Raw genomic sequence first — 115,343 nt, 5'->3', positions numbered from 1 at the left:
GACACCATTACATACCATGTCGTAAGCATCAGCAAGAACTTCTGCTGGATTGGTGTCCAATTTGTCGATATCTGATGGTTTGGGTGAGGTAAATGGGTGGTGCATAGCCATCAAGCGGTCTTCCTCTTCGCTGTATTCGAACATGGGGAAGTCTACAACCCACAAGAGAGCAAACTTGTTTTTGTCTCTCAAGCCCAAGCGTTCTCCCATCAATAGGCGAAGTTCGCAAAGTTGCTTGCGCGTCTTATTAGCATCTTCACCACTAAGGATAAGAAGGAGGTCACTTGGTTTGGCGCCCATTGCATCACGGAGTTGTTGAAGAACATCTTGTGAATAGAACTTATCAACAGAACTCTTTACACTTCCATCTTCTGCAACACGAGCATAAACTAAGCCCTTTGCACCTACTTGTTGAGATTTTACGAAATTGGTCAATTCGTCAATCTGTTTGCGTGTGTAGGATGCACATCCTTCTGCACAAATACCTCCGATATAGGCTGCATCATTAAAGACCGCAAAGTCGCTTTTTCCTTGGAAAACGTCCTTGAGTTCGACAAATTCCATACCAAAGCGCATATCGGGCTTATCACTACCGAAGCGACGCATAGCCTCATGCCATGAGAGACGAAGGAAAGGAGTATCACCAAGGTCGTAGTTGCGAACCTTCTTGAAGAGGTATTTGGTAAGACCTTCGAAAGTATTGATGATATCATCTTGCTCTACGTAGGACATTTCGCAGTCAATCTGAGTGAACTCAGGCTGTCTGTCAGCGCGGAGGTCTTCATCACGGAAACACTTCACAATTTGGAAATAACGATCCATGCCAGCAACCATCAAAAGTTGCTTCAAAGTCTGGGGACTTTGAGGAAGTGCATAGAACTGACCTGGATTCATACGAGAAGGTACGATGAAGTCTCTTGCACCCTCTGGAGTAGAACCGACAAGAATAGGAGTTTCAATCTCAAGAAAATCTAGATTGTCGAGATATTCGCGAACGGCAAGACAAAACTTATGACGGAGTTCTAGGTTGGCACGCACATTACTACGACGCAAATCTAGATAGCGATACTTCATACGAAGGTCGTCGCCACCGTCTGTGTTTTCTTCAATTGTGAATGGAGGTACCTCACTTGCATTTAGCACATTAAGGGAAGAGACTATGATTTCAATGTCGCCTGTCGCCATCTTGTCGTTTTTAGCGTAGCGCTCATTGACAGTTCCTTCGACTTGTATCACAAATTCACGACCTAGTTTGTTGGCACGTGCGCAGAGATCTGCGTCGGTTTCTTCATTGAATACGAGCTGAGTGATGCCGTAACGATCACGAAGGTCAACGAACGTCATACCTCCCATTTTACGTGTGCGTTGTACCCAACCAGCTAGGGTTACAGTTTGACCAACTTCGCTAATGCGTAGCTCGCCACAGTTGTGAGTTCTATACATATTGTAGAGTATGTTATGTTGCAATTAATGAAGACAGACGGACTACAACGGGCTGTGTGGGACTATATCCTACTTTTCGTTTTTAGTTACATCTGAGTAAATGGTAATGCAAAAGTATCAATTTCTTATTTAAAGACAAAGACGACTCAAAGGAATTCTTTGTAACTTAATGAGGATTACTTAATCTTCTTTGGGGTTTGAGGCTTTCCAAATAGCTTTTAATAAGGAAACAGTTGATTTACCCAGGTTGATAAATAAGTTTACAATGAGTTGTCCTAAAGCAATCGTACCTTTGTAGATGAGCAGTCCTAAGAGAACAAAAAGACGGAGCCAATCTCTGGGGTTTGTCACGTTAAATTGGTGCTGATTGGTTATTTTTTTCCAAATCCAAATAGGTAGAAGTGGAAGTAATACACCCATGAAAGTATAGAGCAACCAAAAGCCATCTCCCAGTTCATGTTGAACTACTGGATGACCTCCAACCATCTCCCAGTCTAGTTGATACACACTAACCTTAATCATACTAGCAACCTTAAACGCCAAGAGATGAAAAACGAAGATATACAGGCTGTTTTCTCCTGTGAGTTGGAGCCATTGAGTGTATTTTTCAGGAAGCTGTATAATATAGTGCGAAAGACTTCGTAGCCAAATGAAAGCAGCTGTGCCAGCGATGGTGAGTATAGGGACGGAAAGCACACTTCCAGGCTTGGCTGCCATCGAAACGGGATAGACAAACGTGAGAATTGCTAAAACCACAGAACTGGCAACTAGCATAATAAGAGGGTTGCGCCAAATCGCTGTAACCGGAGCTTCATCAGCACGATGTAAGAGGAAGCCTATTCCAATGAGTACAATGCCCATTAGTTCTCTGTAGCCACCTTGCGCCACACCTGTTATATGAAGTCCCATAGAGGCTTGCCATAGTGCAAGAAGAAAAGCAAGAATTATAACAGAAACTACTTGTAATGTGGACGTCTTAAGTTTTCCTAGCCGTCTAGTTGCTTTGAAAAGAAAGATAAATGCGATATTTGCCAAGAAGAGAGCGCGGAAAAACCAAAAAGCTCCAGCCATAAAGGGATCATAACCTGACATGTTAAAGACCATGCTCCAAAGATGTTGAGCAGCTTGTGTCCAATTGTAGGGATGTGTTACTCCACCTTGGGCATTTCCATAGCTTTCAGATAGAAATCCAACTTCAAAGAATAGGTTGTGCAGTATAAGAAAGAATACCCCCCATTTGATAAAAGGAAGGTATAGCGTCTTAGTTCGGCGAATTAGGAAATCAGAAGTATTGTCCAGATTATCTAGTTTGAAGAAGTAACCAGAAAGTACAAAAAAAGCAGGCACACCAACCAAATAGGCAAAGTTAGACAAATAGGCGGGTGCTGCAGAGTGAGCTATAACCACTAGAATAATGGCTATGGCTTTGAGTATCGTAAAGGAAGGATTGCGCATGCAGTAAGAAGTGTAAGGAAGGCGAGTAGTTTGTTTTACTCGTTGTGAAGATAGGTCGTTAAAGCATTGTGCAGAAGGAGTCGACGATGCCCAGAAGATTGCCTTGTTCATTAACAACAAGAACAGAGTGAATCTTGTGTTGCTTCATCATTTCGTCAATCTTTACTACTTTAGTATCTGGGCTTACGCTCTTGGGATGTGGAGTCATGACCTCTGCTACTGTATGCTGGAAGAAATTGTCTCCAAATTTTTCCATGGCTCGGCGGATATCTCCGTCAGTAACGATGCCGACGATATTATTCTTTTCCACGGCTACACACAAGCCCAAGCGTCCACTGGTCATGTGCATCAAAGCATCGCCCATAAGTGTCATAGGGGCTATGGTCGGAAGGTTATCCGTGTGCATCACATCTTTAGCGCAAGTGAGTAAACGTCTGCCTAGTGCACCACCTGGGTGGAATTGTGCAAAGTCGCTAGCCTTGAAATCGCGAGCAACAATGAGAGCACAAGCTAAAGCATCTCCCATGGCTAGTGTAACCGTGGTACTAGTGGTAGGAGCTAATCCCATGGGGCATGCTTCGCGTTCCACACTTATATTGAGGTGGACCGAACTGTATTGGGCTAAGAGAGATTTGGGATTACCACTCATGCCAATGACAGGAATTTTTCTTGCTATAAGATAAGGAAAAAAACGAAGTAGTTCGTCTGTTTCTCCAGAGTTTGAAATGGCAAGTACTAAGTCTTCGGTACCAATAACACCTAGATCCCCATGAAAAGCATCAAGGGGATTGATAAAGAAGCTAGGAGTACCAGTAGAAGATAGTGTTGCCGCGATTTTAGCACCGATGTGCCCACTTTTACCTACGCCAGAAACAATGACTTTACCGCGGCATTGCAAAATTAATTCCACGGCACGTTCAAATTCTGTGCCGATAGTGGGAATTAAATCAATAAGTGCTTGTGCTTCATCGCGTAAGCATTGTATAGCTGTATCTATGATGCGAGACATAATCAATGAGAGGTAAAGCGTGGAATAGGGATGAAATGTAGTGCAGACTCAGAGTTGACTTAGAGTAATTCTGAAACTAGCGTCTCTAAGTCGTCAAGAAAGAGCATATTAGGACCATCTGAGAGAGCAATCTCTGGATTGGGGTGCGTTTCTATAAAGTATCCTTGAGCGCCAAAAGCTTTTGCTGCCTTTGCCATAGCAGGGACAAATTGACGATCTCCAGAAGTTGTGCCATTACCACCACCAGGACGTTGCACAGAATGTGTGCAATCCATGATCACTCTATCCGCCCATTGTGACATGATAGGGAGGTTTCTGAAATCTACAATAAGGTTGTTGTAACCAAATGTTGTTCCTCTTTCTGTCAGCCAAACCTCTTTAGCACCAGCTTCGCGGCATTTTTCTACAGGGTAGCGCATGTCTTCCCCAGAAAGAAATTGTGCCTTCTTTACGTTTACCACACGACCAGTTTGTGATGCAGCAACAAGGAGATCTGTTTGTCTACACAAAAAGGCGGGAATCTGAAGCACATCAATCACTTCTCCCGCTGCAGCAGCTTGATAACTCTCATGAATATCTGTGGTCAAGGGAAGATTGTAGCGTGCTTTAATATCTGCCAGCATTTGCAGACCTTTTTCTAGACCTGGACCTCGGAAGGAACGGAGAGAGGTGCGGTTTGCTTTATCAAAAGATGCTTTGAAAAACACTTCTACTTGGAGTTTTTCGCGGATTTCGACCAATCGCTGTGCTACAACATCGAGAAGTTCGGCATTTTCAATAACGCAGGGTCCTGTAAGAAAGATGGGAGACATAATAGACTTAGCTTAATTGTGGAGAATAATGTACTGCAAAAGTACAAAAAATCTTGGGATAAAGGAGGTTTATTCGTCAAAGAATACCTTTTCTATACCGGAGTTCTTGCTTCTCTCAGCATTTTTTTGGATATTTGCAGCAAAGTACATACAATCTCAATTTGTTGTTTCTACATCACTTTTATAGATAGTCCATGAATAACTTCCAAAAATATCTTTTTTTTGACACCGAAACTACGGGAATTCCCAAAGATTACAAGGCCCCTTGCACCAATACAGACAACTGGCCTCGGCTCATTCAACTTGGATGGCTTTTGACTGATGCAGAAGGTCGCATTTTGTCAGAGGGAAACCATATTGTTCGTCCAGATGGTTTTGAAATTCCTAAAGCTGCTTCAGACGTGCATGGCATAACCACTGAGTTTGCCCTTGAGAATGGTAAGCCATTGCTTGATGTTATCTTTGCCTTCGGTGCAGATCTTAACCAAGCAGAATGTGTGATTGGTCACAATCTAGATTATGATTTGCACATCGTTGGAGCAGAATATGTGCGTTTAGGTTATGACTCTCGTATCATGTTTGCTCGTCCTACGCTTTGTACCATGCAAGCTACGATTCAATATTGTAATATTCCCGGACGTTTTGGTCCCAAATGGCCCAAATTGATGGAACTATACACCAAGCTTTTCGGTCAAGAATTTGATGGTGCACACGATGCAATGGCGGATATTGTTGCTACCAAAGAATGCTTTTTCGAGTTGATTCGTAGAGGTGTTGTCAGGTTGTAGGACCACAAACTGTTGACAAGTACAATATACTCTATGATAGATGGATACATCCGATGATAATACCCTTTGAGATGACAACAACAACTCTTGTTCTTACTTCTATTTTAGGAGTAAGTCCACTTGCTCTTGCTGCTCACCAGGAAACTAATGTAGCTGCTAGTATCGAATATGCTAAGCATTGTTATGTAGAAGACGAGGCGAGTGCATTGCCCCAGGCTGCTAGTCTCTTGGATAAAAAGCTCAAGAATAAGTCTCAAGTCTCAAGTGTTTCTCTGTTATCTGCTGATAGTTTGCAAGTGCTTTCTCTTGGAGATAAGATTCATACATGGAGAAAGCAGTTACAAACTAAGATTTCAGATGAACAACTCAACAGAGGGCTTTTAAATAGTTCGATTGGGGCTATCTCTGGTCAAATAGCAGGTGTGAATGTTGGTAGCGGAGGTGCAGAGCGATTGGCAATGCTTAGTAGTGTTCGCGTTCGCGGTAATTCCTCTATCATGGGTGGCAATAATCCTTTGGTGATTATTGATGACATATCTTCAGACCTTTCTACACTTAGTACGATTTATCCTTCTGATATCGAGAAGTTTGAAGTGCTAAAAAACGCATCTGAAACAGCACAGTTTGGTTCTCGTGGTGCAGCGGGGGTGATTATTGTGACTACGAAGAAAGGACGCGATGGAAAGTTCCAGATTACGTATGATGGAAATTGGGGATGGGAGAGTGTTTATAAGAATATTGAGATGCTTTCTGCGTCTGAATATGTCAGGACAGCCCAACAACTTGGATTATCCTATATCAATGGTGGACAAAACGTAGACTATACTGCATTGCCAACCCGGGTGGGAAGTGTAAGCAACCATCACGTTTCGTTTTCTGGTGGAACTGCCGAGTCGAATTATCGTGCCTCTGTGGCATATACTGGCCGTGAGACGGTAATTCGTAATATTGGCTACAATAACTATGTGGCAAAGCTTGATCTCACTCAATTAGCTATTGATAAATTTTTGACTATAGATTTTGGCATCTTTGGTTCTTCTCAAAGTAACCGTAATATAGCAGATCTACAAGCCTTGTTTTACGCGGCTGCTACGCAGAATCCCACATTATCTTCGGAGTGGAATGGTAATGGTTGGGCTATAAATCCTACTGCTAACCAAATTGCGCCGCCACAAGCAAGACTTCGTGTTAAGGATGAGGTATTTAATCAGAATTTTAATACCCATCTTTCGCTTAGAGCTCAACTCTGGCCAGAGCTTACGATGAGACTTTTTGGGGCTTATACTTTTACATCCGTTGAAAATGCGGGGTTTTATCCAACTTGGACTGCAGCTCAAGGCATGGCAGTCAGAAAAGAAGAAAAGCATAAAGACTGGTTACTGAACGCTTCTATAGATTTTGATAAAACCATTGGCTTCCACCACATCAAAGCTCAATTCCTTAGCGAATATCAAGAGAAAAATCTAAGTTCCTTTGGAACGACAGTTCGAGGTTTCAATTATAATGTTGTGGGGTATGATAACTTAGCGTTTGCCGCTTTAAGACCGTATGGTGGTACGTTGAGTTATGATGAAAGCCCTCGCCTAGCTTCTTTCCTATTCAATGTGCGCTATAGTTTATATAATAAGTATACGGTTGCATTAAGTAGTCGATGGGATGGCAGCTCACTCGTAGGAGTAAACAACACTTGGGGCATGTTCCCCTCGGTGTCAGGAGAATGGAATGTCAAAGCAGAACCTTTTTTCCGTGATTACACTCCGTTGTCTCAACTTATAGTGCGCGCTGGTTATGGTCTGTCTGGTAATCTCGGAGGTATCAGTGCCTATAGTACTTTTCAGCGATTAGAGCCTCAAGGGATAGTATCTTATAATGGTACACCGACTGTGGCATTAAGTATGGCAAAGAATGCAAATCCTGATTTGACTTGGGAGAAGCGTAGTACTTACAATGTTGGATTTTCGATGGGGTGGTGGACCAATCGCTTATTGTTTACGGCTGAGTACTATCGTGCTCACATATATGATATGCTTTATCAATATGATGTTCCTATACCTCCCTTTACAACAAATAAACTTTTAGCAAATAATGGTAGTATGCGCAACGAAGGTTTTGAAGTGGGGTTGGGCATAACACCTCTTCAAAATCGAGATTGGGAATTAAATCTCAATCTAAATCTCTCATGGTCAAGAAATAAGTTGCTTTCTCTCGATGGTGATTATCGTGGATTCCCTTTGACTGCTCCTCAAATCACCAGTGTTGGGGGACTAAACGGAGCTGGATTTCATGGAGGTAACAATAATGTACTATACCAAATAGTAGGTCAACCATTAGGCGTCTTTTATTTACCTCACAGCACAGGCTTATTAACAGATGCTAAAGGTAAGCGCCATTATGAAATTGCCGATTTGAACAATGATGATAACATTGATCTCTCAGATAGTGGCGACCGTTACATAGCAGGACAAGCAATGCCAAAGTTTATGGTAGGCTCCAATGTCTCTCTTCGTTATCGTAACTTTGATATAGCTGTGCAAGTGAACGGTGCATTTGGCCATAAGATTTTCAATGGTACTGCTTTGTCTTACATGAACATGTCTAGTTTTCCGGACTACAACGTTATGAAATCTGCGCCTTCTGGACAGATAGAAGACCAAGTTGCGACTGATTATTGGTTAGAATCAGGAGATTACGTGATTATAGACTATGTCACATTGGGTTGGAACGTGCCTGTTCATAGTCGTTATGTGCATGGATTGCGTTTTTCTCTGAGTGTAAATAACCTTGCGACAATTACTTCTTATAGTGGCTTGAGTCCAATGATCAATAGTCATGTACTGAACGCGACAATGGGTATAGATGACAAACGTTCTATCCCTGTATATCGCACATATTCTGTTGGACTCAGCGTTCATTTCTAACGTCTTAGTGTCATGAAGTTACGATATCTTTCCCTACTGTTTGGCGCAGTCTTGCTAAGCAGTTGTTTAACTACAGAATCAAATGGGCAGCTCGATGAAAAAAGAGCTGTGAACAATGCTACTAATCTCTATCTTACTGCTGTAGCTTCTCTATATGTAAACATTGGTGGTGCGCAAGATGGAGAAGGCTTGCAAGGTACTTATCGTGGAGTGTATGATTACAACACCTTTACTACCGACGAAGCAATGATTCCTATTCGAGGAGGTGATTGGTATGATGGAGGGTTTTGGCAGAATCTATATTTGCACAAGTGGACAGCTGCTGACCCAGAATTGTATAGCATGTGGAATTATCTCTTTCGCTCTGTGATGCTTTGCAATCACTCCCTTGAGATTTTAGAAAGATATAAGTATCTACTGACGAGCCAACAAAAGAAAGCGTATAGCTCTGAAGTTAGAGCTATTCGTGCGCTCTTTTATTATCAGTTGATGGACTTGTTTGGACGAGTTCCTATCGTGACTGATACTGGTACGAAATTAGATCAGATGAAGCAACGCTCTCGTAGTGAAGTTTTTCGCTTTGTCGTAGATGAGTTGCTATCATCTTTACCCAATTTGTCGTCTTCTCGTAGCAACTTATTGGGTAACTACTATGGACGTATCACAAAGCCCGTCGTGCATTTCCTTCTAGCTCGTTTAGCGCTAAATTCAGAGGTGTATATGGACGATAATTGGACTGATCAGCAACGCCCCGATGGTGCAACTATTCAGTTTCAAGTGGGAGAAAAGTCGCTCAATGCTTGGCAAACGACTGTGGCTTATTGTGATTCTCTTGCTATTGCTGGGTATATTCTAGAGCGCAATTACTCAGACAACTTTGCAGTTGCCAACGAGCATTCTCAAGAGAACATATATACTATACCCATGGATAAGACGCTTTATGCCACCTTATTCAAAAATCTCTTCCGCACGTTGCACTATATTCATGGTAGTGCCTTAGGCAGAGGAGCAGAAAATGGAAGTAGTGCTACTCTCACCACACTTTCAGCTTTTGGCTATGGAACTTCCGAGCAAGACCCTCGCTTTACATTGAATTTCTTTGCAGATACAGTGAAAGTGGATGGGAAATATATAAAGCAATCTAATGGTGAAAGTCTAGTCTATTGTCCCAAAGAAATTCGTATGCAACTCACAGGTTCTGATTATGAGAAAACAGCAGGTGCGAGAATGTATAAGTATGAGATAGACCGTACCGCCTTTGATGATGGTAAACTGCAGAACAATGACATCGTGCTTTATCGATATTCTGATGCCTTACTAATGCGATCTGAGGCGCTCATTCGTCAAGGCCTCAATGGAGACGAGGCGCTCAACACTGTGAGAAATCGTGTAGGTTTGTCTGGACTTTCAAATGCCACTTTAGAGGATGTGTTGAAGGAGCGCATGCTGGAACTTGTGTGGGAAGGAACACACCGATATGACCTTATACGCTTCGGACGTTTTCATTTGACTTACGAAGAACGCCCCCAATTGGAAAAAGAATCTAATGGTTATACCACCGTTTTCCCTATTCCAGCTCGTATTTTGCAAATGAATCACTTGTGGAACCAGAATCCAGGATATTGAGCAATGTGTGTAGTTTACATGGTGTTATACTAATGCATTGCACAGAAGCTCTATTTGTACTTGATAAAAACTGGAGAAAACATTTGGTCATTACAGCATAAATGAGTATTTTTGCGTTGCAAAACCGAGGTGCGTTAGTTCAGTTGGTTAGAATACATGCCTGTCACGCATGGGGTCACGGGTTCGAGTCCCGTACGCACCGCCTTTATTTGCAAGCATTGCTCATTCAAGAGCTGCTAATGTATTAGAAATTCCCTTTGAATCGTTGTAGATGTGGTATCTGCAACGATTCTTTTTTATACTTTGTGATTGTAGAGGGGCCAGTGTTCAGCTCACTTTATTTGATGTGCAACATGTTCAAGTTTCATCTTGCTATCGTAAGAAATACCATAAACAGCTAAGCCAGCATTAAATAAACAAATATATCGCAAGCAGGTTCGTCTGTTTCAATAAGAAATCGTATATTTGTCAGAAAAATAAACCGCCATATGAAAAAGATACTTTTCCTTGTTTGTGCTCTATTCTTGGGTGGATCTCTCAATAATTGGGCGCAATCCACTGATAAAGCCTCTATCGTAACTACAGACAACTACCTAAATGGGGCTGTTACAGAGAAAAATGGGGTAGTGGTTTTTGAAGAAACATTTGTTGTACCCGGAAAATCAAAGGCTGATATCTTCGAGGCACTAAAAAAATATACGGAATCCATTGTGACTGGTGAGAATCATCTTCCACAATCTCGTATTATGGAGCTTTCTCCTCAAGAAGGTGTTATAGCAGCTTCAATCGAAGAAACCATTTGGTTCAAGCGTACAGCGCTTGTCTCTGACTTTGCACGTTTTTTCTACCATTTGGTCTTTGAAGTTTCAGAGGGACAGTTCAAAGTAACGTTGCTTCGCTTACGTTATATTTATGAACCTATGACAACTCCTGGACAAGACAATGTGATGCTAGCAGAAGAGTGGATTACAGATAAAGAAGCTTTGAAGAAGAATGGAACTCAATTGCGCCGTGGTACTAGTAAAAAGTTCAGAGTAGCCACGATTGATCGTAAGAACGAACTCTTTCGCGGAGCAGGAAGAGCATGTGGACTCAAGTTTGTCCGCGTCGTTGAAGAGTAACAATCAATTATATCTCTTTTCTATTTAGAGTAATACATTCTATATCCTTTGATTTACAGAAGTCAGATGCTTCAGATTTTCAATATTTTCAGCGCAACAAATGGGTATCACCAGTTGTTGCGCTGTCTTCTTCTATAGATAGGTTCAGGTGGTGCTTGTAGATTTTGGGGATTCTTATAGTATGATAATTCGATTAGTTAGTATGAGTGATGACAGAAATCTGCAAAGCTGTTTGTTGTTTTATATGAATGATTGGTTTTTGGAATGCTGTTTCTTGCTATGTCTTACGTTGACTACAGATAACCAATTAGCATTGTCCCTTGGGATTTGGGCTATGTCTAGTACAGCACACATTTTCTCCGTAGATTCGAGAAAAACGTCGGACATCTTCAAAATTTCTTCCACGTTTTCCGAAAAAACTCTGAGATTTTTCGGAAACTTACGACTGTTTATCTGGTACTAGGCTGCTTTTTGCGATTTCGTCGCAAATGAATCATCTCAATACCGTTCTTTACTGAAATTCGCGCTGCGGTTGCCAAGTTGCCTTCTACTTTTCTAGCTGTTGGGGTAGCGTATCTTCACAACTTTGGTTGTGGGGCGTAATAAATATAATCCCCGCTTGCTCGTGAAAGCTAGCGGGGTTAACTTAACGTACTAGGACACGGTCACCGAGTACTTTGGCAAACTGTTTCTCAAGTTCATTGATTTCAATGAGCTGCTTGAGCAATTCATTCATTTTTTCTGGCTGTTGCTGCAGTTCTGGTTGTCGAAGAGCTAGGAGGACTTCCTCTTTTTGTACCCCAAGAATAGCATGCTTGTAATCATTTATTACTCGCGGAACAATATCTACTAGTCGTTTCTCCTCGGGCACATAAGCTTTTTGTTGCTCTATGGAGAGCGGATAGCGATCGTCTGCCAATTCTGCTGCTAAGCGATTGATTTCTTGATCAGGATGCGTGATAAAGTAGTCGCGTGAATTGAAGTTGTCTGGATTTTCGAGGGTCTGTTGTACTGCTTCCTCCAAAATCTGCTGATGTTTATCCAGTTGAAGATGAATGTCGTCAGTTGTCAATTCCTCTAAAATGAAAGGCGCTACTAAAGGACTATCTGCAACAACTTCCGTTGCTTGGGCTTTTTGTGCTGCACTCCACGGAGTTTCAACTTCTGTTTGCGGAGCTAGCGTAGGCAATTGTCCATAGCGTATAACTAATTGTATTAGCTGCAGCTCACAAGCTATGAGATGTTGTTGAGCTTTACTTTTTCCTAAATTTATAGTTGAACCTGATACGCTTCCTTTATGATCTGAAGTAGCGGGTGATAAAGAAGAGGTTGCTCGTTGTGCGTCGTAAGAGCCTGAAATAGCTTCTGGGGGAGGCATCATCTGCTCGTAAGCTTCCAATGGGATATCGCAACTTGACGCAGAACCTATGGGAGCTGCCGCCTGCTGGCTTAGACCTTGCGTGGATGCTTGAGAAAAAGTTGACGGGGGAGTGTGGTTAGTACGTGAATGCGCTTCTTCCTTTCGTTTACGAATTTCTTTTGCTACTTCATTGACAATGGCAGATTCATCAATATTAAGTCGCCCAGCTAAATCGTGAATATAGACTTGTCGTACGATATCACTTGGAATAACAGAGATGCTACGAGTGAGATCGGTAATCACACTTGCACGCTTCATAGGATCGCGACTAGCATCTTTGAGTAGCAAGTTTGCCTTGAACTGAATGAAGTCTTCTTCGTTCGCTTCTAAATCTTTGCGGAACTCTTCGGGCGTTCTGGCTTGTGCATAGCTGTCTGGGTCCTCACCCTCGGGGAGAAGCATAACTTTGATGTTCAAGCCTTCTGAGAGCAGTATGTCAATACCGCGAAGCGAGGCGTGAATACCAGCTGCGTCGCCATCGTAGAGCACCGTAACATTGTTCGTAAATCGGTGGATTAGACGCACTTGCTCTGGAGTTAGTGCAGTACCACTAGATGCTACTACGTTTTCAACACCGCTTTGGTGCATGGAGATTACGTCAAGATAACCTTCCACCAAGTAGCAACGATCTTGTTTCACGATGGCTTGCTTGGCTAAATAGAGTCCGTAGAGTTCGCGTTTCTTAGAATATATCTCAGACTCAGGTGAATTGACGTATTTTCCTACGTTTTTTTGTTCTTGATTTAGGATACGCCCACCAAAAGCTACGACACGCCCTGAAACAGAATGAATAGGAAAGATAACACGTCCGTGGTATCTGTCTAGAAGTCTTCCGTCTTCAGTACGATAACACAAGCCTGTACTTTCAATGTATTTCTCTTCAAAGCCTTTTGCGTGTGCTTTTTGCGCTAATGCATCTCGCTGTTCCAGAGAATAACCCAGTTGGAATTTGCGGATGATATCGTCGCGAAGACCACGGCGGCGGAAGTAACTCATACCAATGGCTAGACCATCCACGTTATTGTGGAGAGTTTCAACAAAGTAGTCCCTAGCCCACTCATTGACGACAAACATCGCTTCACGAGCGGTGGCAGCGGCTTTTTGTTCTGCTGTTTGCTCTCGCTCTTTTACTTCAATACCATAGCGTCTTCCCAGCCACTTAAGGGCCTCAGGGTAGGTCATTTGTTCGTGTTGCATCACGAACTTTACCACGTTCCCACCATTTCCACAACTAAAACATTTACACAGTTGCTTAGAAGGTGATACCATGAACGAAGGTGTCTTCTCATCATGGAAGGGGCAAAGCCCTTTATAGTTGGCACCTGAACGGCGTAGCGTGACAAATTCGCCCACAACATCTACGATGTCGGCGGCAGCCATGATGCGGTCTATGGTACTTCTATCTATCATTAGGGATATTTGTGCTTTATCCTTGGAGGGAGGGAACAGTAATGAACTACAAAGATACAACTTTTCGGCAATGTGTGCCAGAAAAATCCCCTTCTCATTTGCTGAGCAGGGGACAAATTTAAAGTTTGATGGTAGGTTAGTAGTGTATAGTTTTTCTATATTTCGCTAGGCTCCTTTACAAAGCTAAATGACACCAATGATTTCGTGAATGTCTTTCACCCCATGGCTATCGCACCAAGCATTGATGCCGTCAATAACTTTGATGGTGACAGCTGGATCAATGAAATTAGCAGTACCAATCTGAATAGCAGTAGCACCGCACATCATAAATTCTATGGCATCAGTGGCATTCATGATACCCCCAAGACCAATTACGGGTATCTTTACAGCCTTTGCCACTTGATGTACCATGCGGAGCGCTACTGGTTTAACGCATGGACCGGAAAGACCACCTGTACCTATGCTTAAGTTGCTGCGTCGGCGTTCAATATCGACGCTCATCCCCATAAGCGTATTGATGAGAGATACAGAATCAGCTCCTTCTGCTTCTACAGCACGTGCTATCTCTGCAATGTCGGTGACATTAGGCGATAGTTTAACGATTAGAGTTTTGGGGTAAGCTGCGCGCACGGCTTTTACTACTGAAGCTGCGCCAGAGCAAGTGACTCCAAAAGCCATTCCGCCATCGTGGACATTTGGGCAAGATATATTAAGCTCAATGGCAGGAATATTGTCTAGAGCTGCTACTCGTGCTGCGCATTCTGCATAGTCTTCTGGGGAAGAGCCACTAACGTTGACAATCGCTGCAGAATTGTAGTCTTTGATTTGAGGATATATGTGTTCTGCAAAATAATCTACGCCTTTATTTTGAAGCCCAACGCAGTTGAGCATTCCTTGAGGGGTTTCTGCCATACGAGGATAGTCGTTGCCTTGTCGGGGGAGCAGGGTAGTTCCTTTCACAATGTAACCACCTAGTCGATTGAGGTCGATGAAGTCGGCAAACTCAAGGCCGTAACCAAAGGTGCCTGATGCTGTAAGAACCGGATTTTTAAGGGCAAGGTTGCCTATATTTACATTAAGATGAGCCATGAAGAAGACGTTAGAAGTGAGATGTTGGTCGTAAGATTCTAAAGGGCTTGTTGTATAAACGTATGTGGAGAGAGAACTTTAGAGGCAGAAGTGGTAAGCATGTTAAATCGAGCTTCGATATCTAATTTAAGTGTTCCTTATTCCCAAGTGAGTTGGTTGGTAGAGAACACCGGTCCTTCCGTGCAAACGCAAATGTTTCCCTTTACTGTCTTTTCAATGCAGCAGAGACAGGCACCTATTCCGCAGGCCATGAGGTTTTCAAGTGACACAAAGCATGGGGTATCATATTGACGTGCCATTTTGGCTACAGCCTGCATCATGGGTTTGGGACCGCATGCTGCAACACAGTCGAATTGTTCATTCTTCCAAATGGAGTGATGAGTTACAAAGCCTTTCTCTCCCATTGTTGCATCCTCAGTGGTTGTAAATACACGACCAAAAGCCGCAAAACGATCTAGTTCTAGAAGATCACGTTGTGAACGTCCGCCTAACAAGAACACAGGCTCATGACCGGCTTCAAGAAGCTGACGACCATAGAGCAACATTGGCGCTGTTCCTACACCACCTCCTACAAGAAGGTACTTTTTCTTTCCTTCTGAGATGGGAGGGACATCAAACCCATTTCCTAAAGGATAGATGCAATTGAGACTTTGTCCTGTGCTGAGTTTACTAAGAGCTCGTGTTCCATCACCTACCATGTGTATGAGTAAGTCGAAGCTGTGACGTTCAACATCAACATCGTTGATAGAAATTGGACGACGAAGGAATGTTGTTGGAGAATTTTCTACCGCAACTTGAACAAACTGTCCGGGTTGCATAGGAGGTAGGTCTTGGTCTGGATCGAATAATCGCAGTAGAATATAGTCTTCTCTTAAGAAATCAATAGATTCCACGCGTAGGTCTTTTACAAATTTCTTCATTAGAAAGCGAGAAAAGGGTTAGCTTGTTGACAAAGATACGATTTTTTGAGTTAATAGGCGGTGAGTATGGTGGGATTTCTGTATCTTTGTAGAATAAAAGTCCTAAGCTAGGGTTATATAATGCCAGTTATTTTTTGAGTATTGGACTATAGTAGGATGAAACTTCAATTAGTCAATAAGGAATCATGAAGATAAAAGTAAAAGATGCAGCTCTTCGTCAGGCAGCCGAGGCTGGAATGGATGACTTTCTTCAAGTTGTCGTAAATGCTTTCCAAGAAGAGGTAGGACATGAACTAACAGCAGAAGCTATGACGAAGTTGTCTGGTGAACAGATAACATTATGGGCATATATTTTGCTTAGAGATGAACTGTGTGATGGTGGCTTCATTCAGCTTATTCATAATGGTTATGGTGACTTCTTCTTCTTGAATCCTTTTGCTAAGGCTATGCGATTGTGGGGCTTGAAGGATTTGTCTAAGTTGATTTACAAGGGACGCGAACTCTACGAACTACATGGCAAGGAGATTAAAAAAACATGTTCTGACGAAGAATTTATGGGACTCTATGAACGCTTCCCTGAATTCGATGATTTAGATGATGAGTTCATGGAACATGAAGAGGAGTATACCACACGTGTAGCACAGTATTTGGATGAGCATCTCCTTGATTTTATTGAGATAGATAATTATGAGTAAACAAAAAGGTGGTAAGGTCAAGCTGCAACGCATAAGAATTAAGAATAAGCGCGCTACGTTTGACTATGAAATTATAGATAAGTATACTGCCGGCATTGTATTGACGGGTACAGAAATCAAGAGTATTCGTGAAGGTAAAGCCTCTTTGGTAGATACTTTCTGCTTTATTCACGATGATGAGTTGTGGGTGAAGAATATGTATGTAGCGGAATATAGCTACGGCACTTACAATAATCACGCAACACGTCGAGATCGAAAGTTGTTGCTTAACAAGAAAGAAATCCACAATCTTAGAAATGACACCTTGTCTCCAGGGTATACCATTGTACCTCTGGTCTTGTTTATCAATGATAAGGGATTAGCGAAATTGGATATCGCTCTTTGTCGTGGTAAAAAAGAATTTGATAAGCGTGCTTCAATCCGTGAACGTGATGATAAACGCGAGCTTGATCGATTTATCAAACGATTCTAAGGAGTAAGATTGCTTGAAACATGAAAAAACGTCTCTGATTGCTAGAATCAGAGACGTTTTTTCATTTGTGTGAATGGTCAAATCTGTAAATAAACAGAGATTAACGGAGCGTAATGGAAGAAAATGCAATGTTGGCTACTTTTCGTGCCTTAATCATGTTAGGATTTGTCTAGAATTTCTATTGCAGATTTCTTACAAATGTTCTTAGATTCGTCAAAAATCAATGACCGCAACCGCCACCATGGCTAGTGTTGAGGGTGAAACCACCTTCAACCTCTACAAACTTGCCCTTACTCTTCAAGAATGCAAGGAGTTGTTCGGCAGTCATGTCGCTTTGACTGCAACTATAGTATGTAGCGTCATCGCCAAAAGTGTTGCGCATTGCAGCAAGAAGAGACTCTTCTGTGAAGGTTTGTCCTAGCATCATGCCAAGAACCTCGTGTGCGTGGTATTCCATGTTGTTAAGTTTGTTGAGTTGTGTATGTTGAGTTGAATGTTTGAGTTCAATGAAGATGATTGCTTATATCCTTGTGATTTGGATTTCCTTTCTGAAAACTAGTAGATAAGTCTCCATGGAGTTGCAAGAATACAAAGGGTTAGTATGAAGACCATAGGGATGTGCTTTAGTTGCTTGCGTGTATAGGGAAAAGAAGTGGCATCTTTAAAGTAATAACAATACACTCTAAAGGCAAGATAGGCAACCAAACTGCCAAAAATAGCCCCAGTTAGCAGGTCTCCAAAGTAATGAACACCGAGATATATTCTAGTCCAGCAATTAAGAACTGCCCATGCAAAGAGAGAAAGGCTGACATTTCGATGGCGAAACACTAGAGACAGAAAGGTCGCAATGGAGAATGTGTTAGCTGCGTGAGAGGAGAAAAAGCCAAAGTAACCACCGCGATACCCCCCTACGACATCGGTTAAGTGCATAATCTGAGGATTATGGGTGGGGCGCCAGCGAGCTATTAGCGGTTTGAAGATAGAAGAGGCTACTTGATCGGAGATAACCACACAGAAAATAGCAGCTCCAAGAATAAAGAAGAAGTGGGCGAAGTCGTGTTCCTTGAAAAGGACATATATTATCACCAATAAAAAGGGTATCCATACCTGGATGTGAGTGGCACTCCAAGCAAAGACGTCAAGATAGAGTGAATGACTGCCATTGAAATAAAGAGTGATAGCTTGATCCATGCTGAGTGTTTGCGTTTTCCTTTATGTTGAATAAATCGCTTCTTCAATAGGGTGGAGTGCTGTGGCATCTAAAGTCGGAAATGCATTGTCGCTATAATGCAATATGTGTGACGACAACCTCCCGTAGGTAAGATTGTAGTTCTTTACAATCTAATCCCTTTTCTAAAAGCACAATCAAGCTAATGTCTGCTACTTGTACTAAATTGCACACGAATAGCTTGAATGTATTAGTACAAAAATGGGAGAAGCTGTAGGTTTTGTGGTTACAGCTTTCTCCCACTCTATGTTTGTTCCAAAATAAGAAGTCGGATTATTGCAAAGAACCACCAACGATGTCTAGTAGTTCTGCAGTAATTGCTTGTTGGCGTGACTTGTTATATTGCAGAGTCAGTTGACGGAGCAGCTCATCAGCGTTGTCTGTAGCCACTTGCATTGCTATTACACGGGCTGCATGCTCTGAAGCAAGGCTATCAAGCATTGCTGAGTAGAGCTTGAGGTGAAGTGACTGTGGTATGAGTTTCTCAAGAAGGTGCTGTGGATGAGGCTCAACTAAGAAGTTGAGATTCTGGTCTTCAGCTTCATCTTGAGGAAATTCAATGGGAAGAAATTGTTCTTCAGTGAGGATCTGGCTTCCAGCGCTTTTGAAATGATGATAAATCAAAACCACCTTATCTATTTCGCCTTTGGCATACTCTTCCATTATTTCTGCTGAAAGGGCTGCAATAGGGACATATTGGGGATGATCTAGGCAAGAAGACAAATCGCACGCAGGAGTATAACCTATTTTGCGTAGTCCTTCTGTAATCTTTTTACCAATAGGGTAAACTTTGGTTACTTGTATCCCTTGTTGTTCGAAGCTATCAAGGGTTTGCTTGACCTTTTTAAGCGTGTTACCGTTGAATCCACCACAAAGACTTGAGTTAGAGGAAAACACAACCACAGCCACTCGTTGTACCTCTCTCGCTTCTGCGTATGGTGAACTTATATTGCCTTCGAGTGAGGAAACGAAAGTAGACATGATGCCACTGAGCTTTTCCTCGTAAGGGCGCATTTGTTCGATGGCCTGTTGTGCGTGGTGCAACTTGGAACTGGCAACCATCTTCATGGCACTAGTAATCTTTCGTGTGCTATTGACAGAAGATATTCGGGTTTTTACTTCTTTTAGTGAGGCCATAAATAGAGTAGGGTTGTGACACAGCTAAGATTTATGGTGAGAAACTCACCATAAATCTATGTGCTGGTCGCGTTGTTTAGGCATATTGTGCTGTAACATCAGCAGCTACCGATTTCAAGGTAGTTTCAATCTCGTCAGTAAGTTGGCCTGATGCCAAGCAAGCAAGAACGCTATCCTTGTAAGAGGCGCGTAGAACATTGAGGAATTGTTCTTGGAAATCTCTGACATGCTCAAGGGGTACTTGTGACAGTAGCCCCTTGGTTCCACAATAAAGAATTGCAACTTGCTCTGCAACGGGCATTGGACTGTATTGTGCTTGAATGAGCAGCTGATTATTCTTACGACCACGGTCAATTGTCATAGCTGTCACCGCATCCATGTCACTAGAGAACTTAGCGAAGGCTTCAAGTTCGCGATATTGTGCTTGGTCAATCTTCAGAGTACCTGCCACCTTCTTCATAGATTTAATCTGGGCAGAACCACCAACACGAGATACAGAGATACCGACGTCGATTGCAGGACGGAAACCTTGGTTGAACAAGTTGGTATCAAGATAAATCTGTCCATCCGTAATAGAAATTACGTTGGTAGGAATATATGCTGATACGTCACCTGCCTGAGTCTCAATAATGGGAAGTGCAGTTAGTGAGCCTCCTCCTTTAACTAAGCCTTTGAGTGACTCAGGAAGGTCGTTCATTTGCTCTGCTACTTCTTGTTGGTTATTGATCTTTGCTGCACGTTCTAGAAGACGTGAGTGGAGATAAAAGACGTCACCAGGATAAGCTTCACGACCTGAAGGGCGACGAAGAATCAAAGATACTTCACGATAAGCAACGGCTTGTTTAGACAAGTCATCGTATACTACTAAAGCGTGTTTACCACGATCACGGAAGAATTCACCGATAGCAGCACCTGCCATTGGTGCATAGTATTGCAATGCAGCACTTTCTGCAGCTGTGGCGGACACTATTGTTGTATATTCAAGCGCGCCTCTTTCTTTGAGGATGTTTACGATATTGGCAACTGTTGAAGCCTTTTGGCCAATGGCTACATAGATACAGTAGACTGGGTTACCTGCTTCGAAGTTAGCACGTTGATTAATAATCGTGTCAATGGCAATTGCAGTCTTTCCTGTCTGGCGGTCGCCAATGATTAACTCACGTTGTCCGCGACCAATGGGAATCATCGAGTCTACACTCTTGAGACCAGTGGCCAAAGACTCAGTAACAGGTTGACGATAAATCACACCAGGAGCTTTGCGGTCGAGTGGCATTAAGTACTTTTCGCCTTCTATGTCGCCACCTCCGTCCAGTGGTTGTCCGAGAGGATTGATGACACGCCCCAGCATGTTTTCGTTCACCATGATGGAAGCTACACGACCTGTACGCTTAACGCTTTGGCCTTCCTTAATACCTTCGGAGGAACCAAGGAGTACAGCACCGACATTGTCTTCTTCCAAGTTCATGGCAACTGCCATTACACCATTCTCAAATTCGAGAAGTTCATTTTCTGTAGCTTTAGTCAAGCCATAGATACGTGCCACACCATCACCAATGGTGAGGACAACGCCCACTTCTTCAAATTTCTGGTCTACGGAAAGGTCTTTGAGCTGCTGCAAAAGCACCTCAGACACTTCACCTGGTTGGATATTGTTGGGCATATTCTTTTTGTTTTTAAGATAGAATGCCTATGTCATTATTGGGCACGACTTGGCAGACGAAGTTGATGTCGCAGGCGTTCTATTTTTCCACGTAGACTTGCATCCATACGATTGTCATCATATTGAAGGATGAAGCCGGCGCGGAGACTTGGATCTATGCGAACGTCAAGATTTACAACTCCTGCTGTACGTTTGGCAACGATATTGCGAAGACGTTCCTCTGTTGCTTCCGTTATAGGCTGAGCAACGATTACTTCTGCGCGGGTGATTTGTTTTGCCTGTTCGTATTGGTGTACAAAAGACGTTGCGATAAAAGGCATTATTTCTGTGCGCTTCTTCTCGACAACTAGTTGTAGAAATCGACGTGTTGACGTTGATGCTTCTTTGCATTCTGGAGAAAGTGAAGCTGCGGTAAGCAACTTTACTTTCTTTTCATTACTGAAGACTGGATTAAGAAGGGTAGCTGTCAAGGTGTTTACCTGTTGAAAGCTCCTATGTAACTGAAGCATTTCTTGATATACCCAAGCTTCCTCTTTATTATCTTCTGCAAATCGAAGCAGAGCTTTAGCATAACGTGAGGCAACGATTCCTGTATTCATCGTTTTAATACTAGGTTGTGAGTGTTTTAACTGGTCACTCTATTTACTTACGCTCTACATCATCAAGGATGTCGTTGATGTAGGAGGTCTGTGCCTCGCTCTTTTCAAGTTCGCGACCCACGAGTTTCTCCGCCACTTGCATGGAGAGGTCTGCTACTTGGGCACGAATGTCGAGCAGAGCATTGGCTTTCTCAACCTGAATCTGTTTTTTGGCTTCTGCAAGGAGTTTTGCTCCTTCTTCTGCAGCCTGTGACTTTGCTTCCGCGACAATGGCATTGCGAGTTTCAGCTGCTTCTTTTAGAATTTCAGCTTGCTTCTCTCGTGCTTCTCGCAGCACTTTCTCACTTTCTGCTTGGATTCCAGCTAGTTTTTCGTTTGCTGCTCTAGCATTCTGCAGACTTTCGTCGATAAAGTTCTTGCGTGCTTCTACAGCATTTGTGATAGCAGGAAATCCAAACTTAGCGAGGAGGAGAAAGAGAGCCACGAAAGCTACCAACATCCAAAAGAGAAGTCCAAAATCAGGGGTGAGGATGGAGGGTAAGTTCAATGACTCCATACTTATTTGTCTTTGGATGAAATGAGAATTCTATTTATTTGATGAGGAATGCGCAAGCTGCAACAGCGAAGAGAGCAACACCTTCTACAAGAGCTGCAACAATGATCATGTTGGTCATAATCTTGCTTGCTGCTTCTGGTTGACGTGCAATAGCTTCCATGGCAGAGCTACCAATCTTACCAATGCCAAGACCAGCACCGATAGTTGCGAGACCAGCACCAAGTGCCATACCGAGTTGAGCAAAACCTGTGGTTGCTTCGAGAAGTGATAACATCATAGTTGTAAATGTTTTGTGAGTTATACTATTTGAGTTTGTTACTTTAGGAAAATCTCTTTGTAAATCTAGTGTAATGCTTATACCATTAGCAGCAACTACAAAGGAATTATGTCTTTTACTTCTTAGTCTTCGTGGTGTTCTGGCAGAGATAAGCCAATAAAGACAGAAGAGAGTAGTGTGAAAACGTAGGCTTGAAGGAAAGCCACCAAGAGTTCAAGACAGTTCAAGAAAATCATGAGCAATGAACTAAACACAGTGAAGATAGACCCCATGGTAGTGCTAATTTGCCATGTCATGAAAATCACGAAGGTAAAGGAGAGGATGATAGCGTGTCCTGCCATCATGTTGGCAAAAAGACGAATCATCAGAGCAAAGGGCTTAGTAAAGATACCAAAAATCTCAATTACCGGCATCACTGGTGGAATCTTAAGCCACAAAGGAACGTTTGGCCAAAGGATTTCTTTCCAATACTCTTTGTTACCAAAGAGGTTTACCATCAGCATTGTGCCTACAGCTAAGAACAATGTAATGTTGATATTGCCAGTTACGTTGGCTCCACCAGGGAATATTGGGATAAGCCCTAGAAGATTGTTCGTAAAAATGAAGAAAAACACGGTGAGGAGATATGGAGCATATCGGCGATAATGCTTTTCTCCAATGGAGCTTTTTATCACATCATCGTGAATCGCCATCACCAACATCTCCATCATACCAACAAAACCTTTGGGCGCCTCTTGGCGTACGCCGTCATTTCTCTTATACCATCTTGCACACGTCAAGAAAATAGCCAAAAGAATAAAAACAACGAGCCAAATCTCAATCACGTTTTTCGTGATAGAAATATCCCATGGTTTAACAATCTCACCATTGGGAAGGCGTTCATATATCTTGTTGTGGTGCTGAGGAGAGAAGAAAAATCCTTGATAATCTTTCCCTTCTTTTGCAGCTTCTTTTATGCGTTCACTACTAAAGACATGCCAACCAGATGTTTCGCCCTTTACTATCACAGGGAGAGGAATCGAAATATGGTTGTTGCCCCAGGTTGTGATGTGCCACTCATAAGAGTCAGCTAGGTGCTCTAGGACAAACTCCGATACATTGATTTCGCCTTTATGTTCTTCTGTAGAGGCAAAAGCTGTTTTGGGTAGAAATAGCCCAAATGCCAGCGCGAAGAAGAGCAATAAGTTATATTTAATGCGATGTGTCATGAGTCGAATCTATTTGTGTACTCAATTTTGTACGATGCCAAGCAGAAAAAACTAAAGTCAGTATATAAAACGCTGCAAAGTTGATGAAGATTAGCACGAAGTTAAAGCTATCATTCCGCTTGCATATAAAAAGAATCACAATCGTTAGTATCATGCGCAGTAGGGAAAAAACTAGATTAACTCCAATGAAATAGGAGGAATCCCTGTTTTTCAGCGCGTTTGCTATGGACACCTCCAGCAATGTGAAGGCAAAATATACTACAGAAGCCAGAATTATTGAACGGGCAATCTCAAAGTTTGAGACATTCATTGTCCAAAGCTCAATAAAAAATAGAATGACCCCGAAGATAACCTGCGCCAATGCTAATAAACATCCGAAACGAAGAATTCTAATCATAGACTATTGTCTACTTCTACGCACAGAGTAACCTCATTATCTTTAACCTCTACAAATCCACTAATAATGTGAATTTCAAAAGGCTCGTTTCCACGGCATATTATTGTACCTGCGGTAAGAGAAGAAATCAGAGGAGCGTGGTTGCGAAGTATTTCAAATTGTCCCTTTTCACCAGGCACAATCAGTGCTTCAACGTTTGCATGATAGAGCGTACGTTCTGGAGAAATCACAACAGCTTGAAGTTCGTTAGACTGTGCCATATTGGTTAGGATTTAGCTTGAGAGAGCAAACGTTCTCCCTTTTCAATCGCGTCGTCGATTGTACCCACGTTAAGGAATGCCTGTTCGGGTAGGTGGTCTACTTCTCCATCAAGAATCATGTTGAAACCACGGATGACCTCATCGATGGGTACCATAACCCCCTTCACACCAGTAAACTTTTCTGCAACTGTAAACGGCTGAGAAAGGAAGCGTTGTACACGGCGAGCGCGATTAACTGTCTGGCGATCTTCATCAGAAAGTTCATCCATACCCAAGATGGCAATGATGTCTTGGAGTTCTTTGTACTTCTGAAGAATTTGCTTTACACGTTGTGCACAATCATAGTGTGCTTGACCAATAACATTGGGGTCAAGGATACGTGACGTAGAGTCTAGAGGATCCACAGCTGGATAAATACCCAATTCTGTAATCTTACGAGAAAGTACTGTCGTAGCATCCAAGTGGGTGAAAGTAGTTGCAGGAGCAGGGTCAGTCAAGTCGTCCGCAGGTACATACACCGCTTGGATAGAAGTAATAGATCCATTCTTGGTAGAGGTAATGCGTTCTTGCATGGCACCCATCTCAGATGCAAGGGTAGGCTGGTAACCTACAGCAGAAGGCATACGTCCGAGAAGAGCCGAAACCTCAGAACCAGCTTGAGTGAAACGGAAAATATTGTCGATAAAGAAAAGAATATCAGTTGCTTTTCCGCTTTCTGCTCCACTATCTCTAAAAGATTCTGCAATGGAAAGACCAGAAAGTGCAACAGAGGCACGAGCACCGGGAGGTTCATTCATCTGACCATACACCAAGGTCGCCTGACTCTTGGCTACTTCATTGTAATCTACTTTTGAAAGATCCCACTCACCACGTTCCATGGCTTCGGTAAATGCTTCACCGTATTTGACAACGCCTGATTCAATCATTTCGCGTAGCAAGTCATTACCTTCGCGAGTACGTTCACCTACACCTGCAAATACAGAGAAACCGTCATGGCCTTTAGCGATATTGTTAATCAGCTCCATGATAAGCACGGTTTTTCCCACACCAGCACCACCAAAAAGACCAATCTTACCACCTTTCATGTAAGGTTCGAGCAAGTCAATTACTTTAATACCTGTGTAGAGTACTTCACGGCTTGTCTTGAGGTCTTCAAACTTGGGCGCTTCGCGGTGAATGGGGTAGGCTGTCTCTGGAGTTTTGCTCACTTGATTCAGACCGTCAATGGTCTCGCCGATTACATTCAGCATACGTCCTTTAACTTGGTTGCCGATAGGCATTGAGATAGGCATACCTGTTTGACGAACTTCCAAGCCACGTGCTAATCCGTCTGTATTGTCCATAGCGACTGTGCGCACGGTATCTTCACCAATGTGCTGTTGCACTTCGATGACAAGTGTGCGGCCATCAGGGTGTGTAACCTCCAAGGCATCGTGGATTTTGGGCAACACTTCTGCTGCATTCTTTTCATCCGTAGGGAAATAAACGTCGACTACAGGGCCGATGATTTGAGAGATATATCCAATATGAGTGCTCATATCCGTGAATGTCTTTATTAAATGCTCAGTTCGTTGAGAACTTTAATTAGTTGTGGATCCATGTTTTTACGCTTCTGTACCGCTTCGATGAAGGGAACATAAACGATTTGGTGGTTGCGAATACCCACCATTACATTGCGTTGACCTTGCACAAGGGCGTTAATTGCACCTACACCCACGCGCGAGGCTAAAACGCGATCGAGAGCGGAGGGTCTTCCACCGCGTTGCAAGTGTCCTAAGATAGACACGCGAACGTCAAATTCTGGGTATTCTTTATTTACGCGATCTGCATAGTGCAGTGCACCACATTTGGGGCTTTCACTAACGATAACTATACAACTCCTTTTAGATTTACGGATACCACGTTCCATGAATTCAATGAGCTGGTCTGCTCCAGTTGTGTCTTCTGGAATAATAGCTACTTCTGCACCTGCTGCAATAGCAGAGTTTTGAGCAAGAAACCCTGCATCACGTCCCATAACTTCGACAAAGAAGATGCGTTCGTGTGAGTTTGCTGTATCACGAATCTTGTCTACGCAGTCCATAATCGTGTTGAGCGTAGTGTCATAACCAATCGTGTTGTCGGTGCCATATAGGTCGTTGTCAATGGTTCCAGGCAAGCCAATGCAAGGGAAGTCATATTCTTCTGCCAAAAGCATAGCCCCAGTAAGTGAACCATTACCGCCAATTACGATGAGTGCGTCAATGCCCTCTTTAATAAGTGTGTCATAGGCGCGCTTACGACCTTCGGGAGTACGAAATTCTGCTGCGCGAGCTGTGCGGAGTATTGTACCACCTGTTTGAATGATACCTGAAACGTCTTCTGTCGTAAAGGTTTTTATTTCACCTTTCATCAGACCTTCATAGCCACGATAGATTGCTTTTACTTTGAATCCATTGCAAATAGCACTTCTTGTGACCGCACGAATTGCTGCATTCATACCAGGAGCGTCACCTCCAGATGTCAACACACCGATGCATCTAATTTTAGCCATATATAGAGGGAATAATATAAACAAGTTCGTTCTGAGCGGCAAACGGGGCTCGAACCCGCGACCCTGGGCTTGGGAAGCCCATGCTCTACCAGCTGAGCTACTGCCGCGTTTTTTATTCTTTCAGATGCGAATTTACTCTTTTCTCTGAGAAAAAAAAAATCTAAAGGTATTTTTTTGTCTCGTTTGTGCTAAAATAAAGAATATACTATGTTATATTGGGTAGATTGTGAAGTCGAAAAGCCTATATAACACTTTTCTTTATTCTAGAAGTACTTAGACAGCTATTGGAAAGCGATAAACTCCCTGACTAACTACTAGAGATGATGTTGTATAATTCCTCCGGAGAATTCGCATAAAAGTCTGATTTTAAAAGTTTCAAGTCGTGTTCGTCACGAAATCCCCAAGTGACAAGTACACATTTCACGCTTGCTGCACGTGCTGTTTCATAGTCTACTTCGCTATCACCGATATACAATGTTGTATCCGGTTGTGCACCGAGAGCTTCTATAGCAAAAAGTACACTATCTGGAGCTGGTTTTCTCTTTACATTAGGTTTTTCACCAACTGCGATATCCATGTAATCAGCGAAAAATTGAGTGTTTAGTTGTTGTACAGCTGCATCTACTTTGTTGCTGATAATCGCCATCTTAAATGATTCCTTTTTGAGCTTCTCAAGAAGTGGCATTATTCCTACATATGGGGTAGTATAATCTAATCCATGTTTCAAATAGTAAGTTTTGAAACTCTGAAAAACCTTGTCAAGCACTTCTACAGAGGTGTTGAATGGTACGGATTTTTCGATTAGATTGCGGATGCCATTACCCAAGAATGCACGAATTTCTTGAACGGTTCTTTCGGGCAACTCGTGCGCCTTTAGCGCAAAGTTTACGCTATTAGACAAGTCGGTCAATGTATTTAACAATGTGCCATCGAGGTCAAAAAGAACAGTTCGAATCATAGGGTGAAGGTATTGGAAGTATAAGACTTATATTCCAGCAAAACGATATAGCTTTTAAGCTTATTGTACTACAGTTATAACAATAAAGGGACTGTTACACACTATGTAATAAAGCAGTGCGTAGGCCTGCAATGCTGTTGGGGAAGGTTAAACCAAAGCGCTCCAATTTAGCAAGGGAAATGCTAAGGCTTCTGTGTGGGGCATCTGAGGGTTGTACCAAATCGTGTGGTTCCATCTCTATGAACCCTGTGGTCATTAAGAATTGCGCTGCTGCACGATAAGTGTCAAAGGTTGAGACTTCGTTTGTGGCTCCAAAGTTATAGACGCCACCAGGCAGACCAATCGTTCCTTCAATTCTACGTACCACTTCCCATACGTGAGTGATTCCACGTGTTTCTTGAGTAGATACATAAAGAGGCTGTTGCTCTTCTGCTGCTTTCATCAGGCGAACAAGTATTCCCTGATTTTGGCGAAGAGGCGAAGCAGGAATGTCATACATCCAAGTAAGGCGGAGGGCCACCGCATTGGGTAGAAGAGAGAGCATCGCTGTTTCTGCTTCCAATTTATGTTTTCCATAAACTCCTGCCGGTGAAAGTGCTAAAGTTTCGTTAAAAGGCTCCTCTCCGAGCTGTCCAGTGTACACTTGGTCAGAACTTGCAAAAATCATTTTCGCACCTACAGCAGCCGCTGCGCGTGACACATTGATGGTGCCTTCAACGTTGACGATTTTACTGTCATCAGGGTTTTGTTGACAGTATCCAGGGTCTGAAAGTGCTGCCAAATGGATAATCGCTTTAGGGAGGTGGTCCATTACGACAGAATATACAGCGTCAATGTCTGTGATGTCCAAATCCTTGCTGCTCAAAGCTACGACTTGGTGTGACATCCCTAAGAAGCGTGCAACTCGGCAACCAACGAATCCATTGGCACCTGTGATGAGTATCTTCATTTTCTAAATGGTTACTAGTTGGGAAATGAAGGGTTAGTCTTCGATGGATACTTGAATTTTCAAATCTTGTACGGGACGATCTGCCATACCGGTGGTGACACTCTGTATCTTTCCTACCACATCAAGTCCTTGCGTTACTTCTCCAAATACAGTATACTGGCCGTCAAGGAAAGGGGTACCTCCGGTTTCTTCATACATTTGGTACATTTCTTTGGTAAACAGCGGTGCTTTTGCTTTCACTTCTTGTTGAGCTTGTTGGAGCAAACGCTCCTGCAATTCTGCCAGCCCCTCGCGGTCGCGGTTACGTCGCAAGTTCATAATTTCGTCTTTGTGGGAAGCGGCTAAAGCATTAAACCTTTGTTGCTCCATCTGTTGGAGCATTTGCTTCTCTAATTGTTTCAGCTTCGACTTATTATAGCTTTGTCCCCAAACAATATAAAATTGGCTTCCGCTAGATTCTCGATTAGGGTTCATTTCATCTCCCATTCGCGCGGCTGCCAATGCACCTCGTTTGTGATACAAGCCAGCAACAATCTCAGCAGGTAAGGTATAGCCTGAATCACCAGTGCCGAGCATTTGTTTTGGTGTAGCTTCTCTGCTATCTGGATCTCCGCCTTGAATCATAAAGTTCTCTATGACGCGGTGAAATAGAGTACCATTATAAAAGCCCTCTTGCGCCAATTTTAGAAAATTATCACGGTGAATTGGCGTTTCATCATAGAGACGCACTTTAATATCTCCAAAGGGAGTGTTGATGTTTATTGTTGCCATATTGGAGTATCTAGTTATTTCTGCAAATATAAGCATTTGTCTTCAATTTAGCAAATGTGTGGCGGTGCAAACCTATGCAATGTTTGGGTATTATTTTGCTGTTGTAAAAAACAATCGTGTTGTCCTTAGGAACAAGCGTATAGACTTTCCTAATTCCTCATAATAAATCTCTGGATGTAGCTTTGTAAATCTTAATTATTGTATGTGTGTGGCGAAATATAATGACAAAAATAATTTTGAAACTAGACCTCGAATATTGTGATAAAGGCGTTAGAAACTAGTGTGTCGATGATTGTTGTAAAGGAAAAGGAGATTGAAATAAGCTTTCTTTTGCGATAGTTGGCAAAGTGTTGCGATGGATTGGGAAAGAATCTCCTTTTATTTGACGAAAAGAATGGAGGGATATGGTTAAAACGTGGGAGACAAAAGTAATTTCGTGGGAGATTTTCGAGAAAAGATCGGAGAAAATCTGTGAAACACTCGTTCCGGTCGGTGTGACAGTCTTTCGAAGATTCATTTATTGAGGGCCACAGTAAGGTTTGTCTGCGTATAATGCAATGTGAGAAGCTAAATATAAATTGTGGATTCACAAAGATTAGCGAAGTCTTTAGTTTTGCCGTTGTTCTATTTCATGAGATGTTGTATCTTTGGTCAACGTAAACCCTACTACACTTCATATGCGCTTTAATATCACTCCACAGTTTTCGATAGAAACAGACCTCTTACGTCTGACCTTAGAGTTACAACCACAAAAAGAGGTGGCGCAAGTGAAATCTAAAAAGGGGGACGTGACTCTTTTGTTACCTAACAATTTTGATTTCTCTCAGCCAAGTAAACAAGAATGGCTCAATAAGGTCATCATAGAAATACTGAGAACTCAGTGTAAACAGCTTATTACTCCTATTATTCATGAACGAGCAGCTGCAGCAGGAGTCAGTATAAAACGCATCACTTACAAAGATGTTAGTAGCAGATGGGGGTCCTGTTCATCACTTGGAAACGTCAATTTTAATGTTTGGTTGTTGCTATCTCCACGAGAACTAGTAGATTATGTGGTATGCCATGAATTGGCGCATTTGATAGAATTGAACCATAGCCCCAGATTTTGGGCAGAAGTGGACAATATCTTAGGGGGAGCAAAAGGTATATCAAAGGTCTTGGACAAAAAGATGAATACCTTTGCACGCAATTTGCGTTCATTGGGACGTACTAGGTAGCGCGTTCCTATTACGTATATGATGTATTTGAATTTAGATATAGTGAGTCATATGAAAGATAATGATTGGAAAAATCGTTTAGGGGTGGTATTTAGCACTGCCGCAGACTATGTTTACCAAACGGATGCCGAAGAAGAAGTGAAAACTTTGGAGGCAAAAGAGCAAAAGCTGCGTGTACGCATAGAAAAAAACGGTCGCGGTGGGAAGACCGTGACCATTGTTAGTGGATTTATAGGTAGTGAAACCGACCTAAAAGAGTTAGGCAAATCCCTGAAGTCCAAATGTGGCGTAGGTGGCAGCGCGAAGGATGGTGAAGTGCTAGTACAAGGAGATTTCAAACAACGGGTTATTGAAATACTTCGTGCTATGGGATATACACAAACCAAGTGAAGCAGGGGAGAACTAAGAAGTTCATTTTCAGAATCTATGGTTTAACGGCACACATTGATACACCATTTGTTGAGAAGATGGAAAGCCACCATTAATGCCACTGGTTGAGTGAGTATTTTGCTTCAACACGACGTTCTAAGGCATCGTTGAGCTGTGGGAAGAAGTCCATGCCGGTCATTTGTTCGATTTCATCGACACTTTTAGCTGCGTCCGACATATTTTGTTTACCATCTCGATTGGTATAATAGAAGCCAATCGCCTTTTCTTCGCCCTTTTTGAGAGAAAGCACAACTTTGAAGAAGGCATTGGGCACGCGAATCTTCTGTTGCTTACCGATATGTAGCACTTTTCTTCCTGTATTATAGATAGGCCCACAGACAATGTAGATTTGACCTTCACGTTTGGCCCAACGTCGACAGGCGCTTTCTAGCTTTTCCCAGCCACCAGCATTAAGACTATGTAGCTGTGGACAGATGTTGCTCATGAAAAAACATTCTGATTGGGCAGCAGGACTCCACTTCATATCGGCAGAGGGGCACATGTGTCCTCTGTCATAGCCGCTGTGCTTGTAATCATCAGTGGTGACTTGATAACGAAGTGGAACAGCAGGGTCGGGGCGAAAATCATTAGAACGCTGAGCAGTGCCTTGGGTTTCTTGTGCAGTTAGTTCCCATGCTACCCAATTTGGGCACAGCGTTTCGCGATTGAAGGATAATCGATAGCCTGTGTGTACGATGATTTGCTCTGGGCAATTACGTAGTCTGACGGGTTGTTCGAGAGGAATGTGCTGCTTGTTAGGTGCAGAAGAAGGTGAAGGCAATGGGACCGACACCGCTGTAGCAGCACTGCTTGTTATAAGGAGAACAGAGAGGATAAAACTTTTCATCAAGATATGGATTATGCTTACCAAGTGCAAAGGTAAATCTTCCTTAGTTTTAAGCAAATATATATGCTCTAAATTTTGTGCTTTGCTGCAAAACGAGTACTTTTGTGCCCGATTATAGTTGGGGAGCATTTAGCGTTCTGAAAAAAGAGTGCTTGAGAATAGTTGCCCCTCGCTGATGAAACCTAATAACTCAATAGGAATTTATGTCTTTTTCTCTTCGTGGGCTTTGGAAAGAAGCCTCTCAGCCTGAGACACTTCGTGCTGTCCCCTTTATTCTTTTCGGGTGTTTAGTTACCGCATTAGGATTGGTTTACTTTATTAACCCTTATGGCATAGTGCCTGGTGGAGTTTTTGGTATTAGTATTGTGTTGCACGCCATCTTTCCCGCAGCACCAATTGGCACTATTGCCCTTTGTATTCAGATACCTTTGCTCATCATCTCACTTCTTGTGCTAGGAGGTAAGCTAGGGTTGCGCACTTTGGTAGCAGCAGTGACACTCCCAATAATGGTGAATATTCTAACGCAGTGGAGCTATCCTGTAGAGGCTTTGAAAACTCTCGACCCCACTAAACTGTTAGGTGGACACTTAGATTTAACTAATGATCTAATTATCAGCAGTCTTATTGGTGGTGTTCTGGTAGGAGTAGGTACAGGACTTGTTATCAAACAGAGTGCTTCGAGTGGTGGTAGTGACATCATTGCTATGATTATCCACAAATTTACTCGTGTGCGTTTCTCTTATGCCTTGATGACAGTGGATGGTCTCATCGTACTTTCGGGACTTTTAGTCATTGGTATGGGATATGGACTCAATATCGGTAGTGCAGAAGCCAAGTCTTGGATGCTTTCTTTTTATTCGCTCATCACAATGTTTGCCATTACTCGGTCCATTGCTACAGTGGTAAGTGGTACCCAGGATACAAAGCTTGTGCATATCATCTGTGATTGTAAAGACAGAGAGGGACTGCGAGAGTGGATTCTTCATACACTAGACCGCACTGCTACATGGACTCCCTCAAAAGGACTTTATAGTGGTGGTGACAAAGACATTCTTCTTCTGGTAGTTCGTCAAAAAGAACTCCCAGCCATCACCGAAGGAATTAAGCTTCGTGCACCTAATTGTTTTGTCATCGTTACAGATGCTTACGATACATACGGTTTCCGTTGGAAGGAACTTCCAGATGCTGGCACGATGCGCCTTGAATAGTGCTTCTCAATTAAAGGTAGCTCAAAGCTACTGAGTGTAATAATATATAAACGATTCCTCCATTTGCTGCTTTGCAAGTGGAGGAATCGTTTTTTTGATGAGTGTCTGTTGTAAGTTCTGGGTGATCTGAAGTCACCCCTTTGTCACTATTGCCTGCTGATTTTATCAATGTAGGTCGTCTTGCTTAGGAAATAGGCGAGGTAGATTGCAACCAACAAAGTTACCTAGAACAATAGCGGGGTAATAGAGGCTAATTTCTTGCCAATGCTTTCCCCAGAAATCCAGAGAACAGCTAGTTAGATAGAAAGCATCTGCCATGCAGTGAGGGAATCCGCATTTGATGAAGAGAGGCACACCAAAGAGTAGTGGTAGAAATTTACCACGATATGCAAATGTTACAGATACAGTCATGATGATGCCACATCCTATCGCTAGCAATCCACTATTCAAAGCTCCATTAGCAAGTCGCTCTCCGATTACAACTTCTGCTGTTGGAGAGAGGGGGTGAGCTGCAGCTCGAGAGAGTAGGGCAACAAGTCCACATCCTATGATGTTACAAACAAGAATTAGGGCTAGTTGAGGAAACTCATTGCGATGGATAAAGCCAGCCACGCTTGTAAAGAGCTTTAGACGATAGCTCACAATAGTGAGAAGGCCAAAGGCAAAAAGAACTGCACCAGCTAAATCGTGGAGGGTGAGATAGACATAGCCTGCTAGGCCGATAGCAACACCGGCAGCAATGGCAAGGCGAATAAGATCAAATGTTTTGGGCATCACTTGTAATAGTATGTTGTATGTTAAAGATTATGTGCTGCCTATGTTCAAACGGCAGCAAAATTACGAATTTTCTTTGGATTTGTAGTTATTGTGGTGATTGAAAATACAGCCAAATGTATAGAAAGTGTCGTATTATTTCCACAAAATTGCGGATGATAGTGTTGATTTCACTACCATCCGCAAAGGATATTGTAGAATTTATTGCTGTGACTGTTGAACTATCAACCAATAATGTTTGTAAGCAACTTATGGACTATGCGTTATTGGTATAATGATAGAGAAACAGTAACGGCAATTCTCAAATTATACGACACCTTGTGCCATCATAGCTTTTGCAACTTTCATGAAGCCTGCGACATTAGCTCCTTTGACGTAGTTGACATAACCATTTTCATCGGTACCGTATTTGACGCATTGTTGGTGAATACCGTGCATAATTTGGTGTAAACGAGCATCAACATCTGCTTCACTCCAGGAGAGGTGCATAGCGTTTTGGCTCATTTCCAGACCAGATGTTGCTACACCACCGGCATTAACTGCCTTACCAGGAGCAAACAGCATCTTCTTCTCAATGAAGAGGTCGATTGCTTCTGGAGTGCATCCCATATTAGAGATTTCACCTACACAGAGCACGCCATTGTCTACAAGGTGTTGTGCATCTTCACCGTTAAGCTCGTTTTGAGTTGCACAAGGTAGAGCGATATCTACTTTGACTTCCCATGGACGCTTTCCAGGAATAAACTTAGCCGTGGGGAACTCTTCTGCATAGGGTTCTACGATATCATTGCCTGATGAGCGAAGTTCGAGCATATAGTCGATTTTTTCTCCACTAATTCCTTCTGGATCATAAATATATCCATCAGGTCCGCTAATGGTCACGACTTTAGCACCGAGTTGAGTGGCTTTAGTTGCTGCCCCCCAAGCGACATTGCCAAATCCAGAGATGGCGACGGTCTTTCCTTTGAGCTCGTATCCTGCACGTTGTAGCATTTCATTTACAAAATACAGCCCTCCGAAACCTGTAGCTTCAGGACGAATGAGGCTTCCACCGAACTCAAGGTTCTTACCGGTGAGTACACCAGAGAAGTCGCGTGTAAGCTTTTTGTATTGACCAAAGAGATAGCCGATTTCACGACCACCAACGCCAATGTCACCAGCAGGAACGTCTACTTCAGGACCAATGTAACGATACAGTTCGTTCATGAAAGATTGGCAGAAACGCATGATTTCTGCATCGCTCTTTCCGCGTGGTGAGAAGTCAGAACCTCCCTTGCCACCACCCATGGGAAGAGTGGTTAGAGCGTTCTTGAAAGTTTGCTCAAATCCCAAGAATTTGAGGATGCTGAGATTGACCGATGCGTGGAATCGCAACCCACCTTTGTAGGGACCAATGGCGGAATTAAATTGTACGCGGTAGCCAATGTTGACTTGAACCTTACCACGATCGTCTACCCAGGGTACACGAAATGTGATGATACGTTCGGGTTCTACCAAACGCTCCAATAAGGAGGCACGTTCCCATTCTGGATGTTGGTCGTAAATGTCACCAATGCTAAGCAATACTTCGCGAACAGCTTGCAAGTATTCTTGCTCACCAGGGTGGCGAGCCTCAAGCTGCTGCATAAATAGGTCAATGTTCATGGCTTTAAGTATTAAGAGTCTTGCCGATACGTGGCGGGTGTCGCCACTCCTCGGACTTAGGGTTATAGTCGATGCTGATTATCGAATCATGTCACATCCCATGTAAGGTTGGAGAGCCTTGGGGATGCGAATGCCGTCTTCTGTTTGGAAGTTTTCGAGCAACGCTGCTACAATGCGTGGCAATGCTAATGCAGAACCATTAAGTGTGTGGCAAAGTTCAATTTTCTTATCTTCTGCTCGGCGATAACGACACTTCAAGCGATTAGCTTGGTAACTATCGAAATTAGAAACCGAAGAAACTTCCAACCAACGACCTTGCGCTTCTGAATAAACTTCGAAGTCGTAGCAGAGGGCGGCTGTAAAGCTCATGTCTCCACCACAAAGACGGAGGATACGATAGGGGAGTTCTAGCTTTTGGAGCAAACCTTCAACATGAGCTAGCATTTCGTCATGGCTTTGTTGAGAATGTTCTGGACGATCAATGCGTACAATCTCGATTTTTGAGAATTCATGCAAACGGTTCAAACCACGAACGTCCTTACCGTAGCTACCTGCTTCACGACGGAAGCATTGGGTGTATGCGCAATTCTTGATTGGAAGTTCGCGCTCCTCAATGATTACGTCACGATAGATGTTTGTAACGGGTACTTCTGCTGTTGGGATAAGATAAAGGTCATCAAGCGTACAGTGATACATCTGGCCTTCTTTGTCAGGCAATTGACCTGTGCCATATCCTGAAGCAGCATTTACCACTGTTGGGGGCATGATTTCAGTGTATCCTGCCTCTCGAGCTTCGTCTAAGAAGAAGTTGATGAGTGCACGTTGGAGACGAGCTCCCAAACCTTTATAGACGGGGAAACCAGCACCTGTAATCTTTACACCAAGGTCGAAGTCGATAAGATCATACTTCTTAGCGAGTTCCCAGTGGGGGAGTGGGTTTTCGGGTAATTCAGTGCTGTTTCCTCCTGTTTTCACTACTTCATTTTCTTCTGCAGTTCGACCTTCTGGAACGATGTCGTAGGGAAGATTGGGAATTGTATAGAGGACATTGGTGCGTTCTTCTTCAGCCTCTTTTTTGGCGTCTTCAAGTTCAGCACTACGTTGCTTGAGTTCTGCAACTCTGGCTTTTGCAGCTTCGGCTTCTTCGATATTTCCTGCCTTCATCAAGGCACCGATGCTTTTAGCGAGTGTCTTTTGTTCTGCAAGAGCGGCATCAAGTTCACCTTGTGCAGTCTTGCGTTTATTGTCAGCAGCGAGGACAGCATCAATAGCTGCACGCGCGTTAGAAAAGTTCTTTTTTTCTAAGCCGCTGATCACGGCTTCTTTATCGTCAGTGATTTGTTTAATCGTCAGCATATTTGCGATAGAGAATTTTATTATAGGGCAAATTTACAAACTATTTTTGGAACAGCGCATAGCTGTACGAGAAAGTTTTAGCTTATTTTCCGAATAATCGTAGCTTTTATAGGAGCTGTTATTGAGGAGTTACGAGCGATTGGACTGATTCTGCGTATTAACCAGCAATGTATGCAAGCTTTTTGTCAAAATACTTGTCGTTTTGCTCTTTTCTTGCGCTGCATATTGATATTATCCACTCTATAAAAAAATCGTTTTTTCTTTTGCGAAAGGTGCATCTAAAGTAATGAAACGGAGGTGTCCAACTGATATTATATAGTAAAAGGAACGTCCTCGTATTTGCTCTTTTACAGACAAACACGAGGACGTAAGTCTTAGGTCCTTTTACGAACTAATATAATAAAGTTAGAGAGGATGTTCATCCAAGAATTGCTTAACTTCAATCGCTGCCTTGCAGCCCATTGCTGCTGCAGTGATTGCTTGACGATAGAGGGGGTCGGCTACGTCACCAGCGGCAAAGACGCCCTCAATGTTAGTGCGTGGAGTTTGACCTTCCGTCTTGAGGTAACCAACTTCGTCTGTTTCCAATTGACCCTTGAAAAGTTCCGTGTTGGGGTTGTGACCGATGGCCAAGAAGAAACCATCGATGGGGAGATCGTAAGTACGTTCGTCTGCTTCTCCCTTGCGATGTACAAGGTGAGCACCTTCCACACCATCTTCTCCGTAAAGGCCTAGTGTGTTTGTTTCGAAAAGCACTTCAATTTTTTCATTAGCAAAGACGCGGTCTTGCATGGCCTTAGAAGCACGCAAGAAAGGCTTACGAACAATGAGATATACCTTAGAAGCTAAACCAGCTAGGTAGGTGGCTTCTTCACATGCAGTGTCACCACCGCCCACGACTGCTACTACTTTCTTACGATAGAAGAAACCGTCGCAAGTGGCGCAAGCTGATACTCCGAGGCCTCTATACTTCTCTTCGTCGGGAAGTCCGAGGTATTTGGCACTTGCTCCTGTGGCAATGATTAAAGTTTGTGTCTGTACCTGGCTTTCATCATCAAAAGTCAAAGTAAAAGGTCGTTTTGATAAGTCTGCCTTTACACAGTGTTTAGTGCGAATTTCCGTACCAAAGCGGAGTGCTTGGTTCCGTAAGTCCGCCATAAGTTGATTACCATCCACTCCTTCGGGGTAACCAGGGAAATTGTCTACTTCAGTTGTTTGTGTTAGCTGTCCTCCAGGCTGAAGACCTTCGTAAATTACCGGGCTAAGTCCTGAGCGACCTGCATAAATAGCTGCTGTGTAACCGGCAGGGCCACTGCCAAGAATGAGAGTTTGAAGTTGTTCCATTGAAATATTATTTTGAGAAATTAAAGATTGTCTACTAGAGTTCTTGCTTTGTTTACACCCTTCGCTGTACTCACTACAAGCTACGGATTGAACGAATGGCCTTATTAGGCGATTATCTCAAATCAATTACTTCTACTTTAGGGAAATCCTTAGAGTTGAATCGGAAAAAAGAATCGTTCTTTTTGCCTACGTTCTGAAGCGATGTGATGTTGATTGTACTCCAACTAGACGCATTTGTGCGAATACGTACGTTTTGTGGGTTGTGGGTGCTCTTGTTGATGCTTATATATGCCTCTTTAATTGAGCTGCGGTTGTTATTAGTCGTAAGATGCACTTCATAAGCGGCACCTTTGTCGGCGAGTGTTGCATTGTAACCCTGTTTGTACAAATAAATGAAATTGATAGGGTTGATTCCTGCAATTTCAGCTGCCGTAGGTGTCGTTACGTTTACTTCGCCAGAACCTTGAGCAAGTGACCATTCAGTCTTACCATCAAACCAAATACGAGCTTGAGGAGAGGTCAATACAAACTTTTTACCTTGTACTGTGATGTTACCATTGCTATTACCCATAGCTCCGCGTGCTGTAAAATTTGCCACAACACAGCCACGGCTGAGTTGACTCGCAGTTTTGTCTAATACAGATTTAGCAGTTTGCGCTACAGCGCTAATCGCTGTAAATGCGCTAAGGAGAAGAAAAGAGTGTAGCTTCATAAGTTTGAATAGTTTCTAGAGTGTCATATGGAATTTAGTCAAATCGTTTTCCTGCAGCTTTAAGTTGGTCAAGGATTTGTTGTAGTTCTATTTCAGATTGAACATAGACTTCTCTAGGCTTTGAGCCATTCACTGGACCGACTATTCCAGCTTCTTCGAGTTGGTCCATGAGACGTCCTGCACGGTTAAAGCCGATGCTGAAAGTTCGCTGTATTTTCGAAGTCGATCCTTGTTGGGTACTAACTACGAAGCGTGCTACTTGTTCAAAAGTACTACCATCTCCCCCACCATAAGACTCGCTTCCACTGTCCGAGCTTTCTTCCACTAGAGGGAGTTCATAAGGACAAGGGTAGCCTTGCTGTTGAGCTATGAAGTCTGTTAGTGCTTCAATCTCTGGAGTATCAATGAAGGCACACTGCAAACGTGTGACGTCACTACCTGTGAGGAAGAGCATATCGCCACGTCCAATAAGATTATTTGCCCCCGTGCGGTCAAGAATTGTTTGGCTCTCAATACGTCCTGAAACTCGGAATGCCATACGAGCTGGGAAGTTTGCTTTAATCTTACCCGTGATGATGGTGGCACGAGGACTTTGGGTGGCAATCACCATATGAATGCCTACAGCACGCGCCAACTGAGCAATACGAGCAATGGGAAGTTCAATGTCTTTACCCGCTGTCATAATCAGATCACCGAACTCGTCAATGATAACTACGATATAGGGCAAGAAGTGGTGACCATTGTTAGGATTTAGACGGCGAGAAAGGAATTTCTCATTGTATTCCTTGAGGTTTTTGCAACGTGCTGCCTTAAGCAATTCGTAGCGGTCGTCCATTTCCTTTGTCAGACTCATCAGCGTCTGCACCACCTTCTTTACATCAGTGATGACCGGTTCTTCGCTATCAGGAACTTGTGCAAGGAAGTGTTTGATGATGGGGTTGTACATAGAGAACTCCACCTTTTTGGGGTCAATCATCACCAACTTCAGTTCCGCTGGATGCTTCTTGTAGAGCAGAGAAGAAATGATGGCATTCAAACCAACGGATTTACCTTGACCTGTTGCACCTGCCACCAAGAGGTGAGGCATCTTTGCCAAATCAACCATGAAAATCTCGTTGGTGATGGTCTTGCCGAGTGCAATGGGAAGTGCGTAGTAGCTCTCCTGGAATTTCTTACTTTTGAGAATACTCTCCATCGAAACGATTTGTGCCTTCTTATTAGGTACTTCAATACCAATCGTTCCCTTTCCAGGCATTGGAGCAATGATGCGAATGCCAATAGCTGCAAGGGACAAAGCAATATCTTCTTCGAGGTTCTTAATCTTAGATATACGAATACCAGGTGCGGGAGTGATTTCGTAAAGTGTAACGGTGGGACCTACAGTTGCAGAAATCTGAGTAATTTTAACTCCGAAAGTGCCGAGAACTTGAATAATGCGATTTTTATTGGCATGTTGCTCCTCCATATCAATATCAACATTCCCTGCGTCATGCTTTTCAAGGAGAGAAAGTGGAGGGAATTTGTAACGACTGAGTTCAGCTCTTGGGTCAATGGGAGGGAGGTTCTCCACTTCTGCTGCTGTTAAAGCGCGGGTCGTCTCTTCTTCTTGCGTTGCATTAACAGATAACTCTACTTCATCACCACGAGTACTTGCAACGCTAGTTTCTTTGCTTGTAGAAGTTGAGTGAAGTACATCTGTGCCTAAATCCTGTGGCAACGTGAGATGAGTATCATCTTCAGAATTATGTGCAAGTTCCGTACCAAGGTCAAGCGTTTTTGAACTATCAGGGTCTTGCAAATCAGATTCGTGTGAGTGACCTGGTTGCAAATCATCGGCTACGAGAACTTCGTCTTTCTTGTATTCATCCTCTAACTCTAATTCGATAGTATCTATGTTTGTGGTCACTTCAACTTCTAATGGCTCTGTTGATTCTTCACACTCTTCGATGGTATCTGAATCTTCTTCTAGTTGATCATCTCTTTGTGGAAGCACCCATTGTCCAAGCTTATGGATACCTTTGAAAATGGCAATAAATACTTGGGTGAACCAGTAGCCAATATAGGAAATGGTGAGTAGGACTAATACGGCTCCTGTGGCAATAGTGCCTATGTTGTCAGTGAGCCATCCTAACACAACTTTACCATGCATTCCTCCGAGCTCAAAGGATATGAGGTTTTTGAAAGACTCTGGTAAAAGATTGTCTTGAATGAAGTTGGCATCTACGCTACCTACCACCATAATGATAGATAGATGTAAATAAAGAACCCACAAACGTATGGGACAAGCCTTGCGCATAAAGATTCTCAGGGCAAGCGCCAAAAGAAAGATGGGTAACAATATGCTAAAGACACCGAACAGTTGCCCCATGATGTAGTAAGCTGTATATGCTCCAAGTCGTCCTGCGTAGTTAGCTGGGTGTGGTAGGTTTCCTGCCATTACCCCAGCTTGGTCAACACCTCCAGTGAAGATATTAGATATAATAGCAAGTAGTAGGAAAAGACTAACAATGACGAGAGACATACCTACTGCAAAGCGAATATAGTCACTATGCGAGCTAATGCCCGACATTTCTTTTAGCTCTCTTTTTAGTTCCTGCTGCTTACTCTTTGAGGGAGTCTTTTTTGAGGAGTTTTTTTGATTAGGTCTTGCTGCGTTTCTTGCCATTGAATGTTATGAGATTGTCTGAAAAGTCTCTTTTGTAGGAGCGTTTCAAGAAGAAGTGTTGATATATAATTGAGCGTCCATCCCATAAGAATGACACCCACACAGGGGACTACGAAGTCAAAGTGGATTTCGACTCGCTGCACTTGACTACCGCAAAGTTATTGTTGTGGCTCAAGATAAAACTTGATTAAGTTGCGCAATGCTCGCTCGCAGACGGCGCAGAATACAGGTACTTCGTTTGTGCGCATTCGGCAATTACGGAAACCGCGATATACTCCTTTCGACATATATCCTCCACCTTCATAAACTCCTATTTTTTGTGTATCACTATCTTGGGTGTCGTTGAGTGGTGTGGGAATTGGGCGTTTCTTAGGAAGCATGTCTTGCCATTTCGCAGAAAACTGTGCTAATGTGGTGATATTTGGCTCCCAAGGTTCTACATCAGGGTGATAATAGTTGGTGTATTGGTCGTCATAAAAATACTCGTCAGCAAGTCCGCCAAAAGAATGACCAAATTCATGTACTGTTACGGGGAGGAAATGCTCGTTGTGAGCTGCTGAAAGAGTGTAGCTATTGTATATGCCACCCCCTCCATAATTAGATGTGTTTGCTAAGATAAGGATATGCTCGTAAGGAATACCCGCAAGTACGTTGTTAAGTGTCTTGATTTTGAGCGTTGTAAGGTATCGTTTGCTATAAAAGGTATCAAAATGAGAGCCTAAAGCAGTTTGCTTCCAGTCATGATTGTGTGGGATGCTAACACCACTTTCTTTACTTGGTACAGCAACCGCCACAAAATTGAAGTAGTCTTTGTAATCGCTGAAAGGTTTGTATTTGAGTATTTCATCTGCTGCTCGTTGTGCATCAGCATAAAAAGTTGTTTGCTCTGAAGCTGTATAACCTTCAGCAACGATCGCGACATCAATACAATTTGCAGAGTCTCCGCCTTTGTGCACATATTTGTAAGGATTGGTAGGGAGACTGGGTAAAGGGCGAATAAGAATGTCGTCAATCTTGATTTGGTGTTCAAACTTACAAATGGGGTTTCTGTGCGTGTTAAAAAGTATGACCTCTACATTTGCATCTTGGCGAGGAAGAGGGAGTTGAAACACATTTTCAAACGATTTGCGCACTTGTGTAGCCTCTTCGCTTGTTTGCCATTCTTGAAATAAAGTGCTGAAAGAGGTTTTATAGATTACTTTTCCACTTTTGCTATCCTTCATAATAATCTGTCCATTACCTTCAAGTGGTAATGTCGTCAAATTGACACGGCGTCCTGCCCAGCCTTTACCTATATGGAGCTCATCCAAGGCTATTTCTTGAGAGTTATGAGTTCCAGTAAATGTATAGTCGACACGTAGAGTTGAGTCTTGGAATATATCCGAGAAATCACTACTATTACTCTTTACTGTTTGAGCATTGAGCCCGAGAACAGAGAGAAAGAAAAGAGTGGAAAATAATTTACGCATGACGACTAGAGTATTTGAGGATAAACTCCTGCGAATTTACTGATTTCCTAGGAAATGTAAGGTGCTTTTGTCGGATATTTTGTACTTTTGCTGTGGTAATACGATAGAAATAACAACTATGATTCGACTTTTAGCTGATAGCGGCTCTACAAAAACTGATTGGATGATTAAAAACATGGATACCGGGCAGCAGTGTCGCTGGCAAACTCGCGGTATAAATCCAAGTCTGATGAACGATACTCAGATTATTGAAATCTTAGTTAGTGAGGTGCGTCCTAAAATGTCGCTGTTTTTAGAGGGTGTCGCAGATTTTTCTTTGAAGAAATCGGAAAACGTAGCATCTAGATTAAAGAATTCCTCGATTTCATCGGGACATTCTTTGATTGATAGTTTGAGCTTTTATGGGTCTGGTTGTCGACCTGAGCAATGTGAACGAATGCGGCATTTATTGTCCACGTCGCTTAATGTTCAAAATGTATATGTTGCTTCAGATTTGTTGGGTGCTGCTAGAGCTTTGTGTGGAACAAATGAAGGCATAGTGTGCATTCTCGGTACTGGATCTGCAAGTGCCCTTTATGACGGCGAAGCATTTGTACAGTCAACTCCAAGTTTGGGTTACATTCTTGGTGATGAGGGGAGTGGAACATCATTAGGGAAACATCTTTTGTCTAATGTTCTAAAACGACAACTTCCCGAAAATGTATGTACTTTGTTTAGAGACGAATACCCGATATCCATTCCAGAGATAATACAACGTGTTTATCGTGAACCCAATCCTAATAGGTTTATGTCTCAGTTTACTCACTTTTTGTTTAAGCATTTGGATGAACCTAGTGTTGAAGCATTGGTTATAGAAGAATTTATTCAATTTTTCTCGCGTAACATTCTAGCTTATAATCGTCCTGAACTCGGTCTGCATTTTGTTGGTAGTGTCGCAGCGGTCTTTTCGGCACAATTGCATCAGGCGGCGTCTCAGTTCGGAATCAAAATAGAGCAAATTGCTAAGGCCCCCTTGGATCGAGAAGAAGTTTTTGAAACGATGTTTATTAGCTAGAAACTTGATAGTTAGTTTTTATTATATGTAGTCTTCATGGAAAAGTTTGATCTTCACATCTTGGGTTGTGGTAGTGCACTTCCGACCCAAAAACATTTTCCGACATCGCAAGTCGTTGATTTACGTGACAAACTCTTTATGATAGATTGTGCAGAAGGGACACAGCTGTTAGTGCGTAAACAGAAACTTAAGTTCTCAAGGCTTAATCATATCTTTATCTCTCATTTACATGGAGACCACTGTTTTGGGCTTATAGGTCTTCTCAGTACTTTTGATTTACTAGGGCGTACTTCAAAGTTGCATATCTATAGCCCTGGGGAAGATTTAGAAAAGTTGTTGCGTCCACAAATTGACTATTTTTGTCGTGGAATGGGGTACGAAGTCGTGTTTCATGCAGTACCGCATAAAGAGGCGGTAATAATTTATGAAGATCGTACATTGACAGTCGAAACTATCCCTTTGAAGCATCGAGTACCATGTTGCGGCTACTTATTTCGTGAAAAGGCACCATTACCCCATATACGTAAAGACATGATGGATTATTTGCGGATTCCTGTATATGCTATTAATTCTATTAAGGAAGGGGCTGGATGGATAGACGATGAAGGGCGCGAATGGCCTCACGAAAAGTTGGTGATTCCATCGGATAAAGCAAGAAGTTATGCCTATTGTTCAGATACAATCTATAGACCTCAGTTGGCAAAGCAACTTAAAAGTGTAGATTTATTGTATCATGAAGCTACTTTTGTTGAGGATGCTGCAAAGAGAGCCAAAGAAACCTATCATAGTACAGCTAGACAAGCTGCGTCTATTGCTTCATCTGCTGGGGTGGGACGTTTGGTTATAGGACATTTTTCTGCGCGTTATGATGACGAACAGGTATTCTTGAAAGAGGCTCAAGAGTTGTTCCCTAACACAACTCTTGCTAAAGACGGACTTAAAATCTCCATTTAGTGTAGGTAAAACAACCGCAAATATATACATCAGTTTTGATCGCAACAAGATAGACTAAGCAAATCGAGCCGTCATAGATTTCGTACTCTATGACAAGCGACCCCCAAAGTAAGCCAATCTCTTCACAACAACAATATCCCCTCGCAGTCCATTAGACCACGAGGGGATTTTTTGCGCGCATCGACCAAGGCGCGCGGTGTACAAATAAAATGATGTCACGGTCGAAATCTTGGACGATTTAGCTATTAGATACTATCAGCTGCACGACGAAGACGATTAGCGATGTCTATCAAAGCATTGCGGAGAGTTTCAGCTTCTTCAGGCGTAAACCCGTCCGGTTTCCCATTCCCATCGTGTCCATTAAGTTTGTGATAAAACCATGAAGAGCCACGTTGAAAATAAGTATTGGCGATCTCTCGCCAGCTGATAAAATCTTCTACATCATCAAAGCGTGTGCGCATATCTTGTATGCGTTGATCTTTGGGTACGAAAGTGTTCGTTGTCATTGTGATGAGGGATAGAGGTTGCTCGCCACTTTCAGAGGACAAGCAGGAGGTTTTTACTGCTGAACAATGAGGTTATCAAAGAGCTCTTGCGCATAGCGGAGGAGAGACTTTGCGCCATTCGGGTAAGCCGCTTTGTAGTGGCGGATGGCTTTGATAAGCTCAGCTTCTTCGGTGGTAAGACTCCGAGTTGTCTCGGTTCGTGGTGAGACATATTGAGATTGTTTTATTTGTATGCTGCAAAGGTAGTATATATTTGTGTACTGCGCAAATCTCCCCATGTTCTTTTGCATGAATGTTTGTCTTATCCCAAATCGGTCATCCCTTCCTTCAGTCCCACGCTAGGATCTGTGGCAAAGAGTTGAGTGATTTTCCCTATGTTTTTCACAGCATCATCCCCCAAGTCCTCACCCAGAGCCACCGTGATTTGATTCGCAGCGTCCACGAAGTCCAGCACATCCTCCTTGCTCTGGATGCCCAGTCGCCCAGCATCCGCTGCCAGGTCATTGAGCGCAGCACGAGGAGTACGCGTGTCCAAATCCTTAAAACTCTCATTCAGATCATCCACAGCATCCGCCGACAGACCAGTATATTTCACCACGCCACTCATGTGCTCCTGCATCTCCGCAAACTCATCCACATACTCACGCATCTTAGACATCGCACCAGACACAGCACCAATCACCGCATTTACTGCAGTGCCCACCACCGTCACAGCCCCCACCCATCTTTCACCCATCTTCCGAAATCGCTCGATGGGACCCTTCTCTTCCTCAAAAGTCTTTTGCTCATCATTCAGCTTTTTGAGCTCAGTCTTCGCCGCACGGATAGCATGCATATAGGCATCCCACTCCTCGCTCCCACGCTCCACTGTCCCCGAGTTCAGCGTCTTGTAGATTTCCTTGATTGTGTCGCGCAGTTGTTTCGGAGTCGCCTTGTCCAGACGATGCAGCACCATCTCCAAGGCTTCCATCCGGTTCACATTCGCTTTCAGCTCCCGCTCCTTCTCCTTCAGTTCCTTGTTGATGGCTTTCAGTTCAGCCGTGGCTTGCCTTTTCATCTCATCCGTGGCAAAGATGCTAGCGAGCGTCTGTTGAGCCTTCGCTTTTTTCTCCTGCAGATCTGCCACATGCTTGCGCAGCTCATCGAGTTGTTGCATTGCCTGCGAGCCATTCACTTGCAGCTCGAGGATAAAAGTATCTTTCTCTGTCATACAAAAAAATCGTATCTATGGTTTTGACACCAAAGATACGACTTTAGGGGAGAATAGAAAATGACAACTTTTCGCTAGGAGCTGCCCAAGGCAGCCCATGCAGCAGCTGTGCGGTGATAACTCGCTTCTAGTTCTCTTCTGTAGATAGACTTCATCCTTTCAGCGCTCCACTTCTTATAAGCCTCTTTCCTTTTCCATTCCGCTTCTCGCAGATCAAGCGTCCGCTGCAAGCGAGCATAGATGCCAGGATGATGCTTTTCAGCACGACGATAAGCCAAGTCTCTGTGACCAAATTTGACGAACTCAACCACAAACAAGACCACCCAAAAAGTCGCCCACAATGCAAAGTAGCCTAGAGCCAGAGCGAGACCCAACATCAAAAGAATAAAAATAGCCATAATCCAATGTTTTAGAGAGTCAATAATTTTGAATCATTCTCACCACAAAAATAAAAACAAAATCACATCCCGCCAAATCTTCATACAAAAATCTGCGCCACCAGTCACAAAAAACAAGTGGCGCAGAAATCTCAGTCATCAAGCATTCTCAGCCCCATCGAATCCATCATCGCCAAAGTCATCATCCTCCATATCATCATCCTCCATCAGTTCCTCAGGCAGAGCATCCTCCAGCAGACCAGCCTCACACATCTCATCGATCGCACGGCTACGCTTACGATAGCGAGCAAAGCGAGAAATCGGACTGTCGATGTTCTGCCTTAGCCCACAGAACGACTCATTAGGATTCTCTGGAAGTTCACCACAGTCCACACCGCGAGGCGTAGCCCTCACCATCCCCCTCACCTGACGTTCCGTAGGCAGCAGCAGCGTCAAGAAGTGATGCAAGTTCGGCACCGTCATCCCCTCTTCAGCACACACCTGCATGCAGTCGATCAGGTCATACGGCAATCCCTATAAGAGCATATAGACTCTGCTGTGAACTATAACTACGCGTTCTTCTAAAGATGAAATGCCATGTCTTCTCATCACTATACGTTTTTCTTGAAGACTTCGACTGGAAGGTGATGCACTCATTATTATGGAAAATGAATTATTAACCAAATACACAGGTTTGAGTGTTAAAACAGAGGGCAAGTTTTGGTCAGAATTTTGAATAAACTAGGAAGAAAAGAATGTATGCTACGTGAGCTCAAAATCATTCGCCCAACAAATCTAGCACGAATTCTCGAACTTTTCCCGATTTTGTCGGACTTTTTTTCAATTTTCTCGGATGAAATAAAAATTTCGTCGGACATAATTTGAAAAATCTCCCTTGAAATAGAACGAACGCCGTGTTGTTTTTTATGAAACAACACGGCATTTCTTCTCAAACAAGCTCAGATTACCAGAAAACGTGCACAATACCTGAAAAAGGCTCCCCAACTCTCAATTTTCAAACCCTCTGAGAATGGCATAATTCCCAGCAACTTTTTCTGACTTCGAATTTGGGCGTTAAATGAGAGGGCTGGAATTGTAAAAATAGCTATATCGCTATGGATGAAAGCGCGAAGCATGTGCGGTTACTTATTGCTCCAATCGGTAATTAGTACTTGAACGGAAATCGTTTAATTGTTAAGCAGTTTGTTTTCATTTGTTGTTGCGATATTGTGTGACGTCGGGCACAATCGAGAAAAAAAGAAGCCAACAAGAAAATGAACGTTGAGAGCAAGTTGTCTTCTCCTTAACAGGCTGCACTATGGTACAGCACCTTGAGGTGAGCGTCGCAGACAAAGATAGTCTAATGGATGTTCTGAAAATAGCAAGCAGCGTGCAAAATCAGTACAAAGGAACATGGAGTGAGCCTTGTGTCCTTAGTGATCATAGTTATATATGAAAATTATACTTTACGATGCAAAAAACGAATGTCTGTTGCGCAAAATTGGTGGATAATATGTATCTTTGCGAAGGATTTGAGGGCTGACACAGACTATCATTGTAGGATTTCTGAGTTTGTAGCCTGAAAATGCACAATATAATTGTTAATCATACAACCAAAAAGAATACCAATTATGACAGAAATTGATTGGGCGAATTTGCCTTTCGGATATATTCCTACGGACTACAATGTGCGTTGCTATTACAGAAATGGCGAATGGGGTGAAATTGAAGTGTCTTCTTCAGAAACGATCAATCTCCATATGGCTGCGACTTGCTTGCACTATGGTCAGGAATCTTTTGAAGGTCAGAAAGCTTTTCGCTGTCCTGATGGAAAAATCCGTATTTTTCGCATTGAGGACAATGCAACTCGTATGCAAAGCACTTCTCGCGGTATTCTCATGCCAGAAATGCCCACAGAGAAGTTCGTGGAAATGGTAAAAAAGGTGGTTAAGCTCAATGAACGCTTTGTTCCTCCTTATGAAAGTGGAGCAGCCTTATACATTCGTCCACTGCTTATTGGTACAGGTGCCCAGGTAGGTGTGAAACCAGCTGAAGAGTACCTCTTTATTATTTTTGTTACTCCAGTAGGGCCTTATTTCAAAGGTGGATTTGCAGCTACGAATTTCGTGATTACACGTGAGTTTGACCGAGCAGCCCCCCATGGAACAGGTACTTTCAAAGTGGGAGGAAACTATGCCGCTAGTTTGCGTGCAAGCAAATGGGCTCATGATGCTGGATACTCTGCGGAATTCTATCTAGATGCTAAAGAGAAAAAGTATATAGATGAATGTGGTGCGGCTAATTTCTTTGGTATTAAGGAAAATACCTACATCACTCCAAAGTCTTCTTCTATTCTTCCCTCCATTACTAATAAGAGTCTACAACAATTGGCTTTAGATTTAGGCTTAAAAGTTGAGGTTAGACCTATACCGGAAGAAGAACTAGCTACGTTTGAAGAGGCTGGTGCTTGTGGTACTGCTGCTGTTATTAGCCCTATCGCTCGCATCGATGACCCCGAAATGGGAAAGAGCTATGTATTTACTGAAAATGGTGAACCAGGACCTGTTTCGACTCAACTCTACACAAAGCTCCGCAATATCCAATATGGTATCGAAGCAGATACCCATGGCTGGGTAACAGTTATAGACTAATATTACCTGTTCAATCCAAAGTATTTATGAAGCAATTACTCCTTATTGCAGGTCTTGTTGTCGCTTCCTCTTTCTCTCTTGGTAGTTGCCGTAGTGAAAAAGATAAACAAAGAGACAAAGAGCTTGAAGAATTGCGCCAACTTGCAGACATGGATCGTCGCGAGATGGAAAATCAGTATCAACAGTTTGCTTTGCAATATGATGAACTGAAGAAAGGTATCAAAGATGACTCTCTCCTCAGTCAGCTAGGTCGTGAACAAGAACGAACCAAGAGTTTGCTTGAGGAACTAAAACGCGTGAAGTCTACAGATGCAGCTGAGATTAAGCGTCTCAAAAAAGAGCTTGAAACAGTGCGTGCTGTATTGAGATCATTTGTTATTCAGGTAGACTCTTTGCAGCGAGAAAATGGTCGTCTTACGAATGAACGTGATGTAGCTCGAAGTCAGTTGAATGACGCAAACACCATGATTTCATCGCTAGACCAAGAGCGAGCCAAACTTAATGATAAAGTGGCTATTGCTGCTCAACTCAATGCGTCTGGTATTAGCATTACCCCACAGAAGCGTAGTGGTAAACAAGCCAAGAAGTCTAAAGACATTGAGCGATTCATGGTCTCATTTACCATCAATCGAAATGTGACCGCCGCTACTGGTAATAGAACTATATATGTTCGTTTGATGAACCCCAATGGATCCGTCATTGGAGGTGGAAGTAGTTTCACTTATGAAAACCGTACGCTGGAAAGCTCAGCTACAAAATCTGTAGAATACACAGGCGAGGAACAACATGTATCTCTCGTTGTAGGAACTTCAAATGAGTTCCTCTCTGCTGGAAAGTATAGTGTACATGTTTTCTGCGATGGGCAAATGATTGGTTCTTCAGCTATTACATTGGAAAAATAACTCTTCTACCTAAATAAAGCATCAACAAAATGAAAATTAAAAGTTTTCTGGTGGCAACATGTGCGCTTGTTCTTTTTGCGAGCAGTGCAGTTGCACAATCTACTTCAAAGTATTCTGACCCCAGTAACTGGAAATGGGAAAAAGGTACAATTGTAACTCAAACTCCCGCCCGTGCTGCAGGACAAAAGTCTGTGCTTAACCTTGCAACTCCTCGTTTGCAAACTGTGCGTGTGGCTTTTGTTGGTCTTGGTATGCGTGGTCCAGGCGCTGTTAATCGTTTTACTCACATACCAGGAGTACAAATAGTGGCTCTCTGTGACTATGAAGCAAATCGTGCTGAAGCTTGTCAGAAATACCTTCGTGCCAAAGGACTTCCTCCTGCTGACATATACTCTGGTGAAAAGGGCTATGAGGAACTTTGCAAGCGTTCAGATGTAGATCTCGTGTACATTGCAACAGACTGGGATCACCATTTCCCCGTAGCTAAATGTGCAATGGAAAATGGCAAACATGCTGCTGTTGAAGTTCCTTCAGCTATGAACCTTGATGAATGCTGGCAGTTGGTAGATCTTTCTGAGAAGACTCAGAAACACTGCATGATTCTTGAAAACTGCTGCTATGACTACTATGAACTCAACGCCCTCAACATGGCACAAAATGGTGTGTTCGGTGAGGTGTTGCGTGCAGAAGGTGCTTACATCCACAATCTTGACGACTTCTGGGGACACTATTGGCACAACCCATCCGATTCTTTGTCAAAGAAGGTTGGCTGGCGTATGGCTTACAACAGCAAGAATCGTGGTGACGTCTATGCAACCCATGGCCTCGGTCCCGTAGCTCAATGTCTTGATATCCACCGTGGTGACCGTTTCACTGTATTAACAGCAATGGATACTAAGTCTGTGCATGGTAAGGAATACATGGAGAAAGCCACTGGAGAGCCTTGCAACGATTATCGTAATGGTGACCATACAACTACGTTGATGCGTACGGCAAATGGGAAGGTTGTAGAGATTCAACACAATGTAATGAACCCTCAGCCATACAATCGCCTCTTCAAGTTGACGGGTACTAAGGGATATGCAACTAAGTATCCACAACCTAAGTTTGCTCTTGATAGCAAGCAACTTCAAGAAAGTGGTGTTTCTCCCAAGATTGACAATCTCAGTAGTCATGGCTTCTTGCCCGATGCAGAAGCGAAGAAACTTGAAGAAAAGTATGAGCACCCCATTATCAAGAAATATGGCGAAGCTGGTAGAGAAATGGGCCATGGTGGTATGGACTTCATGATGGATGCACGTTTGGTTTATTGTCTCCAAAACGGTTTGCCTCTTGACATGGATGTTTATGACCTTGCAGAATGGAGTTGCTTGGCTGAACTCGGCACATTGTCAATGGACAATAATTGTGCAGCTGTAGCTTTCCCTGACTTTACTCGTGGTCAATGGAATGAACAAAAGGGTTATAAGCATGCTTATAATACCACTGATGAAGAAAAAGTAGACGCTATTGCAGCAGCTGCTACAACTGCTCAAAAGGAGCAGACAGCTAAGCTCAAATTGTGGAATCTTTACGATGCAATCGCCAAGGCTCCCAATGCAGATGCCAAGGCAAAAGCTCAGAAAGCATTTGCAACAGCCAAAGTGAAAGCTCTCAATGTGATGCAAGTAGCGGTGAAAAAAGCTGCAATGACTAAGTAAACCTATATCTTTTAATATAGGTCACAATCTCAAACACCAAAGTAGGATAGACATCCTTGCTTTGGTGTTTCTTTATTCTCAGGGGGGGTACTGTTACTACTAAAACTGGAGGGGGATGGCTTGATATGTGATTTGCTGTGTAACTTTAAAGGGTAGGTTGAGAGTACAAACGTCATAATTATCGTGTACGAACGACAAAGCTGAAAACACTTGCCATAAATTAACGAGAAACCCCACAAAAAACACTTGATGAAAATGGTGCTTTATTGATAAAGTTGTATCTTTGCAATATCATGAACAAAGCCAATGACATTAAAACTTTGATAGAGCAGCACGATTGGGTAGCGGCAAGAGCTGCACTTGATTCTGTTCCTGCTGATTCGATGGCTCAAAGTGAACGTCTCTTTCTCGAAGGTTTATTGGCGGCAAAACAAGCAGATTGGCATAAAGCTAAAGGATATTTCCTACAAGCAGACGAACTAGCTCCTCATGGGGAGGCGGCTGAAATGCTAAACATGATAACCGACATATACGACTTTTACTACAAAGACAATTTAAATCCTTAAAAACTCTACTGATATGGCCAAAATGAGAGGTGCTGTCGTCATCGACACCGAACGATGTAAAGGCTGCAATCTCTGCGTAGTGGCTTGTCCCACGCAGACATTGGCTCTCTGCAAAACAGCCGTGAACCATCGTGGATACGCATACTGCGAAGATATCAATGCAGAAGCTTGCATTGGTTGCACTGCATGTGCCACTGTTTGCCCAGATGGTTGCATCGTCGTTTACCGATTGCGCGAGTCGTAATCTCTGTATTCTTCCTACACAGTTCTATTTGATAAACTGTAGTAAGGTTCCTGTCGAAGTAATTAACCAATGAGTATTTCATAAGATTCCTTTGCTGGAATCTGAATTTGTAATGAGATCTCCTATGTGAGCCTCGTCTCAAATAATTATTTCGATTATTTCCTCAATTTCTTTTGATAATCTCCTTATGGAAAAAGAGATATTACTTCTAAAAGGCAATGAAGCCCTTGCTTATGCAGCTGTACGCTGTGGCTGCGATGCGTATTTTGGCTACCCAATCACTCCACAGAGTGAGGTGCTTGAAACCTTTGCAGAACTTCAGCCCTGGAAGACGACCGGTATGGTTGTGCTTCAAGCAGAAAGTGAAGTGGCTAGCATCAATATGCTCTATGGTGCTGGTGGTTGCGGAAAGAAAGTGATGACTTCATCTGCAAGTGTCGGTATTGCTTTGATGCAAGAGGGCATTAGTTATATGGCTGGTGCAGAAGTGCCCTGCCTCATCGTTAATGTTCAGCGTGGTGGCCCTGGTTTGGGAACTATTCAACCTTCTCAAAGTGACTACAATCAAGCTACTCGCGGTGGCGGTAATGGTGACTACGAACTCATTGTCCTTGCGCCCAACAGTGTGCAGGAGATGGCAGATTTCGTAGACCTAGGTTTTGAACTCGCGTTCCGCTATCGCACTCCAGTAATCATGTTGGCCGATGGTGTCATCGGACAAATGATGGAAAAAGTGGAATTGCAACCTCAGAAAGAACGTTTGTCGGATGAAGAGATTGTAAAACGCTACCCTTGGGCTACAACAGGTTGCAAAAACCGCAAGCCTAACGTGATTACCTCCGTGGAGCTCGTTCCAGAAATCATGGAGAAACACAATCTTCACTTGCAAGCTAAGTATCGCGAAATTGAAGAAAAGGAAGTGCGCTACGAACTCACCGGTAGTGAAAATCCCGTTTTAGGCATTGTAGCCTTTGGATCTGCTGCGCGAATCTCTCAAAAAGTGGTAGATTTGGCAAAGGCTGAAGGCATTGAGGTGCAATTGTTGCGTCCCATCACGTTGTGGCCATTCCCTAAGAAGCAAATCTTGGAGATGGCTGACAAGGTCAAAGGCATTTTGACCGTGGAAATCAATGCAGGACAAATGGTTTTTGATGTGCGCTACACCGTAGAAGGACGCGTTCCCGTAGAACATTACGGTCGTCTCGGCGGGATTGTGCCAAGTCCTAGTGAGATTTTGGACAAACTCAAAACAATGTTATGAATACAACTTCTCGACAAACGCAAAGTGACGAACAACGAGAGAAGAAACGTCAGCGCAGAATTTTAATCATACGCAACTGGTTAAACAGCATTTTCATTGCTTTAGCTTTGGTATCTATCGTTGGAGTGCTGTACTTCAAATCTGGAGAGCGCGGACTACTGATTAGTTATGGCATTGCAGTTGTTGCTGTTCTCATCAAAATGGTGGAAGCGATGTTTCGAATGCCAGGAATCTTCAACAAGTTATAACCATGACGAAAGAAGAAATTATAAAGCAGGGTACTCAAGTCTATAAGACTTCCTCACTGCTCAACGACAATACAATGCACTACTGCCCAGGGTGCTCCCATGGTGTAATCAATAAACTCATCGCTGAGGTTATTGAGGAAATGGGTATGGGAGAGAAGGCTGTGGGCGTTAGCCCAGTAGGTTGTGGTGTATTCATCTATAAATACATAGACATCGATTTTCAAGAAGCTGCTCACGGACGTGCTGCTGCTGTGGCTACGGCTATCAAGAGAGTGATGCCAAATCATTTGGTTTTCACTTACCAAGGTGATGGTGATGCTGCTGGTATAGGCACCAATGAAACGATTCATAGTCTCAATCGTGGAGAAGGTATTGTTATCGTGTTTATCAATAATGCCATTTATGGTATGACTGGTGGACAAATGGCACCTACAACACTTATGGGGCAAATGACTTCAACAAGTCCTTATGGTCGCGAGGCTGCGCTTCATGGCTATCCCCTCAAATTGGCAGAAATAGCAGCAATGTTAGAAGGCACAGCTTATGTGACCCGTCAAAGTGTAGAGTCAATGGCTTCCATTGGTAAAGCCAAACGCGCACTTCGCAAAGCCTTTGAACTTTCCATGCAACAGAAAGGTTCTTGCCTGGTAGAGTTCGTATCCACTTGCAACATGGGATGGAAGATGGCTCCTACAGCTGCCAATGAATGGATGAAAGAAAATATGTTTACATATTATCCTAAGGGAGACCTTAAAGATATTACCAAGAATGCTTAAGCCTAAAGAACCATGACACAAGAAATTATTATTGCTGGATTTGGTGGACAGGGCGTTCTTTCTATGGGCAAAATTCTCGCCTACGCTGCTTTGATGGAAGGTAAAGAAGTTAGTTGGATGCCTGCCTATGGTCCTGAACAGCGTGGAGGAACGGCTAATGTCACCGTAATCATTAGTGATGAAAGCATCTCATCCCCCATTCTATCAAACTATGACACTGCAATCCTTTTGAATCAGCCCTCCATTGACAAATTTCAACCCAAGGTTAAGCTCGGAGGAACCTTGATTTTTGACGGATTTGGTGTGATGCAACCGCCTACTCGTGAAGATATCAACGTGTATTCTGTAGCTGCTATGAACGCAGCAACTGATATGAAGTTGGCTAAGTGCTTCAACATGTTCATCTTGGGTAGTTATTTGAAAGTACACCCCATAGTAAAAGTGGAAAGTGTGATGAAGGCGCTCCGCAAAACACTTCCAGAACGTCACCATCATCTTTTGCCTGCCAACGAGCAAGCCATTCTTAAAGGAATGGAACTGGTGAGTATTTAAGTCACATTACAGTAGTATTGGATAGTATCTATTACTTTTCAGTCTTGTTTTGTGAGTGTGGTAGTGCACCAATGATAGCATAATTTGAAAACCCTTTTATATAGAATATTATGGCTAGTCGCAAGAAACTTAAAAAGTCGATCAATAATATTTGTAGTGACCTCATGCTTGTTTATGCAGTGGTGTTGCAAGATCAGCCACAAGCTAGCGAGAGTCTCCAACAAGTCGGCGCTGATATTTTGGCCCTCAATGTGGAGTTTGTGAAGCGTATCAACCACACAGAACCTGGTAGTGTGCGTTTGTTCTATACTAAGTTGCGCGAAGAATTCTCTGAGAAGGTGCGCAATATCTATGGCTTGCTTAGTCAAGCCTAAGATAAGTTTTTGTAACTCTGGCCGTGTGTCATCAGCTTTTTAGCGCAAATGAAGACACACGGCCAAAGTCGTGCTTAAACATTTCATTGATATGATGCAATCAATAGCTCAATTTATCTTATTTCGTTGCATGGGCTGGAAGGTAGAAGTTACCGTTCCATCACGCGATAAGTGTATTCTCTCTGTTGCTCCCCACACGAGCAACTGGGATTTCCTTTTGGGTGAGACTTTTAGTCAAGCAATTGGTCGAAAGGCAGGATTCCTAATGAAAAAGGAATGGTTCTTTTGGCCACTAGGTAGCGTCTTCCGATCATTAGGAGGTATTCCTGTGGTGAGAAGTCGCCATCAATCTCTCACCGACCAGTTAGCAGAGATAGCCAAGCGCGAGAGTTATTTTAATTTGGCAGTAACGCCAGAGGGAACACGCTCCCGAGTTACCACATGGAAACGTGGTTTCTACTATATTGCGTTGAAAGCCAATATCCCTATTCAGCTTTTTGCTATCGATGCGAAGCACAAACGCATTGTTTGCACGGAAGAAATTTTCCCATCTGGTGATGTCGATGCTGACATGAAACGCATTATGGATTACTATCGCCCGTATGCGGATTGCGCTTTTCATCCCGAGAAATTTGCACTTGACGAAGCCTAGAACTAGATTTCACCAGAGGTCTTGTCATAAAACTTTGAACTGAGTAGAGGTAAGACCGTTTAATTTGTTATCACCCATAGTTAGATTATTAGCCAATATATTGCGAATGAAATTATTTGAACGCTGTGTATTCCTCTCATTGATCTGTAGAGTTCTTTTGTGGATGTCTACACCAATTGCTTGTGCAAAGAGACAAAAACAGCTAATCATCGTAATACCCCTATTATGTCTGCTTGTTTTCTGTGTTCCACAAATAGTTAAAGCTCAGATTCCAGTGGACATTTCTAGCAAGGAGGATGTAGCTTCTTCTTTGGCGGTTCGCAAAGCGCCTCTTGTATGGGAGAACATTGAGTATATTGGTAAACCTTGGGTGCAGCCTATCTCTCGCATCTATACCCCGACCGCAGGCTTGAATGGACGTCATCTTTTTGTGTGGCCTAGTCATGGAAGATATTTCAATGCAGAACGTTGGGCATGGCAACGTCCCATACTTTTTTGTACTACGGAGGATTTGCTTACTCCCAGTTTTGTCTTTCCGTATCTCATTCCGATGTTGGAGAATGCAGGAGCGATTGTATTTACCCCTCGTGAACGAGATTCTCAAACCTATATGGCAGTGATCGACAACGATCAACCTAGTCGCGATGGAAACTACATAGAAGAAAATGCTCCAGGTGAGTTCTGGCAAACTGCAAATGCAAAAGGGTTTTCCATGCCTCTTACCACACTCAATAATGGGATTCAACCATTTACTACGGGGTCTGTAAGAACTATTCCTACGACTCAAGGGAAAAATGTGAGCCGAGTGTCTTGGGCACCCAAAATTTCAACAGCCGGCTCCTATGCGGTCTATGTGAGTTATGCATCACTTCCGCATGCAGTAAGTGATGCACACTATACCGTATATCATGCAAGTCAGAAAACAGATTTTCGTGTCAATCAACAAATGGGAGGGGGAACATGGGTTTATCTAGGAACGTTTTATTTTGAGGCCGGAAAACCTCAGCAAAATTATGTTACCCTCAGTAATTTCAGCAAGGAACACGGAGTCATCAGTGCTGATGTCGTACGATTCGGGGGAGGTATGGCAATGACAGAACGTAGCCTGCCCCAAGTATCGTATGCTGCTGACAGTACTCGCATTTACACCTATCCGAAAGGACCAACCAGTCGTCTTCCTCGCCAATTAGAAGGGGCAAGATACTATGCGCAATGGTCAGGACTACCAGATAGCCTTTATAGTAGTAATCCAGAAGGAAGCGACTATAACGACGATATCCGTGTACGTCCTCTCATGCTCAATTATCTTAATGGTGGCTCTATTTACAATCCAGATACACTTGGTGCGCGAGTACCATTTGAACTCTCTTTTGCACTCCACACCGATGCTGGTTTTTTGAAAAATGGTGGCATTTACGGATCTCTAGGTATTTATACAAGTAAAGGAGATAAAGGAGAATATGAATTTCGCTCAGGTGTTTCGAGAGGGGCTTCTCAAGGGCTCGCAGAACAAGTTTTGACTTCTGTTACTTCTGATTTGTCTCAAGTCTTCGATCTTGACTGGAGACAACGAGATTTAATCGACAAAAATTATGGAGAAACACGGCTTCCACAAGTACCCTCCATGATTCTAGAGCTACTCGCGCATCAGAACTTTACGGATATGAAATATGCGCACGATCCCAACTTTAAGTTTGTAGCTTCTCGCGCTATGTATAAAGCGATGTTGCGATATGTAGCCCAGATGCATGGACAAAATAACGTCGTTATCCAACCACTTCCAGTGAATTCCTTCTCTGCAACTTTGGTTAAAGGGAAAAATGAAGTACGCTTATCGTGGAAGCCAACAAAGGATAGCCTAGAAATTACGGCTGTTCCTACTGACTACATTGTTTTCACTCGAGAAGTAGGCAAGGATTTTGACAGTGGACAATTAACCCATGGAAAAACCTCCTTGACACTTCCCGTAGAGCAAGGGTGCCACTACGAGTTCAGGGTTTCAGCACTTAATGCTGGGGGAGAGAGCTTTCCTTCTGAATTAATGAGCATCTATTGTTCAAAAGGACATCGCGAAGGAAACACACCTGAAGTATTGATGGTCAATGGCTTTTATCGTTTGAGTGGTCCAGCGCGAATTGAGAATGACGATAGTCTAGGCTTCGACTTAGTGGAAGACATAGGAGTTCCCTATGATTACACTACGGCATTGACAGGAAAGCAAACGAATTTTTCCCGAAATGCAATGGGACGTGATGGTATCCAGAGCTTAGGATATGGAACTTCTGAATTAGTGGGCAAAGTAATCGCTGGCAATCGTTTTGATGGCATCCAGATCCATACAAATGCCCTCGCAACTGCTGTTCCGAATGTTTCTGTTTCTTCTATAAGTCGTGAAGCCTTTGTCAATCTTTCTGCTGAGCAACTGAACCGATATAAACTTGTTGCTTATATTTGTGGACAAGAGCGAGAGGCCGATCATAATTTGCTTGCATATAAATCCTTGCCTCGAGATGTGAGAGCGCAGTTAGAACGCTATACTCAGCAGGGCGGAAATGTGTTCCTAAGCGGTAGCTACTGGGGAAGTGATATGCGTTCTCTCGAAGAACAGCAATTCTTACAAAATACTTTCGCTGTTCGCGTTCCAGGGCGAGTGGCAAACGACACTCTTGAGGGAGTGTGGGGAATGAATGCACCTATGGCTCTCTATAATCAACCCAATGCGCAACATTATTTTGTGCAGCATACAGATGTCGTAGAGCCCACTCAGCCATCTGCTTTCTCTGCTTTTTCTTATGGCCAAGGTGGTTATAGTGCTGCTGTCGCCAATAATTCTGGAAAGTATCGTAGTTTAGCGCTGGGTTTTCCTTTTGAATGTATAAAAGATGATACTTTACGACGTCATGTCATGAAAGGCGTATTCAAATTTCTCCTTCCTCAATATTAAATTCTTGAAATATCCTCTATTACAACAAGAAATTGTATCTTTGCTTCTATGATTGACCAGTTTCCTTCGCTGCTCCTAGAAAAGGCTGTAGGTGAGATGTCTAAACTTCCCGCTGTGGGACGTAAAACAGCTTTGAGACTTGTATTGCACTTGTTACGCAAGGACGCGTCACAAACCCATGCTTTGGCGCAAGCTCTTCTTGACTTACGCAATGATGTTAAGTACTGCCGCCATTGTCATAATATAAGTGATACGGATGAATGTGAGATTTGCACTCATCCTCATAGAGATCATTCCACGATTTGTGTCGTAGAAAATGTACAGAACGTAATGGCAATAGAAGCTACTGGACAATATCGTGGCGTCTATCACGTTTTAGGTGGAGTGATTAGTCCAATGGATGGGGTAGGACCTGGTGACTTACACATCAACTCTCTCTTAGAGCGTGTTCAATCTGGTGAGGTGAAAGAGGTTATCTTCGCATTGAATCCTACCATGGAAGGCGATACAACAAATTTCTATATTTCAAGAAAGTTACAGAATATACCTTTTGAAGACTCCCCAGTAAGAATGAGTGTTCTAGCACGTGGCATTGGTGTGGGCGATGATTTGGAATATGCCGACGAAGTCACGTTAGGCCGTTCCATTATTGACAGAGTCTCACTCAAACAATAAAGCTATAGTTCCTTTATGAAGTTCAGAACCCAAGTTTATCTCCTTTATATGGTTGCACTAATAGTAGCAGCCCTGCTTTACTTTATACTTGATGGTACAAACGATATCGTGGGTAACAACAAGAATGTTCTATATGCAGTAAACCTCTTCTCAGTTGTTGTACCTGCGGTTTGTTTATTCTTCTCATATAGTTGGGATAACCTAACCATCAACAAGAAGCGTCTAGCCCAGCGTAAAGGTGACGACAGAGAAAAGCTCCGCAGACGTCATGTGTTTATCAAAATCGCATTTTTTGTCTGTTCCCTTTGGATTTGCACGTTATGCTATGTTTTAGCAAGTTCTGCACAAAATACGAAATATGGAGTCGTAGTAGCCTTATTGCATGGCATACTTGTATTTCCTAAATTCACTTCACTTCAAGACTAATCTACCTATGATTATAAAATCAGCTGATTTTTTCATTTCCTCAGGTCGTGCTGACCAATGTCCGCAAGACAGTAAACTTCCGGAATATGCCTTTATTGGCAGAAGTAATGTAGGTAAGAGTTCTCTTATTAACATGTTGACTGGGCGTAAAGCTTTGGCGAAAACTTCATCAACTCCAGGTAAGACGATGCTTATCAATCACTTTATCATCAATAACGAATGGTATTTGGTTGACCTCCCAGGGTACGGCTTTGCTCGTCGGGGAAAGAAAGAGATGGAAAAGTTTCGCAACCTTATTGAGTACTACATTTTAGAGCGTCAACAGCTCACTTGCTTGTTTGTACTTATCGATTCTCGACTTTCACCTCAAAAGATTGATTTGGAATTTATCCAGTGGTTAGGCGAAGAAGGTATCCCTTTCTGCATCGTATTCACCAAAGCTGACAAGAATAAAACAGGTGAGTTGAAGAAGAATGTGCAAGGTTTTCTCAAGAAACTTCAAGAAGAATGGGAAGAACTTCCGGCGCACTTTGTCACAAGTAGCGAAAAAGGAACGGGGCGAATGGAGTTATTAGATTATATAGACGAAATCAACAATGGTTTGGACGGATAAAGTTCGCCAATTAAAGATTATCTTCATTGGAGTTGCGATAATTATTGTCGCAACTTCTCTGTTTGTATCCCATCATCTTGTAGAGGATTTGAAGGCTGAAGAGCGTGCCAGAATGGAAGTTTGGGCAGAAGCGATGCGCTCCCTTACCGCAGCAGAGGAAAACACTGATCTAAATCTGGTGCTGACCGTCATCAATGGTAATAACTCAATACCAGTGGTGGTGACAGACGAAGACAACCATGTGCTTTCTCATCGAAATTTGGATTTTTCAAAGCAAGATACCAAAGACTCCTTGCGATCCCTACATGAAGCTGTAGCAGAACTGCAACAGACGGGCAAACAAATGAGGATGGCTTTAGAAGTTTCACCTGCAAATGACACAGAAAGTAATCAGAAGTTTATTTATATCTATTACGATGAGTCTCTGATTCTCCATCGTTTGGCTTGGTTTCCCTATGTGCAAGTAGGAGTCGTGAGTCTTTTTCTCCTTGTAGCACTCTTAGCTCTCCTATCTACTAAGCGTGCAGAACAAAATCGTGTCTGGGTAGGTCTGACGAAAGAAACAGCACATCAGCTTGGCACCCCCATTTCTTCTTTAATGGCATGGATAGCAGTGCTTAAAGAGACCTATCCTAATGACGACTTGCTAGAAGATATGGAACACGATGTGCAACGTCTTGAACGGATCACAGAAAGATTTTCAAAAATTGGTAGTCAACCAGAACTAAAGATTACTGAGATTGCACCAGTTATAGACCATGTAATTGATTACCTCAAACGCAGAGTGTCCAATAGGGTGGAGATTTCTGTGGATTTTCAAGATAAAGTATTGCTTCCACTATCTGCACCACTCTTTGAATGGGTCATAGAAGTCATCTGTAAAAATGCGGTAGATGCCATGGCTGGTGCAGGAAGTATAGCACTAACTTGTCACATCATGGACAAGAGATATGTGGTAGATATTAGAGATACGGGCAAAGGAATTGCTCGCAAGCATTTTTCTTCTGTCTTTAAGGCTGGTTTCACCACAAAACAACGAGGATGGGGCTTAGGGCTTTCATTATCTAAGCGTATCATCCAAGAATATCATCATGGTAAAATTTACATTCTTGATTCCGTGGTTGGTAAAGGCACAACTTTTCGAATTGAACTTCCACTGAAATCCTAATTTCTTATTGGCTTTGCTACGCATAATGTAGCAAAGTAACCCAGTTTATACAAATTGAATATAAACAAAGAAGGGTGGTGTGAAAGAAGATTCTTTCGCATCCACCCTTTATTGATGCGAAAAAAAGTCCGGAATATCCCACTTACTCCCCAATTTACCAACTTATTGTAGGTGATTGCTACACGAGCCTTGTCTGTCATGGGTGCTCCAAGTTTATGAAGCATGCGGAGAGCTGCTTCACTATTTGTCAGGAAGGAAAGATTATCGTTGATTCCTGTATGTAAGAGTGGATTGTCTATATGGATTACTGGTATATTCATTTGGGCAAGTTTCACCCCCATCAACGCATCTTCGTATCCGTATTCTGTAATACGCTCATCAAACATCACTAGCTCCAGTACTGTTCGGTGAAACATCACGTTGAAGGTCGTAAAAAAATCATGGGGGTGTGCCTGACGGTACGATAAAGTGCGCTGTTGCTCTGCAGCCAGCTCATACTTTAGGCGTAACTCGTGCCCACGCTGGGCAGTATCTGGAGACTTAATCCCCCCAACTATTACAGATTTTTCGTGCCGATTCTCCCAATACATCAATACAAAGTCATCGCTAATCACCGCTGCGTCAGCATCAATAAATAGAACATAGTCAAAACGCGAATTTGTTAGTAGCCAGTTTCTCAAAGGTACTCGTCCAACATTGGACGCCATTCTGATGTATTCGCAGTTGGGCAAATATTCGATCAGCTCATTCTTGTTGACAATGATTTCATCTGTGCTAGCATCATCCGCGACAAGTATTTCGTAGTCGAAAGACTCTCCATATTGAGCTTGAAGCTCCTCACATTGTTTCTGTAAATCAGTGACAAGACACAGACAGTTCATATTGTAGGTGGGAATAAGAATTGAGAGCATGGCAGGGTAGATAATTGTAGTATGGAGAGCAAGATAACTTAAAATCTGAAGTTTGAAATAAAACGTCCGGCATTCTTCAGAAAGTCTCCGAGTTTTTCAGAAAATTCTCCAAGAACATTTTGAAAATGTCGGAGATTTTAAGTTGGACTCTAGGAGATTTTTTGTGAGGCTTAAATTTAAACTCAAAACTCTATACGTTCACTGCATAGAATAACAGAAGTAGTATATAAAAAGGTGCGTATCCAGGTGAGAAATCTGGATACGCACCTTGACGTTTACATGATTGTTTCAGAAATGATGAGTACGTTTCTAAAGAAAATAGGGCTTAGAGTTTAGCTTCCAAGGCAGCAATCTTAGTGAGCGTATCAGCTTCTTTCTTGCGTTCAAGGGCAACAACAGCTTCTGGAGCGTTATTTACAAAGCGTTCGTTAGAGAGTTTACCTTGAATGCTCTTGAGGAACTTGCGTAAGTGTTCAAGCTCAGCACGAGCTGCTTCCTTTTCAGCTTCAAGGTCTACCACATCACCCATATAAAGAGCGTATTCAGTGGTGCCCACAAGGAAGGTGCTGTAACCCGCTCCTTCAACTTGCTCTGCAGTTTCGATCTTCTCGAGACCTGCAAGCTTCATGATGAGACCATCATACGTTGAGAGTTCGTTGCTAGCACCCACGATAGTGAGTGAAAGTTGCTCACGAGGAGAAATGTTCTTTTGAGCACGCGCAGCACGAACACCAGCAATGATACCCTTAACACGTTCTACATCAGCAATCAACCTTTCATCCGTGGCTTTGGGCGCTGTGATAGATTGAGGAGACACCATAATGCTTTCGCCATCTTTGCGCTCTGTGAGATGTTGCCAAAGCTCTTCTGTGATGAAAGGCATAAATGGATGCAACAAATGCAACAAATCGTCGAAGTTCTTCAGAGTAGCTTCATAAGTGACTGCGTCAATGGGCTGTTGGTAGCCAGGCTTGATCATTTCAAGATACCAAGAAGAGAATTCATCCCAGAAGAGGCGATATACCTCCATCAGAGCTTCAGAGATGCGATACTTAGAGAACAGGTCTGCAATCTCAGCTGCACTCTTACGCAATTGAGCAGCGAACCATTCTGTGGCTTGCTTAGAAGTTTCGGGTTGTACCAAAGTCTTATCTACCTCCCAACCTTGTACAAGGCGGAAAGCGTTCCAAATCTTGTTACAGAAGTTACGACCTTGTTCGCACAAAGATTCATCAAACAAGATGTCGTTACCAGCAGGGGCAGAAAGCATCATACCCATGCGCACTCCATCAGCACCAAACTTTTCGATTAGATCGAGGGGATCTGGAGAATTACCGAGTGACTTTGACATCTTGCGACCCAGCTTGTCACGCACGATACCAGTGAAATACACATTCTTAAATGGCATCTTACCGGTATACTCATAACCAGCCATGATCATACGTGCCACCCAGAAGAAGATGATATCTGGACCAGTTACGAGGTCACTAGTGGGGTAGTAGTAGTTAATCTCCTCGTTGTTAGGATTATTAATGCCATCAAAGAGTGAGATTGGCCACAACCATGAAGAGAACCAAGTGTCGAGTGCATCATCATCTTGACGTAATTCCTCTGGTTTTACTTCACGACCGTACTTTTGCGAAGCCACTTGTACAGCTTCCTCAAGGCTATTGGCAACAACAAATTCCTCTACCTCTGCATTTGGTGCACTTAGGTAGTAAGCAGGAATGCGGTGCCCCCACCACAATTGACGACTAATACACCAATCTTGAATGTTGGACAGCCAGTTATTGTAGGTGTTCTTATATTTAGCAGGGTAGAACTTGATTTCGTCGTCCATAACTGGAGACAAAGCCAAGTCAGCAAAGTGCTGCATGCTCAGATACCACTGCATGCACAAGCGAGGTTCAACAGCAGTATCGGCATTACGTTCGCTATAACCTACCTTATTGTCGTAGTCTTCTACCTTTTCAAGAAGTCCAGCTTCTGCAAGATCCTTTGCAATTTGCTCACGAACTGCCATGCGATCTTGACCAATATACATGCCTGCAGCCTCAGAAAGCGTACCGTCTGCGTTGAAGATGTCGATCGTTTCAAGATTGTGCTTCTTACCCAAAGCGTAGTCATTGACATCGTGGGCTGGGGTAACTTTCAAACAACCGGTACCAAATTCTACATCTACATAGCGGTCTTCAATCACAGGGATTACTCTGTCTACGAGAGGCACGCGTACTTGTTGTCCCTTGAGCCATCCGTTCTTGGGGTCCTTAGGGTTAATGCACATGGCTGTGTCACCCATGATGGTTTCAGGACGGGTAGTAGCCACGACTGCATAGCGCCCGTTGGCATCTTCGTGAATAACTTCGCCTTCAACACCAGTTGCATTGCCATTGTCGTTAACAACATAATACTTAAGGTAGTAAAGCTTGCTCTTCTCCTCACGATAAATCACTTCTTCGTTAGAAAGTGCAGTTTGTGCTTTAGGATCCCAGTTCACCATGCGGAGGCCACGATAGATAAGGCCCTTGTTATAGAGATCTACAAAGACTTTAATGACACTCTCTGAGCGAGTTTCGTCCATAGTAAAGCCTGTGCGATCCCAGTCACAAGAAGCACCAATCTTACGAAGTTGCTTTAAGATGATACCACCATGTTCTTCTGTCCAGTCCCAAGCATGCTTCAAGAACTCTTCACGAGTGAGATCAAGCTTGCGGATGCCTTGTTGAGCGAGTTTATTTACAACTTTAGCTTCAGTAGCAATAGAAGCATGGTCAGTACCGGGTACCCAACAAGCGTTCTTACCCTCCATTCTTGCGCGACGCACCAAGATGTCTTGGATTGTATTGTTCAGGATGTGGCCCATATGCAACACACCAGTCACATTGGGAGGAGGAATAACAACAGTATAAGGCTCACGACCATCAGGTTTCGAGCTAAAAAGTTTATGGTTTGTCCAGTATTCGTACCATTTTCCCTCCACTGCTTCGGGAGAGTATTTAGTGGCAAGTTCCATATATATAGATATAATTTCGTTTGCGAATGCAATTATCTGTGCAAAGATAGCACTTTTTCAGTGATTTTCTAGTGGCTACTGGCGGGAAACTGAGTATTCCCATGCCGGAAAAATAGTTTTTGATTAGAATTTCCCCAATATGCGGTCAATTGCCCAGTTTGTTGGAGTAGCACTCACCGAATCACAGGTGCAGATATCTGAACCATCTAAGTGTGCCATGATGTTTTTCAAAAGGGGCACTTGCACATGTTCAGGGTTTTCGACAACAATGTGTTGTTCGCCTTCTTCGTTTTGCAGATGAATAGGTAGATAGGTAAACACAGAAAATGATAGTTGTCCCTTGTCACCAATGAGTAGGATACGGTCTTCTTTGGCACTCTCATGGGCAACAAAGCACCATGTACCAGAGGCAGGAATACCATTTGCAAAGCGAAAGGCTGCACTTACGGAGTCTTCTGTGGGGTAGAGCTGCCGCAGGTTGGCCTTATAGCCTTGCACTTCTACGATAGGTCCAAAAAGTTGTTGAAGAAAATCGAGCTGATGAGGTGCTAGATCATAAAAATAGCCGCCACCTGCGATATCAGGCTGTAGTCGCCAAGGAAGATTTTTTGAGTTATAGTCCAAATCTCTCGGAGGAACGGAGAATCTGATCTGAGCAGAAAGAACTTTTCCGATAGTTCCTTCCTCTACTAAGGCTTTTACCTTTTGAAAATAGGGTAGGTAACGGCGATAATATGCCACAAAACAAGGGGTATGCTGACTTGCCGCTACACGATTGATGCGCAAGCAGTCAGCATAATGCGTTGCTAAGGGTTTCTCTACATACACCGCCTTTTGGGCATTCAAAGCCATAATGGCAAATGTTGCATGAGTAGAGGGTGGAGTAGCGATATAAATGGCATCCACATTGGGATCAGTTACAAGATTTTGTGCGTCTGTGTACCAATGTGGAATATTGTGACGAGCAGCAAAAGCAGATGCCCGCTCTGCACGTCGGCTCATGACAGCCACTACCTTTGCGTTGGGTAATTCGGAAAAGGCTGGGAGCATCTTCTTTTCTGTGGCTTCACCGCAGCCAATAAAGCCCCATCTAATCGTTTTTTGGCGTTCCATAGGGGCAAAGTTACGCAAAAATGTTGTACCTTCGCCTTGAAATACTAGCTTTTTCTCAATGATGACATATAAACAAGCTCTTCTCTTGCTTTTGCAACGCCCAAAGCGTAATGCGCGTCCTATGCTTTTGTCTTTTACCCTCACAGCTTTGGGGGCAACAGCTGTAGTTTTTGGACTTAGTCATACAGCTTTTGAAATGGGAGTGCCTTGGTGGATTCTTACACAACAAGGTTTACCCAATGAGTTGCTGTGGGAGATGATGCCCCTTGACTTTATTGGCGTTTCTATTTTGGGCGTAGGTATAATTCTGCTTTTGGGAGGATTAGTGAAATCTCACCGCGAAGTTTTGAAGGCAGTCCATATCTTGATACTTAAAAGTCGTCACTATCCCAATGTTTCACCAGAGCAACGCTTGTCGCGTCTTACAATAGCAACCTCTATTGCCTTGCTTGTTGCAACTTTATTACTCCTTCCGCAGATAGTCATTGTGTTAGGGGGCTTTCAGACGGCAAATTCTTCTTTGATGTTAGATGATGCTTTTATGCCAACTTGGGTTTATCTTGTACAAGCAATCTTCTCTTTTCTAGGGATGTTTGCTCTGCTTTTACTTGGAGTCTATTTTCGCTTGGTGTTTTCAGCTAGTAAGAAGATATAGAATATGCGTTATTTATTTTTGATTCTCCTAGGAACGATCTCCACTTTCACATTTGCTGCACGTCCTGCTCGCCACATTCTTACAAAGGACGCGACGGGTAGAACTATAGTTGTGCCTTACAAGGAATCCCGACATATAGACCCTTCGGCTCCTACCTGCTTTCCCTCTTCGTTACATCAACATCCCACTCGATCCTTTTCCACCATTGATGCAGATGGTTTGGGGCGTTATGGCGTTAGTGCTGCTGGGGTATTACCAAGCATAGGGCAACCGTCTATACCCGTTGTCATGGTGGAATTTGATGATGTAGAGTTTCAACCTACAACAACTCCAGATTTAGTAGATCGTTACTTTAATGAGAAAAGATTCAATGCTGATAAAGGCTGGGGTGGAAGTGTTCGTGACTATTTTGTAGATCAAAGTTATGGTCTGTTTTCTCCGAAGTTTCAAATTGTAGGAAAGGTAAAACTACCCAAGTCGCGTGCATACTATGGCAAAAATTCTGGCAGCAACGTACATGTGAATGTCGACGAATTCTACCAAAGTGCTGTGCGGCAAGCATTGCAATTAGGAGTGCCCTTCAACACTTTTGAAACACAACAACACAAAAACATCCCTCTCGTGATTCTTTATTTTGCGGGAGCAAGTGAGAATAGTTCATTGGAGACGGGTAGTGAAGACTATCTTTGGTCGGCGTTTAAGGAATCTCCTTACAAAATAAATGGTCATAGTTTTCAAAGCTTTTTGGTGGTAGGCGAACTCATCAATCATTATAAGTCCGTAAATGGCAAACTTCTACGCGATGCTCTGAAAAATCCTATTGTAGATTATGCAGAATTGGAAGGTCCTGGAGTGAAGTGTCATGAAATATGTCATGCTCTTGGACTTCCCGATGCCTATGATACTCAAAACAAATATCTTGATACTCCAGACTACCTCGATCTTATGGATTATGGTCAATATGTGACAACGATGGGTGAAAGACCCATGGGACTTTCTGCCTATCAACGCAACTGTCTAGGCTGGCTGCGAATATCAACATTGGAAGATGTAGCAGGGTATTATCAATTATTGCCACTTCACAACAACTTATTGGGTATAACTTCAGATAAAGAAGCTCAGGCTTACCTTTTGCGTAATCCACAAAATCCGAAGGAGTTTTATGTTCTTGAGAATAGGCAAGCTAGTACATGGTTTCCCAAGAGTTTAGGTATGGGAATGTTGGTCTATCATGTTGACTACGATGCTAGTCTTTGGAATAGTAACCGCGTAAATGTACAAGCAAATCAACAGTGCTATGAAATAGTTCCAGCAGATGGTAAAAGACAAACGCATAATCAAGGAACTAAAAACGATTTTGCTGGTGACTTTTTCCCTGGCTTCAAAAATGTTACAACGTGGTCTTCCACTTCTTCCCCTGCTATCGCTTGGAAAAATGGACCAGATAATCGAGCCTTATACGGAATCACCATAAAAGAGCCTACTTTGAACATTGGTTTTGCTCTTAATGATGAAACATTGGTTGGTATTGTAAACATGAATGTGAAGAGGTTATGGAACTCTTCTAATGATTGTTACTATGATCTTCAAGGAAGACAACAAAGCCAACCAAAGGAAGGTTGCATCTATGTACACCAAGGTCAAAAAGTAATTTTTTATCCTCACTAATTCTTTTTAAACGAATCATTCATAGTGTATATGTTGAAAAAATCGATGTTGATAGCTTGTTTCTTTGTGGGAATACAAACGCTTCATGCACAATCATTGGGTTCTCTTGTTAATACCGCTAAGAATGCTGTCACACAAGCTGTGAGTAGTGCTAAAGACAATGTGCAGGCAGCACTCATAGGCACACAAACTGTTACTGTTAAACAACTAGTCGGGACCTGGACCTATCAACAACCTGCATTAGTATTTGAAAGCAATAATCTTCTTAATCAAGTAGGAGCAGCAGCTTTTACGGAGAAAGCTGAAAAGTCTGCTGGCTACTTATCAAAGTTTGGAGTTAAAGCTGGCTCATTGAGCATTACTTTTAATGACAATGGTCATTATGCTGCAACATTGAAAGGAAGAAGCATCAGTGGTACTTACAAATTAAATGGTGCCACACTAACTTTAGTAGCACCACAAAGAGTTGTTACAGTACCCGTCAACGCTAAGCTGCAAGGCAACCAGTTGCAGTTAGCTGTTCATGCAGACAAGCTACTGCCTTTGTTGCAAACGCTTATTGGAAGTGCTTCGCAAGTCACAGAACAAGCTGCTACCATTACTAGCGTATTGAAACAGTATAAAGGTGCATTTCTAGGTCTTAAGCTTAAGAAGTAATCCCCCAAAAAGCATTTACCATTACTCATACAAAAAATAAAGTCCGTGTCAAGTGTTTATACTTTTGACACGGACTTTTGAATATTGAGGTTCTATTAGTTCTCTATGAAGAAAAGGATAGGAAATCGACCAGAAAACAAACTTCCTGCGTACAATCACACACAGCAATTGAATGTACGCACGTAGAATTATGTTTTTTCTACAGGGGGAGATGAACAACCTCTACATTTGCACGCTTGAGCAAGTCGAGCCCCTCATGCAAACGGTATTCACGAGCGTAAACAACTCTGCGAATTCCTGCTTGAATAATCAATTTGGAACACTCTATGCAGGGCTCGTCTGTGACGTAAAGGGTAGCGCCATCAGAGTTATTGCCAGAACGCGCTATCTTTGTAATGGCATTCGCCTCTGCATGGAGTACATAAGGTATCGTGTTACCTTCGTCATCTTCGCATACATTTTCAAAACCTGAAGGAGTGCCGTTGAATCCATCGGATATGATCATCTTATCTTTAACGATAAGTGCTCCCACTTGTCTGCGAGTGCAGTATGAATTCTCAGCCCAAATCAATGCCATGCGGAGGTAGCGGTGGTCCAGAGTGTCTTTTTTGTCCATAATCTATCCTTAATTTAGTGTTGTCTTAATACAGATGTCATTTACATTCTCTTTCTCCTACTTCTTAGGATGCAAGGAAAGATAATATCGGAGAACCATACTCTATTTTACTTGTGGCTGTAGACCATCACGCACTAGCATTGCATCAATAGTGGCTGGTTGACCACGAAACTTATTGTAGAGCGTCTGGGGATGGACGGTGCCGCCCTTAGAAAGGATGGTGTTGCGGAAGTCATTTGCTACTTCTCTATTAAACAGTCCTCGTTCTACAAAAGCTGAGAACGCATCGGCATCAAGTACTTCCGCCCATTTATAGCTATAATAGCCAGCAGCGTAGCCACCACTCATGATATGTCCAAATTGTACTGTCATGCAAGCTTCTTCAATCGTTGGAAGTAATTGCACAGAAGCCCAAGCTTGATGCTCAAATTCACGAATGTCTTCTGACAAAGGGCGCTTGAGCGTATAATATGCCATGTCGAGAAGTCCAAAACTTACTTGTCGCATGCAAGCGTATGCCGCATTGAAATTATGCGCTTTGTGTACGCGATCTATCAAAGCTTGTGGCATATCCTCCCCAGTCTGATAATGCTTGGCAAATGTACGGAGAAACTCCGGACGCAAAGCGTAATTCTCCATAAACTGTGAAGGAAGTTCCACAAAATCCCAGTATACATTGGTACCACTTAGGCTGCTATAACGCGTCTTGGCGAAGATTCCATGTAATGCGTGCCCAAATTCATGTAAGAAGGTCTCAAGTTCATCAAAAGTCAGCAAAGAAGGAGTATTCTTTGTGGGCTTTGTGAAATTCATGGTCACACTAACATGGGGGCGATGTTCGCCTTCTTCATCAATATACTCTTCTTGATAAGAGGTCATCCAAGCTCCGTTCTGCTTGGAACTGCGAGGAAAGAAATCTGTATAAAGGATTGCCAAGAAAGATCCATCTACATCACGCACCTCATAAGCCTTTACGTCGGGATGGTATACGGGAATGTCATGATTTTCTTCAAACGTTATGCCGTAAAGTGTAGTTGCTAGTCCGAAAACACCTGAGGTAACCTGAGATAACTCCAGATAAGGGCGAAGCATTTCAGCGTCGAGGTTGAAGTCTCTCAATTGGAGCAAATGTGCATAATGAGCAAAATCCCAAGGTTTCATACAAAAATCATCACCTTCAAGATCTTTAGCAAGCGCTTCCACAGCAGCAACATCTTTTTTTCCAGCTTCTAGGTAATGAGCTTTGAGGTTATCCAGCAATTCATAAACTTTCTCGGGCGTTTGTGCCATACGATTCTTGAGCACATACGTAGCATAATCTGGATAACCCAAGAGTTGTGCTAACTCCATGCGTAGATTTACGAGCTTTCGGCAAATCTCAAAGTTGTTGTACTCATTATCTTTTGTGCATTTTGTCATGTATGCGCGATACAATTGTTCACGAAGTTCTCGCACTTCTGAGTATTGCATGAAGGGGACGAACGAAGGGGCATGAAGAGTTATCACCCATCCTTCAAGTTTTTTCTCTTGTGCTGCCGACTCTGCTTGCTCAATTTGGCTTTGGGGAAGGCCTTTTAATTGCGCTGAATCGGTGATATGTAAGAAGAAATCATTCGTTTCCTTAATATTGTTTTGTGAAAACTTCAAAGAGGTTTGTGATAACTCAGCTTTAATTTCACGAAATCTTTCTTTTTTCTGAGCATCTAACGTCGCTCCTGAACGTTCAAACCCATCATAAGTCTTTTCCAGCAACATCTTATCTTCACCTTCAAGACGAGAGCGCAATTTTTCCTCATCGTACACAGCTTTTACTCTGGCAAATAAAGTCTCATTCAGCATGATATTTGATGAATGTTCGCTCAACAATGGAGACATTCGTTCGGCAAGCTCCTCTAGCTCTTCGCTAGTACACGCTGATAGTTGATTGTACATCAAAGTTGTAGCCTTCTCCAAAACCTTTCCTGTAGTAGAAAGTGCTACAATAGTATTTTCAAATGAGGGAGGGTTTGGCTGATTTGCGATATTATCAACCTCAATAGCCTCGCATTTGATTCCTTCTTGGATAGCTTCTTCAATATCTGCAATAGCAATCTCTGTAAAAGGAAAGGTACTGTGTGGAGTTTGCCAGGTTGGCTGTAACAAAAGGTTCATACTTTATGATTTATGCTGAGTGTTGATTTGAGAAATAGATTCGAACTCTTTGCCAAGATTGAGTTTAAGATACACTTCATAGAGTAGTGGTTGCCATTCTTGGACATCCTGAGGAGCTTTAGCGCGATAAATTTCTAGATGCGGCCTTGCTTTCTCGTAAAACTCTTTCTGTTGCAGAAGTGCTTCTTTGTAACCCGCTGATCGGATGCTTAGTGGAAGTTGAATAGCCCGAGCTTTGCGATAATATGCTCTACCTATGTAGAGGTGAGCCCGGTAAAGCGTAGAATCGCAAGCAAGTGCTTGCTCGCCAGCTTGGATACTTTGCTCATTAAGTTTGAGAACATCGTATGCTTGCGCAGCAGACAAAGGAAATAGTCCATTATTGCTGTCTTTTTGTGCTAGTTTATTTGACAGAGCTACGAGTGTTTGGTAGTCCTTATGGGCAAAAAGACTCTCCGAGAGTGATTTAAAGAAGAAAAGATGCTTAGGAAATGACTCTACACCTAGTTGTAGGTAATGGCGATAGCCAGTTTCATTCTTATTTGCTGCATTGACAAGCGCAAGAGTCTCTAATATAGAAGACAATTTGTTAGTGTCCTTAAGTGCCAAGGCAGCATATCGCTCTGCGTCATGATATTGGCCAGCTGCGAAGCTAGCATATAAGTACTGCACTGCGTTTGTTACTAACTGCTCCTCGGAGAGATTCGCAGGGTGCTGTTCAGTAAAAATAGTGCTATTGCGCGATTCCAAGGTTTGACGAGCAAGAAGACGTGCATTCTCCCAATCGCCTTTACGTACAAAGTATTGTGCACCCTTTGCTAGATTAGGATAAAGGCCATTTAGTAAGCGATTCAATCTCAAACGGTGCGAGGGTTGCTTTGTCTTGTCTTTAAGTTCACTAACTTCTGCACTATCAGTGAGAAGCGCATACGTGAATATGGAGTTTAGGCTTTGAAATAGAGCTGCAGTATCTGGCTTTTGTTGCAGATAAATACGTTCATTTTCTTTCTCGCTCTGTAGCAGTGCCGCTTCAACCCCCATGTAATAAATTCTTGCATTGCAAGAATTTAAGGTGTCCTTTCTCTGCTTAGCTATTAGTCGCAAAACATCTCCTGGTTTCTTAGCTTTTATGGCAGCACGTATCTCCTTTTCATCTTTCAGTGCGAAGGTAGAAAGTGGAGCTACAGTAGCAAGTATTAAGAAAGAAACTAGTAGATAGACTCTCATGTTAGTGAACTGGTGATATAAGCTGTATGAAGATTTGTGCATAACAATAGCCTGTGTCAGAGTTTTCGAAAGTGAACCCATGTAGTTAGTCTAATTTGTGGAAAAGCAGAGACGCAACAGATTGTTGCGTCCCTGCAATAAATTCATCAATGAATGAGAGAAAATTAGCGCACTCCTTGGCGCATAATGTTCTCCATTTCCTCTGCCTTAGCCTTTTGGTTTAGGTTAGAGTAGATTTGTTCCAAGGCAGATGCCCAAAGACGGCTACGTTCAGGTGCCAATTCGCGGACTTTTTCCATCAAAGGAAGTGCCTTTTCGAAATATCCACGAATTTCTTTAAGCTCCTTGTTGTATTGGTCTACAGCCTTTTGCCCCTTGACACGATCCAAGTTGCTACCGGCGTACTTATAACCGCCATTTTGACGCTTAGTTACTACCTCATTAATGTAGCAATATGCCTTGTTAGCCATAGCTTCGACATAGTTGGGGTCAAGTTCTAATGCTCTGTTGAAGGCATCACGCGCTTCTGCATAATTGTGCTTCAAGTTCATTTCTACATACCCCTTGATGAACCAAGCAGACTTGCTTTGAGGATTTTGCGCTACCATGTCGTTAGCTGCTTGCTCAGCAGACTTTACGTCGTTCTTTTCATTGTAAACAGCGACAAGACTCTCCATGAAAGCTTGATTGTCTTCAAGGTTTGCAATAGCGTGCTTCAAGTCATTTACATACGCCAATGTGTCCTTCTTGCCAGTGAGGTCAGCTTCAAAACGCATCAGGTAGAGGTCACGCACAGGGATTTTAGCTTCTTCAAGCAATGCCTTCTTGTTGAGCAAGTCTTGTGTTTGCTGAAGTACTTCGTCCCACTGTTTCATTTCATAAGCCAACATGCTGCAGTAATAGCTTGCTTGCGCGTAATTTTGTGCCTTCGCTTGAAGGAGAGAATCACGCTTTTCAGCCAAGGCAGGGTTGTTTACAAGTTGAAGATGCTTGTTGAAGTACTTATAGGCTCCAGCCTTATCGTGATTTTGGTTAAGGAATACTCCTGCATAGAAGAAATAGTCTTGACATCCAAGGATAACTCTGGTGTCTTCTGCTGAATACTTAAGCTTAGGCATCTTTCCTTTTTCGTTGGGAGTATGCTCCGCTACGTAGCTTTTAGTGAAGTAGTCTACCATTTCATCCAAACTAGACACGAACTTTGCGGTGTCAAGTGGCTGATTATTTGCTGCTTTCATGAGCTCTGTATTGAATTGTGTGCTCACAAGCTTACCAGCTTGGTTGTAGATTTCTGCAAACTTCGTGGTCTTAGGATTGTCAAATGATGACTTTAGCACCTCGAGTGCTTCGGCTGACTTGTTCTGCTCTTGCAAAAATGCAGCCTTACTTATGACACTGTTTTGTGCCATGCTCACCATAGAGCATGCAGCAACAGCAACCAATGTGAAGATTTTCTTCATGGTGATATGGGTTTTATGAATGATTATTCTTTAATTATCAGAGAGATTCTCTCCATTGTCTGTTGCATTAGTAGCTTCTTGCGAATCAGCATCTACAACGCTTGGTTGTTCATTGGTATCTTCTGACACCATGTCCATATCTTCGTTGAGCACTTGTTCGATTTCCTCGTCTTCCTCTTCGGTAGAGGTTGGAACTTGACAAACACTACTAATGATATCGTTACGCTTCTTGAGGTCAATGAGGCGAACGCCCTGAGTAGCACGGCCTGCTAGGCGAATATCTGCGACACGCAAACGAAGAGTGATACCGCTCTTATTGATGATCATCAAATCTTCTTCTTCAGTCACGCTCTTGATTGCAACAACATTGCCAGTCTTGTCGGTGATATTCAAGGTTCTAACGCCCTTACCGCCACGATTTGTAACGCGATAGTCATCGATTGCACTGCGCTTACCGTAGCCTTGTTCGCTTACAACGAGAATACTTTCGCGTTCTGAGTCATTCACGCAGACCATTCCAACTATTTCGTCAGCCTCATTATCGAGAACCATACCACGAACACCAGTTGCATTACGTCCCATGGTGCGTACTACGCTTTCGTTAAATCGAATGGCACGGCCGTTTTTGTTTGCCATAACAAGTTCGTCAGAACCATTGGTCAGAACTACACTAACCACACGGTCGTCTGAGTTGATGTTAATGGCGTTAACTCCATTTGTACGTGGACGAGAATACTCTGTCAATCTTGTTTTCTTTACGACACCTCTCTGAGTTGCGAACACGACATAGTGACTATCACAGAATGCTTCATCCTTAAGCTTGCGGATATGCAAGCATGCGTTGATGCGGTCATCTGGCTCAATGTTAAGCATGTTTTGAATCGCACGACCCTTAGATTGGCGTGTACCTTCTTCTATTTCATAAACTCGCAACCAATAGCAGCGTCCCTTAGCTGTAAAGAACAGCATGGTATTATGCATTGTTGCTTGATAAATGTATTCTATGAAGTCTTGATCGCGAGTGGATCCACCTTTAGCTCCTACACCTCCTCGGCCCTGAGCACGAAATTCAGCTAGCGGTGTACGCTTAATATAGCCCAAGTGACTAATAGTAATCACAACTTCATCATCAGCGTAGAAGTCTTCTGCATTGAAGTTGGATAGGTCGGGAAGAATCTCAGTCTTACGTTCGTCACCATAAGCTTCTTTCACTTCGATGAGTTCGTCTTTGATGACTTTCTTGCAAAGTTCTGGATCAGAAAGAATCTGATTGAAATAACCAATCTTCTTCTCCAACTCATCAAACTCCGCATGCAACTTCTCTTGTTGAAGTCCAGTGAGTTGAGCCAATCGCATTTCTACGATAGCTTTTGCTTGAATATCATCCAATTCAAATCGCGACATCAAGCGTTCTTGTGCTTCTTGGGTGTTTCTGCTAGAACGAATGATTGCAACTACTTCATCGATATTATCAGACGCTATGATGAGAGCACGAAGAATGTGTTGTCTTTCTTGAGCCTTTCTCAAATCAAAACGTGTGCGACGAATGACAACATCGTGACGATGATCTACAAATTGCTTGATACATTCTTTCAATGTAAGCAGTTTGGGGCGCATCTTAGCGGGAGAAGTACCAGGAATGGGTACAAGAGCAATACAATTGACAGCAAAGCTCGTTTGCAACCCAGTCATCTTATAGAGCTTATTGAGTACTACGTTGGCGTTTTGTCCACGCTTCACGTCAACAACAATACGCATACCCTCACGATCCGATTCGTCGTTCACGTTGGTAATACCTTCCACACGATTCTCTTTTGACAATTGTGCGATAGATTTCACCAAATCAGAAGTATTGGTACCATAAGGCACAGCACGAATCACAATCTTATCATGCTGCATACCTGTTTCAATCTCAGCCTTAGCACGGATAATCACACGACCACGACCTGTGTCATAAGCACTGCGGATACCTGCATTACCAAGAATGTATGCTCCTGTGGGGAAGTCTGGGCCCTTGATATGATCCATTAAGCCGTCAACATCAATTTCTGGGTTGTCAATATAGGCAACACAACCATCGATAACCTCACCTAAGTTGTGAGTAGGCACATTTGTGGCCATACCAACAGCGATACCTGTGGCGCCATTCACCAAGAATGAAGGAATGCGAGTGGGCAAAACAGACGGTTCATCACGTGAATTGTCGTAGTTGCGGTTCATATCCACCGTTTCCTTCTCGATGTCTTGCATCATAGCTTCACCGACAAGGCTCATCTTTGCCTCGGTGTAACGCATCGCTGCAGCACCATCACCATCCATTGAGCCAAAGTTACCTTGACCAATGACTAGCGGATAACGCATCGCCCAAGGCTGAGCCATACGCACCAAAGCACCATATACAGAACTATCTCCGTGAGGGTGGTATTTACCCAATACCTCACCAACAATAGCTGCAGATTTCTTGGTTGCTTTATCGTGTGTGATACCCATGTCCATCATACCATACAGGATACGGCGGTGCACAGGCTTGAAACCATCGCGAACATCAGGAAGCGCACGGCTTACAATTACCGACATGGAGTAGTCGATATAGGAGGACTTCATTTCCTCCTCAATATTCACTTCTTTAATTCTGTCTGTTTCTTGAATCATATCTATTGTATTTGTTGCAAATTTACGCATTTAAGGCGATATGACCCAAGAAATGATGAACTCTTTTGTGAGACAAAAACGCGATAAAGCCCTTTTTTAAGCGTTCTGAGCGCGTTTCTCCGTATTTTGCATAATTTCAGAAGAAAATAAGTTCCTTTTTTTTGACGTTGATAGCAAGACACACAAAGGCAAGACCGCGTGAGTCTTGCCTTTGTGTAAATTATTTGCGTTTACTTTTCGAGAGACCTCGAGAAGCTTTGCCAAATCGTCGAAAGAGCTTGTAGCCCATCATAGCACCGTCAAAGATACTCCACGCTCGAGAAGCAACACCAATCATTGCCTCGAGTTTGTTGTTGGAGGGTGGAGGGGGAGCAGTGAGTTCATGAAAGTCATCAGCGATGACCTGTTCCAAATGTTCGAGCTCCTTTTGCACGCGCTTCCGTTCCCATCGTATTCTTTCTAGAGTGTTGGTTGTTGTCATTTTAGTAGTATTCGGAAGTATGGGCACTTTGCTTAGCTTGAGGTACTTCGGTTAGATCACCGGTTTCAGTATCATCCCCTAAGAAGATAGATGACAAGAAACGAGCAATGGGGTTAATAAGTAATGTTCGACGAAACAATACAAGTAAAACACTCAATAGAACAAAACCTCCTGCCACGAGACAGCAAGACGTAACCAGGCTACCGACTATTGGTGCGAGTGCAAATACAAGTGCAAAGGAAAGTAAGAGCACAACAATGCTAACTACTCCTATCAACACCAATGCCACTACAAGCAAAGTTAAGACTAAAGTTAACTTACTCACGACATCAAGCTGCATCCCTTTGAGTCGCAACTCACCATATCGCTTTAGGTTGGATATTAACCTTGCAATGATTTCTACGTTGTGGTCGTTAGAAAACACGTGGTTCAAGCTTTATTCAGATGCTGCACTAAGTTCTTCTGCGATGTCGTCTACCAAACTTTCAAGTTCTTTGCCGTTAAGTTTGATACCACGCTTGCGAATTGCTTCAGCGATGCGTGAACGCATATCTTCACCCTTTTCAGGAGCAAAGAGAATACCACAGGCTGCGCCTACTGCTGCACCGCCCAAAAAAGCTGCGAGAATGCTTAATCCTTTCATGATAATATGAATTTTTGGAGTTTATAAATCTGTTAGTTGCTCCAAAAATACCGATTTTTCTTGAAAGTCCCATACAAATTTGCGATAAATTCTGCTGTTTAATGTTTTTTGTAGTGGATTCTGTAGCTTATTACCTATTTTACTTGTATATTTGCGCAAGAATGAACTATTATCATGGTAAGTCTGAAGATGGAGCTAGCAACAAACTGGGTTGGTCTGAGCTTTTATCTATTATGAGAAGTATTCTCGCTGTGACTACAAGTTCATGATTTTGCTAACAATCTACGTAAAAGATAAAAGGTATAAGACATGAAGAATCACGCAATTCTTGCATTAGGCTTGTGCACCGTGGCTATGTTCACGGCTTGCAAATCTCAAGAAAGTGCTTATCGCCAAGCATACGAAAAGGCTAGAGCACAAGAACAAAATAAATCTACCCAAACGGTGACCATTGCACCTCAGCCACAAGAACAAGTGACTCCCGTTGCAACTCAACCCGTGTCAAATGACGACGCTACACCTGTGCGCACTATCCAAGGTGGTGTCACTGTTGTTAATGGTGAACCCCTCAAGGCTTTCAGCGTAGTTGTAGGTAGCTTCGTGAATCAAACTAATGCCGAAGGTCAAATGAACTCACTTCGCAGTCGTGGTTTAGCAGCTCGCGTGGTGAAGACAAACGAAACCATTAGCGGTCACACTGGTTGGTATCGTGTTGTTGCCTCCTCTTTCGACACAAAGGGTGAAGCTGTTCAAAGCCGCAACACTTTGATTGGCATGTATCCTGGTGCTTGGATTCTTGGTCGCTAATCTTTCATTTTAGCTTAATACGAAAAAGCGCGTCTGTGTTCATTACACAGGCGCGCTTTTTGTTTGTAAGTATTGCTGGACAAAATAGCAAAGTATTTCTAGGTTTTCGAAGGGTAAAATGCTTTATTCTGTCTTTCGTGAATCAGCTCTCTGTATAGGCGCGATTGTGAGACGCTATTTTGGGATAGTCGTTATTAGAAAAACTGTCATTGTAGGCAGAAATATCAGTGAAAACAGCCATGTTGTTAGATAATCCATTACTCATTATCGATTTTACTCGCATCACATGAAAAAATGAAGGCTTGTTTGCAGTCAATATCTCCGTCGAAAATCAAATTATCTCGGATGTTTTCAAGAATATGTCCGAGATATTTTCAGAAACGTCGGACATTTCGTGAGGAATAGCGAGAAAAGCAATAAATATAGCTGTTCATTCTCCCTATTTATTCAGTTCTTCTTGCTAAATAAGCATATGAATTTGTCTTAGTCTTTCGCGGTAGATTTACAACTAAACAATAGATGCTTGAGCGGTTATTGTGGTTATATCGCATAGTAAGTATTATTCAACAAGACTCCTCTTACACAAAAGATGCCCCCTCCATGATGAACTAGGAGGGGGCTATAAAATATTTCGTAGCTATGCTGCAAAAGATTTACCGAAATTAGAATTCTTGCCAGCTCTTAATCTCAAGATCTTCCACGCGCGTTGTGGTGAAAGCGTAGATAAAGGCAGACGCCAAACGAGCATTTGTGAGAAGTGGAATATTATGGTCGATAGCTGCACGGCGAATCTTGTAGCCATTCGTCAATTCTCCAGTAGAGAAGTTCTTGTGAATGTTAACAACCATCTCAACTTTCTTGTCGCGAAGCAAGTCTAATGCACGAGGCAACTTGGCTTCTGCGCTATCAGGTGAGAGAGCTTCGACTTCGCTTGGCCAAAGTACGCGAACACTGGGGATGCCGTTCTCGGACAAATAGCGCGAAGTGCCTTCTGTCGCATATATACAGTAGCCATGGTTGGCCAATCTGTGTGCAGCCTCAAGCATATCTGCCTTGTTCTTACCACTACCAGTAGAAAGTAATACATTCTTCTTAGGAATGCGCAAGCCCACTGACAACAGACTCTTAAGCAATGCCGAGTTAGCGTTTTCGCCTAAGCAACCAACTTCACCCGTAGAAGCCATGTCAACGCCCAAAACCGGGTCAGCCTTTTGAAGACGGTTGAAGGAGAATTGAGAAGCTTTGACACCAACATAGTCAAGGTCGAAGAGAGATTTTGAGGGTTTCTCAACAGGAAGACCAAGCATCACACGAGTAGCAAGCTCGATAAGATTGATCTTGAGCACCTTACTAACGAAGGGGAAGGAGCGTGAAGCACGGAGGTTACATTCAATCACCTTAATGTCGTTTTCACGAGCAAGGAACTGAATGTTGAAAGGACCTGAGATATTGAGTTCACGCGCAATTTGTTTGGAAATCTTCTTGATGCGACGCGCTGTCTCCACATATAGTTTTTGAGGAGGGAACTGGATTGTTGCGTCTCCAGAGTGAACTCCAGCGAATTCTACGTGCTCAGAGATGGCATACGCGATGATTTCACCATTCTTTGCCACAGCATCCATTTCGACTTCTTTGGCATGTAGTAAGAATTGAGAAACCACCACAGGATGCTTCTTGCTGACATTTGCTGCCATTGTGAGGAAGCGTTCCAAGTCTTCTTGATTGTGGCACACATTCATTGCCGCACCAGAAAGCACGTAGCTAGGACGAACCAAAACTGGGAATCCTACTTCTTTGATGAAAGTATTGATATCCTCCATAGAAGTCAATGCACTCCATGCAGGTTGGTCGACGCCAATTCTATTGAGCATAGCAGAGAACTTTTCGCGGTCTTCTGCGTTGTCAATATCCTTCGCTTGGGTACCGAGGATGGGCACGCGTTGTTCATCGAGACGAAGTGCCAGGTTGTTTGGAATCTGTCCACCAGTGCTGACCACAACGCCATAGGGAGATTCCAAATCCAAGATATCCAAAACTCGCTCGAAGGTGAGTTCATCGAAATAAAGGCGATCGCACATATCATAGTCTGTAGACACAGTCTCTGGATTATAGTTGATCATCACAGAGCGATAGCCTTCTTTACGAATGGTATTTAGAGCTTGAACACCGCACCAGTCGAATTCTACTGACGAACCGATACGATAGGCACCCGAACCAAGCACAACCACTGAGCGCTTGTCGTTTTCAAAACGAATATCGTGCGCAACACCGCTATAGGTGAGGTAGAGGTAATTAGTCTGCGCTGGGTACTCTGCTGCGAGGGTGTCAATTTGTTTTACATATGGTACGATACCTGCGCGTTTGCGATGCTCACGAACGAGTAGGGTAGCACGCTCAGAATCCATATCATGCTCCATACCGAGGGCACGAGCTACTTGGAAGTCTGTGAAACCTTGGCGTTTTGCCTTTGCAAGAAGGGCTGAATCGAGAGTGTTGATATTGCCACATGCATGAAGAGCAAGACTTGTTTCGTAAATATTATAGAGCTTCTTGAGGAACCAAAGGTCAATCTTGGTGAGATTGTGGATTTGTTCGATGGTATAACCTTGTTGGAATGCCTTTTCGATAACAAAGATACGCTTATCTGTAGGAGCTTTCAAAGCAGCTTCTACGTCTTCGATATCAAGTTCTCTGTTCTCTACGAAACCGTGCATGCCTTGTCCAATCATGCGCAAGCCTTTTTGGATGACTTCCTCAAAGGTTCTGCCGATGGCCATCACCTCACCAACGGATTTCATTGAGCTACCCAGTTCACGATCAACACCACGGAACTTACCCAAGTCCCAACGAGGTATCTTACAAACTACATAGTCCAATGCTGGTTCGAAGAATGCTGCAGTGGTTTTTGTCACAGAGTTCTTCAAATCAAACAAGCCATATCCAAGACCTAACTTAGCAGCTACGAAAGCCAAGGGATAGCCAGTGGCTTTAGAAGCGAGTGCAGAGCTACGGCTAAGTCGGGCATTTACTTCAATTACGCGATAGTCTTCACTTTCAGGGTCAAAGGCGTATTGAACATTACACTCTCCGACAATACCAACATGGCGTACAATGCGGATAGAAAGCTCACGAAGTTTGTGATACTCACTGTTTGTCAAGGTCTGAGAAGGCGCAATGACAATAGATTCTCCGGTGTGAATGCCGAGGGGGTCGAAGTTTTCCATGTTGCAGACCGTGATACAGTTGTCAAAGCGGTCGCGGACAACTTCATACTCAACCTCTTTCCAGCCTTTTAGGCTCTTTTCTACCAATACTTGTGGTGAGAACGCGAAGGCCTTTTCTGCAAGCTTATTGAGTTCTTCTTCGTTGTCGCAGAAACCAGACCCCAAACCACCGAGTGCGTATGCGGCACGGATGATAACAGGATATCCGAGATTCTTAGCTGCTTTACGAGCATCTTCAATATTGCTTACAGCTTCACTCTTAATCGTCTTAACGTTGATTTCATCAAGTTTCTTGACAAAAAGTTCGCGGTCTTCCGTGTCCATGATTGATTGAACGGGAGTGCCGAGTACTTTCAGGTTGTATTTTTCCAAAACTCCGCTTTGGTACAGCTCTACACCACAGTTGAGTGCAGTCTGACCACCGAAGGCTAGCATGATACCTTGAGGACGTTCCTTCTCGATGACGCGCTCAATGAAATAGGGCGTCACTGGGAGGAAGTAGATTTGGTCGGCTACACCTTCAGAAGTTTGGACAGTAGCGATATTTGGGTTGATAAGTATGGTCTCGATACCTTCTTCTTTGAGTGCTTTCAAGGCTTGGCTACCTGAATAGTCAAACTCTCCGGCCTCACCAATCTTGAGTGCGCCAGAACCGAGGAGGAGAACTTTCTTAATGCTAGGATCAATCATGATGGTTTATTTGAGAAGGTTTACGAAATCATCGAAAAGGAATTCAGTATCTACAGGACCACTGCAAGCCTCTGGGTGAAATTGGGCAGAAAACCAAGGATTTGTCTTGTGACGTACGCCTTCGTTTGAACCGTCATTCATGTTTACGAAGTAGGGTTCCCATTCAGCAGACAAAGTATCAGACTTTACTGCATAACCATGGTTTTGTGAAGTGATGAAACAACGATTTGTTCCAACCATTCGTACGGGTTGATTGTGCGAACGATGGCCATATTTCAGTTTGTAGATGGTAGCACCTGCAGCTTTAGACAAGAGTTGGTTGCCCATACAAATACCCATGCAAGGGCGCACTTGAGCATTTTGCAAGAAAGTGCGAATGTGATTTACGGTTATTGCGCAGGTGTCGGGGTCACCAGGACCATTTGCCAAGAATAGTCCATCAAACTCCAGTCGATTAAAGTCATAATCCCAAGGCACACGCACAACTTCTACACCACGGTTAATAAGATTGCGGATGATATTGTGCTTAACCCCACAGTCGACAAGGACTACTTTGGGAGCATCCTCATCTCCATTAGTGGGTGCATAGCGAATAACTTCTTTGCAACTTACTTTCTCTACGAAGTTCACTCCTTCGTATTGTGCTTCGGGTACTTCATTGGGCATGTCATCGAAGAGGATTTTGCCCATCATCACCCCATGCTCACGGAGCACCTTGGTGAGTTCGCGCGTGTCGATGCCTGTGATGCCAGGCACTTTTTCACGTTTCAACCATTCAGCAAGGCTTTCTTTAGCATTCCAGTGAGAGTAATTCTCACTATAATCGCTCACAATGATGGCACTTGCATGGATTTTGTCGCTTTCCATGAAAGTCGCAAGTCCATTCTCCTCAATGGTAAAGGGAGGAACGCCATAGTTGCCGACCAAAGGATAGGTGAGCACCATGAGTTGTCCTGCATAAGAGGGGTCTGTAAGGCTTTCTGGATAGCCCATCATGGCTGTGTTGAACACAACTTCGCCAGCTACGGGAGCTTCGTAGCCGAAACTTTCTCCATGGAATTGGGAACCATCGCTGAGCAAAAGGGTTACTTTTCGCATTTTTATGAAGGTAAATAGGGTGAATCTTGGATTGTATAGGCTGTTGGATAAGGTAGATGTTCTAGAAATATCGACTTCTAAACCCTAAGTTAGTGGTGGCTCTAGGTGACTACTGCGAGAGTAGTGCAGCCTGATGGCCTTCCATATAGCGGATGAAAGCAGCGTTTACGCACTTATTACCACCAGGAGTGGGGAAATGTCCACTGAAATACCAGTCACCTGGGCTATTGGGGCATGCTTTATGCAAATCCTCGATGCTAAGATACACCATGTGGATTTCTGTATCTACGCCAGCTGGACGAAGAAGTTCTACCATCTTCGCATTTATCTCTAGTTCCGTGAAGGGTTCATAGAGCTCGCGGATGTAGTTCTGCACCTGTTCTTTGGGTAAATCTTCCTGTGCTTTACAGCGTCGATAGATATCTGTGAGCAAATTCATTGTTCCGCGCTCTTCATGCAAGGCTATTGCAGCACGGAATGCAATAAACTCGTTCATGTTCGCCATGTCAATACCATAATAGTCTGGGTAGCGCACCTGAGGTGAACTGCTGACAATTACGATGCGTTTGGGATGTAGACGATCGAGGATGCGGAGAATACTTTCACGCAAGGTCGTTCCTCGGACAATACTATCGTCAATTACGACAAGATTGTCGACATTCGGCACAACACTACCATAAGTAATGTCGTAAACGTGGGCAGCAAGATCATTGCGCGAATTACCTTCTGCAATAAAGGTACGCATTTTTATGTCTTTCCATGCCACTTTTTCAGCACGAATGTGGCGAGCGAGAACTTCGGCAATACGTTTCTCTAGCGCAACCTTGCTTGCTTCGGAGCTGTATGCTGGATTTTTGAGCAGCTCAGTAATCTCGTGCGTCTTTTGTTGATTGAGATATTCTTCAAAACCTTGGTAAAGACCATAATAAGCTGCTTCTGCTGTATTGGGAATGTAGGAAAAAACTGTATTATCTACTTCATTGTTGATTGCTTTCAAAATGGAAGGCACAAGTCGACGTCCCATTTCTTTGCGTTCTTTGTAAATATCTATATCAGAACCACGGCTGAAATACACACGTTCAAAAGAGCATGCAGCTAGTTTCTGGGCAGGAAGAATTTGTTCAATGCGCATTTCTCCCTTACGATTGGTCATTATCGCTTGACCAGGCTGTAGTTCCACGATGTCTTCTGCTTCAAGTCCAAAAGAAGTTTGAAGAACTGGGCGTTCACTAGCAAGTGCAAACACATCATCGCTTTTATAATAGAACGCAGGTCGAATGCCCCAGGGATCTCTTAAAACAAAAGTCTCGCCACTTCCCGTGATGCCGCAAACCACATAGCCGCCATCCCACACAGGAGCGGATTCTTTGAGAATATTCGCCACGTTAATGTTACTCTCGATGTACTCCGTGATATGGCGATCGGTAAGTCCCTGAGATTCTGCCGCAACAAAGCAACGTTCTGCCTCACGATCTAATCTGTGACCTAGTTGTTCGAGCAGGAGATACGTATCACTCAGCATACGAGGATGTTGACCTTTCACCGCAATGTGGTCAAAAATTTCCTGTACGTTCGTCATATTGAAGTTTGCGCACAAGCAGAGGTTTTTTGCTCTCCAGTTATTTCTGCGCAAAAAAGGATGGACATACGAAAGGCCACGCTTGCCAGTAGTAGAATACCGGAGGTGGCCCATATAAATCTCCCCTGCAAAGGGAATGTTCTTGCCAGCGAAATCAGCATCGGCAAGCTCTTCAGAAGAAAAGTTAGAGAATTTGGAGTGAACAGACGCGAAAATCTCTTGAATCGCAGTGTTGCCTTGAGCACGTTCACGGAACATGTACTCATCTCCAGGCTCAGCCTGAAGTTTCAACGCAGCAAGTCCCGCAGCTTCTTGACCGCGGTTGTGTTGTTTCTCCATCATAAGATAGAGTTTATTGAGACCGTACATCCAAGTTCCGTACTTCTCTTTATAATAGCTGAGAGGCTTGAGCAATCTAACCATTGCTACACCACATTCATGCTTGATTTGTTCCATCAGATACGCTTTGTTCAGTTTCTTTGTTGGCAAAGTTACTACTTTATTTTGAGTTTCCAGGTCAATACACCATTCTATTCTCTGAAAAGTTGAAAGTTTTTAACAGATACATCTACAAGTTGCAACTTAATTATGCCAGAATTGAGGGGGTCTACCCCAAAAAGGTACCTCCTATCGTAGATTTCAATCACACAATAGAAGGCACCAAACATAAACAAGGGAAGTTCAATTTAGGAAATTTGAGAACATCTCTGCCCCTAACCTCAGAAGAAGGACAAACCTACTGTCAGAGTTTGAACATTTGGTCCGAGTCCTTTCTCAAACATGGATTGTGGAGTGTAACGAGCAAAGATTCCTATCCATTTAATCTTTAATTCTCCATAGAAAGATAGAGTGGCAGGAGTAAAATGTATGCCACTTTTGTAGGCATCTTGCTGTTCCTTTCCTTCAGCATTCAGATAGGTATTATAAATACGCGGACGAACATTCAGATTCAACACTGGACCCACGCTTAAACCCATTCCATTTTCTTGATAGGTATAGAGCAGTGGGAATGAATGTCTGTTAAGGCGAAAGACCGAACGAATAGGTGTTTGGTTCTCTGCGAAAGTTCCAATTGTGGTAACCCCATTATTAAGCTGAAAAGCTAGACCGCCATCAAGTGCAATCTTACTCCATCCATAGCTCCATCCCAGAGAAAAACAATGATGTCTGTTACGAGTAACAGAAAATCTCATCAGATTAAGCTCAATATCAATGTTGCGCCCCCAAACATCTGAGCTAATTCCTTTAGGGCCATTTTGGGCAAGGTTGAAACCTAGGAGAAGCTGGCCAGCTGTTAGCTCCATAGAATGTTTTTTGTCACTACTTTCCTTATGGAGTGTAAGAGGCGATTCAGGGAACTTCCATCGACTAGCTGCAGCATCAACCAGCGATGTACCTTGTGTTGGAATCGTATAGACAAATTTTGCCGATTTATCGTTGCTCGAGCCATCAACACGGAGGATAATAGTCGAGTCATTGCGTGTGAGCAACACAGAGTCAGGATTATTCACTTTGACAATCGTGTCATTAAGTTCTGCAGCTGCTGCAGATAGTCCCAAGCCTACAAATAAAAGAAGAATATAACGTTTCATTGTGCAATAGTATGTAATGAGATTAGGGAGCGAACTTTCTTTTTAATTCCTGGAGAGTTGTTTGCCCCTCCATATAGATAAGTGTGTAGGTCGGATTTCCTCGAGGTTGAAGCCCATTGTTTCGGTAAAACAAGAAACTATTGACCTTCGTCTTATCACCGTTGGGCAACTGATAAAAGCCATAATATAACTTACCATGTTTGGAAGCAGCCTCTTGTTCCGTCACATTGTGCGTATCTTTCGAGATGGCTCTTTCTAGCTCTATGACTTCTTGGTTAGAAAGACTCATTGTCACGCTATAAAATTTGAGCAGAGAATAGTCTTTTAAAGCCTTTCCAGAGAGTTTCACCATAGTAGCCTTGTGTGATTTCACAAAGTTAGTCTCAAAGAAAGGAGCTACATTTAATTTTTCTTGGGCTATAGCTGACAACATAGCCATAAGCCCAATAAAGAGTAGGCATAACCGTTTCATATTATGGAGGAGTTGTTATTGTTGTGGAGTAGAAAATAGGTCGCGTAACTGTTTCGCGGGTTCATTTTGCAAATCCCCTTGTAAGGTCTGCGACATTGTTGTGTGCATTTGTTGGAGCACCACGGCTTGATCTGTTATCTTTTTGCCATCAATATAGGCCTCACATTCATCACTATCTGACAAACCCCACATCATAGCTGCAGGGGCGAGCACAGAAAGACCTAAAACAATCACTGCTGCCCAGCGCATGAGCTGGCGTTTAGGGAGAAATAGATGCGAAGTTGCTGGAATCGAGGTTGTGAGTACTCTATTTGATGCTTCTTTTGTACACTGATTGTTCTGGCTTTTACGTTTTAACATCGTAGTTAAGCCCATAACAGCCTTAATTTCATCAAAAGAAGGATCTTGAGCTTGTGGAGTTATTAAAAACAACTTCAGCTTTTCCTCCTCTTCTTCAGTTGTAGTAGCCTCAAAATAGGCATCTACAAGTGTTTTATATTGATCTATACTCATCATTGTTGCAAGGCTTTGAAGATTTAGTCTGAATACTGCCGACGATAAAGTTCGCGAAGTAATTTTCGTGCTCGAGAGAGTTGCATTCTAACTGCGGTCTCTTGCATATCTAATTGCTCGGAAATCACAGAAAAAGCAAGTCCATCGACGTCTCTCATACGAAGAATGCGCTGTTGCTGAGGAGAAAGATGACAAGAAATCAACTTTTCTATCCTGCGTAATTGCACTTCTACATCTAATTCTGTTGTATCATCGTCCATTACGCCTTCACCTTCGGGAAGAGCATCTAAAGTATCAACCGGATGAGAGCGTCGTTTACGTACTTCATCTATACTTATATTTCTTACAGTTGTGGTAAGTATCGCCTCAACTTGGAAAGCGTTCTCTAAGGGCCGAGGACTTTTCCATAATCGTAAGAAAGCTTCTGACAACGCATCCTCTGCTTCTGTGCTATTTCCTAAGATACTGGTAGAAATCACCTGCAACCTTCGCCGAATTTGTAGGAAGGTTGCAGTCAGAATATTCCCTCTGTTTGCAGAAGAATCTGACGCTGATTCTATTACTTTTTTCTTAGATATAGGCATGTTATAATGCGATGTAACCACCATTTTAAGTGGCTTTCTATTACTAATACGCGAAGGTAATGTTTTTGTAACATATTTCAAACGCTTTTTTTCGCACTTTCTTACAATGACCTCCTACTTTTCTTCCCGCAGCACTATATTTCAATTGCTTTTCAGCTACATACAACAATCTATCATTATTATACGACTCAAATTGCCGCCTGTTCGTTCATTAAACTCCTTTGCTTGTTGCTCTCTTCTCCATAAAGTCGTAACTTTGCACGCGTATAATACTTCACATTTCCCATACTCATTTCTTATGCTTCCTTATAAAGATCTTTTCATCGACTTTGATGATACCCTATACGACACACATGGTAATGCGACATTAGCTTTAGAAGAACTATATGACGCCTTTAATCTTGGTCATATATTTGAGAATAAAGCGTTTTTCACGGAGAATTATTGGGAAATCAATGAGCATCTGTGGTCCCAATATGCTCATGGGGAGATTACCCGCGATTTTCTCATTGTCGAACGCTTTCGCCGCCCTCTAGCCTTAGGCAAAGGGGCTGAATTGTCCGACGAGTTCTGCCTGAAACTAGGAGATGCTTTCTTAGAGTTCAATTGTACAAAGACGGGTATTGTAGACGGAGCAAAAGATTTGCTTAAACATCTCAAGTCTAGAGGCTATCGACTTCACATTTGTAGTAATGGATTTACTGAAGTGCAACACAGAAAGTTAGAGATGGTGGGGATGACAAAGTATTTTGACACGATCGTACTTAGCGAACAAGCAGGAGCAAATAAGCCTTCTCAAAAGTTCTTTGATTATGCTTTTGAGCAAACAAAAGCAACACCAGAGAGTACGCTTATGATTGCGATAATTTTTCTACAGACATCCTAGGGGCTATGGGGGCAGGACTAGATACCATCTATTTCAATCGCAATAAGTTGCCGCAAAATTCTGGTAACACAGACGAATTGCTCAAATATACACCGACTTATATGGTGCACAACCTTTCAGAAATCCATAATATTCTTTGAATCAAACGTAAATAAGGGAGAAGAGCTTTCATTCTTCTCCCTTATTTTGTGTTATCATCTGAATCATCTCTTGATTATAGACGAATCTGTTCTTATCTCTTGGGGTCTTTCATAGCTTCCAATTGCAACAACTCATCTCGAAGTTGAGCCGCTGTCACGAAATCAAGTTCTGCAGCTGCCTTCTTCATTGCCGACCGTAGTTGCTCTATACGAGTATTGCGGTCTTCTGGTGTTTGAGTTTGCGGAGCCTCAAAGCTGATCTCTGAAGCAATGCCATAAGTTACAGTGGATTCTGCCACTTTTCGTGGAGTTTGCCCTTTCTCTACGGCAGAATAGTACTGCGGACCACGCAATGCAACACCAGCCGCCTGAGCAGCTTCAGAACGTTCCAGCCCCATTTTCCCTAACTGACTTACATTGTTGCTTTTCTTCACTTGGGTTGGTATGATGCCATGCTCTTCGTTATATGCCATTTGTTTCAGACGACGGCGATTTGTCTCATCAATGGTTTGCTGCATGCTCTCCGTGATTTTCTTGGCATACATAATAACACGCCCATTGACATTACGAGCCGCACGACCTGCTGTCTGAGTCATGCTTCGACGATCACGGAGGAATCCTTCTTTGTCTGCGTCTAGAATGGCAACAAGTGCGACTTCTGGCAAATCCAATCCCTCACGTAGCAAGTTCACCCCGACTAAAACATCATAAATACCAGCACGGAGTTCCTCCATAATCTTGACACGCTCTAAGGTATCTACGTCAGAATGGATGTAAGCCGTTGAGATTCCCAAACCAAGCAAATACTCCGTGAGTTCTTCTGCCATACGTTTTGAAAGGGTAGTGACGAGAGTTCTTTCGTTATCCTTGATAGCAATGCGAATTTCTTCCAATAAGTCATCGACCGGGAAGTCTGTGTCGCGCACTTCTATGGGAGGATCGAGCAAACCAGTGGGACGAATCACCTGATCCACGTATGTTCCACCAGCTTGTTCCATCTCATAATCAGCAGGAGTTGCACTCACATAGATAACTTGGCGTGCCATCTCTTGAAACTCTTCAAATTTCAATGGACGGTTGTCCATGGCAGCGGGCAAACGAAAACCGTAGTTCACCAAACTTTCTTTGCGCGATCGATCTCCACCATACATGGCTCTGATTTGCGGAACGCTCACATGACTCTCGTCAATGACGATAAGATAATCTTCTGGGAAGAAGTCTAACAGACAATATGGGCGAGTCCCTGGCTGTCTGCCATCAAAGTAACGAGAATAGTTCTCGATGCCAGAGCAGTGACCTAGTTCGCGAATCATTTCAATGTCATAACTCACACGTTCTTCTAGTCGTTGCGCCTCCAAGCCTTTGCCTTGTTCTTTGAACAAAGCTACCTGTTCCGCCAAATCATCTTGGATTTGGCGGATTGCCATTTCTTGGGTTTCCTTACTGGTCAAGAAAAGATTTGCTGGGTATATCTTATATTCATCAAAGTTCGCTTGACGAGCACCAGTAATTCCATCCACTTCCTCAATAGAGTCTATCTCATCTCCCCAAAAGTTGATGCGGAGCACATCGTCCGAATAAGCCAGAAAAACATCTATAGTGTCGCCTTTAACCCTAAAATCACCACGGGTGGGAGCCACGTCATTACGAGTGTAGAGAGAATCGACCAAGCGTTTAAGCAGGGTATTCATAGCTATGCGCTGTCCCATCTTCAGTAGAATAACATTCTCGTAAAAGGCTGATGGGTTGCCCATACCGTAAATACAGCTGACTGATGACACCACGATGACATCTTTTCGTCCTGAGAGCAAAGCTGAAGTGGCCGCAAGACGCATCTTGTCTAAATCGTCATTGATGGCCAAATCCTTTTCGATGTATGTATCAGTGGAAGCGATGTAAGCCTCAGGTTGGTAATAGTCGTAATAAGACACATAATACTCAACAGCATTGTTGGGAAAGAAGCCTTTCATTTCTGTGAAAAGTTGTGCTGCAAGTGTTTTATTGTGTGACAAAACCAAGGTAGGTTTCCCTATATTTGCAATGACATTAGCAATGGTGAAAGTTTTTCCAGAACCTGTCACCCCAAGGAGCACCTGGGCAGGCTCACCATTTCTCACTCCTTCAGTGAGTAATCGTATAGCTTCGGGCTGATCGCCCATCGGATTGTATGGAGAAACAAGCTGAAAATTTGCCATTGTGGAATGAATTCTAGGAAAGATTGTGACGTCTTTGTTTAATTATAAAAAGCAATCCATAGAATGGACCGCCTTATCAGGACAAAGTTACAAAAAAACACAGATATTCTTGCAAGAACAGACCTTAATCTGCTACAAAGGATAGGCATAATCGACCTTTAGGTTGATTAATCCCCTATTCTTATTGGGATTCGTGTCCCTAAACACGAAGACTCTTCTGTGATATTTAAGATTATGACTTCTAGATTCTGTTAAAACCAAACTCAACTTTTTCCACGGGTTTTCTACGAACTACAACAAAAAGAAGAGATTCTAGCAGGGTTTGAACAGCTCGACTGACTACTTTCGGAACATTTCTTCGTTTTCTACGAGCAAAAGACGGCTTTATTTCGTTTTCCGCTGGTAGAAATCACAATAAAACATCAGAGGTAATTTAGATTTTCTCCGACGTTTTCTGATTTTGATAGGAGATTTCTGCTAAAACGTCGGAGATACTTTCCTAAAAACCCGAAAGACAAAAATCAACGCTCCGACAATGCCTGGTAAATAGTTCAATAAGATTTGAAGAGAAGAGGAAGGCGTTAAATTAGCCCCATTATTATGTAAAGTTTTCTTAGTGGTATCCGGGTGTGCTCCACCATATTCTACCAAGCCCATCAGTAGCACACGACGGAAGCTCAAGCAGTCTTTTGTTTCTTCCTATAGACTTGCTATAGTTTAAATACTGCAAAATAAAAAGTGAGCCCTTCTAATCAGATGGACTCACTTTTCACTGTTGCTATTTCCCTATTATGGACTTATTCCTCCAACAAGTCAGGACGTAAACGCTGTGTGCGCTCTATTGCTTGAGACATTTCCCACTCTCGGATGCGTGCATCGTGACCAGACAACAAAATTTCGGGCACTTTCCAATCTTTATAATCAGCAGGGCGCGTGTAGAGTGGTGGGGCTAAGAGATTGTCTTGAAATGAATCACTGAGTGCGCTTTGTACATCGCCAATCACACCCGGAATAAGACGAACGATTGCATCTGCCATTGCTGCAGCAGCAAGCTCACCTCCCGTTAATACAAAATCACCGAGAGAGATCTCACGAGTGATTAAGTGTTCGCGCACACGGAAATCTATACCTTTGTAGTGACCGCAAAGGATAATGATATTCCCTTTGAGAGAGAGTTCGTTCGCCATAGGCTGGTCGAACTGCTCACCATCGGGAGTGGTGAAGATGATTTCGTCATAATCTCTCTCAGCTTTGAGCGCAGCTATACAGTCGTCGATAGGTTGGCATTGCATCACCATACCAGCAGAACCACCATAAGGATAATCATCCACACGTTTGTGTTTATCGGTGCTATAGTCACGAAGGTTGTGCACGTGGATTTCGGCCAAACCTTTCTTCTGAGCTCTTGCCAATATGGAATGATTGAAGAACCCCTCCAACATTTCGGGAATCACGGAGATAATGTCAATGCGCATAAAAAAGAATTACGAGAGTTGAGGCTATAGAAGTGAGGATAAACTGGGGGTATTTACCTATCTACTGAAAAATCAACTGCAAAGTTAGTGATTATTCTGCGAAAAGCCGTATTTTTGCTATTCCAATTCATTAGTTTTTTCGCAGATGAACGCCCGAATCACCGAACTCAGAGCGATGCTCCATCGCTACAATCATCAGTATTACGCCGAGAACGCTCCATCTATCTCCGACAAAGAGTTTGATGATCTCATGGCTGAACTTATTGAACTCGAACAAAATAATCCAGAGGAATACGATCCTAATAGTCCTTCTCAACGTGTGGGAAGTGATTTGTCAAATGAATTTGTTCAAGTCGCCCATGAGCATCCTATGCTTTCTCTCAGTAATACGTATAACAGAGAGGAAGTTGGCGATTTCTATGACAGAGTGTCGCAGGGGCTTCAAGGGGAACCCTTTGAAATCTGCGCAGAATTGAAATTTGATGGACTGAGCATATCTTTAATCTATGAAGAAGGACGACTCGTTCGAGCTTTGACACGTGGAGATGGTGTGCAAGGTGACGACGTCACCGCCAATGTGCGCACCATTCGCTCTATACCGCTCGTTCTGGAAGCGCGAGCGGGCTGGCCCTCTCGCTTTGAAATTCGTGGAGAAATCCTTATGCCATGGGAAAGTTTTGATCGCCTCAATGCAGAACGAGCAGCACGCGAAGAGAATCTCTTTGCTAATCCTCGTAATGCAGCGAGTGGAACACTCAAAAGTAAAGATAGTCGTGTCGTAGCACAGCGACAATTGGATGCCTATTTCTACTATCTTATAGTAGATGAGGCTGAATCAAGTGCTGGATTGTCGCATTACGATAACCTCCAAAAGGCCAAGTCCTGGGGCTTCAAAGTGAGCGATGCTATGCAATTGTGTAGTACTCTGCAGGAAGTAGCAGATTATTTGGAGTATTGGGATGAGGCGCGAAAGACACTCCCCGTAGCCACAGACGGAGTTGTGTTAAAAGTGAACAGTCTGTCGCAACAAGCACGGCTTGGGTATACTGCGAAGTCCCCACGCTGGGCGATTGCCTACAAATTTCAAGCTGAAAGAGCATGCACCCGCTTGAATGAAGTGACATTCCAAGTGGGACGTACTGGAGCCATCACTCCAGTGGCTAACATGACCCCCGTACTTTTGGCGGGAACCATGGTAAAACGTGCCTCACTTCACAATGAAGATATTATCCGACAACTAGATTTGCACATCGGCGACCAAGTCTATGTGGAGAAAGCTGGAGAAATTATTCCTCAAATTGTAGGTGTTGCTACAGAACTACGCAGTAATGATTTAGGTGAGAAGGTGAATTTTATCACGCAATGCCCAGAGTGTGGAACGCCGCTCGTTAGATATGATGGAGAAGCCGCACATTACTGTCCCAATGATAGTTGTCCACCTCAACTTAAAGGAAGAATTGAACATTTCATCAGTAGAGATGCCATGAATATCATGAGTCTCGGACCAGAAGTCGTAGACAAGTATTTTGAAAATGGGTTGATTCGAACACCGGCAGACTTATTCCGACTAACGCTCCACGAGTGGGACAAGCAATGGTATCTCACGATTGGGGAGTTTCAAGCACCAACACTCTTTGCTCCTTTAGAAGAGAAGCGAGCCATGATGCCTGTTTCACTAAAAGCCACTCAAAAGATTCTTGATGGTATAGCCAAAGCTAAGACAGTTAGCTTTGATCGTTTACTGTTTGCTTTGGGCATCCGTTTCGTGGGTAAGGTAGTAGCAAAAACATTGGCACGACATTTTAAGAACATGGACGCGCTGCGTGCTGCTTCTTTCGAAGACATAGTCCAAGTTGAAGGAGTGGGGACTGTCATAGCTCAGAGTGTTATTAGTTACTTTCAGCATTCAGACAATTTGTCACTAATAGAAGATTTGACGCAACTAGGCTTACAAATGTCAATGCCCGAACAAGAACAAGTGGGAAATGCGCTGGTAGACAAATCGATTGTGATTAGTGGGACATTTAGTCGCCATTCTAGAGAAGAATACAAGAGCATTATTGAAGCGCACGGTGGAAAGAATGTATCGAGTATATCAAAAAAGACTAGTTTCATCCTGGCTGGAGACAGCATTGGCCCATCTAAGCGCGAGAAAGCCGAAAAGCTGGGAGTACCGCTGGTAGATGAAATAACATTCCTCAAAATGATTGGAGAGGAAAACTAAGGCTGCAAATTGCACAAATCGAAATAAATCGCTATTTTTGCAGCATATAATGCAGGTTCTTACAACTAACGCATTTCAAACATTCATAATCTCTCACTTTTCTCTAAATAATCTCTATGAGAAATCATCCTTTCCAAGGAACTGGCGTTGCCGTTGTCACTCCCTTCACCGAAGATGGTGAAGTGGACTTCTTTGCTCTGCGCGAACTCATCGAACGTTTGATTAGTGAAGGTGGAGTAGATTATCTCTGTGCTTTAGGAACTACAGCTGAAACTCCAACACTCAGTCAAGCGGAACGCGAAGCCATCACAGAAACCTTTGTAGATGTTGTGGCAGGACGTGTTCCTTTACTCTTAGGCTGTGGAGGTAACAACACGGGCGCAGTATGCGCATTCCTAGAGAACGCAGATTTTGACGGAATAGACGGAGTTCTCATCGTGACTCCCTATTATAACAAACCAACTCAAGAAGGATTATATCAGCATTATAAGGCCGTTGCACAATCTTCTCCCGTTCCAGTAGTTCTATACAACGTACCTGGAAGAACAGGAGTGAACATGACAGCTGAAACAACGTTACGTCTAGCGCATGACTTTGAAAATGTCGTTGCGATTAAGGAGGCGTCTGGCAAAATAGAACAAGTGGAAAGCATTTTGGCAGACAAACCCGATGGCTTCGATGTTATTAGTGGTGACGACTCTCTCACGTTTGAATTGGTGTCATTGGGAGCAGCAGGTGTTATTTCTGTTGTAGGCAATGCCTTCCCTGCAGAAATAACCTCCATGGTGAACGCACTTCGTGCTGATGACATCACAGAAGCACTACATATTCACCGCCATTTCCGCGATATTTTCCGACTAGCTTTTGTAGAAGGCAATCCAGCTGGCGTTAAATGTATGCTTGCGATACGTGAAGAAATCCAAGAAGTATTACGTTTACCCTTGCTTCCCGTTTCAAAAGATACTAAATCCAAAATATCAGAAGCCATTGTCGCATTCTCTCTATGACTTTATTCTCAAGAATTTCTAATAGTTTGCTAAGCATCGCCGTGGCGATGCTTTTTGCCATCCAAGGATATGCACAACTTTCTGCGCGTGACTTTGGAAACAGTCGTGGCAGACAATCCCAAAATCGTGACATATTCGGACATGCGCACGATAGTATTGATGGTAATACGGTACCTAAAGGGCGTTTTGTTTGGAATGTCGACAAACGCTTCGGAGAGGTGCGCCCTATAGAGCCAGATACCGTGCAACATCTCTTTCAAAACTCCAATCAAATGACTGGAGTTTACGGAAACTATAACTTTTTAGGTGGTCTAGGTTCGCCTCGTATCAATCGTATCTATAATGGTCAGCAGGATTTCATGATGGGTTCGCAATTTATTTTTGCAAAACCTTATAGTCTCTTCCTCTTTCCCACAGATAAGTTTGTATTCACTAACACAAAATCCCCTATCGCAGACCTTTACTATTATAGTTCGGGTGATAAAACAGATGGAGATGACCATTTTAAGGCACGATTTGCTACAAACATCAACAAAGAAGCGGGTATAGGCTTTGACATTGACTATCTTTATGCCCGTGGATTCTACCGCAATCAGAGTCATTCTTCTTTTGGTGCGACAGTTTACGGCAGCTATCGAGGTGATCAATATCAAATACACAGCCTTTATACTACGGGTTACATAAAGAACTTGGAAAATGGTGGTATAGAAGACGAAAACTATATTAGCAATCCTGAGAGTTTTCCCACCACTTATCGTCCTGCTGATATGCCAATGCGCTTAGAAGGCGTAAGAAACAATGTAAGTGTGGACAAAGCCTTCTTGACCCAAAGATACTCTTTTGGATTTTATGAGAAGACCGACTCAACCGGTAGGGTCGTGAGTCGAAGTCTTAAGGCGAAAGTAGATACAACCAGCGTTGCGAAGCTAACGCAAGTAGCAGGAAAGAACGGAAAAACAATACCAGACTCGTTGCTAATCACCAGATTCGTTCCTGTGGCTTCCATCATTCATACGGCTAATGTGGAGACAAACTATCGTACATTCACCTCACAGAGGAACATTGATAAGTATTTCATTAGCAACCCTTTCCTATCAGGGGAAGTTGCAAACGACAGTACGCACTATCTCTCTGTCCAAAACACGTTAGCTCTGGAGATGAGAGAGGGGTTCCGCAAATGGGTAAAGACGGGCATGATAGTTTTTGCCAAACATGAACTAGCTCGCTTCACACTTCCCAATACAAAAGGGACTTATGATGCGACAACAACAAACTATTTTACGTTGGGAGCTCAGTTACATCGCGCTCAGTCCAAACATTTTCGCTACAATGTATTAGGCGAAATGCGAACTACGGGTTCTGACTGGGGAGAGTTTAATGTAGAAGGACAAGCTGGTTTGCATTTTAAGCTTTGGGGAGATACTTTAGCTCTTGAGACAGGAGGATTCATAAGAAACGAGACTCCTGCATTCTACTACCAGACCTATCATTCTCGCTATGCTTGGTGGGATGAAAATCTCAATAAAATTTTTCGTGCTAGAGCAGAAGGAACATTATCTTTCCACAAAGCCAAGCTTAAGGTTGGCATAGAAAGCATCCAAAATTACGTCTATCTTCAAGAAACACAAGAAGATGGTGACAACGCAACCTTAGCCACACGAAAATATGGTGTAGAAGTAGGGCAGTCTTCCGATAATATCCAAGTGCTGTCTGCCACTTTATCCCATGCGCTGCGTTGGGGTATCCTAAATTGGGAGAATGAATGGACATTCCAACAGAGTTCTAATCGCGTTCTTCCCTTACCAAAGCTCAATGTCTGGAGCAATCTATTCTTAAGATTCCGTATTGCCAAAGTTCTAGACACAGAGTTTGGAGCTGATGTTCGATACTTTACTGAGTACTATGCTCCAGCTTATTCTCCTGCTATGGGAATGTTTGCTGTGCAAGCAACCACACACCGCACAAAGATTGGTAATTATCCCTGGATTAATGCCTATTTGAACTTCAAACTGAAGGGAGTCCGCTTCTACATTGCTTACAACCATGTCAACCAATCTGCAGGACGCTACTTCTTAGTACCTCATTATCCCACCAATCAGCGCATGCTACAGTTTGGTATTTGCTGGACCTTCTTTAACTAACCCCTAAGGCTTTTATTGAAATCCGACTAACTGGTCAAGTTTCACAAGTATTCTTTTCCTACTCTTTGTTTTTTCTGCATTATGATTCCATTCGTACACTTACATGTCCATTCCTATTATTCCATTCTCGATGGACAGGCATCAATTTCACGATTGGTGGACAAAGCCATTGCTGATGGCATGCGAGGAATGGCGTTAACAGACCACGGAAATATGATGGGGGTGAAGGATTTTTTCAATTACGTCCAAAAGAAAAAGGGTGGGGCAAGCAAAGATTTCAAAAAAGCTGAAGCACAACTCAAAGAACTCCAAGCAAAAGCACAAGAAGCTGGTACAGACCCATGCAGTGTTGTTCTAGATGACGGTAAAACATTAGCTGATGCCATGGCAGAAACAGAAAAAGCCATGGAAAAAGCTAAGCGTGTGATGGATTTTAAGCCCATTATTGGTTGCGAAATGTATTGTGCTCGTCGTACGAAGTTTGATAAAACTCTCAAAGAAGATCGAAGCGGTTGGCACTTGGTGGTTCTTGCTAAAAACGAAGTTGGCTATCATAACCTTGTTAAGCTAGTAAGTCGCGCTTGGGTGGACGGTTTCTACATGAAACCACGCACCGACAAGGCTGATTTAGAGCAATTCAAAGAAGGACTTATTATATCTTCTGCTTGTTTAGGTGGTGAGATTCCAAGAAAATTGCTCACTGGTGACGAAGAAGGCGCAGAAGAAGCCGTGATGTGGTTCAAAGAACGCTTCGGGGAAGACTATTATCTCGAACTGCAGCGCCACGAGGTCAAAGACCCAGCCCAGCGTGCCAATAGAGAAACCTATCCGCTACAACAAAAAGCGAATGAAGGTTTGTTGCGCTTGGCTAAGAAGTGCGGTGTAAAGTATATTTGCACCAACGATGCTCACTTTGTTGACGAAGATAATTCTGAAGCTCACGATTTGCTGATTTGTCTTTCTACGAACCATTTCGTTTCTGATCAGTCGCGTATGCTCTATTCTAAGCAAGAATGGTTTAAGACGCAAGCAGAGATGAATGAAATCTTCCATGATTTACCAGAAGCATTGGCAACAACGCAAGAAATAGTGGACAAGATAGAAGAATACTCCATCGATCACGGACCTATCATGCCGAACTTTGAGATTCCAGAGGACTTCGGCACAGAAGAAAGTTATAGAGAAAAGTATTCAGAAGCTGATTTATACGATGAGTTTACTCAAGATGAGAACGGAAATGTCGTAATTAGCCGCGAAGAAGGCGAAGCCAAGATCAAAAAACTCGGAGGTTACGACAAACTCTACCGTATTAAGCTGGAGGCTGACTACTTGTCTAAACTAGCTTATGAAGGAGCTTATTGGAGATACGGCAATCCCCTAGATGAAGAGACGGAAGCACGCATCAAATTTGAGTTGCACATCATGAAGACCATGGGTTTCCCGGGTTACTTTCTCATTGTGCAGGACTATATCAAAGTAGCTCGCAAAGAACTTGGTGTGTTGGTTGGTCCTGGTCGTGGTAGTGCAGCGGGAAGTGCTGTGGCTTATTGCTTACGCATCACGGATATTGACCCCATTAAATACGACTTGCTGTTTGAGAGATTCTTGAATCCCGACCGTATCTCTCTCCCTGATATCGATGTTGACTTTGACGATGATGGTCGTGGTCGCGTACTTCAATGGGTGACAGACAAATATGGAGCTGAGAAAGTAGCACATATCATCACGTATGGCACGATGGCTACAAAATTAGCAATTAAAGACGTCGCTCGCGTGTTGCAGCTTCCGCTGAGTGAATCTAACCGTTTGTGTAAACTCATCCCAGACAAGTTACCATCCGATGAGAATGGCAAGGTGCCCAAGATGAACCTTCCTAATGCAATAGCCGCAATCCCGGAGCTTCGCGAAGCAGAGGCGTCATCAGACCCTCTGATGCGTAATACCATCCGCTACGCAAAGATGCTGGAAGGAAATGTACGCAACACGGGAGTTCACGCATGTGGCATTATCATTTGTCGTGATGACATAACCGATTGGGTGCCTGTTTCTACAGCGACGGATAAAGAGTCTGGAGAAAAACTTCGCTGCACTCAGTACGAAGGCAGCGTGATTGAAGAAACCGGTCTCATCAAGATGGACTTCCTTGGTCTCAAGACGCTTTCCATCCTCCGTGAAGCTCTCGAAAATATCAAGCTGTCACTTGGAATAGAAGTGGACATTGACATGGTCTCCATCGAGGACCCTGCGACTTATGATCTTTATTGCGATGGTCGCACAATCGGGACCTTCCAGTTTGAGTCTCCGGGTATGCAGAAATACCTCCGCGAACTTCACCCCTCCACCTTTGAGGACTTGATTGCGATGAATGCTTTGTATCGTCCTGGTCCTATGGAGTATATCCCTCAGTTTATCAAACGTAAGCACGGGATTGAACCCATTACCTACGACCTCCCTTGCATGGAGAAATACCTCAAGGACACGTACGGCATCACGGTATATCAAGAGCAGGTGATGCTTTTGTCGCGTGAAATTGCTGACTTCACACGAGGTGAGAGTGATAACTTGCGTAAGGCAATGGGTAAAAAGCTTATTGACAAGCTAAACCACATGTACCCTAAGTTTGTTTCTGGCGGTGAAAAGCATGGGTATGCCTCTGAAACACTAGAGAAAATATGGAAAGACTGGACCGCTTTTGCGTCTTATGCCTTCAATAAGAGCCACGCGACCTGCTATTCTTGGGTAGCTTATCAAACTGCTTACCTTAAGGCAAACTTCCCCGCACAATATATGGCAGCAGTCATGAGCCGTGCTCTGGGAAACATCGCCGACCTCTCTAAGTTCCTTGCCGAAACAAAGGCAATGGGTATCGTCTGCAAGGGACCTGATGTCAACGAGAGCTTTAGGAAGTTCTCTGTTAGCCACACCGGAGATGTGCGTTTTGGACTCGCTGGTATTAAAGGACTGGGAGATAACGCTGTGCAAAGTATTATCGATGAGAGAGAAAAGAATGGAGTCTTCAAAGACCTATACGATTTCTTTGAGAGAGTGAACCTCAATGCATGCAATCGCAAAAACGTGGAGTGCCTAGTCTTGGCAGGAGCTTTTGACAGCTTTGAAAATTTCACTCGCGAACAATTCTTCGCCAAGAACGATTTAGGCTATACCTTCATTGAAACACTCATCAGCTATGGTCAACGCTTCCAACAAGAACAAGAAGAGATTCACAATAGTCTCTTTGGTGGAAGTGATGCTGTAGAGATAAGCAAACCAAAGTCCCCTGCGCTTTATGATAAATGGAGCGATTTGGAGCGACTAAACAAAGAAGGTGAGCTACTTGGCTTATATATCAGTGGACACCCCTTAGATGAGTACACCATTGTACTCAAGAATCTTTGCACACTCCAAATGGCCACCATAGATGATTTGAACCAATATCTCAATCAAGAGGTAACCATGGGAGGAATCGTGACACAAGCTAATGAGTTTATCTCAAAGCGCGGTAGTGCTTACGGTAAAATCCGTATCGAAGATTTCAGTGGAGCTGGTGAATTTCCTATCTTTGGTGATGCGTGGGCTCAATTTAAGGGGTACTTCTCCGTTGGCAACTCTGTTTTCATCACAGCCCGCATAGCTCCTCGCCGATGGGGAGACGGAGACCCCGACTTGCAACTCATGAAAGTTGATTGGTTGGCTGATGTCAAAGACAGAAAAGTGCAAAGCATCACTATCAATGCCAATCTTCATGCGATAGACGCTCCACTAGTTGCTGAGCTTTCCAACCTCGTAAGGAATAGTGAAGGGGATAGTGCGCTGAACTTCCACATTGTAGACCCAGAAAGCAATCAATATGTAACATTGAGTAGCCGCGAGTCACGCATCAACGTCACGCGAGAACTCATTAACTACATAGAATCTCACCCAGCTCTTAGCTACAAAATCAATTAAACCGACGATGATTCTCTTGTTATCTTAGGAAGAATGTCATTGTCTTTCACGAAGCATCCAACATAGTCAATGAGTCAGCCCAAACTGTCCATTCTCATCTGCACGATTAACGACCGAATCACAGCAGTTCCCGACATGCTACTTCCTCCCTGTGAGGAAGTATGCTATGTTGTTTCCATGCAATATACCGATGATTTGTTCTTAACACAAATACCTTCCCTGCTACATGAGCGGACAGACGTGCACCTTTATCCATATTTTGGTGCAGGACTCTCGGCGAATCGCAATCATGCTCTACGGCATTGTACCACCGAACTAGCTGTCATTGCAGATGATGATGCGCATTATTCTTTTGACTCCTTGAAGTCTGCAATACAATTAGCTGATGAGCACCCAGATATCGACATCTTTTGCCTTCAGGTAGTCCGAGAAGATGGAGAGCTCATTCGCTCTTATGCTTCCCGCTCCTTTGATTATGCAAATCAACCTAGAGGGAACTATTTTGCAAGTTGCGAGATTCTAATTCGCACAGATGCATCAGTACCGGCATTTGACGTGAGATTTGGACTTGGTGCTCCTTATTTAGGTTGTGGTGAAGAAGAAGTATTCCTGCACCAAGCGCATAAGCAAGGTGTGAATATCCGATATTTCCCACAAATCTTATGTAGAATTCCCATGACTCCTACAACAGGCAGTCAGTTTTTTACGAATCGTAAAGTTCGACACGCCAAAGGAGCAGTGCTTTATATGATGCATGGCTTGATAGGAAGCATATTACGCATTACACTCACAGCCATCCGATTGCCGAAAAACGTAGGTCGCCTGAAAATATGGTGGGATATGTTCTTGGGCATTCGATACATCTGGCAGAACCCCCTAAATGAAGGCATTGCAGACGATATTCCACTTGATTTTCAACCTATTGACATCACAAAACTTCCATGATAAGGAAAATTGTGACAAGAAAGTCTTATGGGACTTTGTCCTATCGCCAGAAATTATGTAACTTTGCTGTAACTCTTCTTTATAACGACAAACTACAAATCACAGATATTTCTTATGGAAAATCAAGAACTGATTACCCAATGTGCTACAGTAGCACAACAATGGCTTGACTCTCCCATCTACGATGAGGCTACTAAGCAAGAAGTGAAAGCCATGCTTGAAGCAGAAGATAAGACTCCCCTTATTGATTCGTTCTATCGCACGTTAGAATTTGGTACTGGCGGTCTCCGCGGTATTATGGGTGCAGGTACAAATCGTATGAATGTCTACGTTGTTGGTGCAGCGACACAAGGTTTAGCAAACTATCTTTTGAAGAACTTTGCTGATCGTAAAGAAATCTCTGTAGTTGTTGGTCACGACTGCCGCAACAACGGCCGTTTCTTTGCACAAACTGTAGCGAACGTCTTTTCAGCAAATGGTATCAAGGTATATCTTTTTGAAGACCTTCGCCCAACTCCTGAAGTGTCCTTTGCCATCCGTTACCTCGGTTGCCAATCTGGGGTAAACCTTACCGCATCACACAATCCCAAAGAATATAATGGTTATAAAGCCTATTGGGAAGACGGGGCTCAAGTGCTCGCTCCCCACGATAAAGGCATCATTGACGAAGTAAATAAAGTGCGCGTTGAGGATGTGAAGTTCAATGGAAATCCTGCACTCATCCAAACTATCGGTGCTGACATTGATGAAGCCTACTTGAAGGGAGTGAAAGAACTGAGCATTGATCCCGACGTTATTCAGCGTCAAAAGGATTTGAGCATCGTTTATACACCTCTTCATGGTGCTGGTCGCACTTTGATTCCTGCTGCTCTCAAGAGTTGGGGGTTTGAAAACGTGAACACTGTAGCCGAACAAATGGTGAAAGATGGAAACTTCCCCACGGTTGTATCCCCCAATCCCGAAAACGGCGAAGCGCTTACCCTTGCGCTCAACTTAGCTAAGAAGATTAATGCTGACATTGTGATGGCTTCAGACCCAGATGCGGACCGCGTGGGTATGGCCTGCAAGAACAATGAAGGAGAATGGGTACTTGTCGATGGTAACCAAACCTGCATGATTTTCCTTTACTACATCATTAAGAACCGCATTGCCATGGGCAAAATGAAGGGTGACGAATATGTGGTGAAGACTATTGTGACTACCGAGCTCATCAAAGCGATTGCCGACAAGAATAACGTGAAGATGTATGATGAATACACTGGATTTAAGTGGATTGCACGTGTGATTCGTCTTCTCGAAGGTAAGGAAACTTATATTGGTGGCGGTGAAGAAAGCTACGGCTTCATGGGACAAGACATCGTTCGTGACAAGGATGCTGTTTCAGCTTGCTGCCTTTTAGCTGAAATCTGCGCATGGGCAAAAGATCAAGGTAAGACCCTCTTCGACGTGCTCATGGACATCTACGTGGAATATGGCTTTGCTCTCAACCATACCATCAATGTTGTAAAGCCTGGTAAGAGTGGAGCAGACGAAATCAAGGCCATGATGGACGGTTTCCGTGCAAATCCTCCTAAGGAATTAGCCGGTTCTCCAGTCGTTGTTACCAAGGACTACAAAGTGCTTAAAGCTTTTGATGCTCAAGGTAACGCCACTGCACTTGATTTCCCTGAAACCAGCAACGTTCTACAGTGGTTTACTGAAGATGGTACAAAGGTGAGCGTGCGTCCTTCTGGCACAGAGCCCAAGATTAAGTTCTACATCGAAGTGCGTGGGGATATGGAATGTCCTAAGTGCTACAAGGCAGTACGTGCAGAAGCTATGAAGAAAGTTGATGCTGTACGAGAAAGTCTTGGTCTCTAATCTATTGATTTAGAAAAACTCTCAAATATTTGCCGCATTACTTCTTGATGGGAGTAATGCGGCTTTTTTCTTATGTCAAAAGTATATTGGATTGTCTTTTCAAAAGATCTGCTTTGGTTCACGGATCAAGGAGAACTTCCTGAAGATAGCGAGCTGCTTGCCTCTCTCTCATATAAAGAGAATGTGCGTAGAATGGAAAATGCAGGTGGTCAAAGTTTTCTGGGGGTGCAGCTTGCACCCGAATGTTTACCCAAGAATTGGAAGTTAGTACATTTGCGTCAAGCTTTCGAGCTCCTGTCTGCCAATGAATATAAAGTAGTATGCAAACTTAAGGAGCTGCTCCACTGGGATGAGGAACATCAGTTTTGCGGGAAATGTGCTCATAAGCTCAAGCAACTAACAGATATCTCCAAACAATGTCCTAATTGTGGCAGAGAATACTGGCCCTCCCCAAGTCCAGCTATGATTGTTCTAGTAGAAAAACCTTCAGAAGACGGAGTAAAGGATCATGATGAAGTGTTGATGATTCGCACCCACACTTTTCCCGGCAGTTTTCATAGCCTAGTTGCAGGCTATGTAGAGTCAAGTGAAACCTTGGAAGAGACTGTTAAACGAGAAGTTTTGGAAGAGACGGGTATTAGTATCAAGAATATTCGATATGTTGCTTCGCAGTCATGGCCCTTTCCCTTTGTACAAATGATTGGATTTCGTGCAGAATACGCAGACGGCACACTCCAACTACAAAAGGAGGAAATAGAAAGAGGTGGTTGGTTTCGCAGGAATAACTTGCCAGAATTGCCCGGTAAAATTAGTTTAGCTCGCAAGCTTATCGATCAATGGTTGAGAGAAGGAGAGTGATGGGCTCAGGTGATTACTAATCCTGTTTATGTTCACCCCGAAAAAAGTGGACAAATTCAGATGATAAACTAGACAGTGCATCATGCGTTTACTAACGGCTTAACTAGTGTATCAACTTATACTTTAATAGGTGCAATAGTTGTTTGCAGCACATCATCTGCAGATGTCTACGGAAATCCCCCCTTTTTTAGGGTATACTCTCTCAAGAATGCGTCAGAAAAGTCCGAGAGTTTTTGGAAAACCTCCGAGATAATTTTCAAAATCTCCGACATAACTCGAATTATCTCGGAGATTTTCCATAATTCGTCCCATCATCCTCGTTACAATCCCTCTTCTCTCTTTCACATACTCTAAGCAAAGCTTTCTGCTCTCAAATAATTCGATTTATGATCTTGGATTTCTAGAATTATTTTGCTAAATCTTGGATCTTACATTAGGCACCCTCCTAGTATACTCAAGTAAAAAATCGCACAAAAATCAGAACAACCCTTACGACCTATCGACTTTCTGTCAATAGTCATCAGTTTGGATGGAAAACTCGTGCTTTTTTCGTATATTTGCACTATAGTAGTTCTATTTGAAGATGTCCGGATTTAGCCTAATTTTCACAAGATTTGGATGACGACATAGATAGGTGGGTTATTAAACCTTTTACATAACCTTTGTAATCGTAGTCAAATTCATACAATATGTACAGCTCTTACTCCTAAAGGCTACTATATTAAGCAAGAAAAATCATATATAATCACAATATAATGGCAACAGTAGACGATAAAAAAATTATCTTCTCGATGGTTGGTCTCACGAAGACCATCAAACAGACGAATAAGACTATTCTCAAAAACATCTATCTTAGCTTCTTCTACGGAGCAAAGATTGGTATCATTGGTCTGAACGGTGCTGGTAAATCCACACTGATGAAGATCATTGCTGGATTAGACAATGACTATCAGGGCGAAGTCGTGTTCTCCCCTGGTTACTCTGTTGGGTACTTGGCACAGGAACCACACTTGGATGATGCTAAGACTGTAAGAGAAGTAGTACAAGAAGGAGTGCAACACGTAGTAGATGCTTTGGCTGAATACGAAGAAATCAATCAAAAGTTTGCGCTTCCTGAATACTACGAAGATGCAGATAAGATGAATGAACTTTTTGCGCGTCAAGGGGAACTACAAGATGTTATTGATGCAACCGATGCATGGAACCTAGACAGTCGCTTAGATCGTGCAATGGCTGCCTTGCATTGTCCTCCTGCAGACCAGAAGTGTGAGTTCCTTTCTGGAGGTGAGCGCCGCCGTGTTGCGCTTTGTCGTTTACTTCTCCAAAAGCCTGATGTGTTGCTTCTCGACGAACCTACCAACCACTTGGACGCAGAATCTATTGACTGGCTCGAACAACACTTGAATCAATATGAAGGTACGGTAATTGCCGTGACGCACGACCGTTATTTCTTGGATGATGTTGCCGGTTGGATTCTGGAATTAGACCGTGGCGAAGGAATTCCTTGGAAGGGTAATTACACCTCTTGGCTCGAACAAAAGTCAAAGCGCATGGAAATGGAAGAAAAAGTAGCTTCCAAACGTCGCAAGACTCTTGAGCGCGAGCTTGAGTGGGTGCGCATGGCTCCAAAGGCACGTCAAGCTAAGGGTAAAGCACGTTTGAACTCATACGACAAGTTGCTCAATGAAGACCAAAGAGAGAAGGAACAACATTTGGAGATTTACATCCCCAATGGTCCACGTCTTGGAAACAAGGTCATCGAAGCTCAGCATGTTGCTAAGGCTTACGGTGAAAAGACCCTCTTCGGTGATTTGAACTTTGCCCTTCCTCCTAACGGCATTATCGGTGTTATTGGACCTAATGGCGCAGGTAAGACGACACTCTTCCGCCTTATCATGGGCCTTGAACAAGCCGATAACGGAACATTCGAAGTGGGAGAGACCGTAAAGTTGAGCTATGTAGATCAACAACACAAGGACATCGATCCCAACAAGAGTGTCTACGAGGTGGTTTCACAAGGTAGTGAGCTTATGCGCATGGGAGGCCGTGACATCAATGCGCGTGCTTACCTTTCTCGCTTCAACTTCTCAGGTGCCGACCAAGAGAAGAAATGTGGTGTTCTATCCGGTGGTGAACGCAACCGTTTGCACCTTGCACTTGCACTCAAGCAAGAAGGTAACGTGCTTCTCTTGGACGAACCAACCAATGATATAGACGTAAATACATTGCGTGCATTGGAAGAAGGTTTGGAAGCTTTTGCTGGATGTGCTGTAGTTATTAGCCACGACCGCTGGTTCCTCGACCGTATTTGTACCCACATTTTGGCCTTTGAAGGTGACGGTAATGTATTCTTCTTTGAAGGTTCCTATTCTGACTACGAAGTGCACAAGGCGAAGCGTCTCGGAACGGAAGAACCTAAGCGCATTCGTTACCGCAAACTTGAAGACTAAAGCAACAAACTTTCGTTTATTGCCGTCTTGTTCAACGGCTCATGTGGAGGAGTAGAGTAGGTAATGCTGATGGCAGCCCAGAATAAGGCTAAGGCTTTTTTCTCGTTACTTAAACATATACCTCTATTTTTCCATTTGGACATATAAATTCCCCTGAATCTAAGTTGATTCAGGGGAATTTTACTTTGTATTCTGTGTTTGTACCTACAAAACTATTTAGAGAAATCCAGAATCATTACCCCCCTAGGCTCTAAGGTGAGCTCTTTATCCCAAGAGGTTGGTTGTTGAGAAAAGACATCGTAAGCCGTTTTTGATGGGAACACTTCAGAATAGTGAGTAAGATTGAGGGTACGCGCTTCTTTCTTACCATTGATAATAACAACTACATGCCGTTCCTTGGAAGTTCGTGCATAAACGTAGACGCCGTTTTGCACTGTAAACTGTGTAAGTTTGCCTTCTGATAATGCTGTATTGCCTTTGCGCCACTGAAGCAAACGACGTGTAAAGTCAAAGTATGCTGTTTGCAGGCTATCTCTTCCTTCTGCAGTAAAAGCATTAGTCTGTCCGTCCGCAAATCCACCAGGGAAGTTGGCACGCATCGCTCCATCACCTTTGTCGTGATTCGCAGCCATGCCAATTTCATCGCCATAGTATAACTGAGGAATTCCTCTTTGGGTAAGCAACAAAGTGAGAGCTTGTTGATAACGTCGCAAGTCTTTAGCTTGTTCTGGCGTTGAAGAGAAACGATTGGTGTCATGATTGTCCAAGAAAGTAAGCAGATGCATTGGATCTGCGTAGATAAAATCTTGAGATAGTAGATTATATATTTTAGCCAATCCGTTGTCCCAGTCGTCAGTCTCCTCGTTGACAGCTTGTTGCAAAGCATACATTAGAGGGAAGTCCATGACGGTCTTCAGGTGAGTATTGCGTGGTGATGCAAGTTTACTATCTTTTTGCCAATAGCTTACACTTACATTGTTGTTAATCCACGTTTCACCTACGATGTTGAAGCCTGGATACTCGCGCTCCATACGCTGGTTCCAAGTAGCCATTGCTTCGAAATCAGCATACGGATAGGTGTCTTGACGAATTCCATCGATATCCGCAAACTCTGTCCACCAGATTGATGCTTGAATTAAGTAGGTTTGTACGGCTGGATTGCGCTGATTGAGGTCGGGCATGTTTTTTACAAACCAACCATCTTGTGCAAGGAGTCTCTCGCGCTTAGCAGCATAAGGGTCAGTAAGCGTTGCTAGTCTGTAGTTGGTTTGTTCATATTGGCTATTGAAGTTGAACCAATCGTCGGCAGGTCTATCTCGAAAGAGAAAATTCTCGCTACCGCAGTGATTAAACACCCAGTCCATGATAAACTTGATTCCATGATGATGACAATCTGCTACCAACGCCTTGAACTCATTGTTGGTTCCCATACGTGGGTCAATTTGATAGTAATCAGTAATGGCGTATCCATGATAGGTATGGCTTGGCATATCATTGATGAGCATAGGAGTTGGCCAAATAGCTGTCACTCCCAAATCCTGCAAGTAGGGAAGTTTGCTTCGAAGTCCTGCAATATCTCCACCATGTCGTGCATCTGGATTCTTGAGGTCTGTCTTGGGTTCTTTAAGTCCTGGGACATTGTTTAATTTAGCGTTTCCATTTGCAAAACGGTCTGGCATAAGCAAGTAAACAACATCTGAAGCATCAAAGGCTGTACGGCTTAGTTTTTGCCTCGGCTCAAGCGTATAGGGTAGGGACTTGCGAACTTTCTTACCTTCTTTAAGTAGAATCTGAAATGTTTGTGGTTGAGCAGAACGCGTATCTACGTAGAGAAAGAGATAATTTGCATTTGATACGCGCTCTGTTCTGAGAAGCTTTACCCCTTGTGCACGAAGCTCGGGTTCGAATTGGGCGACATTGTCACCATGAATCATGATTTGCAACTCTGGTTGCGCCATGCCAACCCACCAATTAAGTGGATGAACGTGCTGGATGTTCACTGTGGCTCCATGCATACCTAGCAATGAAAAGGCACAGCCTACAAGAAAAGAAAATAGCTTTTTCATGGGTGATTTGGATTAAAACAAACACTCCCTCTCTGGAAACTTCAGAGAGGGAGCGATAATTATCGATGAAATGCGTATTAGCCTCCGAAGTCGTCGAAGGAAATCATGTCACGCTCCACACCAAGGCTGTCGAGGAGATCAAGTACGGTCTTAGACATCATAGGAGGTCCGCAGAGATAGTACTCAATATCTTCGGGAGCTTCATGTGCCTTGAGGTAAGTGTCACCCATTACAGGGGCAATGAAACCAGCAGTGTACTTCACTCCGAGGCTATCAGCCTTAGGGTCTGGACGGTCAAGGGCAAGATGGAAGTGGAAGTTTGGGAAATCACGTTCAAGTTGAAGGAAGTCTTCCAAGAAGAACACTTCGTCAATGGCACGTGCACCATAGAAGTAGTGCATTTCACGGTCACGCACATTTTTTGTCTTGAGCAAGTGCATGATTTGTGCACGAAGTGGAGCCATACCAGCGCCACCGCCTACCCAAATCATCTCACGCTTTGAATTGTAACGTGGGTGGAAATCACCATAAGGACCACTCATTGTTACCTTATCACCCGGTTTTAAGCTGAAGATATAGGAAGATGCGATACCAGGAGGTACGTCCATAAAGCCAGGACCTTGGTCTTTTGGCTTGAAGGGTGGAGTAGCGATACGAACCGTAAGTGTGATAATGTCACCTTCATCGGGATAGTTCGCCATTGAATAGGCACGAATGGTAGCTTCCTCGTTAGTGCACTTTAGACCTAAGAGACCGAACTTTTCCCATGCAGGAAGATAAAGGTCTCCGATGAGACTTTTGTCAAAATCCTTGTCATAGTCAATTGAAAATGTAGGGATTTTGATTTGTGCATACGAGCCAGGCTCAAAGTCCATGTGCTCACCGGGAGGGAGTTGCACCTTGAATTCTTTGATAAAGGTAGCCACATTGCGGTTGCCAATAACGGTGCACTCCCATTCCTTGACGCCCATTACGCTTTCAGGAACTTTGACACCCATATCGCCTTTTACCTTAGCTTGGCAACCCAAACGCCAGTTGTCTTTGATTTCCTTGCGAGAGAAGTGGGGTTTCTCTGAGTCGAGGATTTCGCCACCGCCTTCGGGAATTTGACAACGGCATTGACCGCATGAACCCTTACCGCCACATGCAGAAGAAAGGTAGATGCCATTCTCAGAAAGTGTGGTAAGTACGCTACTACCTTGCTCTACTTCGATTGTTTCCTTACCGTTGATTGTGAGGTTCACCTTGCCCGAAGGGGAGAGATAACGCTTCGCAACGAGCAGGATCGCCACCAACACGAGGATCACCACGAAGAAGACGGCAATACTGATTAGAATAAATTTCGTATCCATTGGAGATTCGTAATGAACTGTTAGATTTTAAGACCAGAGAAGCACATGAAGGCCATTGCCATCAAGCCTACCGTGATGAAGGTAATACCTAGACCTTGGAGAGGCTTGGGTACATCAGTGTAAGCCATCTTCTCACGAATAGCAGCAAGTGCAGTGATTGCAAGCAACCAACCGATACCAGAACCTAGTGCATAGGCGATTGCGTCCCAAACACTTGCTATTGCCTGCGTAGAAGTAGCTGGATCCATAAGGATTCTTTGCTGCATGAAAAGAGAAGCTCCCATGATAGCGCAGTTTACTGCGATTAGTGGCAAGAAAATACCCAGGGCAGAGTAGAGTGAAGGAGAGAAACGTTCTACAGCCATTTCAACCAACTGAGTGATACCTGCGATAACAGCGATAAACAGAATAAATGAGAGGAAGCTCAAGTCCACACCAGGAACAAGGGCATCAGGGTTTAGCACATAAACCTGCAAGAGGTAGTCAACAGGAACTGTAACGAGGAGCACGAAAGTAACAGCAACCCCAAGTCCCAACGCTGTTTTTACGTTCTTCGATACAGCCAAGTAGGAGCACATACCCAAGAAGAACGCGAAAATCATATTGTCCACAAAGATGGAACGGACAAATAGACTCAATAGATGTTCCATTGTTTATTTGTTTTGTATGGAATTACACATTACTTATTTGGACTTCTTACGGTCATTGATTGCACGATGCGCCCAAACGACGCAGCCACAGATAATCAACGCCATTGCAGGCAT

The 115,343-nt window shown here is 43.2% G+C and carries 97 protein-coding genes and 2 tRNA genes (2 of these 99 cut by a window edge); 41 read left to right on the top strand and 58 right to left on the bottom strand.

What is annotated here, in order from left to right; translation table 11 throughout:
* The 4 genes from aspS to kdsA all read right to left on the bottom strand — a co-directional run.
* Nucleotides 1-1,443 carry the 5' portion of an aspartate--tRNA ligase gene (gene aspS, locus BQ2633_RS01835; RefSeq protein WP_075564761.1) on the bottom strand. 324 nt of this gene lie to the left of the window's left edge, so the window shows 1,443 of its 1,767 coding nt (coding positions 1-1,443); its start codon is at nt 1,441-1,443; its stop codon lies beyond the left edge, outside the window.
* Between the two features lie 180 nt (nt 1,444-1,623).
* The gene (locus BQ2633_RS01830; protein ID WP_075564760.1) at nt 1,624-2,898 is read right to left on the bottom strand and encodes an acyltransferase family protein; all 1,275 of its coding nucleotides are present in this window, start codon (nt 2,896-2,898) and stop codon (nt 1,624-1,626) included.
* 58 nt (nt 2,899-2,956) lie between these two features.
* Nucleotides 2,957-3,907, bottom strand: coding sequence for a KpsF/GutQ family sugar-phosphate isomerase (locus tag BQ2633_RS01825; protein ID WP_075564759.1), 951 nt, complete (start codon nt 3,905-3,907; stop codon nt 2,957-2,959).
* 59 nt (nt 3,908-3,966) lie between these two features.
* Nucleotides 3,967-4,719, bottom strand: a complete 753-nt coding sequence (gene kdsA, locus BQ2633_RS01820) for a 3-deoxy-8-phosphooctulonate synthase (protein WP_075564758.1) — start codon at nt 4,717-4,719, stop codon at nt 3,967-3,969.
* A 194-nt stretch (nt 4,720-4,913) separates the two neighbouring features.
* Here kdsA and BQ2633_RS01815 point away from each other — a divergent pair, with 194 nt between their 5' ends.
* From BQ2633_RS01815 to BQ2633_RS01795, 5 genes are all read left to right on the top strand, one after another.
* Entirely contained in the window at nt 4,914-5,507 is a 594-nt protein-coding gene (locus BQ2633_RS01815; protein ID WP_075564757.1) for a 3'-5' exonuclease, read from the top strand.
* A 71-nt stretch (nt 5,508-5,578) separates the two neighbouring features.
* A complete protein-coding gene (locus BQ2633_RS01810) occupies nt 5,579-8,425 on the top strand; it encodes a SusC/RagA family TonB-linked outer membrane protein (RefSeq protein ID WP_346047965.1) in 2,847 nt (948 codons plus the stop codon).
* Between the two features lie 12 nt (nt 8,426-8,437).
* Complete coding sequence (locus tag BQ2633_RS01805) at nt 8,438-10,051, top strand: RagB/SusD family nutrient uptake outer membrane protein (RefSeq protein WP_075564756.1); 1,614 nt, start codon at nt 8,438-8,440, stop codon at nt 10,049-10,051.
* A 128-nt stretch (nt 10,052-10,179) separates the two neighbouring features.
* Nucleotides 10,180-10,253, top strand: a tRNA-Asp gene (locus tag BQ2633_RS01800).
* A 286-nt stretch (nt 10,254-10,539) separates the two neighbouring features.
* Complete coding sequence (locus BQ2633_RS01795) at nt 10,540-11,172, top strand: DUF4468 domain-containing protein (RefSeq protein WP_075564755.1); 633 nt, start codon at nt 10,540-10,542, stop codon at nt 11,170-11,172.
* Nucleotides 11,173-11,818: 646 nt separating this feature from the next.
* On the opposite strand, the gene dnaG is transcribed toward BQ2633_RS01795, so the two are convergent.
* The 3 genes from dnaG to BQ2633_RS01780 all read right to left on the bottom strand — a co-directional run bounded on the left by dnaG (nt 11,819) and on the right by BQ2633_RS01780 (nt 16,011).
* The gene (dnaG, locus tag BQ2633_RS01790; RefSeq protein ID WP_075564754.1) at nt 11,819-14,002 is read right to left on the bottom strand and encodes a DNA primase; all 2,184 of its coding nucleotides are present in this window, start codon (nt 14,000-14,002) and stop codon (nt 11,819-11,821) included.
* Between the two features lie 183 nt (nt 14,003-14,185).
* Nucleotides 14,186-15,091: a dihydroorotate dehydrogenase gene (locus BQ2633_RS01785; RefSeq protein WP_075564753.1), complete on the bottom strand. Its 906-nt coding sequence runs from the start codon at nt 15,089-15,091 to the stop codon at nt 14,186-14,188.
* A gap of 137 nt (nt 15,092-15,228) precedes the next feature.
* Complete coding sequence (locus BQ2633_RS01780) at nt 15,229-16,011, bottom strand: dihydroorotate dehydrogenase electron transfer subunit (RefSeq protein WP_075564752.1); 783 nt, start codon at nt 16,009-16,011, stop codon at nt 15,229-15,231.
* A 185-nt stretch (nt 16,012-16,196) separates the two neighbouring features.
* On the opposite strand from BQ2633_RS01780, the gene BQ2633_RS01775 reads away from it, so the two are divergent.
* Together BQ2633_RS01775 and smpB are read left to right on the top strand one after the other, a co-directional pair.
* Nucleotides 16,197-16,706, top strand: coding sequence for a DMP19 family protein (locus BQ2633_RS01775; protein WP_075564751.1), 510 nt, complete (start codon nt 16,197-16,199; stop codon nt 16,704-16,706).
* Entirely contained in the window at nt 16,699-17,178 is a 480-nt protein-coding gene (gene smpB, locus BQ2633_RS01770) for an SsrA-binding protein SmpB (protein ID WP_075564750.1), read from the top strand. Before BQ2633_RS01775 ends, smpB begins: the two co-directional genes overlap by 8 nt.
* Before the next feature lie 220 nt (nt 17,179-17,398).
* Here the strand turns inward: smpB and BQ2633_RS01765 are convergent, their stop codons facing one another.
* The 15 genes from BQ2633_RS01765 to BQ2633_RS01690 form a co-directional block, all read right to left on the bottom strand.
* Nucleotides 17,399-17,635 (bottom strand): YecH family metal-binding protein, encoded by a 237-nt coding sequence (locus BQ2633_RS01765; protein ID WP_075564749.1) that lies wholly within the window; start codon nt 17,633-17,635, stop codon nt 17,399-17,401.
* A 98-nt stretch (nt 17,636-17,733) separates the two neighbouring features.
* Nucleotides 17,734-18,369: a phosphatase PAP2 family protein gene (locus tag BQ2633_RS01760; protein ID WP_075564748.1), complete on the bottom strand. Its 636-nt coding sequence runs from the start codon at nt 18,367-18,369 to the stop codon at nt 17,734-17,736.
* Between the two features lie 310 nt (nt 18,370-18,679).
* Entirely contained in the window at nt 18,680-19,543 is an 864-nt protein-coding gene (locus BQ2633_RS01755; RefSeq protein ID WP_075564747.1) for a F0F1 ATP synthase subunit gamma, read from the bottom strand.
* A 76-nt stretch (nt 19,544-19,619) separates the two neighbouring features.
* Nucleotides 19,620-21,203, bottom strand: a complete 1,584-nt coding sequence (gene atpA / locus BQ2633_RS01750; RefSeq protein WP_075564746.1) for a F0F1 ATP synthase subunit alpha — start codon at nt 21,201-21,203, stop codon at nt 19,620-19,622.
* A gap of 35 nt (nt 21,204-21,238) precedes the next feature.
* Complete coding sequence (locus BQ2633_RS01745; RefSeq protein ID WP_075564745.1) at nt 21,239-21,802, bottom strand: F0F1 ATP synthase subunit delta; 564 nt, start codon at nt 21,800-21,802, stop codon at nt 21,239-21,241.
* Between the two features lie 43 nt (nt 21,803-21,845).
* Entirely contained in the window at nt 21,846-22,358 is a 513-nt protein-coding gene (gene atpF / locus BQ2633_RS01740; RefSeq protein WP_075564744.1) for a F0F1 ATP synthase subunit B, read from the bottom strand.
* A 34-nt stretch (nt 22,359-22,392) separates the two neighbouring features.
* Nucleotides 22,393-22,635, bottom strand: a complete 243-nt coding sequence (gene atpE / locus BQ2633_RS01735; protein WP_009752057.1) for an ATP synthase F0 subunit C — start codon at nt 22,633-22,635, stop codon at nt 22,393-22,395.
* Between the two features lie 122 nt (nt 22,636-22,757).
* Nucleotides 22,758-23,843 (bottom strand): F0F1 ATP synthase subunit A, encoded by a 1,086-nt coding sequence (gene atpB / locus BQ2633_RS01730; protein WP_075564743.1) that lies wholly within the window; start codon nt 23,841-23,843, stop codon nt 22,758-22,760.
* A gap of 393 nt (nt 23,844-24,236) precedes the next feature.
* The gene (locus BQ2633_RS01720) at nt 24,237-24,500 is read right to left on the bottom strand and encodes a hypothetical protein (protein WP_075564741.1); all 264 of its coding nucleotides are present in this window, start codon (nt 24,498-24,500) and stop codon (nt 24,237-24,239) included.
* Nucleotides 24,501-24,505: 5 nt separating this feature from the next.
* Entirely contained in the window at nt 24,506-26,038 is a 1,533-nt protein-coding gene (atpD, locus tag BQ2633_RS01715; RefSeq protein WP_075564740.1) for a F0F1 ATP synthase subunit beta, read from the bottom strand.
* A 17-nt stretch (nt 26,039-26,055) separates the two neighbouring features.
* Nucleotides 26,056-27,033, bottom strand: coding sequence for a 6-phosphofructokinase (gene pfkA, locus BQ2633_RS01710; RefSeq protein WP_075564739.1), 978 nt, complete (start codon nt 27,031-27,033; stop codon nt 26,056-26,058).
* 34 nt (nt 27,034-27,067) lie between these two features.
* Nucleotides 27,068-27,140 (bottom strand) — tRNA-Gly (locus BQ2633_RS01705).
* 200 nt (nt 27,141-27,340) lie between these two features.
* On the bottom strand, nt 27,341-27,991 hold the full coding sequence (locus BQ2633_RS01700; RefSeq protein WP_075564738.1) for an HAD family hydrolase: 651 nt from the start codon (nt 27,989-27,991) through the stop codon (nt 27,341-27,343).
* A gap of 94 nt (nt 27,992-28,085) precedes the next feature.
* Complete coding sequence (locus tag BQ2633_RS01695) at nt 28,086-28,940, bottom strand: SDR family oxidoreductase (RefSeq protein ID WP_075564737.1); 855 nt, start codon at nt 28,938-28,940, stop codon at nt 28,086-28,088.
* A gap of 33 nt (nt 28,941-28,973) precedes the next feature.
* Nucleotides 28,974-29,711: a peptidylprolyl isomerase gene (locus tag BQ2633_RS01690; RefSeq protein WP_075567129.1), complete on the bottom strand. Its 738-nt coding sequence runs from the start codon at nt 29,709-29,711 to the stop codon at nt 28,974-28,976.
* Nucleotides 29,712-30,388: 677 nt separating this feature from the next.
* Here BQ2633_RS01690 and BQ2633_RS01685 point away from each other — a divergent pair.
* Both BQ2633_RS01685 and BQ2633_RS01680 read left to right on the top strand, forming a co-directional pair.
* On the top strand, nt 30,389-30,928 hold the full coding sequence (locus BQ2633_RS01685; RefSeq protein ID WP_075564736.1) for a M48 family metallopeptidase: 540 nt from the start codon (nt 30,389-30,391) through the stop codon (nt 30,926-30,928).
* Nucleotides 30,929-30,979: 51 nt separating this feature from the next.
* Nucleotides 30,980-31,318, top strand: coding sequence for a translation initiation factor (locus BQ2633_RS01680; RefSeq protein ID WP_075564735.1), 339 nt, complete (start codon nt 30,980-30,982; stop codon nt 31,316-31,318).
* 91 nt (nt 31,319-31,409) lie between these two features.
* On the opposite strand, the gene BQ2633_RS01675 is transcribed toward BQ2633_RS01680, so the two are convergent.
* Nucleotides 31,410-32,204 (bottom strand): DNA/RNA non-specific endonuclease, encoded by a 795-nt coding sequence (locus BQ2633_RS01675; protein ID WP_075567128.1) that lies wholly within the window; start codon nt 32,202-32,204, stop codon nt 31,410-31,412.
* Nucleotides 32,205-32,407: 203 nt separating this feature from the next.
* Here BQ2633_RS01675 and BQ2633_RS01670 point away from each other — a divergent pair, with 203 nt between their 5' ends.
* Entirely contained in the window at nt 32,408-33,412 is a 1,005-nt protein-coding gene (locus tag BQ2633_RS01670) for a YitT family protein (RefSeq protein WP_083233895.1), read from the top strand.
* A 165-nt stretch (nt 33,413-33,577) separates the two neighbouring features.
* Here BQ2633_RS01670 and BQ2633_RS01665 read toward each other — a convergent pair whose 3' ends face one another.
* The 7 genes from BQ2633_RS01665 to BQ2633_RS01635 all read right to left on the bottom strand — a co-directional run bounded on the left by BQ2633_RS01665 (nt 33,578) and on the right by BQ2633_RS01635 (nt 43,376).
* On the bottom strand, nt 33,578-34,186 hold the full coding sequence (locus BQ2633_RS01665; RefSeq protein ID WP_075564734.1) for a formate/nitrite transporter family protein: 609 nt from the start codon (nt 34,184-34,186) through the stop codon (nt 33,578-33,580).
* Between the two features lie 306 nt (nt 34,187-34,492).
* Nucleotides 34,493-35,830, bottom strand: coding sequence for an NADP-specific glutamate dehydrogenase (gene gdhA / locus BQ2633_RS01660; RefSeq protein ID WP_075564733.1), 1,338 nt, complete (start codon nt 35,828-35,830; stop codon nt 34,493-34,495).
* A 78-nt stretch (nt 35,831-35,908) separates the two neighbouring features.
* Entirely contained in the window at nt 35,909-37,186 is a 1,278-nt protein-coding gene (gene serS / locus BQ2633_RS01655; RefSeq protein ID WP_075564732.1) for a serine--tRNA ligase, read from the bottom strand.
* Between the two features lie 405 nt (nt 37,187-37,591).
* Nucleotides 37,592-38,530: a thioredoxin-disulfide reductase gene (trxB, locus tag BQ2633_RS01650; RefSeq protein ID WP_075564731.1), complete on the bottom strand. Its 939-nt coding sequence runs from the start codon at nt 38,528-38,530 to the stop codon at nt 37,592-37,594.
* A gap of 112 nt (nt 38,531-38,642) precedes the next feature.
* The gene (lolA1, locus tag BQ2633_RS01645; protein ID WP_075564730.1) at nt 38,643-39,242 is read right to left on the bottom strand and encodes an outer membrane lipoprotein periplasmic chaperone LolA1; all 600 of its coding nucleotides are present in this window, start codon (nt 39,240-39,242) and stop codon (nt 38,643-38,645) included.
* Nucleotides 39,243-39,276: 34 nt separating this feature from the next.
* Complete coding sequence (locus BQ2633_RS01640; RefSeq protein ID WP_346047950.1) at nt 39,277-41,763, bottom strand: FtsK/SpoIIIE family DNA translocase; 2,487 nt, start codon at nt 41,761-41,763, stop codon at nt 39,277-39,279.
* A 302-nt stretch (nt 41,764-42,065) separates the two neighbouring features.
* Nucleotides 42,066-43,376 (bottom strand): M64 family metallopeptidase, encoded by a 1,311-nt coding sequence (locus BQ2633_RS01635; protein ID WP_075564728.1) that lies wholly within the window; start codon nt 43,374-43,376, stop codon nt 42,066-42,068.
* Nucleotides 43,377-43,494: 118 nt separating this feature from the next.
* On the opposite strand from BQ2633_RS01635, the gene BQ2633_RS01630 reads away from it, so the two are divergent.
* Together BQ2633_RS01630 and BQ2633_RS01625 are read left to right on the top strand one after the other, a co-directional pair.
* Nucleotides 43,495-44,430 carry a hypothetical protein gene (locus tag BQ2633_RS01630; RefSeq protein ID WP_083233894.1) on the top strand — a complete coding sequence of 312 codons (936 nt, stop codon included), beginning with the start codon at nt 43,495-43,497 and terminating at the stop codon, nt 44,428-44,430.
* 36 nt (nt 44,431-44,466) lie between these two features.
* On the top strand, nt 44,467-45,384 hold the full coding sequence (locus tag BQ2633_RS01625; protein ID WP_075564727.1) for a ribonuclease Z: 918 nt from the start codon (nt 44,467-44,469) through the stop codon (nt 45,382-45,384).
* A gap of 245 nt (nt 45,385-45,629) precedes the next feature.
* Here the strand turns inward: BQ2633_RS01625 and BQ2633_RS01620 are convergent, their stop codons facing one another.
* The 5 genes from BQ2633_RS01620 to BQ2633_RS01600 all read right to left on the bottom strand — a co-directional run bounded on the left by BQ2633_RS01620 (nt 45,630) and on the right by BQ2633_RS01600 (nt 48,008).
* Nucleotides 45,630-45,890: a DUF5053 domain-containing protein gene (locus BQ2633_RS01620; protein ID WP_075564726.1), complete on the bottom strand. Its 261-nt coding sequence runs from the start codon at nt 45,888-45,890 to the stop codon at nt 45,630-45,632.
* Between the two features lie 53 nt (nt 45,891-45,943).
* Nucleotides 45,944-46,180: a hypothetical protein gene (locus BQ2633_RS01615; protein ID WP_075564725.1), complete on the bottom strand. Its 237-nt coding sequence runs from the start codon at nt 46,178-46,180 to the stop codon at nt 45,944-45,946.
* A gap of 11 nt (nt 46,181-46,191) precedes the next feature.
* Complete coding sequence (locus BQ2633_RS01610; protein ID WP_075564724.1) at nt 46,192-47,100, bottom strand: hypothetical protein; 909 nt, start codon at nt 47,098-47,100, stop codon at nt 46,192-46,194.
* 74 nt (nt 47,101-47,174) lie between these two features.
* The gene (locus tag BQ2633_RS01605; RefSeq protein WP_075564723.1) at nt 47,175-47,498 is read right to left on the bottom strand and encodes a hypothetical protein; all 324 of its coding nucleotides are present in this window, start codon (nt 47,496-47,498) and stop codon (nt 47,175-47,177) included.
* A gap of 138 nt (nt 47,499-47,636) precedes the next feature.
* Nucleotides 47,637-48,008, bottom strand: coding sequence for a hypothetical protein (locus BQ2633_RS01600; protein WP_141700106.1), 372 nt, complete (start codon nt 48,006-48,008; stop codon nt 47,637-47,639).
* A 1,100-nt stretch (nt 48,009-49,108) separates the two neighbouring features.
* On the opposite strand from BQ2633_RS01600, the gene BQ2633_RS01595 reads away from it, so the two are divergent.
* The 16 genes from BQ2633_RS01595 to BQ2633_RS01520 all read left to right on the top strand — a co-directional run bounded on the left by BQ2633_RS01595 (nt 49,109) and on the right by BQ2633_RS01520 (nt 63,229).
* Nucleotides 49,109-50,128, top strand: a complete 1,020-nt coding sequence (locus tag BQ2633_RS01595; protein WP_075564721.1) for a branched-chain amino acid aminotransferase — start codon at nt 49,109-49,111, stop codon at nt 50,126-50,128.
* A gap of 26 nt (nt 50,129-50,154) precedes the next feature.
* Nucleotides 50,155-51,030, top strand: a complete 876-nt coding sequence (locus tag BQ2633_RS01590; RefSeq protein ID WP_075564720.1) for a hypothetical protein — start codon at nt 50,155-50,157, stop codon at nt 51,028-51,030.
* 29 nt (nt 51,031-51,059) lie between these two features.
* Nucleotides 51,060-52,730: a Gfo/Idh/MocA family protein gene (locus BQ2633_RS01585; RefSeq protein WP_075564719.1), complete on the top strand. Its 1,671-nt coding sequence runs from the start codon at nt 51,060-51,062 to the stop codon at nt 52,728-52,730.
* A gap of 293 nt (nt 52,731-53,023) precedes the next feature.
* Nucleotides 53,024-53,296 carry a hypothetical protein gene (locus tag BQ2633_RS01580; protein ID WP_075564718.1) on the top strand — a complete coding sequence of 91 codons (273 nt, stop codon included), beginning with the start codon at nt 53,024-53,026 and terminating at the stop codon, nt 53,294-53,296.
* A 13-nt stretch (nt 53,297-53,309) separates the two neighbouring features.
* Entirely contained in the window at nt 53,310-53,540 is a 231-nt protein-coding gene (locus BQ2633_RS01575) for a 4Fe-4S binding protein (RefSeq protein WP_075564717.1), read from the top strand.
* A gap of 187 nt (nt 53,541-53,727) precedes the next feature.
* Nucleotides 53,728-54,801: a 3-methyl-2-oxobutanoate dehydrogenase subunit VorB gene (locus BQ2633_RS01570; RefSeq protein ID WP_075564716.1), complete on the top strand. Its 1,074-nt coding sequence runs from the start codon at nt 53,728-53,730 to the stop codon at nt 54,799-54,801.
* Nucleotides 54,798-55,049 (top strand): hypothetical protein, encoded by a 252-nt coding sequence (locus BQ2633_RS01565; RefSeq protein ID WP_075564715.1) that lies wholly within the window; start codon nt 54,798-54,800, stop codon nt 55,047-55,049. Before BQ2633_RS01570 ends, BQ2633_RS01565 begins: the two co-directional genes overlap by 4 nt.
* 2 nt (nt 55,050-55,051) lie before the next feature.
* A complete protein-coding gene (locus BQ2633_RS01560) occupies nt 55,052-55,825 on the top strand; it encodes a thiamine pyrophosphate-dependent enzyme (protein ID WP_075564714.1) in 774 nt (257 codons plus the stop codon).
* Between the two features lie 12 nt (nt 55,826-55,837).
* Nucleotides 55,838-56,377 carry a 2-oxoacid:ferredoxin oxidoreductase subunit gamma family protein gene (locus tag BQ2633_RS01555; protein ID WP_075564713.1) on the top strand — a complete coding sequence of 180 codons (540 nt, stop codon included), beginning with the start codon at nt 55,838-55,840 and terminating at the stop codon, nt 56,375-56,377.
* 110 nt (nt 56,378-56,487) lie between these two features.
* The gene (locus tag BQ2633_RS01550) at nt 56,488-56,751 is read left to right on the top strand and encodes a hypothetical protein (protein WP_075564712.1); all 264 of its coding nucleotides are present in this window, start codon (nt 56,488-56,490) and stop codon (nt 56,749-56,751) included.
* A 91-nt stretch (nt 56,752-56,842) separates the two neighbouring features.
* Nucleotides 56,843-57,403, top strand: coding sequence for a 1-acyl-sn-glycerol-3-phosphate acyltransferase (locus BQ2633_RS01545; RefSeq protein WP_075564711.1), 561 nt, complete (start codon nt 56,843-56,845; stop codon nt 57,401-57,403).
* 106 nt (nt 57,404-57,509) lie between these two features.
* On the top strand, nt 57,510-60,347 hold the full coding sequence (locus BQ2633_RS01540; protein ID WP_141700105.1) for a golvesin C-terminal-like domain-containing protein: 2,838 nt from the start codon (nt 57,510-57,512) through the stop codon (nt 60,345-60,347).
* A gap of 48 nt (nt 60,348-60,395) precedes the next feature.
* Nucleotides 60,396-61,022 carry a recombination mediator RecR gene (recR, locus tag BQ2633_RS01535; protein WP_075564709.1) on the top strand — a complete coding sequence of 209 codons (627 nt, stop codon included), beginning with the start codon at nt 60,396-60,398 and terminating at the stop codon, nt 61,020-61,022.
* 15 nt (nt 61,023-61,037) lie between these two features.
* Nucleotides 61,038-61,448, top strand: coding sequence for a hypothetical protein (locus BQ2633_RS01530; protein WP_075564708.1), 411 nt, complete (start codon nt 61,038-61,040; stop codon nt 61,446-61,448).
* Nucleotides 61,449-61,455: 7 nt separating this feature from the next.
* On the top strand, nt 61,456-62,061 hold the full coding sequence (gene yihA / locus BQ2633_RS01525; RefSeq protein ID WP_075564707.1) for a ribosome biogenesis GTP-binding protein YihA/YsxC: 606 nt from the start codon (nt 61,456-61,458) through the stop codon (nt 62,059-62,061).
* Nucleotides 62,045-63,229, top strand: a complete 1,185-nt coding sequence (locus tag BQ2633_RS01520; protein WP_075564706.1) for a sensor histidine kinase — start codon at nt 62,045-62,047, stop codon at nt 63,227-63,229. The genes yihA and BQ2633_RS01520 overlap by 17 nt, the downstream gene beginning before the upstream one ends.
* Here the strand turns inward: BQ2633_RS01520 and BQ2633_RS01515 are convergent.
* The 3 genes from BQ2633_RS01515 to BQ2633_RS01505 form a co-directional block, all read right to left on the bottom strand.
* Nucleotides 63,226-64,140, bottom strand: a complete 915-nt coding sequence (locus tag BQ2633_RS01515; protein ID WP_075564705.1) for a glycosyltransferase family 2 protein — start codon at nt 64,138-64,140, stop codon at nt 63,226-63,228. The two genes, BQ2633_RS01520 and BQ2633_RS01515, sit on opposite strands and share 4 nt — an antisense overlap.
* A 325-nt stretch (nt 64,141-64,465) precedes the next feature.
* The gene (locus BQ2633_RS01510) at nt 64,466-67,153 is read right to left on the bottom strand and encodes a valine--tRNA ligase (protein WP_075564704.1); all 2,688 of its coding nucleotides are present in this window, start codon (nt 67,151-67,153) and stop codon (nt 64,466-64,468) included.
* A gap of 123 nt (nt 67,154-67,276) precedes the next feature.
* Nucleotides 67,277-68,266 (bottom strand): Gfo/Idh/MocA family protein, encoded by a 990-nt coding sequence (locus tag BQ2633_RS01505; RefSeq protein WP_075564703.1) that lies wholly within the window; start codon nt 68,264-68,266, stop codon nt 67,277-67,279.
* Nucleotides 68,267-68,324: 58 nt separating this feature from the next.
* Here BQ2633_RS01505 and BQ2633_RS01500 point away from each other — a divergent pair, with 58 nt between their 5' ends.
* From BQ2633_RS01500 to BQ2633_RS01490, 3 genes are read left to right on the top strand one after another with little or no spacing between them, the layout of a single operon-like run.
* On the top strand, nt 68,325-68,921 hold the full coding sequence (locus BQ2633_RS01500; RefSeq protein WP_141700104.1) for a hypothetical protein: 597 nt from the start codon (nt 68,325-68,327) through the stop codon (nt 68,919-68,921).
* 3 nt (nt 68,922-68,924) lie between these two features.
* Complete coding sequence (locus BQ2633_RS01495) at nt 68,925-70,589, top strand: M6 family metalloprotease domain-containing protein (RefSeq protein ID WP_075564701.1); 1,665 nt, start codon at nt 68,925-68,927, stop codon at nt 70,587-70,589.
* Nucleotides 70,590-70,619: 30 nt separating this feature from the next.
* Entirely contained in the window at nt 70,620-71,246 is a 627-nt protein-coding gene (locus BQ2633_RS01490; RefSeq protein ID WP_083233893.1) for a lipocalin-like domain-containing protein, read from the top strand.
* 199 nt (nt 71,247-71,445) lie between these two features.
* Here the strand turns inward: BQ2633_RS01490 and BQ2633_RS01485 are convergent, their stop codons facing one another.
* From BQ2633_RS01485 to BQ2633_RS01450, 7 genes are all read right to left on the bottom strand, one after another.
* On the bottom strand, nt 71,446-71,862 hold the full coding sequence (locus tag BQ2633_RS01485) for a deoxycytidylate deaminase (protein ID WP_075564699.1): 417 nt from the start codon (nt 71,860-71,862) through the stop codon (nt 71,446-71,448).
* A gap of 102 nt (nt 71,863-71,964) precedes the next feature.
* Entirely contained in the window at nt 71,965-74,013 is a 2,049-nt protein-coding gene (locus BQ2633_RS01480) for a M3 family metallopeptidase (RefSeq protein WP_075564698.1), read from the bottom strand.
* A 3-nt stretch (nt 74,014-74,016) separates the two neighbouring features.
* Nucleotides 74,017-75,321: a tetratricopeptide repeat protein gene (locus BQ2633_RS01475; RefSeq protein WP_141700103.1), complete on the bottom strand. Its 1,305-nt coding sequence runs from the start codon at nt 75,319-75,321 to the stop codon at nt 74,017-74,019.
* Nucleotides 75,322-75,404: 83 nt separating this feature from the next.
* The gene (locus BQ2633_RS01470) at nt 75,405-76,700 is read right to left on the bottom strand and encodes a tetratricopeptide repeat protein (RefSeq protein WP_075564696.1); all 1,296 of its coding nucleotides are present in this window, start codon (nt 76,698-76,700) and stop codon (nt 75,405-75,407) included.
* Between the two features lie 30 nt (nt 76,701-76,730).
* Nucleotides 76,731-79,349, bottom strand: a complete 2,619-nt coding sequence (gyrA, locus tag BQ2633_RS01465; RefSeq protein ID WP_075567122.1) for a DNA gyrase subunit A — start codon at nt 79,347-79,349, stop codon at nt 76,731-76,733.
* A gap of 223 nt (nt 79,350-79,572) precedes the next feature.
* Nucleotides 79,573-79,833 (bottom strand): hypothetical protein, encoded by a 261-nt coding sequence (locus BQ2633_RS01460; protein WP_075564695.1) that lies wholly within the window; start codon nt 79,831-79,833, stop codon nt 79,573-79,575.
* A 436-nt stretch (nt 79,834-80,269) separates the two neighbouring features.
* The gene (locus BQ2633_RS01450; protein WP_075564693.1) at nt 80,270-80,476 is read right to left on the bottom strand and encodes a YtxH domain-containing protein; all 207 of its coding nucleotides are present in this window, start codon (nt 80,474-80,476) and stop codon (nt 80,270-80,272) included.
* Nucleotides 80,477-80,785: 309 nt separating this feature from the next.
* Here BQ2633_RS01450 and BQ2633_RS01445 point away from each other — a divergent pair, with 309 nt between their 5' ends.
* Complete coding sequence (locus tag BQ2633_RS01445; RefSeq protein ID WP_075564692.1) at nt 80,786-81,283, top strand: SPOR domain-containing protein; 498 nt, start codon at nt 80,786-80,788, stop codon at nt 81,281-81,283.
* 662 nt (nt 81,284-81,945) lie between these two features.
* On the opposite strand, the gene carB is transcribed toward BQ2633_RS01445, so the two are convergent.
* The 7 genes from carB to BQ2633_RS01410 form a co-directional block, all read right to left on the bottom strand.
* Nucleotides 81,946-85,197, bottom strand: a complete 3,252-nt coding sequence (carB, locus tag BQ2633_RS01440) for a carbamoyl-phosphate synthase (glutamine-hydrolyzing) large subunit (protein ID WP_075564691.1) — start codon at nt 85,195-85,197, stop codon at nt 81,946-81,948.
* A gap of 6 nt (nt 85,198-85,203) precedes the next feature.
* Complete coding sequence (gene carA / locus BQ2633_RS01435; protein WP_075564690.1) at nt 85,204-86,295, bottom strand: glutamine-hydrolyzing carbamoyl-phosphate synthase small subunit; 1,092 nt, start codon at nt 86,293-86,295, stop codon at nt 85,204-85,206.
* A gap of 109 nt (nt 86,296-86,404) precedes the next feature.
* Nucleotides 86,405-88,330 (bottom strand): amidophosphoribosyltransferase, encoded by a 1,926-nt coding sequence (locus BQ2633_RS01430; RefSeq protein ID WP_075564689.1) that lies wholly within the window; start codon nt 88,328-88,330, stop codon nt 86,405-86,407.
* Between the two features lie 263 nt (nt 88,331-88,593).
* On the bottom strand, nt 88,594-89,466 hold the full coding sequence (locus BQ2633_RS01425; RefSeq protein ID WP_075564688.1) for a hypothetical protein: 873 nt from the start codon (nt 89,464-89,466) through the stop codon (nt 88,594-88,596).
* Between the two features lie 22 nt (nt 89,467-89,488).
* On the bottom strand, nt 89,489-89,938 hold the full coding sequence (locus BQ2633_RS01420) for a DUF6108 family protein (protein ID WP_075564687.1): 450 nt from the start codon (nt 89,936-89,938) through the stop codon (nt 89,489-89,491).
* A gap of 15 nt (nt 89,939-89,953) precedes the next feature.
* Entirely contained in the window at nt 89,954-90,454 is a 501-nt protein-coding gene (locus BQ2633_RS01415) for a hypothetical protein (RefSeq protein ID WP_075564686.1), read from the bottom strand.
* A gap of 20 nt (nt 90,455-90,474) precedes the next feature.
* Nucleotides 90,475-91,035 carry a sigma-70 family RNA polymerase sigma factor gene (locus BQ2633_RS01410; protein WP_075564685.1) on the bottom strand — a complete coding sequence of 187 codons (561 nt, stop codon included), beginning with the start codon at nt 91,033-91,035 and terminating at the stop codon, nt 90,475-90,477.
* A 298-nt stretch (nt 91,036-91,333) separates the two neighbouring features.
* On the opposite strand from BQ2633_RS01410, the gene BQ2633_RS01405 reads away from it, so the two are divergent.
* On the top strand, nt 91,334-91,921 hold the full coding sequence (locus BQ2633_RS01405) for a YjjG family noncanonical pyrimidine nucleotidase (protein ID WP_176720075.1): 588 nt from the start codon (nt 91,334-91,336) through the stop codon (nt 91,919-91,921).
* 232 nt (nt 91,922-92,153) lie between these two features.
* On the opposite strand, the gene uvrB is transcribed toward BQ2633_RS01405, so the two are convergent.
* Both uvrB and trmD read right to left on the bottom strand, forming a co-directional pair.
* On the bottom strand, nt 92,154-94,256 hold the full coding sequence (uvrB, locus tag BQ2633_RS01400; RefSeq protein WP_075564684.1) for an excinuclease ABC subunit UvrB: 2,103 nt from the start codon (nt 94,254-94,256) through the stop codon (nt 92,154-92,156).
* Nucleotides 94,257-95,053: 797 nt separating this feature from the next.
* Nucleotides 95,054-95,731, bottom strand: coding sequence for a tRNA (guanosine(37)-N1)-methyltransferase TrmD (gene trmD / locus BQ2633_RS01395; protein ID WP_075564683.1), 678 nt, complete (start codon nt 95,729-95,731; stop codon nt 95,054-95,056).
* 145 nt (nt 95,732-95,876) lie between these two features.
* On the opposite strand from trmD, the gene ligA reads away from it, so the two are divergent.
* From ligA to ettA, 8 genes are all read left to right on the top strand, one after another.
* Entirely contained in the window at nt 95,877-97,955 is a 2,079-nt protein-coding gene (gene ligA / locus BQ2633_RS01390) for an NAD-dependent DNA ligase LigA (RefSeq protein WP_075564682.1), read from the top strand.
* A 116-nt stretch (nt 97,956-98,071) separates the two neighbouring features.
* The gene (gene dapA / locus BQ2633_RS01385; protein WP_075564681.1) at nt 98,072-98,962 is read left to right on the top strand and encodes a 4-hydroxy-tetrahydrodipicolinate synthase; all 891 of its coding nucleotides are present in this window, start codon (nt 98,072-98,074) and stop codon (nt 98,960-98,962) included.
* Nucleotides 98,959-101,103, top strand: a complete 2,145-nt coding sequence (locus BQ2633_RS01380; protein WP_083233891.1) for a putative porin — start codon at nt 98,959-98,961, stop codon at nt 101,101-101,103. The genes dapA and BQ2633_RS01380 overlap by 4 nt, the downstream gene beginning before the upstream one ends.
* 81 nt (nt 101,104-101,184) lie before the next feature.
* Nucleotides 101,185-105,048 carry a DNA polymerase III subunit alpha gene (gene dnaE, locus BQ2633_RS01375; protein WP_075564679.1) on the top strand — a complete coding sequence of 1,288 codons (3,864 nt, stop codon included), beginning with the start codon at nt 101,185-101,187 and terminating at the stop codon, nt 105,046-105,048.
* Between the two features lie 69 nt (nt 105,049-105,117).
* Nucleotides 105,118-105,993, top strand: a complete 876-nt coding sequence (locus BQ2633_RS01370) for a glycosyltransferase (protein ID WP_075564678.1) — start codon at nt 105,118-105,120, stop codon at nt 105,991-105,993.
* Nucleotides 105,994-106,107: 114 nt separating this feature from the next.
* Nucleotides 106,108-107,853, top strand: a complete 1,746-nt coding sequence (locus BQ2633_RS01365; protein ID WP_075564677.1) for a phospho-sugar mutase — start codon at nt 106,108-106,110, stop codon at nt 107,851-107,853.
* A gap of 72 nt (nt 107,854-107,925) precedes the next feature.
* On the top strand, nt 107,926-108,711 hold the full coding sequence (gene nudC / locus BQ2633_RS01360) for an NAD(+) diphosphatase (RefSeq protein ID WP_075564676.1): 786 nt from the start codon (nt 107,926-107,928) through the stop codon (nt 108,709-108,711).
* Between the two features lie 755 nt (nt 108,712-109,466).
* Entirely contained in the window at nt 109,467-111,161 is a 1,695-nt protein-coding gene (gene ettA / locus BQ2633_RS01355) for an energy-dependent translational throttle protein EttA (protein WP_075564675.1), read from the top strand.
* A gap of 212 nt (nt 111,162-111,373) precedes the next feature.
* Here ettA and BQ2633_RS01350 read toward each other — a convergent pair whose 3' ends face one another.
* The 4 genes from BQ2633_RS01350 to BQ2633_RS01335 all read right to left on the bottom strand — a co-directional run.
* Nucleotides 111,374-113,227, bottom strand: coding sequence for a glycoside hydrolase family 13 protein (locus BQ2633_RS01350; protein WP_075564674.1), 1,854 nt, complete (start codon nt 113,225-113,227; stop codon nt 111,374-111,376).
* A gap of 77 nt (nt 113,228-113,304) precedes the next feature.
* Complete coding sequence (nqrF, locus tag BQ2633_RS01345) at nt 113,305-114,579, bottom strand: NADH:ubiquinone reductase (Na(+)-transporting) subunit F (protein ID WP_075564673.1); 1,275 nt, start codon at nt 114,577-114,579, stop codon at nt 113,305-113,307.
* Nucleotides 114,580-114,599: 20 nt separating this feature from the next.
* Entirely contained in the window at nt 114,600-115,229 is a 630-nt protein-coding gene (gene nqrE / locus BQ2633_RS01340; RefSeq protein ID WP_075564672.1) for an NADH:ubiquinone reductase (Na(+)-transporting) subunit E, read from the bottom strand.
* Between the two features lie 33 nt (nt 115,230-115,262).
* Nucleotides 115,263-115,343 carry the 3' end of an NADH:ubiquinone reductase (Na(+)-transporting) subunit D gene (locus tag BQ2633_RS01335; protein ID WP_009437798.1) on the bottom strand. It continues 543 nt past the right edge of the window, so the window shows 81 of its 624 coding nt (coding positions 544-624); the start codon falls outside the window, past its right edge; the stop codon is at nt 115,263-115,265.

The sequence above is a fragment of the Ihuprevotella massiliensis genome (assembly GCA_900095835.1).
GTDB classification, from domain to species: domain Bacteria; phylum Bacteroidota; class Bacteroidia; order Bacteroidales; family Bacteroidaceae; genus Alloprevotella; species Alloprevotella massiliensis.
This window is presented reverse-complemented; position numbering and strand designations above follow the sequence as displayed.

Coding starts and splice junctions, on each gene's coding strand:
- BQ2633_RS01830 (WP_075564760.1), bottom strand. CDS start 2,898: ATGCGCAATCCTTCCTTTACGATACTCAAAGCCATAGCCATTATTCTA.
- BQ2633_RS01825 (WP_075564759.1), bottom strand. CDS start 3,907: ATGTCTCGCATCATAGATACAGCTATACAATGCTTACGCGATGAAGCA.
- kdsA (WP_075564758.1), bottom strand. CDS start 4,719: ATGTCTCCCATCTTTCTTACAGGACCCTGCGTTATTGAAAATGCCGAA.
- BQ2633_RS01815 (WP_075564757.1), top strand. CDS start 4,914: ATGAATAACTTCCAAAAATATCTTTTTTTTGACACCGAAACTACGGGA.
- BQ2633_RS01810 (WP_346047965.1), top strand. CDS start 5,579: ATGACAACAACAACTCTTGTTCTTACTTCTATTTTAGGAGTAAGTCCA.
- BQ2633_RS01805 (WP_075564756.1), top strand. CDS start 8,438: ATGAAGTTACGATATCTTTCCCTACTGTTTGGCGCAGTCTTGCTAAGC.
- BQ2633_RS01795 (WP_075564755.1), top strand. CDS start 10,540: ATGAAAAAGATACTTTTCCTTGTTTGTGCTCTATTCTTGGGTGGATCT.
- dnaG (WP_075564754.1), bottom strand. CDS start 14,002: ATGATAGATAGAAGTACCATAGACCGCATCATGGCTGCCGCCGACATC.
- BQ2633_RS01785 (WP_075564753.1), bottom strand. CDS start 15,091: ATGGCTCATCTTAATGTAAATATAGGCAACCTTGCCCTTAAAAATCCG.
- BQ2633_RS01780 (WP_075564752.1), bottom strand. CDS start 16,011: ATGAAGAAATTTGTAAAAGACCTACGCGTGGAATCTATTGATTTCTTA.
- BQ2633_RS01775 (WP_075564751.1), top strand. CDS start 16,197: ATGAAGATAAAAGTAAAAGATGCAGCTCTTCGTCAGGCAGCCGAGGCT.
- smpB (WP_075564750.1), top strand. CDS start 16,699: ATGAGTAAACAAAAAGGTGGTAAGGTCAAGCTGCAACGCATAAGAATT.
- BQ2633_RS01765 (WP_075564749.1), bottom strand. CDS start 17,635: ATGGAATACCACGCACACGAGGTTCTTGGCATGATGCTAGGACAAACC.
- BQ2633_RS01760 (WP_075564748.1), bottom strand. CDS start 18,369: ATGGATCAAGCTATCACTCTTTATTTCAATGGCAGTCATTCACTCTAT.
- BQ2633_RS01755 (WP_075564747.1), bottom strand. CDS start 19,543: ATGGCCTCACTAAAAGAAGTAAAAACCCGAATATCTTCTGTCAATAGC.
- atpA (WP_075564746.1), bottom strand. CDS start 21,203: ATGCCCAACAATATCCAACCAGGTGAAGTGTCTGAGGTGCTTTTGCAG.
- BQ2633_RS01745 (WP_075564745.1), bottom strand. CDS start 21,802: ATGAATACAGGAATCGTTGCCTCACGTTATGCTAAAGCTCTGCTTCGA.
- atpF (WP_075564744.1), bottom strand. CDS start 22,358: ATGGAGTCATTGAACTTACCCTCCATCCTCACCCCTGATTTTGGACTT.
- atpE (WP_009752057.1), bottom strand. CDS start 22,635: ATGATGTTATCACTTCTCGAAGCAACCACAGGTTTTGCTCAACTCGGT.
- atpB (WP_075564743.1), bottom strand. CDS start 23,843: ATGACACATCGCATTAAATATAACTTATTGCTCTTCTTCGCGCTGGCA.
- BQ2633_RS01720 (WP_075564741.1), bottom strand. CDS start 24,500: ATGGCACAGTCTAACGAACTTCAAGCTGTTGTGATTTCTCCAGAACGT.
- atpD (WP_075564740.1), bottom strand. CDS start 26,038: ATGAGCACTCATATTGGATATATCTCTCAAATCATCGGCCCTGTAGTC.
- pfkA (WP_075564739.1), bottom strand. CDS start 27,033: ATGGCTAAAATTAGATGCATCGGTGTGTTGACATCTGGAGGTGACGCT.
- BQ2633_RS01700 (WP_075564738.1), bottom strand. CDS start 27,991: ATGATTCGAACTGTTCTTTTTGACCTCGATGGCACATTGTTAAATACA.
- BQ2633_RS01695 (WP_075564737.1), bottom strand. CDS start 28,940: ATGAAGATACTCATCACAGGTGCCAATGGATTCGTTGGTTGCCGAGTT.
- BQ2633_RS01690 (WP_075567129.1), bottom strand. CDS start 29,711: ATGGCAACAATAAACATCAACACTCCCTTTGGAGATATTAAAGTGCGT.
- BQ2633_RS01685 (WP_075564736.1), top strand. CDS start 30,389: ATGCGCTTTAATATCACTCCACAGTTTTCGATAGAAACAGACCTCTTA.
- BQ2633_RS01680 (WP_075564735.1), top strand. CDS start 30,980: ATGAAAGATAATGATTGGAAAAATCGTTTAGGGGTGGTATTTAGCACT.
- BQ2633_RS01675 (WP_075567128.1), bottom strand. CDS start 32,204: ATGAAAAGTTTTATCCTCTCTGTTCTCCTTATAACAAGCAGTGCTGCT.
- BQ2633_RS01670 (WP_083233895.1), top strand. CDS start 32,408: ATGTCTTTTTCTCTTCGTGGGCTTTGGAAAGAAGCCTCTCAGCCTGAG.
- BQ2633_RS01665 (WP_075564734.1), bottom strand. CDS start 34,186: ATGCCCAAAACATTTGATCTTATTCGCCTTGCCATTGCTGCCGGTGTT.
- gdhA (WP_075564733.1), bottom strand. CDS start 35,830: ATGAACATTGACCTATTTATGCAGCAGCTTGAGGCTCGCCACCCTGGT.
- serS (WP_075564732.1), bottom strand. CDS start 37,186: ATGCTGACGATTAAACAAATCACTGACGATAAAGAAGCCGTGATCAGC.
- trxB (WP_075564731.1), bottom strand. CDS start 38,530: ATGGAACAACTTCAAACTCTCATTCTTGGCAGTGGCCCTGCCGGTTAC.
- lolA1 (WP_075564730.1), bottom strand. CDS start 39,242: ATGAAGCTACACTCTTTTCTTCTCCTTAGCGCATTTACAGCGATTAGC.
- BQ2633_RS01640 (WP_346047950.1), bottom strand. CDS start 41,763: ATGTCTCTCGTCATTGTTAGTCTTTTCCTACTACTTGCTATTATATCT.
- BQ2633_RS01635 (WP_075564728.1), bottom strand. CDS start 43,376: ATGCGTAAATTATTTTCCACTCTTTTCTTTCTCTCTGTTCTCGGGCTC.
- BQ2633_RS01630 (WP_083233894.1), top strand. CDS start 43,495: ATGATTCGACTTTTAGCTGATAGCGGCTCTACAAAAACTGATTGGATG.
- BQ2633_RS01625 (WP_075564727.1), top strand. CDS start 44,467: ATGGAAAAGTTTGATCTTCACATCTTGGGTTGTGGTAGTGCACTTCCG.
- BQ2633_RS01620 (WP_075564726.1), bottom strand. CDS start 45,890: ATGACAACGAACACTTTCGTACCCAAAGATCAACGCATACAAGATATG.
- BQ2633_RS01615 (WP_075564725.1), bottom strand. CDS start 46,180: ATGCAAAAGAACATGGGGAGATTTGCGCAGTACACAAATATATACTAC.
- BQ2633_RS01610 (WP_075564724.1), bottom strand. CDS start 47,100: ATGACAGAGAAAGATACTTTTATCCTCGAGCTGCAAGTGAATGGCTCG.
- BQ2633_RS01605 (WP_075564723.1), bottom strand. CDS start 47,498: ATGGCTATTTTTATTCTTTTGATGTTGGGTCTCGCTCTGGCTCTAGGC.
- BQ2633_RS01595 (WP_075564721.1), top strand. CDS start 49,109: ATGACAGAAATTGATTGGGCGAATTTGCCTTTCGGATATATTCCTACG.
- BQ2633_RS01590 (WP_075564720.1), top strand. CDS start 50,155: ATGAAGCAATTACTCCTTATTGCAGGTCTTGTTGTCGCTTCCTCTTTC.
- BQ2633_RS01585 (WP_075564719.1), top strand. CDS start 51,060: ATGAAAATTAAAAGTTTTCTGGTGGCAACATGTGCGCTTGTTCTTTTT.
- BQ2633_RS01580 (WP_075564718.1), top strand. CDS start 53,024: ATGAACAAAGCCAATGACATTAAAACTTTGATAGAGCAGCACGATTGG.
- BQ2633_RS01575 (WP_075564717.1), top strand. CDS start 53,310: ATGGCCAAAATGAGAGGTGCTGTCGTCATCGACACCGAACGATGTAAA.
- BQ2633_RS01570 (WP_075564716.1), top strand. CDS start 53,728: ATGGAAAAAGAGATATTACTTCTAAAAGGCAATGAAGCCCTTGCTTAT.
- BQ2633_RS01565 (WP_075564715.1), top strand. CDS start 54,798: ATGAATACAACTTCTCGACAAACGCAAAGTGACGAACAACGAGAGAAG.
- BQ2633_RS01560 (WP_075564714.1), top strand. CDS start 55,052: ATGACGAAAGAAGAAATTATAAAGCAGGGTACTCAAGTCTATAAGACT.
- BQ2633_RS01555 (WP_075564713.1), top strand. CDS start 55,838: ATGACACAAGAAATTATTATTGCTGGATTTGGTGGACAGGGCGTTCTT.
- BQ2633_RS01550 (WP_075564712.1), top strand. CDS start 56,488: ATGGCTAGTCGCAAGAAACTTAAAAAGTCGATCAATAATATTTGTAGT.
- BQ2633_RS01545 (WP_075564711.1), top strand. CDS start 56,843: ATGATGCAATCAATAGCTCAATTTATCTTATTTCGTTGCATGGGCTGG.
- BQ2633_RS01540 (WP_141700105.1), top strand. CDS start 57,510: ATGAAATTATTTGAACGCTGTGTATTCCTCTCATTGATCTGTAGAGTT.
- recR (WP_075564709.1), top strand. CDS start 60,396: ATGATTGACCAGTTTCCTTCGCTGCTCCTAGAAAAGGCTGTAGGTGAG.
- BQ2633_RS01530 (WP_075564708.1), top strand. CDS start 61,038: ATGAAGTTCAGAACCCAAGTTTATCTCCTTTATATGGTTGCACTAATA.
- yihA (WP_075564707.1), top strand. CDS start 61,456: ATGATTATAAAATCAGCTGATTTTTTCATTTCCTCAGGTCGTGCTGAC.
- BQ2633_RS01520 (WP_075564706.1), top strand. CDS start 62,045: ATGGTTTGGACGGATAAAGTTCGCCAATTAAAGATTATCTTCATTGGA.
- BQ2633_RS01515 (WP_075564705.1), bottom strand. CDS start 64,140: ATGCTCTCAATTCTTATTCCCACCTACAATATGAACTGTCTGTGTCTT.
- BQ2633_RS01510 (WP_075564704.1), bottom strand. CDS start 67,153: ATGGAACTTGCCACTAAATACTCTCCCGAAGCAGTGGAGGGAAAATGG.
- BQ2633_RS01505 (WP_075564703.1), bottom strand. CDS start 68,266: ATGGAACGCCAAAAAACGATTAGATGGGGCTTTATTGGCTGCGGTGAA.
- BQ2633_RS01500 (WP_141700104.1), top strand. CDS start 68,325: ATGATGACATATAAACAAGCTCTTCTCTTGCTTTTGCAACGCCCAAAG.
- BQ2633_RS01495 (WP_075564701.1), top strand. CDS start 68,925: ATGCGTTATTTATTTTTGATTCTCCTAGGAACGATCTCCACTTTCACA.
- BQ2633_RS01490 (WP_083233893.1), top strand. CDS start 70,620: ATGTTGAAAAAATCGATGTTGATAGCTTGTTTCTTTGTGGGAATACAA.
- BQ2633_RS01485 (WP_075564699.1), bottom strand. CDS start 71,862: ATGGACAAAAAAGACACTCTGGACCACCGCTACCTCCGCATGGCATTG.
- BQ2633_RS01480 (WP_075564698.1), bottom strand. CDS start 74,013: ATGAACCTTTTGTTACAGCCAACCTGGCAAACTCCACACAGTACCTTT.
- BQ2633_RS01475 (WP_141700103.1), bottom strand. CDS start 75,321: ATGGGTTCACTTTCGAAAACTCTGACACAGGCTATTGTTATGCACAAA.
- BQ2633_RS01470 (WP_075564696.1), bottom strand. CDS start 76,700: ATGAAGAAAATCTTCACATTGGTTGCTGTTGCTGCATGCTCTATGGTG.
- BQ2633_RS01460 (WP_075564695.1), bottom strand. CDS start 79,833: ATGACAACAACCAACACTCTAGAAAGAATACGATGGGAACGGAAGCGC.
- BQ2633_RS01450 (WP_075564693.1), bottom strand. CDS start 80,476: ATGAAAGGATTAAGCATTCTCGCAGCTTTTTTGGGCGGTGCAGCAGTA.
- BQ2633_RS01445 (WP_075564692.1), top strand. CDS start 80,786: ATGAAGAATCACGCAATTCTTGCATTAGGCTTGTGCACCGTGGCTATG.
- carB (WP_075564691.1), bottom strand. CDS start 85,197: ATGATTGATCCTAGCATTAAGAAAGTTCTCCTCCTCGGTTCTGGCGCA.
- carA (WP_075564690.1), bottom strand. CDS start 86,295: ATGCGAAAAGTAACCCTTTTGCTCAGCGATGGTTCCCAATTCCATGGA.
- BQ2633_RS01430 (WP_075564689.1), bottom strand. CDS start 88,330: ATGGAACAAATCAAGCATGAATGTGGTGTAGCAATGGTTAGATTGCTC.
- BQ2633_RS01425 (WP_075564688.1), bottom strand. CDS start 89,466: ATGAAACGTTATATTCTTCTTTTATTTGTAGGCTTGGGACTATCTGCA.
- BQ2633_RS01420 (WP_075564687.1), bottom strand. CDS start 89,938: ATGAAACGGTTATGCCTACTCTTTATTGGGCTTATGGCTATGTTGTCA.
- BQ2633_RS01415 (WP_075564686.1), bottom strand. CDS start 90,454: ATGATGAGTATAGATCAATATAAAACACTTGTAGATGCCTATTTTGAG.
- BQ2633_RS01410 (WP_075564685.1), bottom strand. CDS start 91,035: ATGCCTATATCTAAGAAAAAAGTAATAGAATCAGCGTCAGATTCTTCT.
- BQ2633_RS01405 (WP_176720075.1), top strand. CDS start 91,334: ATGCTTCCTTATAAAGATCTTTTCATCGACTTTGATGATACCCTATAC.
- uvrB (WP_075564684.1), bottom strand. CDS start 94,256: ATGGCAAATTTTCAGCTTGTTTCTCCATACAATCCGATGGGCGATCAG.
- trmD (WP_075564683.1), bottom strand. CDS start 95,731: ATGCGCATTGACATTATCTCCGTGATTCCCGAAATGTTGGAGGGGTTC.
- ligA (WP_075564682.1), top strand. CDS start 95,877: ATGAACGCCCGAATCACCGAACTCAGAGCGATGCTCCATCGCTACAAT.
- dapA (WP_075564681.1), top strand. CDS start 98,072: ATGAGAAATCATCCTTTCCAAGGAACTGGCGTTGCCGTTGTCACTCCC.
- BQ2633_RS01380 (WP_083233891.1), top strand. CDS start 98,959: ATGACTTTATTCTCAAGAATTTCTAATAGTTTGCTAAGCATCGCCGTG.
- dnaE (WP_075564679.1), top strand. CDS start 101,185: ATGATTCCATTCGTACACTTACATGTCCATTCCTATTATTCCATTCTC.
- BQ2633_RS01370 (WP_075564678.1), top strand. CDS start 105,118: ATGAGTCAGCCCAAACTGTCCATTCTCATCTGCACGATTAACGACCGA.
- BQ2633_RS01365 (WP_075564677.1), top strand. CDS start 106,108: ATGGAAAATCAAGAACTGATTACCCAATGTGCTACAGTAGCACAACAA.
- nudC (WP_075564676.1), top strand. CDS start 107,926: ATGTCAAAAGTATATTGGATTGTCTTTTCAAAAGATCTGCTTTGGTTC.
- ettA (WP_075564675.1), top strand. CDS start 109,467: ATGGCAACAGTAGACGATAAAAAAATTATCTTCTCGATGGTTGGTCTC.
- BQ2633_RS01350 (WP_075564674.1), bottom strand. CDS start 113,227: ATGAAAAAGCTATTTTCTTTTCTTGTAGGCTGTGCCTTTTCATTGCTA.
- nqrF (WP_075564673.1), bottom strand. CDS start 114,579: ATGGATACGAAATTTATTCTAATCAGTATTGCCGTCTTCTTCGTGGTG.
- nqrE (WP_075564672.1), bottom strand. CDS start 115,229: ATGGAACATCTATTGAGTCTATTTGTCCGTTCCATCTTTGTGGACAAT.